80 protein-coding genes, 1 tRNA gene and 1 pseudogene are annotated in these 110,825 nt (G+C 45.5%); 56 read left to right on the top strand and 26 right to left on the bottom strand.

Features of this window, described 5'->3' with window-relative positions; translation table 11 throughout:
• Window positions 1–327: 327 nt before the first annotated feature.
• The 3 genes from P3T48_RS10725 to P3T48_RS10735 form a co-directional block, all read right to left on the bottom strand.
• A complete protein-coding gene (locus P3T48_RS10725; protein WP_276506674.1) occupies window positions 328–1,812 on the bottom strand; it encodes a hypothetical protein in 1,485 nt (494 codons plus the stop codon).
• A gap of 731 nt (window positions 1,813–2,543) precedes the next feature.
• The gene (locus tag P3T48_RS10730) at window positions 2,544–2,969 is read right to left on the bottom strand and encodes a hypothetical protein (protein ID WP_276506675.1); all 426 of its coding nucleotides are present in this window, start codon (window positions 2,967–2,969) and stop codon (window positions 2,544–2,546) included.
• A complete protein-coding gene (locus P3T48_RS10735; RefSeq protein WP_276506676.1) occupies window positions 2,890–4,056 on the bottom strand; it encodes a hypothetical protein in 1,167 nt (388 codons plus the stop codon). The genes P3T48_RS10730 and P3T48_RS10735 overlap by 80 nt, the downstream gene beginning before the upstream one ends.
• A 740-nt stretch (window positions 4,057–4,796) precedes the next feature.
• Here P3T48_RS10735 and P3T48_RS10740 point away from each other — a divergent pair.
• The 8 genes from P3T48_RS10740 to P3T48_RS10775 all read left to right on the top strand — a co-directional run bounded on the left by P3T48_RS10740 (window position 4,797) and on the right by P3T48_RS10775 (window position 19,132).
• Entirely contained in the window at window positions 4,797–6,524 is a 1,728-nt protein-coding gene (locus P3T48_RS10740) for a glycoside hydrolase family 32 protein (protein WP_443217190.1), read from the top strand.
• A gap of 39 nt (window positions 6,525–6,563) precedes the next feature.
• Window positions 6,564–7,721 carry an MFS transporter gene (locus tag P3T48_RS10745; RefSeq protein ID WP_276506677.1) on the top strand — a complete coding sequence of 386 codons (1,158 nt, stop codon included), beginning with the start codon at window positions 6,564–6,566 and terminating at the stop codon, window positions 7,719–7,721.
• A 40-nt stretch (window positions 7,722–7,761) separates the two neighbouring features.
• Window positions 7,762–8,652 (top strand): carbohydrate kinase family protein, encoded by an 891-nt coding sequence (locus P3T48_RS10750; protein WP_276506678.1) that lies wholly within the window; start codon window positions 7,762–7,764, stop codon window positions 8,650–8,652.
• A 199-nt stretch (window positions 8,653–8,851) separates the two neighbouring features.
• Window positions 8,852–11,023 carry a substrate-binding domain-containing protein gene (locus P3T48_RS10755; protein ID WP_276506679.1) on the top strand — a complete coding sequence of 724 codons (2,172 nt, stop codon included), beginning with the start codon at window positions 8,852–8,854 and terminating at the stop codon, window positions 11,021–11,023.
• A gap of 254 nt (window positions 11,024–11,277) precedes the next feature.
• A complete protein-coding gene (locus tag P3T48_RS10760; RefSeq protein WP_276506680.1) occupies window positions 11,278–14,388 on the top strand; it encodes a SusC/RagA family TonB-linked outer membrane protein in 3,111 nt (1,036 codons plus the stop codon).
• A gap of 12 nt (window positions 14,389–14,400) precedes the next feature.
• Window positions 14,401–16,125 carry a RagB/SusD family nutrient uptake outer membrane protein gene (locus tag P3T48_RS10765; RefSeq protein WP_276506681.1) on the top strand — a complete coding sequence of 575 codons (1,725 nt, stop codon included), beginning with the start codon at window positions 14,401–14,403 and terminating at the stop codon, window positions 16,123–16,125.
• Between the two features lies 1 nt (window position 16,126).
• Window positions 16,127–17,512, top strand: a complete 1,386-nt coding sequence (locus P3T48_RS10770) for a DUF4960 domain-containing protein (RefSeq protein WP_276506682.1) — start codon at window positions 16,127–16,129, stop codon at window positions 17,510–17,512.
• A 12-nt stretch (window positions 17,513–17,524) separates the two neighbouring features.
• Window positions 17,525–19,132, top strand: coding sequence for a glycoside hydrolase domain-containing protein (locus tag P3T48_RS10775; protein ID WP_276506683.1), 1,608 nt, complete (start codon window positions 17,525–17,527; stop codon window positions 19,130–19,132).
• A gap of 204 nt (window positions 19,133–19,336) precedes the next feature.
• Here the strand turns inward: P3T48_RS10775 and dinB are convergent, their stop codons facing one another.
• The 6 genes from dinB to clpB all read right to left on the bottom strand — a co-directional run bounded on the left by dinB (window position 19,337) and on the right by clpB (window position 32,535).
• On the bottom strand, window positions 19,337–20,458 hold the full coding sequence (dinB, locus tag P3T48_RS10780) for a DNA polymerase IV (RefSeq protein WP_276506684.1): 1,122 nt from the start codon (window positions 20,456–20,458) through the stop codon (window positions 19,337–19,339).
• Between the two features lie 417 nt (window positions 20,459–20,875).
• Window positions 20,876–22,534 carry a fumarate hydratase gene (locus tag P3T48_RS10785; protein ID WP_217758715.1) on the bottom strand — a complete coding sequence of 553 codons (1,659 nt, stop codon included), beginning with the start codon at window positions 22,532–22,534 and terminating at the stop codon, window positions 20,876–20,878.
• A gap of 463 nt (window positions 22,535–22,997) precedes the next feature.
• On the bottom strand, window positions 22,998–25,907 hold the full coding sequence (locus tag P3T48_RS10790; RefSeq protein WP_276506685.1) for a M16 family metallopeptidase: 2,910 nt from the start codon (window positions 25,905–25,907) through the stop codon (window positions 22,998–23,000).
• A 48-nt stretch (window positions 25,908–25,955) separates the two neighbouring features.
• Window positions 25,956–27,824 carry a DUF4954 family protein gene (locus P3T48_RS10795; protein WP_276506686.1) on the bottom strand — a complete coding sequence of 623 codons (1,869 nt, stop codon included), beginning with the start codon at window positions 27,822–27,824 and terminating at the stop codon, window positions 25,956–25,958.
• Between the two features lie 12 nt (window positions 27,825–27,836).
• Entirely contained in the window at window positions 27,837–29,084 is a 1,248-nt protein-coding gene (gene hflX / locus P3T48_RS10800; protein WP_276506688.1) for a GTPase HflX, read from the bottom strand.
• A 934-nt stretch (window positions 29,085–30,018) separates the two neighbouring features.
• Window positions 30,019–32,535, bottom strand: coding sequence for an ATP-dependent chaperone ClpB (clpB, locus tag P3T48_RS10805; protein WP_158463148.1), 2,517 nt, complete (start codon window positions 32,533–32,535; stop codon window positions 30,019–30,021).
• A gap of 409 nt (window positions 32,536–32,944) precedes the next feature.
• On the opposite strand from clpB, the gene P3T48_RS10810 reads away from it, so the two are divergent.
• From P3T48_RS10810 to rodA, 6 genes are all read left to right on the top strand, one after another.
• Window positions 32,945–33,538, top strand: coding sequence for a phosphoribosylaminoimidazolecarboxamide formyltransferase/IMP cyclohydrolase (locus tag P3T48_RS10810; protein ID WP_022251800.1), 594 nt, complete (start codon window positions 32,945–32,947; stop codon window positions 33,536–33,538).
• A gap of 71 nt (window positions 33,539–33,609) precedes the next feature.
• A complete protein-coding gene (locus P3T48_RS10815) occupies window positions 33,610–34,632 on the top strand; it encodes a rod shape-determining protein (RefSeq protein ID WP_022251801.1) in 1,023 nt (340 codons plus the stop codon).
• Between the two features lie 33 nt (window positions 34,633–34,665).
• Window positions 34,666–35,529, top strand: a complete 864-nt coding sequence (gene mreC / locus P3T48_RS10820) for a rod shape-determining protein MreC (protein WP_276506689.1) — start codon at window positions 34,666–34,668, stop codon at window positions 35,527–35,529.
• Between the two features lie 68 nt (window positions 35,530–35,597).
• On the top strand, window positions 35,598–36,092 hold the full coding sequence (mreD, locus tag P3T48_RS10825) for a rod shape-determining protein MreD (RefSeq protein ID WP_022251803.1): 495 nt from the start codon (window positions 35,598–35,600) through the stop codon (window positions 36,090–36,092).
• Between the two features lie 156 nt (window positions 36,093–36,248).
• A complete protein-coding gene (mrdA, locus tag P3T48_RS10830; RefSeq protein ID WP_276506690.1) occupies window positions 36,249–38,099 on the top strand; it encodes a penicillin-binding protein 2 in 1,851 nt (616 codons plus the stop codon).
• 106 nt (window positions 38,100–38,205) lie between these two features.
• Complete coding sequence (gene rodA / locus P3T48_RS10835) at window positions 38,206–39,675, top strand: rod shape-determining protein RodA (protein ID WP_276506691.1); 1,470 nt, start codon at window positions 38,206–38,208, stop codon at window positions 39,673–39,675.
• Between the two features lie 236 nt (window positions 39,676–39,911).
• Here the strand turns inward: rodA and P3T48_RS10840 are convergent, their stop codons facing one another.
• From P3T48_RS10840 to metF, 4 genes are all read right to left on the bottom strand, one after another.
• The gene (locus P3T48_RS10840; protein WP_276506692.1) at window positions 39,912–40,406 is read right to left on the bottom strand and encodes a gliding motility lipoprotein GldH; all 495 of its coding nucleotides are present in this window, start codon (window positions 40,404–40,406) and stop codon (window positions 39,912–39,914) included.
• Between the two features lie 64 nt (window positions 40,407–40,470).
• Window positions 40,471–41,886 (bottom strand): PSP1 domain-containing protein, encoded by a 1,416-nt coding sequence (locus P3T48_RS10845; RefSeq protein WP_443217191.1) that lies wholly within the window; start codon window positions 41,884–41,886, stop codon window positions 40,471–40,473.
• An 89-nt stretch (window positions 41,887–41,975) separates the two neighbouring features.
• Complete coding sequence (locus tag P3T48_RS10850) at window positions 41,976–43,136, bottom strand: DNA polymerase III subunit (protein WP_276506693.1); 1,161 nt, start codon at window positions 43,134–43,136, stop codon at window positions 41,976–41,978.
• Window positions 43,137–43,160: 24 nt separating this feature from the next.
• Complete coding sequence (metF, locus tag P3T48_RS10855; RefSeq protein ID WP_217757881.1) at window positions 43,161–44,117, bottom strand: methylenetetrahydrofolate reductase [NAD(P)H]; 957 nt, start codon at window positions 44,115–44,117, stop codon at window positions 43,161–43,163.
• A 125-nt stretch (window positions 44,118–44,242) separates the two neighbouring features.
• Here metF and xylE point away from each other — a divergent pair, with 125 nt between their 5' ends.
• On the top strand, window positions 44,243–45,703 hold the full coding sequence (gene xylE / locus P3T48_RS10860; RefSeq protein WP_276506694.1) for a D-xylose transporter XylE: 1,461 nt from the start codon (window positions 44,243–44,245) through the stop codon (window positions 45,701–45,703).
• Window positions 45,704–45,879: 176 nt separating this feature from the next.
• Here the strand turns inward: xylE and P3T48_RS10865 are convergent, their stop codons facing one another.
• From P3T48_RS10865 to P3T48_RS10895, 7 genes are all read right to left on the bottom strand, one after another.
• Window positions 45,880–46,560, bottom strand: coding sequence for a DUF4840 domain-containing protein (locus P3T48_RS10865; protein WP_276506695.1), 681 nt, complete (start codon window positions 46,558–46,560; stop codon window positions 45,880–45,882).
• 237 nt (window positions 46,561–46,797) lie between these two features.
• Window positions 46,798–46,870, bottom strand: a tRNA-Pro gene (locus P3T48_RS10870).
• A gap of 354 nt (window positions 46,871–47,224) precedes the next feature.
• Window positions 47,225–47,980: an exodeoxyribonuclease III gene (locus P3T48_RS10875; protein WP_276506729.1), complete on the bottom strand. Its 756-nt coding sequence runs from the start codon at window positions 47,978–47,980 to the stop codon at window positions 47,225–47,227.
• An 89-nt stretch (window positions 47,981–48,069) separates the two neighbouring features.
• The gene (gene folE, locus P3T48_RS10880; RefSeq protein WP_022251815.1) at window positions 48,070–48,663 is read right to left on the bottom strand and encodes a GTP cyclohydrolase I FolE; all 594 of its coding nucleotides are present in this window, start codon (window positions 48,661–48,663) and stop codon (window positions 48,070–48,072) included.
• 18 nt (window positions 48,664–48,681) lie between these two features.
• Window positions 48,682–49,326: an SPOR domain-containing protein gene (locus P3T48_RS10885; RefSeq protein WP_158463138.1), complete on the bottom strand. Its 645-nt coding sequence runs from the start codon at window positions 49,324–49,326 to the stop codon at window positions 48,682–48,684.
• A gap of 126 nt (window positions 49,327–49,452) precedes the next feature.
• Window positions 49,453–51,546: a BT_3928 family protein gene (locus P3T48_RS10890; protein WP_276506696.1), complete on the bottom strand. Its 2,094-nt coding sequence runs from the start codon at window positions 51,544–51,546 to the stop codon at window positions 49,453–49,455.
• Window positions 51,547–51,570: 24 nt separating this feature from the next.
• On the bottom strand, window positions 51,571–52,119 hold the full coding sequence (locus tag P3T48_RS10895) for a DUF1599 domain-containing protein (protein ID WP_228114108.1): 549 nt from the start codon (window positions 52,117–52,119) through the stop codon (window positions 51,571–51,573).
• Window positions 52,120–52,333: 214 nt separating this feature from the next.
• Here P3T48_RS10895 and P3T48_RS10900 point away from each other — a divergent pair, with 214 nt between their 5' ends.
• From P3T48_RS10900 to P3T48_RS11020, 25 genes are all read left to right on the top strand, one after another.
• Window positions 52,334–53,761 carry a CCA tRNA nucleotidyltransferase gene (locus P3T48_RS10900; protein ID WP_276506697.1) on the top strand — a complete coding sequence of 476 codons (1,428 nt, stop codon included), beginning with the start codon at window positions 52,334–52,336 and terminating at the stop codon, window positions 53,759–53,761.
• A 457-nt stretch (window positions 53,762–54,218) separates the two neighbouring features.
• On the top strand, window positions 54,219–55,427 hold the full coding sequence (locus P3T48_RS10905) for an efflux RND transporter periplasmic adaptor subunit (protein WP_276506698.1): 1,209 nt from the start codon (window positions 54,219–54,221) through the stop codon (window positions 55,425–55,427).
• Between the two features lie 97 nt (window positions 55,428–55,524).
• A complete protein-coding gene (locus tag P3T48_RS10910) occupies window positions 55,525–58,794 on the top strand; it encodes an efflux RND transporter permease subunit (protein ID WP_276506699.1) in 3,270 nt (1,089 codons plus the stop codon).
• Between the two features lie 25 nt (window positions 58,795–58,819).
• Window positions 58,820–60,214, top strand: a complete 1,395-nt coding sequence (locus P3T48_RS10915; protein WP_276506700.1) for an efflux transporter outer membrane subunit — start codon at window positions 58,820–58,822, stop codon at window positions 60,212–60,214.
• Window positions 60,215–60,247: 33 nt separating this feature from the next.
• Window positions 60,248–61,030, top strand: a complete 783-nt coding sequence (lpxA, locus tag P3T48_RS10920) for an acyl-ACP--UDP-N-acetylglucosamine O-acyltransferase (RefSeq protein WP_022251823.1) — start codon at window positions 60,248–60,250, stop codon at window positions 61,028–61,030.
• 162 nt (window positions 61,031–61,192) lie between these two features.
• A complete protein-coding gene (locus P3T48_RS10925) occupies window positions 61,193–62,071 on the top strand; it encodes a cell division protein FtsX (protein WP_158463131.1) in 879 nt (292 codons plus the stop codon).
• A gap of 39 nt (window positions 62,072–62,110) precedes the next feature.
• The gene (locus P3T48_RS10930; RefSeq protein ID WP_022251825.1) at window positions 62,111–62,341 is read left to right on the top strand and encodes a DUF3098 domain-containing protein; all 231 of its coding nucleotides are present in this window, start codon (window positions 62,111–62,113) and stop codon (window positions 62,339–62,341) included.
• Between the two features lie 54 nt (window positions 62,342–62,395).
• Complete coding sequence (locus P3T48_RS10935; RefSeq protein WP_276506701.1) at window positions 62,396–63,193, top strand: undecaprenyl-diphosphate phosphatase; 798 nt, start codon at window positions 62,396–62,398, stop codon at window positions 63,191–63,193.
• A gap of 27 nt (window positions 63,194–63,220) precedes the next feature.
• Entirely contained in the window at window positions 63,221–63,931 is a 711-nt protein-coding gene (truB, locus tag P3T48_RS10940) for a tRNA pseudouridine(55) synthase TruB (RefSeq protein WP_158463167.1), read from the top strand.
• A gap of 59 nt (window positions 63,932–63,990) precedes the next feature.
• Window positions 63,991–65,163, top strand: coding sequence for a tRNA preQ1(34) S-adenosylmethionine ribosyltransferase-isomerase QueA (gene queA / locus P3T48_RS10945; protein ID WP_022251828.1), 1,173 nt, complete (start codon window positions 63,991–63,993; stop codon window positions 65,161–65,163).
• A 77-nt stretch (window positions 65,164–65,240) separates the two neighbouring features.
• Complete coding sequence (gene folK / locus P3T48_RS10950; protein WP_217757869.1) at window positions 65,241–65,651, top strand: 2-amino-4-hydroxy-6-hydroxymethyldihydropteridine diphosphokinase; 411 nt, start codon at window positions 65,241–65,243, stop codon at window positions 65,649–65,651.
• A gap of 150 nt (window positions 65,652–65,801) precedes the next feature.
• Window positions 65,802–66,719, top strand: a complete 918-nt coding sequence (locus P3T48_RS10955; protein ID WP_276506702.1) for a hypothetical protein — start codon at window positions 65,802–65,804, stop codon at window positions 66,717–66,719.
• A gap of 755 nt (window positions 66,720–67,474) precedes the next feature.
• Window positions 67,475–68,224, top strand: coding sequence for a UpxY family transcription antiterminator (locus P3T48_RS10960; RefSeq protein ID WP_217757867.1), 750 nt, complete (start codon window positions 67,475–67,477; stop codon window positions 68,222–68,224).
• 25 nt (window positions 68,225–68,249) lie between these two features.
• The gene (locus tag P3T48_RS10965) at window positions 68,250–69,146 is read left to right on the top strand and encodes a hypothetical protein (RefSeq protein ID WP_217757866.1); all 897 of its coding nucleotides are present in this window, start codon (window positions 68,250–68,252) and stop codon (window positions 69,144–69,146) included.
• A 51-nt stretch (window positions 69,147–69,197) separates the two neighbouring features.
• Window positions 69,198–70,784 carry an Hsp70 family protein gene (locus P3T48_RS10970; RefSeq protein ID WP_276506704.1) on the top strand — a complete coding sequence of 529 codons (1,587 nt, stop codon included), beginning with the start codon at window positions 69,198–69,200 and terminating at the stop codon, window positions 70,782–70,784.
• 72 nt (window positions 70,785–70,856) lie between these two features.
• Window positions 70,857–72,851, top strand: a complete 1,995-nt coding sequence (locus P3T48_RS10975; RefSeq protein ID WP_276506706.1) for a hypothetical protein — start codon at window positions 70,857–70,859, stop codon at window positions 72,849–72,851.
• A 53-nt stretch (window positions 72,852–72,904) separates the two neighbouring features.
• Entirely contained in the window at window positions 72,905–73,045 is a 141-nt protein-coding gene (locus P3T48_RS10980; protein ID WP_276506707.1) for a hypothetical protein, read from the top strand.
• A gap of 249 nt (window positions 73,046–73,294) precedes the next feature.
• On the top strand, window positions 73,295–74,596 hold the full coding sequence (locus P3T48_RS10985; protein WP_276506708.1) for a radical SAM protein: 1,302 nt from the start codon (window positions 73,295–73,297) through the stop codon (window positions 74,594–74,596).
• Window positions 74,580–74,855: a PqqD family protein gene (locus P3T48_RS10990; protein ID WP_276506709.1), complete on the top strand. Its 276-nt coding sequence runs from the start codon at window positions 74,580–74,582 to the stop codon at window positions 74,853–74,855. Before P3T48_RS10985 ends, P3T48_RS10990 begins: the two co-directional genes overlap by 17 nt.
• Window positions 74,842–75,273: a S24/S26 family peptidase gene (locus P3T48_RS10995; protein ID WP_276506710.1), complete on the top strand. Its 432-nt coding sequence runs from the start codon at window positions 74,842–74,844 to the stop codon at window positions 75,271–75,273. The genes P3T48_RS10990 and P3T48_RS10995 overlap by 14 nt, the downstream gene beginning before the upstream one ends.
• Window positions 75,237–77,015 carry a YcaO-like family protein gene (locus P3T48_RS11000; protein WP_276506711.1) on the top strand — a complete coding sequence of 593 codons (1,779 nt, stop codon included), beginning with the start codon at window positions 75,237–75,239 and terminating at the stop codon, window positions 77,013–77,015. The genes P3T48_RS10995 and P3T48_RS11000 overlap by 37 nt, the downstream gene beginning before the upstream one ends.
• Before the next feature lie 81 nt (window positions 77,016–77,096).
• Window positions 77,097–78,179: a radical SAM protein gene (locus P3T48_RS11005; protein WP_276506712.1), complete on the top strand. Its 1,083-nt coding sequence runs from the start codon at window positions 77,097–77,099 to the stop codon at window positions 78,177–78,179.
• On the top strand, window positions 78,180–80,033 hold the full coding sequence (locus P3T48_RS11010; protein WP_276506713.1) for an alpha-amylase family glycosyl hydrolase: 1,854 nt from the start codon (window positions 78,180–78,182) through the stop codon (window positions 80,031–80,033).
• Between the two features lie 2 nt (window positions 80,034–80,035).
• Complete coding sequence (locus P3T48_RS11015; RefSeq protein WP_276506714.1) at window positions 80,036–80,650, top strand: serine acetyltransferase; 615 nt, start codon at window positions 80,036–80,038, stop codon at window positions 80,648–80,650.
• A 161-nt stretch (window positions 80,651–80,811) separates the two neighbouring features.
• The gene (locus P3T48_RS11020) at window positions 80,812–81,237 is read left to right on the top strand and encodes a hypothetical protein (RefSeq protein WP_276506715.1); all 426 of its coding nucleotides are present in this window, start codon (window positions 80,812–80,814) and stop codon (window positions 81,235–81,237) included.
• 106 nt (window positions 81,238–81,343) lie between these two features.
• Here the strand turns inward: P3T48_RS11020 and rpsO are convergent, their stop codons facing one another.
• Window positions 81,344–81,613, bottom strand: a complete 270-nt coding sequence (gene rpsO, locus P3T48_RS11025) for a 30S ribosomal protein S15 (protein ID WP_022252939.1) — start codon at window positions 81,611–81,613, stop codon at window positions 81,344–81,346.
• Between the two features lie 148 nt (window positions 81,614–81,761).
• Between rpsO and typA the strand changes: the two genes are divergently transcribed.
• Together typA and P3T48_RS11035 are read left to right on the top strand one after the other, a co-directional pair.
• Window positions 81,762–83,564 (top strand): translational GTPase TypA, encoded by a 1,803-nt coding sequence (gene typA, locus P3T48_RS11030; RefSeq protein WP_022252940.1) that lies wholly within the window; start codon window positions 81,762–81,764, stop codon window positions 83,562–83,564.
• A gap of 99 nt (window positions 83,565–83,663) precedes the next feature.
• Window positions 83,664–84,626 carry a bile acid:sodium symporter gene (locus P3T48_RS11035; protein WP_276506730.1) on the top strand — a complete coding sequence of 321 codons (963 nt, stop codon included), beginning with the start codon at window positions 83,664–83,666 and terminating at the stop codon, window positions 84,624–84,626.
• A 335-nt stretch (window positions 84,627–84,961) separates the two neighbouring features.
• Here the strand turns inward: P3T48_RS11035 and P3T48_RS11040 are convergent, their stop codons facing one another.
• Complete coding sequence (locus P3T48_RS11040; RefSeq protein ID WP_276506716.1) at window positions 84,962–85,447, bottom strand: S-ribosylhomocysteine lyase; 486 nt, start codon at window positions 85,445–85,447, stop codon at window positions 84,962–84,964.
• Between the two features lie 99 nt (window positions 85,448–85,546).
• Window positions 85,547–86,245 carry a 5'-methylthioadenosine/adenosylhomocysteine nucleosidase gene (locus P3T48_RS11045; RefSeq protein WP_276506717.1) on the bottom strand — a complete coding sequence of 233 codons (699 nt, stop codon included), beginning with the start codon at window positions 86,243–86,245 and terminating at the stop codon, window positions 85,547–85,549.
• Between the two features lie 125 nt (window positions 86,246–86,370).
• Here P3T48_RS11045 and P3T48_RS11050 point away from each other — a divergent pair, with 125 nt between their 5' ends.
• From P3T48_RS11050 to P3T48_RS11080, 7 genes are all read left to right on the top strand, one after another.
• On the top strand, window positions 86,371–88,893 hold the full coding sequence (locus P3T48_RS11050; RefSeq protein ID WP_276506718.1) for a YfhO family protein: 2,523 nt from the start codon (window positions 86,371–86,373) through the stop codon (window positions 88,891–88,893).
• The gene (locus tag P3T48_RS11055; protein WP_276506719.1) at window positions 88,883–89,704 is read left to right on the top strand and encodes a GSCFA domain-containing protein; all 822 of its coding nucleotides are present in this window, start codon (window positions 88,883–88,885) and stop codon (window positions 89,702–89,704) included. Before P3T48_RS11050 ends, P3T48_RS11055 begins: the two co-directional genes overlap by 11 nt.
• 3 nt (window positions 89,705–89,707) lie before the next feature.
• The gene (locus P3T48_RS11060) at window positions 89,708–92,185 is read left to right on the top strand and encodes a bifunctional UDP-N-acetylmuramoyl-tripeptide:D-alanyl-D-alanine ligase/alanine racemase (RefSeq protein ID WP_276506720.1); all 2,478 of its coding nucleotides are present in this window, start codon (window positions 89,708–89,710) and stop codon (window positions 92,183–92,185) included.
• A 59-nt stretch (window positions 92,186–92,244) separates the two neighbouring features.
• Window positions 92,245–92,373 (top strand): hypothetical protein, encoded by a 129-nt coding sequence (locus P3T48_RS11065; protein ID WP_276506721.1) that lies wholly within the window; start codon window positions 92,245–92,247, stop codon window positions 92,371–92,373.
• 791 nt (window positions 92,374–93,164) lie between these two features.
• Window positions 93,165–94,541 (top strand): PTS galactitol transporter subunit IIC, encoded by a 1,377-nt coding sequence (locus P3T48_RS11070; RefSeq protein WP_022252606.1) that lies wholly within the window; start codon window positions 93,165–93,167, stop codon window positions 94,539–94,541.
• A 2-nt stretch (window positions 94,542–94,543) separates the two neighbouring features.
• Window positions 94,544–95,509, top strand: coding sequence for a 5-dehydro-4-deoxy-D-glucuronate isomerase (gene kduI, locus P3T48_RS11075; protein ID WP_276506722.1), 966 nt, complete (start codon window positions 94,544–94,546; stop codon window positions 95,507–95,509).
• A 28-nt stretch (window positions 95,510–95,537) separates the two neighbouring features.
• Window positions 95,538–97,004, top strand: a complete 1,467-nt coding sequence (locus P3T48_RS11080) for an MFS transporter (RefSeq protein ID WP_158464377.1) — start codon at window positions 95,538–95,540, stop codon at window positions 97,002–97,004.
• A 149-nt stretch (window positions 97,005–97,153) separates the two neighbouring features.
• Here P3T48_RS11080 and P3T48_RS11085 read toward each other — a convergent pair whose 3' ends face one another.
• On the bottom strand, window positions 97,154–97,891 hold the full coding sequence (locus P3T48_RS11085) for a nitroreductase family protein (RefSeq protein ID WP_217757462.1): 738 nt from the start codon (window positions 97,889–97,891) through the stop codon (window positions 97,154–97,156).
• A 399-nt stretch (window positions 97,892–98,290) separates the two neighbouring features.
• On the opposite strand from P3T48_RS11085, the pseudogene P3T48_RS11090 reads away from it, so the two are divergent.
• The 5 genes and pseudogenes from P3T48_RS11090 to dnaA all read left to right on the top strand — a co-directional run.
• Window positions 98,291–98,794: pseudogene (locus P3T48_RS11090) on the top strand (adenosylcobalamin-dependent ribonucleoside-diphosphate reductase); the annotation flags it as partial.
• Window positions 98,778–99,161 (top strand): dihydroneopterin aldolase, encoded by a 384-nt coding sequence (folB, locus tag P3T48_RS11095; RefSeq protein WP_276506723.1) that lies wholly within the window; start codon window positions 98,778–98,780, stop codon window positions 99,159–99,161. The pseudogene P3T48_RS11090 and the gene folB, both read left to right, overlap by 17 nt.
• Window positions 99,162–99,214: 53 nt before the next feature.
• Window positions 99,215–100,477 carry an N-acetylmuramoyl-L-alanine amidase family protein gene (locus P3T48_RS11100; RefSeq protein WP_276506724.1) on the top strand — a complete coding sequence of 421 codons (1,263 nt, stop codon included), beginning with the start codon at window positions 99,215–99,217 and terminating at the stop codon, window positions 100,475–100,477.
• Window positions 100,478–100,480: 3 nt separating this feature from the next.
• Complete coding sequence (locus tag P3T48_RS11105) at window positions 100,481–101,380, top strand: MlaD family protein (protein ID WP_217757459.1); 900 nt, start codon at window positions 100,481–100,483, stop codon at window positions 101,378–101,380.
• Window positions 101,381–101,483: 103 nt separating this feature from the next.
• Window positions 101,484–102,887 carry a chromosomal replication initiator protein DnaA gene (dnaA, locus tag P3T48_RS11110; protein WP_276506725.1) on the top strand — a complete coding sequence of 468 codons (1,404 nt, stop codon included), beginning with the start codon at window positions 101,484–101,486 and terminating at the stop codon, window positions 102,885–102,887.
• Between the two features lie 65 nt (window positions 102,888–102,952).
• Here dnaA and pnuC read toward each other — a convergent pair whose 3' ends face one another.
• Both pnuC and P3T48_RS11120 read right to left on the bottom strand, forming a co-directional pair.
• Window positions 102,953–103,540 carry a nicotinamide riboside transporter PnuC gene (pnuC, locus tag P3T48_RS11115; protein WP_158464383.1) on the bottom strand — a complete coding sequence of 196 codons (588 nt, stop codon included), beginning with the start codon at window positions 103,538–103,540 and terminating at the stop codon, window positions 102,953–102,955.
• A 25-nt stretch (window positions 103,541–103,565) separates the two neighbouring features.
• On the bottom strand, window positions 103,566–105,878 hold the full coding sequence (locus tag P3T48_RS11120; protein ID WP_276506726.1) for a TonB-dependent receptor: 2,313 nt from the start codon (window positions 105,876–105,878) through the stop codon (window positions 103,566–103,568).
• Window positions 105,879–106,273: 395 nt separating this feature from the next.
• On the opposite strand from P3T48_RS11120, the gene P3T48_RS11125 reads away from it, so the two are divergent.
• Both P3T48_RS11125 and P3T48_RS11130 read left to right on the top strand, forming a co-directional pair.
• On the top strand, window positions 106,274–108,973 hold the full coding sequence (locus P3T48_RS11125) for a SusC/RagA family TonB-linked outer membrane protein (RefSeq protein ID WP_443217192.1): 2,700 nt from the start codon (window positions 106,274–106,276) through the stop codon (window positions 108,971–108,973).
• A gap of 15 nt (window positions 108,974–108,988) precedes the next feature.
• Window positions 108,989–110,686: a RagB/SusD family nutrient uptake outer membrane protein gene (locus tag P3T48_RS11130; protein WP_276506727.1), complete on the top strand. Its 1,698-nt coding sequence runs from the start codon at window positions 108,989–108,991 to the stop codon at window positions 110,684–110,686.
• Window positions 110,687–110,825: the final 139 nt, after the last annotated feature.

Genomic DNA, 110,825 nt, shown 5'->3' on the forward strand with positions numbered 1-110,825 from the left:
GATATGGAGTATTCTTCTTTTTTATTGTACTTATCTATTTTCCTGCAAAGTTAACAATAATTTGCAGATATAAAGATTTTTACCTCTTTATTTTTCCAAGTGCAAATATAATAGAAGGGGCAAAACTTACGAAATTTTGGTGGTGCAAAGTTACGTATTACAGAAACTTCAGTCAAGAGCCCACTTGAAAAAGACGAAAATCGTATTTTTTGTCTTTGCAACTTATTGATAATCAAGCCTTGAAATTCAAATTGAATCCCAAGGCTTTTTGTTTCTTATTCTCTGGTAGGGCTGTTGATGGGGTATCAAATAGTCCTGTCTGTATTATTATTTGATAACCACCTTCTTGTTGTTGATGATGTAGATGCCATTGCTCAGGTGCAGTTCGCTCATTGAAGAGGCTGTTGCAATCTGGTTGCCTTGCAGGCTGTAAACCTTCACACCCTTATTGCCGAATGATGTTGTGATGCTCTCAATACCAGCTAACTCACCATCGGTGTAGCCTAAAGAGAGAGTCTTTGCTTCGTAATCTTCTGGCAACTCCAAGTAGGCACCGAAAGCATCGGTAGTAGCTTCTGCATCGCCTTTCTTGAAGGTACAGTCGGCAGCAAGGTTAAATTTACCTTCTACGCTGCCTGGGGTATAGGTTCCTACGAATGTTGTGCCAAGACCATTGTTTGTGTTGACCACACCCTTGTCGGTGAAGGTGAACTCGGTGACAGCCTCGTTGTAGTTGGCGACGAATGGAACGTTGGCTTCAATATGATCTGCTTTCTCGAAAGTAACGACCGAGTTATTGTCTTCTTTGTCTACGATTTCCTTATATGTTGCGATGCTTGCAGCGTTCATGTCATCCTTGCTTACCCAGAAAGGCAGACACATAGTGTTGTAGCCAGCGTTTACAGATCGTTTCAGGGTTACTTTTTCTGCCTGGAAATCTTCATTGACCATGAAAGACTTGGTGTCGTCGAGTACGAGTTTAGCGCATTTTCCGTCTTTTACCACGTTGTCAGCCTCGTAAGCTTCATCAGCATATACGAGAATATTGCTGTTGTCGCCTCGCATAGCATTAATATCAGCATCCTTTACGATGCAGCCTTGCATGATAATATTGGCAGGCTTGCCGGAAAGTTTTGTTGCCAATGTAGCAAAGTCATTGTATTCAACCTTTTGCCATTCGCCGTCAGCATTCTGGCATTCTCCTTTCATCCAGGCACCCTCCAGCTTGATAACTCCCTCAAGCGAGTTGGGTTCTATCTTTGAGAGCAGCTGACCATTCACCGTAGTAGCTGGCTCTATCTGGATATTGTCGATATAAACTTCTTGTTCTCCCTCTACATTACCAGTCTGGGCAGTGATGGTCATGATGCCAGGATAGTCGAAGCTGCCGTTGTTGGTATAATCGAATATTACTTTCTGCCATTTTCCTGCCTCACTGTAATAAGATGCTACTTTTTTCCAGTAACCCTCTGAGCCATCAGTAGGATCGGAGAGTTCTATCTGTATGTTTTCAGCCTGCGACTTCTTGATCATCAGAGAAACGCGGGTGCTGCCCTGTAAAGAGGGAGTCATCCACTCGCGGAAAGGCAGTTTCACAACCTTCTTGTCGTTGGTCATCACAAACTTCAGACATTTCTCAGAAGTGTTGATGCCGTCCGTCTCTGGGTTAGCTACCACTTCGGGATCACCATCGGCCCAGAAGCCAATAGCCTCTTTACCCAATTCCTTGTCCTCACCATTCCAAAGAGTGGTTTGTGCGAATGTTGCTGCTGATGCCATGATGGCAACACATAGAGTAAATACTTTTTTCATTTTTGAATCTTTTAGTTTAACAATGTTCAGGTTTATTATAAGAGAAGAGAAATATTGGTTTTCAGTGTCCCTCTAACTCTCAGCTTTTAGTTTTTTTACGATAATGCAAATGTACGATATTAAAGAAAAGTTCAATACAAAAAATCGTTCTCTCTTTGAAAGATATGTTTCTTGCAATCATTTCATCCTATTTTGAAATGATATTTACTTAACTTTCTTGCAGTGTAAGTTGAGGGCGTTATGCGTCCTGTTACACTTATGACGCACCCTCACCTTCTGTCGTTATTGTTAAGTCTCAATAAAGTGCATTGATCATATCTGCCCATGGCTTTGGGCATCTTTGCCCATAACAATGGGCAAAGATGTTCATCGTTATGGGTAAACTTGCCCATCGTAGTGGGCAAGTTGTATAGTTGTACGTCAGTTTAGGCACTGATACTTATCCGAACTGTATAATATTTGAAGATACGAAAAAAGAGGAGATATGTGTCTCCTCTTTTTTGAATCCATCATACTGTCTTATATCTGCCAGTATAAATTCGATTTCTTATCTTCTTTGTCTATGTCGTCATCGGTCCATAGATTGACGTCGTGGGGTTTGGATTGGAATTCAAAGTCTCCTGGTTCCTGGTCAATGCCCATATTTGTGTTCTTTTCAGGTGAGGCAGCCAGCATCGTAGCTGTGGCACAATGACATATTGTGACTGCGGGGCTTATGTATGTTTGCTTTTTCATTTGATGATAACTTTTTTGTTGTTAATAATGTAGATTCCATTGTTTAGGTGCAGTTCGCTCATAGAAGTAGCGGTTGCAATCAGGTTGCCTTGCAGGCTGTAAACCTTTACACCCTTGTTGCCGAATGATGCTGTGGTGCTCTCAATGCCTGTAGTCTCACCATCGGTGAAATCTAAAGAGAAAGTTTTTGCTCCGCTGACTTCTGGCAACTCTAAGAAGGCACGAAAAGCTTTGGTTGTTGCGTTAGTGCCACCTTTCTGGAATGTGTTTTTGTTTGTAAGACCATATTTTCCAGTTGCGCTACCTGGGGTATAGGTTCCTACGAATGGATAGCCAAGACCATTATTTGTATTGACCACACCCTTGTTGGTGAAGGTAAACTCGGTGACAGGCTCGTTGTAGTTGGCGATGAATGGAAACATTGGCATCAACATGATCAACTTTCACAAATGTAACGACCGACTTATTTACTTCCTGATTGTCTACGGTAGGTTTAAATTTAGCGATGTATTCTGCATTCATATCCTCCTTGCTTACCCAGAAGGGCAGACACATGGTATTGTTGCCAAACTTTACAGGGCGTTTTAGAGTTACTTTTTCTGCATTGAAATCTTCATTTACCATGTAAGACTTATTCTCATCAAGTACGAGATTGGCGCATACAAGTGGTTTTTCTTTATTGTCAGTCTTGTAGATAACATTGTCAGCTTTGTAAGCTTCATCTGCATACACGAGAATATTGTTATTATTGTCCCCTCGCATAGCGTTAATATCTGCATCCTTTACGATGCAGCCTCGCATGTCAATATTGGCTGGCTTGCCGGAAAGTTTTGTTGCCAATGTGGTAAAGTCGTTGTATTCAAAATTTTGCGAATTGTTGTCGTTAGCATTTCGGCATTTTCCCTTCATCCATGCACCCTCCAGTTTGATAACTCCCTCAAGTGAGTTATCTCCTATCTCTGAGAGCAACTTGCCGTTTACTTTCGTAGCAGGCTCTATGACGATATTGTCGATATAAACGTCTTGTTCTCCCTCTACATTACCAGTCTGGGCTGTGATGGTCATGACGCCAGGATTGTCGAAGCTACCATTGTTAGAAAAGTCAAATACGACTTTCTGCCATTTTCCTTCCTCACTGTAATTAGATGCTACTTTCTTCCAATATCCATCAGAACCATCAGTAGGGTCGGAGAGTTCTATCTGTATGTTTTCTGCTTGTGACTTCTTAATCATCAGAGATACACGGGTGCTTCCCTGTAAAGAAGGCTTTATCCACTCGCGGAAAGGCAGTTTGACCATCTTACTGCCGTTGGTCATCACAAACTTCAGACATTTCTCAGAAGTGTTGATGCCGTCCGTCTCTGGGTTAGCAACCACTTCGGGATCACCATCATTCCAAAAACCAGTCGTTGTTCCCAATTCTTTATTCTCACCATCCCAAAGAGTGGTTTGTGCGAATGTTGCTACCGATGCCATGATGGCAACACATAGAGTAAATACTTTTTTCATTTTTGAATCTTTTAGTTTTATAGGTTTATTATATAAGAAGAGAAATGTCGGTTTTAGCATTTCTCGAACTCTTAGCTTTTTAGTTCTTTTGTAACTATAATGCAAATGTACGATATTAAAGAAAAATTCAACACCAAAAATCGTTCTCTCTTTGAAAGATATGTTTCATGCAATCATTTCGTTCTATTTTGAAATGAAATTTACTGAACTTAATCTTTGTATGTACGGAAGTTATAGAAGATAAAGGAGTTAAGATGTATAGAAGTGTATCGCGCGTACCTTATTATATATACTCTTTTACTTTTTCAGCTTCCGTATATGAGGAAACTAAAGTATATTTATACGGTATATTTATTCCGTAATTGCCAAAAATCGGGCATCCAACTGGGAAATAGAATCCACCTAACTGGGAAAAAATATTTTCATAGTTAACTCTTGTCCAATAACGAATATATATGCATAAGGGTGAAAACTACATTTCTCGCTCTTTCCGACATGGCAGAAGGTAAAAAGTCATCTGGTCTTGTAGCGGCAATAGATAAGTCCTTTTTGTCTTCAAAGATGACTGCGTGCAGGAATTATTTTCTTCAAAAAACAGTTCCAAAGATGAGAAAAATGTTTCTTGTAACATATTTAATACGTAATGAACGAATATTGCGTGGAAGAATAAGATATGTTTGATAAATTTGCAATCGAAAATACCAATAACGCATTTAAAAACAAAACCCAATAACAAAGTAATGAGAACAATCAGAAAAACTGTGTTGAGCATGATGCTCCTGTTGGCTGGTATGACAGCCTCAGCCCAGGAAACTCAATTCCTGAGTAACAACCATTGCCTCTATCGTATTCACCAGAGTGAGAAATATCTCCTGATACCTGTTCAGGAGAGTGCCGAACTGAGTCATGTCAAGGTGATAGCCAACAACCAGCAGTTGAAGACTTTTAATGTCCGCCTTGCCAATACGCACGTAGATTATTACGTGCCTCTCGACTTGGAGGCTTACAAGAGCCAGAAGGGACTGATGCTCGATATTCATGTCGACGGACAGGCTCGTAACGATGGCGGTATTGCCAACTTCGGATGCTGGAAGGGAATGAAGTTCTCCGACAGCTTCGACATGAAGAACCGTGAGCAGTATCGTCCTCTCTATCATCATACTCCTGCCTATGGCTGGATGAACGACCCTAATGGTATGTTCTATAAGGATGGCGTGTGGCACCTTTATTTCCAGTACAATCCTTATGGGTCGCAGTGGGAAAATATGACCTGGGGACATTCTACCTCTACCGATTTGGTTAATTGGAAGTTTGAGGGTAAAGCTATCGAGCCAGATGTGATAGGAACGATATTCAGCGGCTCTGCTGTTGTCGACAAGAAGAATACCGCTGGCTTCGGCGAGGGTGCTGTCGTAGCTCTCTATACCTCGGCTGGTGAGAACCAGACCCAGAGCATGGCCTACAGTACTGACAACGGAAAGACCTTCACCAAGTATGAGGGCAACCCTATCATCACAAGCAACGTGCCCGACTTCCGCGATCCTCACATGTTCTGGAACGAGGATATCAAGAAGTGGAACATGATTCTTGCTGCCGGTCAGCAGATGAACATCTATTCTTCTGACAATCTGAAAGACTGGACTTACGAGAGCTCTTTCGGTGCAGAGTACGGCAATCATGGCGGTGTGTGGGAATGCCCAGACCTGATGAATTTGAAGGTTCGCGGCACCGACAAGGAGAAGTGGATGCTTCTCTGCAACATCAATCCTGGTGGTCCTTTCGGCGGTTCTGCCACACAATACTTCATTGGTGAGTTCGACGGACACAAGTTTACTTGCGAGAGCAAGCCCGAGGTCACCAAGTGGATGGACTATGGCAAGGATCATTATGCCACCGTCACTTTCGACAATGCTCCCGACGGACGCCGTGTGGCAATAGCATGGATGAGCAACTGGCAGTACGCCAATCAGGTTCCTACCCAGCAGTACCGTTCTGCCAATTCTATAGCCCGCGATTTAGGACTCTTCGAGTACAAGGGCGAGACCTATTGCAGTGTGACTCCTTCTCCCGAGATGACAGCTGCACGCAGCAAGAAGACATCAAAGGCTCTCTCAGAGGCTTGCGAGGCTGTGGTCAATGTGAAGGGCAATGCCACTATCACCCTGAGCAACGACAAGGGCGAGAAGGTGGTGATGACCTATAATGCCAAGGCTGAGACTTTCGAGATGGACCGTACAAAGAGCGGCAAGACCGACTTCAGCAACGAGTTTGCTGCTGTCACTAAGGCTCCTACCTATGGAAAGATCAGCCAGTTCAGAATCTTCATCGACAAGAGTAGCGTCGAGGTCCTGGATGCTGAGGGCAAGATGGCGATGACCAACCTCGTGTTCCCAAGCAAACCCTATAATAAGATTGTTGTGAAAGGAAAGAGAAAGGGTAAGTATCAAGTTTACAAACTTGGAAAATAACAGCTAATATTCACTTCAAAAAAAAATAACTAACAAGATATGAATAAGTCTATGAAATTGACCCTTATCCCTGTGATGCTTTGTTTCTTCGCAATGGGATTTGTGGATTTGGTGGGTATAGCCTCCAACTATGTGAAAGAAGACCTCAACCTGAATGATGCTACAGCCAACCTGTTCCCATCATTGGTTTTCTTCTGGTTCCTGATTTTCTCTGTGCCCACGGGCATGTTGATGAATAAGATAGGTCGTAAGAAGACCGTGCTGCTCTCACTCTTGGTGACAGTCATCTCTCTTCTTCTGCCTTTGTTTGGCGAAACCTTCGGCATCATGCTTGTATCGTTCTCCCTCTTGGGTATCGGTAATGCGCTGATGCAGACATCGCTCAATCCGCTGGTTTCTGTCGTCACATCCGGTAAGAACCTGGCTTCTACGCTTACCTTCGGTCAGTTTGTGAAGGCTATTGCTTCATTCATGGCTCCTTATATTGCTATGTGGGGTGCAGTGGCAAGCATTCCTGAGTTTGGATTGGGCTGGCGTGTGCTCTTCCCCATCTATATGATTATCGGTGTGTGTGCAACGCTGTTCCTGGCAGGAACTCCTATTGAGGAGGAGAAGACCGAGGGCAAGGCCTCTGGCTTTGTTGACTGCTTGGCTCTCTTGGGCAAGCCTATCGTGCTGCTTTCCTTCATCGGCATCATGTGTCATGTAGGTATCGACGTGGGCACCAACACCACCGCTCCAAAGATTCTGATGGAGCGTCTGGGCTGGACACTCAACGAGGCTGCCTTTGCCACATCGCTCTACTTCATCTTCCGTACCATCGGATGTTTCACAGGCACCGTCTTCCTTCGTATGATGAAGCCCCGTGTGTTCTTCACCATCAGCATCGTGATGATGGCGCTGAGTATGGCAGGCCTCTTCTTCGGCGAGAGCAAGATGATGCTCTATATTGCCATTGCCCTCGTGGGTTACGGCAACTCCAATGTGTTCTCCATCATCTTCTCGCAGGCTCTTCTCTCTGTACCCGAGAAGAAGAACGAGGTGAGCGGTCTGATGATCATGGGCTTGTTTGGCGGTACGGTATTCCCACTCATTATGGGTGTTGCCAGCGATGCCATCGGGCAGATTGGTGCTGTATTGGTGATGGCAGTAGGCGTGCTCTATCTGTTCTCTTATATTAATAAGGTGAAGATGTAAACTTCTGAACTTGCAAAACTTGAATTAAAAAACAAAGATTATGAAAATAGAAGATTTAGATAAGAAATATTGTGTAGGTTTGGGCGAGATCCTTTTCGATGTTCTACCTACAGGTTCTCAGTTGGGTGGCGCTCCTGCCAATTTCGCCTATCATGCCGGTCAGCATGGCTTGCATTCTGTAGCAGTCAGTGCCGTAGGCAGCGACTTGCTGGGCGACGAGGCTCTCAGATTGTTGGACGATAAGCACCTCAAGTACGTGATGCCACGTGTGGACTTCCCTACAGGAACCGTACAGGTAGAGCTCGATGCAGAGGGTGTTCCTACTTATGACATCAAGGAAGGTGTGGCATGGGACAACATCCCCTTCACCGACGACATCAAGGAGGTGGCTGCCAATGCCGGAGCTGTATGCTGGGGCTCTTTGGCTCAGCGCAGCGAGGTAAGCCGCAAGTCTATCTATCAGTTCCTCGACCATACTCCCGAGGACTGCCTGAAGGTTTTCGACATCAACCTGCGCCAGAACTTCTATACCAAGGAGGTGATCTGTGAGAGCTTGAAGCGTTGTAATGTCTTGAAGATCAACGATGAGGAATTGATTACCATCGGCCGTCTCTTCGGTTATCCCGGTCTTGACATTGAGAACAAGTGCTGGCTCATCCTCGGTAAGTACAATCTCGACATGCTCGTGCTCACCTGTGGTGTGAACGGCAGCTATGTCTTTGCTCCAAGCTTCAAGTCGTTCCAGGAAACTCCAAAGGTAGAGGTTGCCGATACTGTAGGAGCAGGCGATAGCTTTACAGGTACTTTCTGTGCCAGCATTCTGAAGGGCAAGAGCATTGCCGAGGCTCACAAGCTGGCAGTAGAGGTAAGTGCATACGTGTGCACCCAGCATGGTGCCATGCCAGTGCTTCCTGAGAAATATACGAAGTAAGTTTCGTTTTTAGTATTTGGTAGTTGATATATTGATAAAGGACTTCGCTTTACCTGGTCTGTGATGACCAAGGGCGGCGAAGTCCTTTTTGTGTGTCTTTGCTATTAAAAAATATTAATTTTTGTTTGTCTTATTTGTGGGTTTTCATTTTTGTTATATTTTTGCATATTACTATTGTGTAAACAATAACGATACAAAAATGAAAACCGGAAAGAAGCACATTATATTATATGTAATCCTTTTGTTGCTCGTCTTGGTGTCCTGTTCCGACAGGCGCACTGTGATAGGTGTGTCCCAATGTAGCGACGACATTTGGCGCCAGAAGGTGAACCGCGAAATTAAGATTGGACAGTATCAGTATAAGAATGTGGACGTGGTCTTTGCCTCTGCCGACAACAATGGGCAGCGCCAGGCCCGGCAGATAGACAGTTTGGTGAAAACCAAGGTCGACCTCTTGGTGGTGGCTCCCAGTGATGTCAAGACTGTTGCGCCAGCGATAGAGCGTGCCTACCGTGCCGGTATTCCCGTCATTCTTTACGACCGCATGATAGAGTCTACCCACTATACTGCCTATATCGGAACCGACAATGTGGCGATAGGCAAGGAGGTGGCTGATTATCTGGCACACCAACTGCAGGGCAGGGGAACGGTTGTTGAGATAACGGGCGAGCGTGGCTCCACACCTGTTGCCGACCGTCATCGCGGATTTATGCAGGGCATGAAAGCCTTTCCGCAGATACAGGTGGTGACGTTGGAAGGCGACTGGAACCTGGCTGGCGCCAAGAAGTTGATGCGTCAGTATATGGATGCAGGCAAGCCTGTTGATGCAGTCTTCGGACATAATGATGCCGAGGCTTGGGGTGCGCAGCAGGCAGCCAAGGAGAAGAACCGCGATAAGCAGATGCTCTTTGTGGGTATCGACGGACTGCCTGGTGAGAACCAGGGAGTAGACCTTGTGGACAAGGGCGTGATGACAGCCTCGTATATCTATCCTACCAAGGGCGAGGCCATCGTTCCCTTAGCGATGAACATTCTGCAGGGCAAGCCCTACAAGCGCATGAACTATTTTCAGTCGGCACTTGTCACAGCCGAGAATGCCAAGTTGATAGACATGCAGTATAAAGAGATAGAAGGCCAGACGGCCAACTTGAATGCCATCTATTCGAGCATTAATGACTATATGAAGATGTACCGATGGCAGAAGATCATCAGCATCCTGGCTGTTGCTGTGGTTGTGCTGCTGCTCATCATGATATTCTATCGTCGTAAAGTGCGTCGGGAAAAAGAAAAACTCAACAAGCAGCGCAAGCAGATGGCAGACGAAAAGATAGTCTTCTTTACCAATGTCAGTCATCAGCTCCGCACTCCGCTGACCTTGGTGTCAGGACCGTTGAACCGGCTGATGCAGGCGGACAATTATACCGAGGAGCAGAAGATGCTGCTGCAGGTGGTGTCGCGCAATGTGGGACAGTTGGAAACCTTGACCGCCGATGTGCTCAACTTCAAGGATCAGGTAGATGCGATGAACCAGGCTACGGCAGATGAGGCTTCCGAGAAGGAACTCTCTCAGCATGTGCTTCGCGACAGTCGCCATCAGATGTTGTTGCAACAAGATGTAGAGGAACTCTCCACCATCCTTGTTGTAGATGATAATGAAGATATTCGCACCTATTTACGTGTTTTGCTTTCTGATCATTACTACGTCATCGAAGCCTCAGATGGTCAAAATGGTTTACGTCTGGCCAAGGAGAGTGTGCCCGACCTGATCGTCAGCGATGTGATGATGCCTGTGATGGACGGACTCACCTTCTGTTCGAAGATCAAGGAGGATGAGGTAACCAGTCATATTCCTGTTATATTGCTCACCGCTCGCAGTGAGGAGTCTCAGCGTATAGAAGGGTATGAGCATGGAGCCGATGCCTATCTCACCAAACCTTTCAGTGCCCATCTGCTATTGGCTCGTATCTCCAACTTATTGCAAGCTCGTCGACAGAGAAAAAATATGGATGCAAAGAACGTGCTTTCGGCAGAGTTTATACAGGCAGAGGCACCAGGAGAGCGGATGTTCTTAGAACGGTTTAAGAAGGTTGCTAAGTCGCATATAGGAAATGCCAACCTACGTATGGACGACTTAGGCTCCGAACTAAGTCTTAGCAAGGTGCAGATGTATCGCAAGGTAAAGGCATTGACAGGAAAGACTCCTGCAGAGGTGCTTCGCGAAATGCGTATGCAAAAAGCCTATTCGCTCCTGAAGCAAACCGACAAGACCATCAGTGAGGTTGCTGCCGAGGTGGGCTTTGCCATTCCTGGTTACTTCTCAGCTTGTTTCAAGAAGCAGTTCGGCATCAACCCGACAGAGTTGAGAGACTGACAGGACTTCTCTCTCTCAACTTCCTTCTAACTTCTTTTATAACCCTGCTATTCCAACTTGTGCTGATTATTCTATCTCTCTGAAAAACAGAAGTCATATAAATGAACGAAATACTATAAAAATTGTTGCATGTAACATAATTGCCATGTGATGAACGAATTTTTCTCTGTTGTCAATAAGAGTTTTGCTATCTTTGCTGCCAGAAATTTGAATAAACAATAAATAGAATTACTATTAACAAAACCTTTATTTACATGGAGAAAATGAAAACTCTCTTGATGAGCATCTGCTTGTTGCTCGTCAGTGCGGTATCATTCGCCCAGGTCGAAGAGGCAAGTGGAAATGTTACCGACAACAGTGGAGAACCAGTTATTGGTGCCACTGTCACCGTAGTGGGGGGACAAGGAAATGCAGGTACTGTTACTGATATTGATGGTAACTTTACGGTGCAGGTTCAGTCCGGTTCAAAACTTTCTATCTCTTTTATGGGGTATAAGACTCAGGTGGTGAAGGCTGCCAAGGGTCTGCGCATCGTTCTCGAAGAAGATGCCAAGTTGCTCAACGAGGTAGTTGTTACTGGTTATACCACTCAGCGCAAGGCCGACCTGACAGGTGCCATCTCGGTAGTCAGTGTTGACGAGATAGCCAAGCAGAACGAGAACAACCCTATCAAGGCTCTTCAGGGCCGCGTTCCTGGTATGAATATTACAGCTGACGGTTCTCCTTCAGGAACTGCCACCGTACGTATTCGTGGTATCGGTACGCTGAACAACAATGATCCTCTTTATATTGTTGATGGTGTGCCAACCAAGGCTGGTATGCACGAACTCAATGGTAATGACATCGAGAGCATTCAGGTGCTCAAGGATGCTGCTTCGGCTTCTATCTATGGTAGCCGTGCTGCCAATGGTGTCATCATCATCACTACCAAGAAGGGTAAGGAGGGCAAGGTGAAGGTCGACTTCGATGGCTCTATCTCGGTTTCTACTTACGCTCATAAGATGGATGTGCTCAATGCAAAGGAGTTTGGTCAGGTGATGTGGCGTGCCTATATGAACGATGGTATGGATCCTAACACCAATGGTCTGGGCTACAGCTACGACTGGAGCTATAACGAGCAGGGCAACCCTGTGCTCAACGGCATCAGTATGAAGAAGTATCTCGACGATGCGGGTACAACACCTGCTGCTGATACTGATTGGTTTGATGAGACAACTCGCACAGGTGTAGTACAGCAGTATAACGTATCTGTTAGTAAGGGCTCAGACAAGGGTAGTAGTTTCTTCTCTTTGGGTTACTACAAGAACTTGGGAATTATCAAACATTCAGATTTCAACCGCTTCTCAGCTCGTATGAATACAGAGTACAAGCTCTTGAAGAATAATTGTCTTACTGTAGGCGAGCACTTCACTGTCAACCGTACTTCTGAGGTTGCGGCTCCTGGTGGCTTCTTGCAGAATGTGTTGCAGTTCAATCCATCTCTGCCTATCTATACTGAGGATGGCAACTATGCAGGTCCTGTAGGAGGTTATCCAGATCGTTATAACCCTGTAGCAGTGTTGGAACGCAACAAGGACAACCGTTATACCTACTGGCGTATGTTTGGTGATGCTTATGTAAACCTCAACCTCTTCAAGGGCTTTAACATCCGTTCCACCTTTGGTCTCGATTACTCACAGAAGCAGCAGCGATTCTTTACTTATCCTGTTACCGAAGGTAATGTGGCTAACGACAAGAATGCAGTAGAGGCCAAGCAGGAACACTGGACCAAGTGGATGTGGAATGCTGTGGCTACATATAACAAGGAGATAGGTCAGCATCGCTTCGACCTCATGGCAGGTATGGAGTTGAACCGTCAGGATGATATCTACTTCTCTGGTTACAAGGAAGGTTTCGCAGTACTCAAGCCCGACTATATGTGGCCTGATGCAGGTACCACGGGAGCACAGGCTTACGGTGGAGGCTCTGGCTATTCACTCGTGTCTTTCTTCGGTAAGGCCAACTATAATTATGCCGACAAGTACATGGCTTCGTTCACCATCCGTCGTGACGGTAGCTCTCGTTTCGGTAAGAACAATCGTTATGCCACCTTCCCATCTGTATCTGCAGGCTGGCGTATCAATCAGGAGAACTTCCTGAAGAAGGCTTCTTGGATTGACGATTTGAAGATTCGTGCATCTTGGGGACAGACTGGTAACCAGGAAATCGACAACTTGGCTCGCTATACCATCTTTGTTAGCAACTATGGAGTGGGTGAGAATGGTGGTCAGAGTTATGGTACCTCTTACGATATCGCAGGAACCAATGGCGGAAGCACATTGCCTTCGGGTTTCAAGCGCAATCAGATTGGTAATGACGACATCAAGTGGGAAACAACCACACAGACCGACTTGGGTCTCGACTTCGCTTTCTTTGGCAATACCCTCTATGGTAACTTCGACTGGTACTTCAAGAAGACCAAGGACATCTTGGTTTATATGCCTGGTATCGCCGTTATGGGTGAGGGAAGCTCACAGTGGATCAATGCAGGCGAGATGGAGAACCGCGGTTTCGAGTTCAACATCGGTTATCGCAATAAGACCAACTTCGGTCTGAAGTACGACATCACCGCCAACATTTCTTCTTATCGCAACGAAATTACCGCGCTGCCTACTACCGTTGCAGCTAATGGTACCTTTGGTGGTAATGGTGTGAAGAGTGTTGTCGGTCATCCTATGGGTGCACAGGTAGGATATGTATGCGATGGTATCTTCAAGAGCCAGGAAGAAATCGACAACCATGCCACTCAGGAAGGTGCAGGCTTAGGACGTATGCGCTGGAGAGACCTCGACCATGACGGTAAGATTACTGAGCTTGACCAGACTTGGATTTACGATCCTGTGCCTGACTTCACTTATGGTTTCAACATCTACTTGGAGTACAAGAACTTCGACTTCACAGCTTTCTTCCAGGGTGTGCAGGGTGTAGACATCATCTCCGACCTAAAGAAAGAGACCGACATCTGGGCTGGTCTTAACGTCGGCTTCTTGAACAAGGGACATCGTCTGTTGAACGCATGGTGTGTGGACAATCCATCCAGCAATATTCCTGCTGTTACCCTTTCCGACAATAATAACGAGAAACGTGTATCTACTTATTGGGTAGAGAATGGTAGTTATCTGAAACTGCGCACTATCCAGTTGGGTTACAATTTGCCACAGAACATAGTCTCTAAGCTATCTATGCAACGTCTGCGTATGTATGTCAGCGCACAGAACCTGTTCACCATCAAGAGCAGTAGCTTTACTGGTGTAGATCCTGAGAATCCAAACTATGGATATCCTATCCCTCTCAACCTCACATTTGGTCTTAACGTAACATTCTAAAAGAGTCAAATTATGAAAAAGATATTATATTCTGTCCTTACCGTTCTTGCCTTGGTGGGTACGACAAGTTGCTCTGACTTTCTGGACGACCAGAAACCTCAGGGTGTGCTCGACAGCGACATGGTGAAGGACCCAAGCAATGTGGATAACCTGGTTATCTCGGCTTACGCTGTCTTCACAACAGCCGAAGACGTCAACTCTTCCTTCTCGATGTGGAACTTCGATGTCCGCAGCGATGATGCCTATAAGGGTGGCAACGGAACCAGTGATGGTGACGTATTCCATCAGTTGGAGATAGAGCAGGGTGTGCTTACCACCAACTGGAATATCAACGATATGTGGGTGCGCCTTTACAACTGTATCTCACGTGTCAACTCAGCCATCTCTGTGCTTGAGGCCACCAGTGACAGCTATCAGCTCAAGGATCAGCGTTTAGGCGAGATGAAGTTCTTGCGTGCCTACGCCCACTTCCTGTTGAAGCGTCTCTACAAGAATATTCCTTTCATCATGGATGCCAACCTGAAGCAGGAAGACTACAATACCCTTTCCAACACCGAGTTTACCAATGATGAGGGCTGGCAGCAGATTATCAACGATGTGGAGTATGCCTATAGTGTGCTTCCAGTGAAGCAGACCGATAAGGGTCGTCCTTCCAAGGCAGCAGCTGCAGCCTTCCTCACCAAGGCTTATCTCTATAAGGCTTATCGCCAGGATGATCCTTCATCCAATCAGGTGACCAGCATCAACAGAGAAGACTTGCTAAAGGTCATCGAGTATAGCAATCCTGACATCTATAGCGCAGGTGGCTTCGATCTCGAGGCTGACTTCCACAACAACTTCCGTCCTGAGACACAGTACGAGAATGGTGTGGAGAGCATCTGGGCCATGCAGTATTCTATCAACGACGGTACCAAGTATGGTAACCTGAACTGGAGCTACGGTCTTATCGTGCCTAATATCCCTGGTGTTACCGATGGAGGTTGTGACTTCTACAAGCCCAGTCAGAATCTTGTGAACGCCTATCGTACCGATGCCGACGGTCATCCTTTCATTGACACCTTTAATAATAAGGACTACGACTTGACACAGGATGCTGACCCACGTCTGTTCCTCACTGTAGGTCTGACGGGTCTTCCATACGAGTTCAACAGCAAGTACATGATGGACGCCAGCTCCACATGGAGCCGTTCTAATGGTCTTTATGGTTATTATGTAACCTTGAAGCAGAACGTAGATCCAGACTGTGGTTACATGGTAAAGGGCTCTTGGTGGGGTACACCTATGAACCGCATCGTGTTCCGTTATGCCGACGTACTCTTGGAGCGTGCTGAGGCTTATGCACAGCTCAACGAGACGGGTGAGGCCATCAAGCTGGTCAACAAGATTCGCCTGCGTGCCAAGCAGAGTACAGGTATGATAGCCAATTATCCTTCTGACTATGGCGTGAAGTTCAATATCTCTACCTATAATGGTTCTTACAGCCAGGAAGATGCTCTGAAGATTGTGAAGATGGAGCGTCGTTTGGAGATGGGTATGGAGAGTGAACGCTTCTTCGACCTCGTGAGATGGGGTGAGGCAGAGAAGGTGCTCAACAAGTACTTTGCTGAGGAGACCAACAACTGCTCTATCTATGGAGATGCTCACTTTACAGCCAACAAGAACGAATATCTGCCAATACCTTTCTCACAGGTAGCGGCTTCCGACGGACATTACACACAGAACATAGGAGGATGGTAATATGAAGAAATTATTATTTATATTGATGGGCTTTCTTGCCCTCACAGCCTGCAGCGAGGATAATGTGTCCGACCTGCAGCTCACAGGAGGCTGTTCTGTTACTGAACTGGCACTCGATGATTATGAAGGAACAGTAGACAAGGCTGCACGTACCATTACCGTACGTGTGCCAGAGACCTACGACATCAGTCAGATGACCTTGAGCAAACTCACACTCAGCGATGGTGCTGTGTGTGATGCCAAGGTGGGCGACAAGATGAATATGCTCCTTGCACAGACCTTGCGCGTGAAGAATGGCGATGTGTTCCTCGACTGGACTCTCGTTGCCAAGCGCGATGAGGCAAAGATTCTCTCTTTCAAGGTGAATGGTATCTATACAGGAGCCATTAACGAGAGCAACAAGACCATTACCATTAATGTACCACAGACGGTGGACATCACCAAGCTGATACCTTCTATCAAGGTGAGCGAGAATGCTACTGTCGCACCTGTTTCGGGTGCACCAGTCGACTTCACGAATCCTGTGGCCTATACCGTAACCAACAATACGGCTACAAGCACCTACACTGTAACCGTCAATCAGATAGGCAAGCCTACTGCTGTATTCGCAAGCTTGGCTCTGACGATGGACGAGCTGGTGCCTGAGGAGAAGGCTGCCTGCGAGTGGATGCTCGCGAATGTGGACAACTCTATCTATGCTTCGTTTACTGATATCAAGAATGGCAATGTAGACTTGAGTGAGTGTAAGGTGATATGGTGGCACTTCCACAAAGACGGTGGAGTGGACGGTAAGGCGAAATTCGAGCAGGCTGCTCCTGAGGCTATTGCCGCACAGGCTGTGCTGAGAGACTACTATAAGGCTGGTGGTTCCTTCCTCTTCACACGTTACGCTACCAATATGCCAGGCGAGTTGGGTATCGACAATAATGGATTGGTACCAAACAACTGCTGGGGACAAGTGGAAAATGACGCCGAAACTTGTGGAGGTCCTTGGGACTTCAAAATGGGCAATGATGCCGCAGGTTCTCATTCCGACCACGCCCTCTATCAGGGACTGGTGAAAGGTGATGACGCCAACAGTGTATACACTACTGATGCCAACTACCGCATCACCAACTCTACTGCTCAATGGCATATTGGAGTCGACTGGGGTGGTTTTGACAATTATGCCGTATGGAGAGAGAAGACTGGTGCCATCGACCTGGGTTACGGTGGTGACGGTGCTGTCGTGGTATGGGAGTATCCTGCCAAAGAGAATTCAGGTAAGACCCTCTGTATAGGTTCTGGTTGCTACGACTGGTACAGCGTAGGTCCTTTCACAGAGAAGTTCCATGCTAATGTGGCCATCATGACCAAGAATGCATTTAATTATCTTATGAACCATTAACAATAAACAAAAATGAAGACAATGATAAATTCTATAATATTGGCGTCATGCCTCGCTTTGCCTCTCGCTTCATGCAGCGACAGCGATGCTGCCCCCGAGCAGAAGGACTGGTCTACCACTACTTATTTCAACTCATCCGATGCTGCAGCACAGGATACTTATTACAAGCCTGCTGTGGGCTATGTAGGCGACCCTATGCCTTTCTTCGATCCAGTGGCTGGCGATTTCAAGGTGTTGTATCTGCAGGACTTCCGTCCTAATCCTGAAGGAACTTACCACCCCATCTGGGGTGTAAGTACCAAGGATGCTGCCCACTATACTGCTTTGGGTGAACTGGTTTCTTGTGGCACCCTGAAGTCGCAGGATGCTGCCATCGGTACTGGTTCTACCATCTACGATGAGGCAAGTAAGCTTTACTATACATTCTATACAGGTAATAAGTATAAGCCTACAGGTGACGAGAGCGCACAGGCTGTGATGGTAGCAACTTCTGCCGATTTCAAGACCTGGACCAAGGATCGTACTTTTTTGATCAAAGGTCAGGACTTCGGCTACGATAAGAACGATTTCCGCGACCCATTCGTGTTTAAGGGTGATGATGGCAAGTTCCACATGCTCATTTCTACCAAGAAGGGTGGCAAGGGTAGCTTAGCTGAGTTCGTATCTGACGACTTGAAGAACTGGACTGACAATGGTGTGTTCATGACCATGATGTGGGACCGTTTCTACGAGTGTCCTGACCTCTTCAAGATGGGCGACTATTGGTACTTGGTGTATAGCGAACTTCATCATGCTGTACGCAGAGTGCAGTATTTCAAGGGAAGAACACTTGACGAGTTGAAGGCTTGTACCGCCAATGATGCAGGAATATGGCCTGATGCTCACGAGGGCTTCCTCGACAGCCGTGGTCTTTATGCCGGCAAGACTGCCAGCGATGGTACCAACCGCTATTTGTGGGGCTGGTGTCCTACTCGAAGCGGTAAGGACAATACTGCTGTGGGTGCTTCGCCTGCAGAGCCAGAGTGGGCTGGCAACTTGGTTTGCTATAAGCTCATCCAGCATGAGGACGGTACGCTGACACTCGGACAGGTTGATGCCGTGAGCGAGAAGTACAACCAGGATGTTGCCGTAGAGGTGAAGGAGAGCCAGAACATGACCGAGGCTGATGGCACCTATACGCTTGCAGGCAATGTCGAGCAGCCTGATGCTTACATGCTGATGGGTCGTCTGGGTAATCACAACAAGATCAGCTTCACCGTCACCACTTCCAACAAATGGGATAAGTTTGGTATCTCTATGGTTCGTGGCTCTGACTCTAAGAAGTATTACACCATGGTTGTCAACCCAGAGGATGAGAACAACCGCAAGGTAAACTTTGAGGAGCAAGGCGTAGAGGGTAAGGGCTTCATTGCCGGTATTGATGGCTACGTGTTTGCCCGTCCTGCCGACAATGTGTACAACGTCACCATCTACACCGACAACAGTATCTGTGTGATGTACATCAATGATGTCTGCAGCTATACCAACCGCATCTATGGCATTCAGAAAAATTGTTGGAGTATCAATAGCTATAATGGCGCCAACGTCAAGATTAGCAATCTGAAGATCAGTCAGTATTAATTGAGAAAGTAGATCAGACACATCGTTTTTTCAAAACACCATAACTTTGCGAGGCTCATCTCCCTTTTTGGGGGATGGGCCTTTTTCGTTTTTTGGGGAATCTTCCCCATTTACAAAAATGAGAATGATAAAATACAGCTACATGAACTCATATTCGGAAGGTTAGGAGCAGAGTTCTGAATGGACTTCAATCAATACGGGGAACTACTCATCCCATTCCTCGAATTCCAATTCCAGTTCCTTGTACTCGGGTTTGTGGGTGCTGTTCTCACGGTCTTCTTTCTTAGCTTCTTCGCTTGTGGCATTGCTCACTGAGAGGCCTATGAGGCGGATGGGGTGGGCGGAGGAATACTCCACCTGCTTGAGCAGAAGTTTGGAGAGAGACAGTATGTCGGCCTTACTCTTCAGAATCTTGTCTTGCGAGATGCTTCTTGTTATCTGGGTGAAGTCGGCAAACTTGATTTTCAGGGTGAGGGTGCGGCCTTCGAACTCGCTGCGGGCTATGCGGGTAAGCAACTCCAGGACGGTGTGATAGAGTTGTATGATGACGGCAGAGGGAGTGTATATATCCTCTAAGAAAGTCTGTTCGCATCCCACAGACTTCCTTTCGCGATACGTAACGACGGGGCGATTGTCGATGCCACGTGCAAAATGGTAGAAGACATGACCAGCCTTGCCAAAAACTTCGACGAGATGCTGTTCTGAAACCTTACGCAGGTCGGCTCCGCGGTAAATTCCCATGTAGTGCATCTTCTGCAGAGTCTTCTTGCCTACGCCCCAAAAATCTTCCACGGGCAGTTGAGAGATAAAGTCGAGAGCCTTGTCGGGGTGAATGGTGCAGATGCCATCGGGCTTGCGATAGTCGGAAGCCACCTTGGCGAGAAACTTGCAATAGCTGATACCTGCCGATGCGGTGAGTCCTGTCTCTGCTTTGATGCGTGCCTTGATTTCGCGTGCCACATCTACAGCCAGCTCTATACCTTTCTTATTATGGGTGACATCGAGAAAGGCCTCGTCGATGGAGATTGGTTCTATGAGGTCGGTATAATCCTGGAAGATGTGGTGAATCTGCTGCGACACCTCTTTATAATGTTCGTGTCGGCAAGGCACGATGATGAGGTCGGGACAGAGGCGTTTGGCCTGTGCGATTGACTGTGCAGAATGTACTCCGAAACGACGTGCCTCATAGCTGGCAGTAGACACCACACCACGTGGACCGTCGAAGCCTACCGCAATGGGTTTGCCCCGAAGTTCAGGATTGTCTCTTTGCTCTACTGCCGCAAAGAAGGCATCCATATCAATGTGTATGATTTTTCTATTCTCCATTCTCGTGCAAAAATACAAATAAATCCTTGTTTATGCAAATTTCATTTCTATCTTTCTCAACTTTCGCTGGGTTCAGGAGTTTAGATGATAAAGGAGTTATCACTCCCTTCGGTCGTTAAAAGTTATAGCCATCAGAACGTCGTTTTCGCATCCCTCAGGCAGTCTTGATCATTTCAAGTCTGCCTGTCTTATTTTAAATACTTTTGCTGTGTCGCGATTAAAGCTTGAGGTACAGATCTTCATAAAGTTTTCATGGAAAAAAAATCGAATAATCCAAGTATTTTAATAAAATTGTTATCGCAAAAGAAATGACTTTTATGTTGAACCTTGATATTGATGGAAAGGAAGTTGTCAAGATAGAAAAAAGGGTGTGCCACGGATTAGTGGCGCACCCTTTATGTAAAGATAAGTGTGATTTTATTTCTGGCACTCCTTGCATGGAGTCCAAGGCTTCAGCTGCTTGAAGAAGTCGTTGCCCTTGTCGTCTACGAGGATGAATGCAGGGAAGTCCTCTACGGTAATCTTCCAGATAGCCTCCATGCCGAGCTCAGGATACTCTACGCACTCGATGCTCTTGATGGAACTCTGAGAGAGAACGGCAGCTACACCACCGATAGTTCCGAGGTAGAAACCACCATGCTTCTTGCAGGCCTCTGTCACGATGTCGCCACGGTTGCCCTTGGCAATCATGACCAAGCTGGCGCCATGATCCTGGAACTCGTCAACGTATGGGTCCATACGATTGGCTGTGGTAGGACCCATAGAGCCACATGGATAACCCTCTGGAGTCTTGGCAGGACCAGCATAGAGGATAGGGTGGTTCTTGAAGTACTCTGGCATCTCCTCGCCAGCATCCAAGCGAGCCTTGAGCTTGGCATGAGCGATGTCACGAGCCACGATGATGGTTCCCTTCAGGTTGACACGGGTGCTTACAGGATACTTGCTCAACTCAGCGCGTACAGCGTCGATACCCTTGTCGAGGTCGATCTCGATACCCTTGGTACCCTCTCCTGGGTTGCGGAGCTCCTCAGGAATCAACTCTGTTGGGTTCTCATCCATCTTCTCCAACCAGATACCGTCCTTGTTGATCTTAGCCTTGATGTTGCGGTCGGCAGAGCAGCTTACACCCATACCGATAGGGCAGCTGGCACCATGACGAGGCAGACGGATGACACGGATGTCGTGAGCCAAGTACTTACCACCAAACTGTGCACCCAAGCCAATCTTGTGAGCCTCATTGAGGAGCTTGTTCTCCAAGTCGATGTCACGGAAGGCACGACCAGTCTCATCACCTGTTGTAGGCAACTCATCATAATACTTGATAGAAGCCAGCTTCACGGTAAGGAGGTTCTTCTCGGCAGAAGTACCACCGATAACGAATGCGATGTGGTAAGGAGGACATGCTGCTGTACCGAGGCTCTTCATCTTCTCTACGAGGAATGGGAGGAGGGTGCCTTCGTTCTGGATAGTGGCCTTAGTCATAGGGTAGAAGTAGGTCTTGTTGGCAGAACCGCCACCCTTGGCAACCATCACGAAGCGATACTCGTCGCCCTCGGTTGCCTCGATATCGATCTGGGCAGGCAGGTTGCAACGGGTGTTTACCTCATCATACATATTGAGAGGAGCATTCTGTGAATAGCGAAGGTTGTCCTGTGTGTATGTGTTGTAAACACCAAGGCTCAAAGCCTCTTCGTCCTCGAAGTCGGTCCATACACGCTGACCTTTCTCGCCATGAATGATGGCAGTACCTGTATCCTGGCAGAATGGGAGAATGCCCTTCACGGCAGTCTCTGCGTTGCGGAGGAACTGGAGAGCTACGTATTTGTCGTTCTCAGAAGCCTCTGGGTCGCTGAGAATCTTAGCCACCTGGAGGTTGTGCTCACGACGGAGCATGAACTCTACGTCGTGGAAACCCTGCTGTGCGAGCAGGGTAAGTGCTTCCTTTGAAACCTTGAGGATTGTTTTTCCCTCGAACTCTGCTGTGCTTACGCCTTCTTTTGAGATAAGGCGATACTCTGTCTTGTCCTCTCCAAGCTGAAACATTGGAGCGTACTTAAAATCTGGAGCTTTTGCCATAATGTTTTTTTGTTGTTATTATACTGTTGAAATATTCAAGTTGTTTTGTTTTGTCAAGAATTTGAGAATTAAAGAATTCTTCTTTTTCCTTCCCCTTATCTGTTGAATTATTGAGAAAGAAGTTCACACAGCGAACTGACTTCCTGCCAATCTTCATTTTTCCTAATGATTAGCCTTGGGATATTCTTAAATTCTCTCAAGTTTCGCAAGTTTTACCTCACACGCCCTGAAAGGGCAGAAGCTCTTAGCCCAGGGCAACGCCCTGGGTTATTACGGGCGCAAACCTGTCGCCCTGTAAGGGCAAAAGCTTTAAAACTCCAAACAAAACATAAGGCTTTTGCCCTTACAGGGCGCCTTGCTGATTGCTATTATACCCAGGGCGCTGCCCTGGGCTAGGAGTTTTTGGGCCTTCAGCCCGTACTTAAGCTACATGCGAAAGTTCAGTTAAATTCTTGACAATAAATCAGAATCCGAAGATCTCTTCCTGAGAGAGGCGCTTGATAGGCGCAATCTTCTCGAGGCTCTTCATGTCGAGGTCTTTCTCGTTGCCGAGGATGACCATGCGGTAAGGCTTGCCTACGATATTCTGCTTCTCGAAGTTAGTGATGTCCTGAAGTGTCACGTTCTGGAGTGCCTCATAGAGCTTCTTGTTGGGATCGTAGTCGAGTCCCTTCAGCTTGGCATTGAAGTACGCGTAGAGCACATTGTCCTTAGTGGTACGCATACTCTGCAGGCTCTTGATGAGGCTCTGCTTAGCCAGGTTGAATGCAGCCTCGTTCTGTGGCAGGTTGTTGATGATCTCGTTGAACACGTTGATGCAGTCCATCATCTTGTCGCTCTGCGAGATGATATGAGTGAAGAAGTATTCTGTATCGTTCTTACGACCAGGGCGTACATAATAAGAACCTGCGTTGTAAGCCAGACCTCTTGTCTCGCGAAGTTCCTGGAAGACGATGGCGTTCATGCTTCCGCCAAAGTACTCATTGAAGAGTCCTACTACGGCAGCATTGTCGTCGGTGAAAGTCTTACCCTCGTTCTGGTACTGGCGCAGATAGATGTTCTTAGCCTCGTAGGGAGCAATGAGAATCTCGTTGCTCTGTGGCTGCTGCTTGGTGTACTCCTTGCCCTGTGGAGCAGGGATGAGTTTCTTGCCAGTCTTATGTTCTTTGGCGAGGAGGCTGTTGAGCTGTTTCTCGCTGTAAGGACCATAATAGAATACGGTGTGCTCGATATTGTCGAGTGCGCCCAGAAGGTTGATCAGCTCCTGTGGATCCATCTTGCGAAGGTCGGCAGGGAGAATCTGATTGCGGCTTGGGTTGTAAGGACCATATACGCAATAGTCCCACAAGCGTGAGAAGTTGGCCTTCTGGTTGGCCTTCATGTCGTTGCCATTCTTCTCTACGAGGTCCACATACTGGTTCCATGAAGTCTTGTCGGCTTTGGCATGATGCAGCAAGTCCTCCAAGAGGCTGAGTGCCTTAGGAAGGTTCTCGTTCAGACCATTGATGTTGATGCTGAGGCTCTTGGTGCCCTGAGCCACACTGTAGTTGCAGGCAATGTTATAGAAAGCCTGTTTGATTTCAGAGACGGTCTTCTTGTCGGTACCTATGTAGCCGAGATAATCAGCAGCATAGCTGTAGCGCATGTCATCCTCGTCGCCCAACTCATAACGGAAGGAGAGGTTGAAGAGGTCGTCCTGTGTGTTCTGTTTGTAGAGCAAAGGCAGCTTTTTGCTGGTCTTGGTGACGGTGAGGTCTTTCTTGAAGTCGAGGAACTCAGGCTGTATAGGAGCCACTTCTGCGTTCTTGATTTCTTTGACGAAATCGCTCTCATACTCGCGGTTGGCAGGTATAGGAGTGATGGCAGGCTTCTCAATCTTCTTGAGCGTCTTGTCCTCGCCGATGCGCTTGTAAACACATACGAAGTTGTCGGCACGCAGATGCTTGTTGGCAAAGTCGATGATATCTTTCTTGGTCAACTTGCTCTGGCGGTCGAGCTGCTTGGCTACGTCTTCCCATTTCTGGTCGTTGATGAAGGCGTCCACCATGATGCTGGCTCGGTTCTCGTTGTCGTCGAGTCCTTTGTAGAAGTTGAGCTTCTTGTTTGCCATGACAGCAGGAAGCAATTCGTCGGCAAACTCGCCACGGCGCAACTTGCCCATCTCGTCAAGCACGAGGGCACGTGTGTCTTCGAGTTTCTGTCCCTTGTTGGGCAGTGCCTGAACGATGAAAGCGGTGTAGTCGTGCAGACCATAGTTGAAGGCTCCTGCAGAGGCGAGTTTCATCTTCTGTTCCAAGTCTACCTCGAAGAGTCCTGCCTTGCCGTTGGCGAGCAGGTCGCTGATGACATCGAGGGTGTCGTTCTGCTGGTCGTTGACGCCCTTGAAGAGCCATGCCAGCATCATGTTTTCCTGCTCCTTACCGACAACCGTGGTGTCCTTTACTGCTGTGATGGCAGGCTGTGCCTCGAACTCAGGGCGTGACAGGTTGTCGCTCTTCTTCCATGAGCCAAAGTACTGGTCGATGAGAGCTATGGTCTTGTCGGGGTCAAAGTCGCCAGCCATGACGATAGCCACATTGTTTGGCACATAGTAACGATGGAAATAGTTCTGTATGTTGATGATGCTTGGGTTCTTGAGGTGCTCCTGCTCGCCGATGGTAGTCTGTGTGCCATAAGGATGGGTAGGAGTGAGGAGGTTCCAGAGAGCAGCAAACTCCTTGGTGGCATCGCTTGCCATGGAGATGTTCTTCTCCTCGTACACAGCCTCCAGCTCTGTATGGAAGCCACGGATGACCATGTTCTGGAAGCGGTCGCTCTGCACCTTGGCCCAGTTTTCTATCTCATTGTTTGGGATGTTCTCCACGTAGCAGGTGACATCATTGCTGGTATAGGCGTTTGTTCCCTCGCTACCGATGCTCGACATGAGCTTGTCGTACTCGTTGGGGATGTTGTATTTGGCAGCCAACTGTGAGATGGAGTCAATCTCGTGGTAAGCCTGCTTGCGCTGTGCGGGATCGGTGAGCTTGCGGTAAGTCTCATAGCGGCGGGTTATCTCGTCGAGGTATGGCTTCTCCTTGGCGGCATCGATGGTACCAAACTTCTTGGTGCCTTTGAACATCAGGTGCTCCAGATAGTGAGCCAGACCTGTAGTCTCGGCAGGGTCATTACGCGAACCTGTTTTTACCGCGATGTTGACCTGCAAGCGAGGCTTCTCCTTGTTAACTGACATGTATACCTTCAGACCATTGTCGAGAGTATAGATGCGTGTTTGCATTGCATCGCCTGGTACGGTGGTGTAATGATAGTCTTTTGCGCTGGCACAAAGCGCACCCGATGTGAAGAGTGCCGCCAGCATGATAGTTTTTAAACTCATACTTTTATGATTTTATGTTGTATAAATGATTTTTCTTTGTTGGACTTTTTATGTGGCAGGAATGATGGAGTTGGCAAAGTGCAGGAAGGTGTCTTCGTCCACGTCGCCCAAGTCGTATTCCTTCTGAGCATCTTTTCTGATGGCTTCGGTCCATAGCGATTTTGCCTCGTCGGCTCTGGTTTCGATCAGCGAGAAGGCTGCCGGTGTGGCTCCTTCGTAGAGCTGTCGGATGAGGCTGAAAGCATAAACTTGATTGAAATCGGCATAATGGCTGTGAGCCTCGGACAATGCGTTGATAACAGACTCAATGTCTTCGGTTGTTCCGTCGATGATGTCTTCGACGAGCTGATTCTCCAAAGCCTGCGGCAGGAGCAGACCACCCAGATCGGTCCATGCTTCTTCGCCATTGTGGATGGCCTGTTCGGACAGTGGGGCATATTCATGTCCTTCTTCTTCTTCTGCTGCTGCAGGAAGCGTGGCCTTCTTGATGACTTGACCTAAGTAGAGACTGATGAGCATGTCGTAGAAGCGGATGCCGGAAAGGAGTGAGCTGCGCGGAATGGTGAGTCCCTGATAGTGGTATTCCTGGCATTGAGTTCCGCAAGTGGTGCAGAGCTCTTGCAGAATGCGCCTTCCTTCTGTCGCCTTGCTGATGACAAAAGGCGAGAGCCACTCTTGGTTGATGATGCTCTTGCGGTGCTCGGCTGGTCGTAGGTCGCGCTTGGGCCACTTGTTGATGTCGCGGTAAAGTCCTACAGTGACAAGGTTTCTGCCAGGGATGAGTATGGTCTTCTCTCCCTCGCCAATAATATAGGAGAAGGGGAAGGAGGTTGTGTCGGGATGAGCCATGGTCTTGCCAAGACATACGGAGTAAGCACCGATGTGGGCAGGCAGGAAAAGGTAGGAGCCGCTGGCTGTCTTGGTGCCTCTCTCCAGGATGCCCCAGTGGATGGGCCCCATCTTGTAGGCATGGTTGCTGAAGTTGGTGGCAGAACCGGCATTATAGAACGAAACCTGGCTTCCGATGATGAGCGAACTCTTGTGATGAGAGGCTGAGAACGGACCGCAGAAGGCGGCACATGCTTCGCCATTGCTCATTACCGAGTTGGCAAAGAATACCGATGCCGATGCGGTGAAGCTGTTGTTTATCTGGCAGGCTTCTCCCACGAAACAGTCTTGCAGGTTGGCTCCGTTGGTGATGCTTGCCCCATGGTCGATGATAGTGTTTTCGGCTATGACACCCGTTCCTATATAAACGCTGCTGGTAGCATCTCCCAGGAGGGTGCAGTCACTCAGCCGCTCTGCTCCGTTCACCTCGCAGTAGTCGTTGATGATGCAGTTGATAATCTCCTTGGTGTTGGCTATCTTCACATTGTTGCCTATCAGTCCGCGTTCGGGCAGTCGGCTGCTAACATATGCTCTGACGAACTGGAAAAGTGTCTCACGGAACTCCTTGTTATGAGAATGCTTGAGCATGAGTGCTGCCAACTGACTGCTCAGTTCGGAGAAAGAGATGATGTTCCCATCGCCAGCCTCGTTGAGTACACTGATGACATTGGCTTCTCCATAGGTAGCTCCCTCTGTAGTCTCTATTGTGGATACGTTGGACAGGTAGCACTCGTCACCGATGGTATAGTTATTGATGAATCCTCCTATGTTCTCGATGAGGCAATCGTCTCCGATGATGACATTGTGCAAGGTGGCATTGCGGATGCCCGAGTGCTTGTGAAAGCCCGGACTTACTTCGATGCTCTTGTCGAAGCTGCCTATGCAGACTTCTCCGTAGAGCATTACCTGACGCATGTGTTCGGGATTGAAGTCTTCTGCGACGTTGACGGAAGTCCAGTCCTCAGCCCAACAGCCATTCTGTTGCAGCTGTTCTATCTCTTCGGTGGTAAGCGGTCGGTAATCGTTCATAGTCGTTGTTTTTTATTCGTAGTCCTGATACAGGAAATCATTATAGGGATACTTCTGTACGTGCAGCTCGCGCACTTTCTTGTACAGAATGTTGCGGAACTCGTCGATGTTCTCCTTGTTCTTGGCAGAGATGAAGAGACAGTCGTCGTGCAACTTCGCCATCCATGTGCGCTTGAGTTCGTCGAGGGTGATGTTCTCTTTCTGTATAGGAGTAAGGTCGTCTTCCTCCTTCTCTACCCAGGAGTAGTTGTCTATCTTGTTGAAGATGATCATTGATGGCTTGTCGGCGCAGCCCAGTTCCTTCAGGGTCTTCTCCACCACCTGTATCTGCTCCTCGAAATCAGGATGCGAGATGTCGACAACATGCAACAGCAAGTCGGCCTCGCGTGTCTCGTCGAGGGTGCTTTTGAAAGAGTCTACCAGGTCGGTAGGCAACTTGCGGATAAATCCTACTGTGTCGGCCAGGAGGAAAGGCAGATTTTCCACCACGACCTTTCGTACGGTGGTGTCGAGAGTGGCGAAGAGTTTGTTCTCGGCAAAGACCTCGCTCTTGGAGAGCAGGTTCATAATGGTGCTCTTGCCCACGTTGGTGTAGCCGACAAGGGCCACACGGATGAGTCGGCCGCGGTTCTTGCGCTGAGTGGTCTTCTGCTTGTCTATCTCGGCCAGGCGTTCTTTGAGCAAGCTCATGCGGCCGAGGATGATACGACGGTCCATCTCAAGCTGGGTTTCACCAGGACCACGCAATCCTACAGAACCTTTACCGCCACCCGAGCCAGAACCACCGCCCTGGCGCTCAAGGTGAGTCCAGAGTCGTTGCAGACGAGGCAACATGTATCTATACTGTGCCAATTCCACCTGTGTCTTGGCGGCAGCAGTCTGGGCGCGCATGGCAAAGATGTCGAGAATAAGAGATGTGCGGTCGAGAATCTTTACCTGTAGCTCTTGCTCAATATTGCGTATCTGCTTGGCAGACAATTCGTCGTCGAAGATGACCATTCCGATCTCGCGGTCTTCTTCCTCTTCTTCCTTAATGTATTGTTTGATTTCCTCGAGCTTTCCCTTTCCTACATAGGTGGTCTGATTGGGAGCGACAACCTTCTGCGTGAATCGCTTGACGGTTACAGCTCCTGCCGTATCGGCAAGAAATTCCAGCTCGTCGAGGTATTCCTTGGTCTTGGCTTCGTCCTGCTCCTTGGTGATAAGACCCACGAGAACGGCAGTCTCTGCCTTGACTTCTGAGATGACAAATTCCTTCATTGATTAGCTTGTTATTATATAATATGTGCAAAGTTAATAAAAAAAGCTATTTCTATGGAATACTGACTGCATAATTTATGCTTTTTTTAAGAAAAAGGCTTGTTGGGTAACTGCTCAGCACCCCTATTGAAAACTTTTGAATAGAAAAGCCTCGAAATATGAAAGCGGCTTCGATAGTCAATGAAGCCTATTTCGTAGAGCAATGAAAGCGGCTTCGTAAGCAGTTGAAGCCTATTGATTCTGATAGAAGCTATAAAATTACCTTGTTGGGTACGCATAAAGAGAAGCAAATACCGCAAACGTTTACGTGATTTTTTGCGTAAAAAAAGAGATATATTTGATTTAAATCAATTATTTGTATTATATTTGCACTCGAAAAGAAACACAAACTGATTTTCAAAAAGATCATAACTACATAAAAAACACAAAACTGCTGAAACATTCAAAAACGTAAGAATTGCCCCGACGTGATGTCGGGGCATTTTTTTGTCCTTCTGTTTATGCTTTCTGTATCGCCTTTTTGTGTATGTGTTTGCAGGTTTTGCTGATGTTTAAAAGTCTGATGCTCAGCGACGATACTTCTTAAACGTGTACTTGTGTGAGTTTGGAAAACAAGTGAAGATGGTGATGCTCTCGTTAGTCTTTGTGTGTTTTCTGCCAGCTTGTGTTGAAAGATCTTTCTTTTTTCTTTTGTAGAGCAAAATAATATTATCTTTCTATTTTTTTTGTAGGTTGCTGTCATCTGTTGCAGACTGTCTGTCTTGGTATGGTCGTCAGTCTGCTTGGCGGTCATTTCTTTAACTCCCCCATTTTTGAAACTTCAGTTTATGTAACCAAAAAGAGGGTGTGTCACAGACTTATGACACACCCTCCTTATCTTATGATGGTTCAACTTACGCAAGTAGCGTAGTTGTTTCTCTTTCTGTCGTTAACATTACTTGTTCTCGAATAGCAATCCGCCTTCCTTGGTGTGGTCGATGGTGATAGGTTTCTCACGACTGACTTCCTCGGCGAGGATCTTCTTGCTCAAGTCGTTCAATACATAGTCTTGTATTGCGCGCTTTACAGGGCGTGCGCCAAACTCTGGATCGTAGCCCACCTCTGCCAAATATTGGATGGCGGCAGGAGTCCAGCGAAGTTCGAAGCCCTGAGGAGCCAACATCTTCTTGACTCTGTTCATCTGAAGCTCAACCACCTGGCCAATCTGCTCTTTGGTGAGAGGCTTGAAGGTGATGATGTCGTCGATACGGTTCAGGAACTCCGGACGGAAGGTCTTTCTCAACATATCACGGCTTGCGTTGGAAGTCATGATGATGATGGTGTTCTTGAAGTTTACTACACGGCCTTTGTTGTCGGTCAGTCGTCCGTCGTCCAATACCTGAAGCAGGGTGTTGAAGACATCGGGATGAGCCTTCTCAATCTCATCGAAGAGAACCACACTGTATGGTTTGCGACGAACAGCTTCGGTCAACTGTCCACCCTCATCATAACCTACATATCCTGGAGGCGCACCTATCAGACGGGTGACGCTGAACTTCTCTTGATATTCACTCATATCGATACGTGTCATCATCGACTCGTCATTGAAGAGATATTCTGCCAAAGCCTTGGCAAGCTCAGTCTTACCCACACCGGTTGTTCCGAGGAAGATGAAACTTGCGATAGGACGTTTCGGGTCTTGCAAACCGGCACGTGAGCGGCGTACAGCATCACTCACTGCGGTGATGGCCTCGTCCTGACCGATGACTCTCTTGTGGAGTTCTTCCTCCAAATGGAGCAGTTTCTCACGCTCACTCTGCATCATACGGCTTACAGGTATTCCGGTCCAGCGGCTTACCACCTCGGCAATATCGTCGGCAGTAACCTCTTCGCGTATCATGGCCTCGCCACCTTGAGTGCTCTTCAGTTGTTCCTGGATGCGCTTGATGTCTTCTTCGAGAGCTGTCAGCTTTGAATATCTGATCTCAGCCACGCGCTCGTAGTTGCCTTCACGTTCCATGCGTTCAGCCTCAAACTTCAGGTTCTCAATCTCCTGCTTGTCTTGCTGAATTTTATTGACGAGGTCTTTCTCTCCTTCCCATTTTGCACGGAAGTCGCGTTCCTTGTCCTTCAGCTCGGCAATCTCCTTGTCGAGTTGCTGAATCTTAGGCTGGTCGTTCTCGCGTTTGATGGCCTCACGCTCTATCTCCAACTGCTTTAGGTGACGTGTGATCTCGTCCAGTTCCTCAGGCACGGAGTCGCGCTCCATACGGAGTTTGGCAGCAGCCTCATCCATCAAGTCGATAGCCTTGTCTGGCAGGAATCGGTCGGAGATGTAACGTTCAGAAAGCTTGACAGCTGCGATGCAGGCGTCGTCCTGAATACGAACCTTGTGATGGTTCTCATAACGCTCCTTGATGCCTCGGAGAATGCTGATGGCGTCCACCTCGTCAGGCTCGTTGACCATTACGGTCTGGAAACGACGTTCCAAAGCCTTATCCTTCTCGAAGTATTTCTGATACTCGTTGAGGGTGGTGGCACCGATGGCTCTCAACTCGCCACGTGCCAATGCAGGCTTCAGAATATTGGCAGCATCCATGGCGCCTTCTCCACCGCCGGCACCTACCAAGGTGTGAATCTCGTCGATGAAGAGGATAATCTGTCCGTTGGCGTTGGTCACTTCCTTGATGACGCTCTTCAGTCGCTCTTCGAATTCGCCTTTATATTTAGCACCAGCCACCAGTGCGCCCATGTCGAGCGAATAGAGCTGCTTGTTCTTCAAGTTCTCCGGTACGTCGCCACGTACGATTCTTTCGGCAAGTCCTTCAACGATGGCGGTTTTACCAGTACCAGGCTCACCGATAAGGATTGGGTTGTTTTTCGTTCTTCTTGATAAGATTTGGAGCACGCGACGTATCTCCTCGTCACGTCCGATTACGGGGTCGAGCTTTCCACTTCTGGCTTGTTCAACCAAGTTCTTGGCGTATTTCTCCAGACTCTGATAGTTTTCGTCTGCACTCTGGCTCTTCACGTTCTGTCCCTGACGAAGAGCCTGGATGGCAGCGAGCATGTCTTTCTCGTTGGCGCCGGCATCTTTCAGGATGCGGGCTGCTGTAGAGTTGCCTTTCAGAATGGCGAGCAGAATAGGCTCTACGCTTACGAACTCGTCGCCCATCTTCTTGGCAGTATCCTCGGCGTTGATCAATATCTGATTGGTGTCATTGGAGAGGTATGGCTGTCCGCCACCCTGTACGCGGGGAAGATGCTGCAATTCCTGCTGCAGGAGCATGGAGATCTGTCCTCCGTTCATGCCCAACTTCTGGAAGATATAGTTGGTCACATCAGGTGCTTTCTCGATGATTCCGCTGAGAAGATGCACCGGCTCGATGGTCTGCTGACCATTTCGTTGCGCTGTGTTCACAGCGGCTTGCACCGCTTCTTGCGCCTTGATTGTAAATTTGTCGAATGTCATATATTTCTCCTTTCTTGTTTTATTTGTTTCGTTATGTTATTTGTTGTTTGCCAACCGTTGAAGCGAAATGTGTGCCGAGGTGCAGAGTGCTGACATTCTGTCTTGTTTTTCGTTGTTTTTTAGACGTTTATAGTTGAAAGTGCTGTCAATGTGTCGGTAATCGGGTGCTTGGCGGGAGACGAGTTTTGTACTTTGTGAATGATTCTCTTTGGTCTTAATAGATGACCGGCTTCGGTCTTAATAGATGACCAGCTTTGGTCTTAAAAGATGGCAGAAATGGCTTTTAGGGTTAACTCAGGTCAAGAAACATCGTTCTTGCGTTAAAAAGCTAATAATAACACGAGTGATTTTTGGTGGGCTCAAATATTATTTGTACCTTTGCACCATTATTTCAAATAAGTAGAAATCAATGGCTGAAACAAAGAAAATCAAGACAGCTTTAGTGTCTGTCTTTCACAAGGACGGCTTGGATGAACTCCTTGCCAAGTTGAATGAAGAGGGTGTTAAATTCTTGAGCACCGGTGGTACACAGAAGTTTATCGAGTCACTCGGTTATGAATGTCAGAAAGTGGAGGATGTAACCACTTATCCATCCATCCTCGGTGGACGTGTGAAGACTCTTCATCCAAAAATATTCGGAGGTATTCTCGCGCGTCGCGACAATGAGGGCGATCAGGAGCAGATGAAGGAGTATGAGATTCCAAGCATCGACCTCGTGGTAGTAGACCTTTATCCTTTCGAGCAGACTGTGGCAAGTGGTGCAAGTGATGCCGATATCATTGAGAAGATCGATATAGGCGGAATCTCTCTGATCCGTGCCGGAGCCAAGAACTTCAAGGATGTTGTTATCGTGCCCAGCAAGGCTGAGTACAGTGTGCTGCTCGATATCTTGAAGAAGAAAGGTGCTGAGACCGATATCGAGGATCGCAAAATGTTTGCAGAGCGTGCCTTTGGCGTAAGCTCACACTACGATACAGCTATCCACGCTTGGTTCGCTAAGTAATGTGCGTCAAGTTTTAGTGCTGGCGTAGATATTTTAAGCTTAAAATAAACAATTAGTAATTATAAAAGAAAATGGGATTTTTTTCATTTATTCAGGAAATCGCAATGGACTTGGGAACAGCCAACACCATTATTATCAGCGATGATAAGATTGTGGTGGATGAGCCCTCTGTTGTAGCCCTCGACCGCCGTACAGACAAGATGATTGCTGTAGGTGAGAAGGCTAAGATGATGTACGAGAAGACTCATGACAATATCCGTACTATCCGTCCTTTGCGTGATGGTGTGATAGCCGACTTTACTGCATGCGAGCAGATGATGCGCGGTCTTATCAAGATGGTGCATACAGGAAGCCGTCTTTTCTCTCCCTCACTCCGTATGGTAATTGGTGTGCCTTCTGGTTCTACCGAGGTGGAGCTCCGTGCTGTACGCGATTCTGCCGAGCATGCCGACGGACGTGATGTTTACTTGATTTTTGAACCTATGGCAGCAGCTATCGGTATCGGTATCGATGTGGAGGCGCCAGAGGGAAACATGATAGTTGATATAGGTGGCGGTTCCACCGAGATTGCTGTCATCTCACTTGGCGGTATTGTGAGCAACAACTCCATCCGTACAGCAGGTGACGACCTGACTGCTGATATTCAGGAGTACATGAGCCGTCAGCACAACGTGAAGGTGTCTGAGCGTATGGCCGAGCGTATCAAGATACATGTAGGCTCTGCTCTTACCGACCTGGGTGATGAGGCTCCAGAAGACTTTATTGTTCATGGTCCTAACCGCATCACAGCTCTGCCTATGGAGGTGCCTGTATGCTATCAGGAGATAGCTCAGTGCTTGGACAAGACTGTGGCAAAGATCGAGAATGCTGTGCTCTCAGCTCTTGAGAACACTCCTCCTGAGCTCTATGCTGATATCGTGAAGAATGGTATCTGGCTCTCTGGTGGTGGAGCTTTGCTCCGTGGACTCGACAAGCGTCTCACAGCCAAGATCAACATTCCTTTCCATATTGCCGAAGACCCATTGCACAGTGTGGCTAAGGGTGCCGGCATCGCGCTGAAGAATGTAGACCGCTTCTCGTTCCTGATGAGATAATTGAAAATCTGAATTTCAGAGAAACTATAGCGTATGCACAACCTTACAGAGTTTCTGGCGAAACACAACCACTGGTTTGTGTTCCTGGTGCTTGAGGTAGTGAGCATGGTACTGCTCTTCAGATACAACAGTTATCAGGGCAGTGTGTGGTTCTCGTCGGCCAACGCCGTTACGGGCAAGGTGTATGAGTGGGATTCGGCTGTGGAGAGTTACTTCGCGCTGTCAGGCGTCAACAGTCAGCTCACTCAGCGCAATGCTTTCCTGGAACAGCAGGTAAGAATGCTGGACGACAGTATCGCCCGCCTTACCCGCAGTCAGGAAGCTGCAGTGACACGCTTGTCAAGCATGGTTCCCTTCCAGGGATGCAGGCTTATTCCGGCAAAGGTCGTCGCCAATATGGTGAACAGATACGACAACCTTATCACTATAGATAAGGGTTCTGCCGATGGAGTGAAGCGCGATATGGGCGTGGTTTGTGGCATGGGCGTGGTAGGCATTGTCTACTTGGTGTCTGAACATTACAGCATCGTCATCCCAGCTCTCAACAGCCATTCCAATATCAGCTGTACCATACAGCGCCGTGGCTATTTCGGCTATCTGCGCTGGCGAGGTGGCTCTTCACAGTTGGCTTATCTCGAGGACGTGCCAAGACATGCTCACTTCAAGTTGGGCGACAATGTGGTGACGAGTGGATATTCATCGGTCTTCCCTCCAGGTGTCATGGTGGGAAAGGTTCTGCATGTGTTCAATTCGGCAGACGGACTGTCATATCGTGTACAGGTTAAGTTGTCTACCGATTTTGCCCGCTTGCGCGATGTGTGCCTTGTTGATGATTCTGCCTTGCAGGAACGTATCGACCTGATGCGGGCAGCACAGGATTCCATCAAGCCACAATAATGCACTCTGCCGTTTCGCAGAAACAAAACAGATTTTAAAGACAACACTTTTTCAATTCTTTTTGAAAAATGAGTATAGATATAGTAAAGCGATGGGGAGTATTCTTTGTTCTCCTGCTGGTGCAAGGACTGGTGTGTAACCATATACATCTTTTCCATTGCGCCACACCGCTTCTGTACATCATGTTCGTGCTCCACTTTCGTCGTAACACGCCTCGTTGGCAAATGTTATTGTGGAGTTTTGCCCTGGGATTGGGAGTCGACATCTTCGCCAACACTCCGGGTGTGGCTGCTGGCTCTATGACGGCAATAGCTCTCTTGCAGCCTTATCTGCTCGAGCTGTTCCTGCCCCGTGACAGTTCTGACGACTTGCTTCCTGGCGTGCGCACGCTTGGAAGTTCTTACTTTTGGTATTCGCTCATCATCGTGGTGATTTATTGCCTGCTCTTCTTTACACTCGAGACTTTCAATTTCTTCAACTGGTTGCAGTGGATAGAATGTATCGTGGGAAGTGCTGCTCTCACCTATGTGTTGCTGATGGCCATAGAGAATGTGCGCAAGTAGTTTTTCCCCTTCGCCTTCTCTCTACGAAATAGACGGAGAACGAATCATACTCTATGCATGCATAGAATGATACATATATATAATAAGGTATATATAATAATAAGGTGTAAGGGTAAAATATATAAAAAAATAGGGCATATTATATAAATAGTTATTATGATCGATTATAATCTCGAAAAACGTAAGTTTGTGATAGGTGGAGTGGCCATAGGAATTGTGACCATTTACATCATTCGTCTCTTTACGTTGCAGATTATGAGCGACGACTATAAGAAGAATGCCGACAGTAATGCCTTCCTCAAGCAGGTGGAATATCCGTCACGTGGAGCCATCTACGACAGAAACGGCAAACTGATGGTGTACAATCAGCCGTCTTATGATATCATGGTGGTGATGAACGAGGAGAGTGGAAGACTCGACACGATGGACTTCTGCAACTCGCTTGGCATTACAAAAGAGTTCTTCATCAAGCGAATGAACGATATCAAGGACCGTTCCAAAAATCCCGGTTATTCGCGTTACACCCAGCAGCTCTTCATGGGACAGTTGTCCGATAAGGACTTCAGTGTGTTCCAGGAAAAGATGTTCCGCTTCCCAGGTTTCTATGTGCAGAAGCGAAGCATACGTGAATACACCGGTCCCTATGCTGCCCATGTGCTCGGAGATGTGGGAGAAGTTTCGGAGAGCGATATAGAAGATGACAGCTACTATCAGCCAGGCGACTATATCGGTAAACTCGGTGTGGAGAAATACTATGAGAAAGAGCTCAGGGGAGAGAAGGGTATCAAAATCAAACTTCGTGATGCGCACGGACGAATACAGGGAAGTTACCAGCGTGGCAAGTTCGACCAGCGTCCTGTGGCAGGCAAAGACCTTACTCTGGGCATCGACCTGAACCTGCAGGCTCTTGGAGAGCGACTCCTTCAAGGAAAGATAGGCAGTATTGTAGCCATCGATCCCAAGACGGGCGAAGTGCTTGCCATGGTGTCGTCGCCCTCTTATGATCCACGTAGGTTGGTAGGAAAGATGCGCGGAAAGATGCACCGTTACCTTTCGCATGACCCCTGGAAACCGTTGCTCAACAGAAGTATCATGGGTCAGTATCCACCGGGTTCAACCTTTAAGACTACTCAGGCGCTCACATACCTCACCGAAGGAATCATCACGCCGGGTACAGCTTTCCCCTGTCATCATGGATTCTCTTATCGCGGACTGCATGTAGGCTGTCACGGACATCCTTCTCCTATAGCTCTCATCGATGCCATCAGTACCTCCTGCAATGGCTACTTCTGTTGGGGACTCTATTATATGATGGGCAACAGGCGCAAGTATCCCAATGTGCAAGTGGCTATGAACACCTGGCGCGACTATATGAAGAGTATGGGATTCGGATACAAACTTGGTATCGACCTGCCTGGCGAGAAACGAGGACTGATTCCTAATGCCGAGTTCTACGACAAGGCTTACCGAGGGTCATGGAACGGACTCACCATTATCAGTATCTCTATCGGACAGGGTGAGGTCAACCTCACTCCTCTGCAGATAGCCAATCTTGGAGCCACCATCGCCAACCGAGGATATTATTATGCGCCCCATGTGGTGCGCAAGGTGAAGGGTGAGCCCCTCGATACACTCTATACTCGTCGTCATTACACCATGGCCTCGAAAAAGGCATACAACTATGTCGTGGCAGGTATGCGCAGTTCTGCCTTGAAGGGAACCTGTAAGATGCTTGCCCGTTATGACTTTGAACCATGCGGCAAGACCGGTACTGCACAGAACCGTGGTCACGACCACTCTGTGTTCATGGGTTTCGCACCGATGAACAATCCTCAGATAGCCATCGCTGTATATGTTGAGAACGGTGGCTGGGGAGCCGACTATGGTGTGCCTATTGGTGGACTCATGATGGAGCAATATATCAAAGGCAAGCTGTCGCCAGCTTCTGAGGCTCTTGCCGCACAGATGCAGGCACGAAGAATTGCCTATGGCTCAAGCAGCAGATAGAAATATCAGGGAGATGGGCGCTTCATCTTAAGCAACAGGAAGCGCCTCTCTTCTTCAACTTTTAATAACCCAAACTCGCTCGATTTGCGATATTTGAATAAGTAATATGGTTCAATCAGATAACAGACAACAAGGTGTGCTTCGTTCGCTCGACTGGTGGACGATAGGCATTTATCTGGCGCTTCTCACCTTTGGATGGATAAGTGTCTGTGGTGCCAGCTATACCTATGGCGACAATGATATTTTCAGTCTTGGCTCTCGTTCGGGAATGCAGATTATCTGGATAGGAACCTCCATCACGCTCGGTTTCATTATCTTGTTGCTCGATGACAGGTTCTACGACACCTTCTCTTATGTCATCTATGCCGCCTTGGTACTGTTGCTCTTTGCCACCATCTTCAATCCGCATAGTATCAAGGGTTCCCGTTCGTGGCTTGTGCTTGGACCTTTGCGTCTGCAGCCAGCCGAGTTTGCCAAGTTTGCTACGGCTCTTGCCATTTCCAAGTTTATGTCGAGCTATGGCTTCAATATTCATCGCATGAAAGACTTCGTTGCTGCAGCCTTTATCATTATCCTTCCGATGATATGTATCGTGGGACAGCGCGAGACGGGTTCTGCACTTGTCTATTCTGCCTTCTTCCTTATGTTCTATCGTGAAGGAATGCCTGGCAGTATTCTCTTTACTGCCGTTGCTATGGTGGTTTACTTCGTGGTGGGTGTGAAGTACGAAAATGTGATGATGTGGGATGGACAAACGTCGGTAGGCGAGTTCGTTGTGCTCTTACTTGTGCAAATCTTTTCTACGGGCATGGTGAGCAACTATATTCACAATGGGCGGCAAACGGTACAGATGCTTCTCTATACTGTCGGCATCACTTTGGGATGTATGCTCTTCTCTGTTTACGTCATTCCTTTCGATGTGACCTATGTTCAGCTGATTGTAAGTTTCGTGCTCATTGGATTCCTGTTCTATCAGGGCTTATCCGCACGCATCAGAAACTATTATTTCATCGCGTTGTTTGCTTTAGGGTCCTTGGCTTTCTTTTATTCTGCCGACTATGTGCTCAACAATGTGATGGAGCCTCATCAGCGTGTGCGTATCAACGTACTTCTCGGACTGGAGGAAGACTTGGCTGGTGCGGGTTATAATGTGCACCAGAGTGAGATTGCGATAGGTTCTGGTGGTCTTCAGGGAAAGGGCTTCCTCAATGGTACACAGACCAAACTGAAGTTTGTGCCCGAGCAGGACACCGATTTTATCTTCTGTACCGTGGGTGAGGAGGAAGGATTCTTAGGATCGGCAGGAGTGCTGTTGCTGTTCTTGGCTTTAATCATCAGGCTGATTATTCTTGCCGAGCGGCAGCCCTTCAAGTTTGGGCGAGTATATGGTTATAGTGTACTCAGTATCTTCCTTTTTCACGTGTTTATTAATGTAGGTATGGTATTGGGACTCACTCCTGTTATCGGCATCCCGCTTCCGTTCTTCAGTTATGGAGGCTCGTCGCTCTGGGGCTTTACCATACTTCTCTTTATCTTCCTCAGAATCGATGCGGGAAGAAACCTCGTAAGAACCTAATCTAAGATTCATCGACAAGAAAAATATATATAAACAACAAAAGCGACTTCGTCCTATGAAGTCGCTTTTGTTGTATGATTTTGTGGGTCTTTATCTTGCCATCCGATGTAACCCAAATTATGGCTACCCTATAGCCTCAAAAAATGAAGATACTTGCGATGGCTGTCGCAAGTACTTACGTTGGTCATTGAAAGTACTTTCGTTGGTCATCGCAAGTACTTGCGTTTTTTACCCATTTATTCTCCTATGCGATTCATCTTGATTCCGATGTCGCTGATGCCCGGAAGAATCTCACGCTTCATGTTATGCTTGACGGTGATATGGATGGAGTCGCCGGAAGCAAAGCGATAGGCATTGATGGGAAAATTGTATTGGTAATAACTGATACCTTGTCCCTTGGTAGCTCCACTCTTGTCTATCAGGTCGCATTGTATGGTATCCGATTTTTCTGTTTTCTCCATACCCTGAAGTTTGCTTTTGGGGAAGATACTCTGATTTACGATAAGTGTAAGACCCATGAAGGGGTAGACTCCTGTCACCCTGAGCCCTAATTGTTGCTCGTATGTGCCAGAAGTCTTCAGAGGTGGTATGTCGAACGACAGTATGTCGTTCTTCTCCCAACCGGCAATAGGGGTGTGCTCGTATTTGTCGTACACCAGCGTGTCGCTGCACGAGTGGAAGAGCATTACAGCCCCCATGATTATCCATATGGTATAAGCCCAGCGCTTCATCTTTTCTTTCTCGAAAGTTATAGCTTCTGTGGCTCATGTTGTAAGCCACAGAATGCTTCATCAGTTATTCATTGTTGGGAGCCTTGTTTTCTCCGCTCTTGTTTCCATTGCCCTTATTGGCTTCGCCTTTGTTTCCTTCTCCTTTGTTGGCTACGGCCTTGTTGGTTTCTGCTTTATTGGCCTCTCCCTTATTGTTTTCTCCCTGTTGTGGGCGAGGACGGTTGTTGTTGCGTCTGCGGTTGTTTTGCTGACGGTTTGGACGGTTGTCTCCTTGCTGTCTGTTTTCGTCTTGACGGTTTTCTCCCTGCTGTTTGTTTTCAGCACGGTTGTCTGCTTGCTGGCGGTTGTCACCTTGTGCATTACGCTTACGGTTGTTCTGGCGATTGTTGTTCTTCTTTTTCTTCTTCGCCTTGTCAAAACGGCTCAAGTCTGCTTCTGCCAAGAGGTCGCTGGACTTAGGAGCAGGTTTTGCCTTACCATTCTCGATGAGGCTCAGAGGCTTCTCGCCTGCCTTGTTCATCTTGATGATTTCCCAAGCACGTTCTGCGCTGATGGTCTCCAGATTGGAAGCCAAGTTCTTGTCGGTAGAATAGGTGATAAGACCTGCCAGAATGTCAACCTTGAACTGATGGTATTCTCCATCGGCAGTCTGCAGGAGAGCATCCTTAGGAGGCAGCTTTTTGCTTGCTTCCACATAGTTGTCAACCTCGTAGTTAAGGCAGCATTTCAGTTTGGCACACATACCTGCCAACTTCTGTGGGTTGAGCGAGATGTCCTGGAAACGTGCGGCATTGGTGCCTACGCTGACAAAGTTCTTCATCCAGGTAGCGCAGCAGAGTTCTCGCCCGCAAGGTCCTGTTCCGCCTATGCGTCCGGCTTCCTGTCGCGCACCAATCTGTTTCATCTCTATACGTACATGGAAAGTATCCGCCAACACCTTGATCAGCTGTCGGAAGTCTACACGCTCGTCGGCGATGTAATAGAAGATAGCCTTGTTGCCGTCACCCTGATACTCCACATCGCCAATCTTCATCTTCAGTCCCAAGTCTTTGGCTATCTGTCGGCTCTGAATCATAGTACCGTGCTCACGGCTCTTTGCCTCGTCCCATTTCTCGAAGTCCACGGGCTTGGCTATGCGGTAGATACGCTTGATGTCGTCGGCAGAACGGAGGTTGGCTTTCTTGATTTGAAGTTTCACCAGTCTTCCTGTCAGTGTCACCACGCCAATGTCGTGTCCTGGATTGGCCTCTACGGCTACAACGTCGCCCTTCTTCAAGTCCAGGTTGTTCACGTTGTGGTAGTAACCCTTGCGTGTGTTCTTGAATTGCACCTCCACGAGGTCTGTGCTCTCGGCATTGCCAGGTACGTCGGCAAGCCAGTCGTATGTGTTCAGCTGGCGGTCCTGTCGGCCTACTGCACATCTGCAGAGTCCTCGGTCGCAACCATTGAACATTCTGAATTTCATATTCTTGTAATCCACGATGATCTAATTATTATAATGTATATAGTTTATGTTTGTATATATTGGTAAGGCTTGCGCCTTTTGTTGCTTTTTTGTTTTACTTCCTCTTATTTTCTGATGAGCATAACGATGACGTTCAGTACCATGTCGAAGAAGATAATCTTGGCATTGGCATTCTGGTTGATCATCGCCTTGCATTCATCGAAAAGGTGGAAAATATCGATAATGTTGGCCTCGTTGATGAAGCGGGCGAAGTTCTTGGCGAAGTTCTCCTCTTCCTGTGTCATATAGACGAGTTCTTCCTGATGGAAGTTGTACATAAAACTCTCTCTGAGCATGTGGGTGAAGTAGTCGAGCATGCGCTTCTGTTTTTCGCGGTTGAATGCCGCCACGATGTCGCACCATTTCTTCAGGTCGTGTATCTTGCGCATGTACGCCAGTCGCATCAGCATGATAAAGAGGTCGAGGAACTGCTGGTTTTCGTTTCCTGCATTGAGTTCCTCCAGCGCCTTGTTCCAGTTGCCATTGGCAATTCTTGCCATGCGGTGTGCTGTGTCCCTGTCGAGTCCCCGTCGCTCAATGAGTGCCTGCTCAAGTTCCTGAGTAGCTATCTTTTTGAAGTCGATACGCTGGGTACGGCTTCTGATGGTTTCGAGCAACAGCTCGGGCTGTTCGCTTACCAGGAGGAAAAGGGTTTGTCTTGGTGGTTCCTCCAAGAGCTTCAGCATCTTGTTGGCGCATTGTATGTTCATGCGCTCTGGCAACCAGATCAGGCTGATTTTATAACCTCCTTGGCTCGACATCAAGCTTATGTTGTGGCTGATGGCTTCGCTCTCTTCCACCGTGATGATGGCTTGCTTGTTGCCGTCTTTCTCGCTGCTTGTCTTGCCCATTCTGCTTATCCAGTCGTTGATTTGCGGATAGGAAGCCTCGCTGAGCAACATCTCCCGCCATTCCTTGACGAAGTCGAGACTCACGGGTGAATGGTCGCCCATGCTGGCAAGTTTAATAGTAGGATAGGTGAAATGTAGGTCGGGATGTTCCCATTTGCGAAGCATGGAGGTGGCACGTCTGGTCTGCGGAGAGTCGTCTTCAGCATCCTCCTCTCTTTCTCCCAACAGATAGCTGGCAAAGGCAAGTGCCATGGCCAACTTGCCGCAGCCTTCTGGACCGCAGAAGAGCAGGGCATGGGGCACACGATGTTCTGCCACCATCTGCATCAGACGGTTTTTCACGTCCTGCTGTCCTATCACTTCGCTGAATTTCATCTATATTTTTTTATGGTTGTTTACTTAAAACAGGATTTTAGCTATCTGCTTTACGCTTTCTACAGCCGATACGGTGAAGAAATGTACATGACTGTAGCCATGCTCGAAGAGGTCTTTCACCTGAGTGGTTGTCCACTCTATGCCGAGTGCCTTTGCATCATCGTCGGTCTTGCACTTCAGCACCTCCTGTGCCAGTTCTTCCGGTATGTCGCAGTGGAAGGTCTTGGGCACCATGGTAAGTTGTGAGAGTTTGGCGAAGGGCTTGATGGCTGGGATGATAGGCATCGTAATTCCCATTTTGCGGGCTCTCTCCACGAAGTCGTAGAACTTCTGGTTGTCGTAGAAGAGCTGGGTTACGGCATAGGATGCACCGAGGTCTTGTTTCTCTTTCAGGTGCTGGAGGTCTTGCTCCAAGTTGGGTGCCTCCTCATGCTTCTCTGGGTAGCATGCTACTCCACAATAGAATTTCTCGCCAGGGTACTTAATGGGGGTTCCGTCTATGAAGAATCCCTCGTTGAACTGGCTGATTTGTTTCAGAAGGTCAGTGGCATGGGCGTGTCCATTAAGGGTAGGGGTGAACTGTCGGTCTTCTTTGGCTTTGTCGCCACGTAGCACGAGTACATTGGATATTCCCAAGAACTGGAGGTCGAGCAACTCATACTCGATGTCTTCCTTAGAAGCTCCGCTGCAGATGATATGAGGGATCACAGGAATATCGTACTTGTTCTGTATGGCTCCTGCAATGGCGATGGTACCAGGACGTCTACGCACACGCTGACGGGTCAGCAGACCGTTCTCAAGTTCCTTGTAAACGTACTCGCTGTGGTGCGTCGTGATGTTGATGAAGCGTGGGTCAAACTCCTTCAAACTGTCGATGGTGCGGAACAGAGCTGCTGTTCCGTTGCCCTTGAGTGGGGGCAGTACCTCGAAGGAGAATCCTCTCTTTTGTCCTTCCTTATTTAGAAAATCTGCTATGTTCATGTTGTGTAAAGTCTAATTTGGTTGCAAATTTACGAAAAAAGTTGGGGAAAAAGGCAGATTATACGTAATATTTATTGAGAAAATGTGTATTAATAGAGTAATAATGTCACAAAACCTAATAAAAAATGGAACAAAATCAAAAGGGCTCTAAAGCCTATCTTATCTCAATCGTGATGGTCGCCGTTCTCGGTGGCTTGCTTTTCGGTTACGATACCGCCGTGATATCGGGAGCCGAGAAGGGTTTGCAGGCATTCTTTAAGGGTGCTAATGATTTCGAATACTCCGATTTTATGCACGGATTCACTTCTTCAAGTGCATTGATAGGATGTATCATTGGTAGTTCACTGTCTGGACTCTTTGCCAGCAATTTCGGTCGTAAGCGTTCGCTTATTTTTGCGGGCATTTGCTTCTTCCTCTCTGCCTGGGGATCAATGGAGCCTGAAAGCTATATCCTTCCTCAGGGACAAGCCGACTGGACCTTGCTCGTAGTGTTTAACTTCTATCGTGTGCTCGGTGGTATCGGCGTGGGAATGGCTTCTGCCATCTGTCCTATGTATATTGGTGAAATCGCACCAAGTAATGTGCGCGGTATGTTGGTTAGTTGGAACCAGTTTGCCATTATCTTCGGTCAGTTGGTGGTTTACTTCGTCAACTTCCTGATTATGGGTTCTCATGCCAATCCTATATACGATGCGGCCGGTGCCATAGCCAATATGGTGGATGCTCAGTGGACTATCGAGACTGGTTGGCGTTATATGTTTGGTAGTGAGATGGTGCCTGCAGGCTTGTTTACTTTCCTTATCTGTTTCGTGCCAGAGACTCCCCGTTATCTTGTCATGGTGGGTCAGGACGATAAGGCCTTCGGAATCCTCTCCAAGATCAACGGTTCGGAGAAAGCCCGCGAGATTATCCACGATATCAAGAATACTGTAACTGTGAAAACCGAGAAACTTTTCTCTTATGGTTTCATGTGCATCTTCGTAGGTGTTATGCTTTCTGTATTCCAGCAGGCTGTAGGTATCAATGCGGTGCTTTACTATGCTCCTCGTATCTTCCAGGATATGGGTATGGGCAATCCTATGGTTCAGACGGTTATCATGGGTGTAGTCAACATATCGTTCACACTTGTGGCAGTCTTCACTGTAGAGAAGTTGGGACGCAAGCCTCTGCTCATTTTTGGCTCTATAGGAATGGCTGTAGGTGCGCTTGGTGTGGCTCTTACCTTTGGTAATGCTGCCTTGAGTACAGTCACCATGATTAGTATTATGGTGTATAGTGCCAGTTTCATGTTCTCATGGGGTCCAATCGCTTGGGTTCTTATTGCCGAGCTCTTCCCCAATACTATCCGTGGTGCTGCAGTGGCTATTGCCGTTGCCTTCCAGTGGATATTCAACTTCATCGTCAGCTCTACTTTCGTGCCTATGTTCAATATGCACCTTACTCCTGGCGACGATTTCGGTCATTGGTTCACCTATGGTCTCTATGGCGCCATCTGTATCCTTGCAGCTATCTTCGTATGGAAACTCGTTCCTGAGACAAAGGGAAAGACCCTCGAGGATATGAGCAAGCTCTGGCGTAAGGAGTAATCAACTCTTGTAATCTTTATTCCTCGATCAGATTATACTGGTCGAGGAACACATAAAAGAAGGGCGCATTCGACGATATTTGTCGGTGCGCCCTTTTCCGTTTCCGGAACGTTTAATCATTCAGAGAGTACTTCTTTTTCAGAAGAGTAATATCTTTTAGCCTTTTCCTCGTTTTCTTAGTTCTTCTTGTCGGTAGTAAACTGGAAAACTGGTGGGAAGTCTGTGCCGTTGAATCTGTTGGCTTTCAGCAGGCTTGTCTGTGTACCATCAACATAGATGTAAGCAGGTTGCATATAGAAGCAGAAATACTGTTTCTTAGTGCTGTTGTTGGTCTGATAGCCACCTACGCAATAGTTGTTGTAGAACTTCACGGTAACCTTCTTGTATTCCTTCTCTGATGTTACGATGTTGCCGAGCTCCAGGTCATAAGAGTTGGCGATGAATGTCTGTGTACTATACAGATAAGGTATGAGGTTTACCTTTATGTCAACCTTATCCATCTCTGCAATCTTTGCAGCCAACTTGTCGTCATTAACAAATTTACTCAGGATAGAAACTGGGAATTTGAAAGAAACAGAAGCATACAGGTTCTTGATGTTGCCATCTTTGTCCTTGTTGGTTTCTGAAGTGATTCTTGCAACTATGCCAGGAATGGTGTCGAGTACATCTTTGGTGTTCAGTTTGTTCTCGTTGTAGTAAACCATTCCGCCCGCCTGTGAGTAGCCGATCATATTGATCATGGACTGCTGCTGATCCAGTGTTGGAGCGCTGTAAGAATCGCCACCAGTATTGCACGATGTGAAAGAGAAAGCAGCCATCAGGGCTGCAACGAATGATAAGATAGTGAACTTCTTCATTGTTTTGTTATTGTTTTTAATGATTAATATTATTATCTTGCTATTATCGTCCTCCTGTCGGCAAATGGTATTTCCCTCATATCTTTTGCTTGAAGGATTGCGCCGTTGTTGCCTTGATTGTGACTTTTTTCTATGTTTAAAACGAAATAGAGAAGAAATCTTGCATGATAGGTTGTTAATAAACGCAAAAAAAACGAGAGGTATAAGCTGTTGCTTAATGACCTCTCGTCTTTTATGTCGGGATTACTGGACTCGAACCAGCGACCTCGCGCCCCCCAGACGTGTGCGCTACCAACTGCGCCAAATCCCGATTGCTTATGCTCTATTGAACATTTGCGGTTGCAAAGGTATGATATTATTTTGAAATGAACAAATATTTAATCGTTTTTTGCAGTTTTTTCGCATACATCTTTGCTTTTTTAGCGATTCTTGATGGACATTCTGCTCTTTTACCTTATTATATTAGGTTAAGGAGTTAAGAAGTTAAGGAGTTAAGAAGTTAAGGAGTTAAGAAGTTAAGGAGTTAAGAAGTTAAGACAAGTGCTTTATTGCTGGGTATGCAGTTCACCGCTTAATGTTCACCGCTTGATGTTCATCGCTTAATGTTCAATGTTCTGTATTTAACGTTAAGGAATGCACCATAGAAAAGACTTTTCTTGCCTCATCATGAGAATTTCAAGTCGAGTTCTACAGGGCAATGGTCACTGCCCATGAAGTCGGTGAGGATAGAAGCCTCGCTGATCTTTTCCTTCAGACGTTCGGATACAAGGAAATAGTCGATACGCCAGCCTGCATTCTTCTCACGGGCACGGAAACGGTACGACCACCATGAATAGGTGACGTCTTCCGGATGCTTGTAGCGGAAGGTGTCTATGAAACCAGCTTCTAATAACTGTGTCATCTTTTCGCGCTCCTCATCGGTAAAGCCTGCATTGCGTCGGTTTGTCTTCGGATTCTTGATATCTATTTCTTGATGAGCCACGTTCATGTCGCCGCATACGATGACGGGTTTCTTGGCATCGAGGTCTTTGAGAAACTTGCGGAAGTCTTCTTCCCATGTCATTCTGTAGTCGAGCCGACGCAATTCATTCTGAGAGTTTGGAGTGTAGACGGTAACGAGATAGAAGTCTTTGTACTCTAAGGTGATGATGCGTCCCTCGTGATCGTGTTCTTCGATGCCCATGCCGTAGCTTACTCCTAATGGCTTATGCTTTGTGTAAATAGCTGTGCCAGAATAGCCTTTCTTCTCGGCATAGTTCCAGTAACTTTCGTAACCGTCAAAGCTTAAGTCGAGTTGACCTTGCTGCATCTTGGTTTCCTGCAGACAGAAGAAATCGGCATTGAGCTGTTTGAACTGTTGTTCAAACTCTTTACCGACACAGGCGCGCAGGCCGTTCACGTTCCACGAGATAAATTTCATCATTGTGTTTAGTGTTTAATGTTTAGTATTTCGTGTTTAATGTTAGCATCCATAAGTACAAGCTAAACATTAAACACGGAACACTATATTTAGATTCTCTTGCTTTCACCTCTCAGGAGGTTCATGAATTCCTGTCGGGTGTTGAGAGAGTTGAATACACCACTATAGTCGCTTGTTGTCGTGATGCTGTTCTGCTTTTCCACACCTCTCATCTGCATGCACATATGCTTGGCTTCTATGACTACCATCACGCCCTGAGGTTTGAGGGTTTCCTGTATGCAGTCCTTGATTTGCTGTGTGAGGCGCTCCTGCACCTGAAGGCGATGGCTGTAGATGTCCACCACGCGGGCTATCTTGCTCAGTCCTGTGATGTGTCCGTTGGGGATGTATGCCACGTGAGCCTTGCCATAGAATGGCAGCATGTGGTGTTCGCACATCGAGAAGAAGTCGATGTCCTTGACGATGACCATCTGGTCGTATTTCTCGGCAAAGAGTGCGTCAGTCAGGACCTTGTGAGGGTCTTGTGTGTATCCGCGTGTAAGCACCTGCATGGCCTTGGCCACTCGCATCGGTGTCTTGACGAGTCCCTCACGCTCAGGGTCTTCGCCCAATAGTTTGAGTACTTCTTTGTAGTGTACGGCCAGTTCGTCGAGGCCTTCGCGAAATTCTGTTTCTGGATTCATGATTTTACTTTAGTGTGCTTAATATTGTACTGTGATTTTTCCTTTCACCAGACAGGCTTGTCTGTAGCCCATGGCCTTTACCTTGGCAAGCATCTTCCGTGCCTCTTCGAGAGAGCGGAAGTTGCCCACGCGGCAGATCCATCTTGGTGAATAGAAATGTACGTATACGGGCTGGTCGGGATAACGCATTTTGATGGCGTTTCCTATTCGTTCTGCCTTCAGTCGGTCGTTTCGTGAGTTGCCTCCGGCATAAGCCTGTACTCTATATCCTGTAACCTTATAGCTTCCACGCATCACTTTCTTGTGCATGTCGACTGCAGGTGTATCTGTTTCTTCGTTATTTTTTCCCTCTGTATTGCTGTGTTCAGCTTTCTTGGCAGTATCGGGTGTTTGTTGTTTCTTTACCGAGTCGGGAGCGGGCTTCTTGTTTTGTCCCTCTTCGTGATGCTGAGGGTTGGCCTTTTGCGACGTTTCTGTCTTCTGCTTGTCTGCCTGTGGTTTTGCAGCCTTGCCATTGACCAATTCGTCGATTTCCTTGCTCTGTTTCACGGTAACAGTTCCCTGTCCTGGGGTTCGTTGCTGCAAGTGGTCGAGATACTTCTGCGCATGAGCCATAGTGGCAGAGCAGAGTGCTGCGATAAGTACGATGACGAATTGCTTCATGATGATTTTAATGTTTTTGATAAAAATGGAAATATCAGCTATGGACTTTCTGCTGCCCCGTATTTGATGCGAGGCAGCAGTAGCCCATGCTGACAATATGTAATGATTCTGTTAGCTTTTCAGAAATTACTTCTTCCAAGCGTCGATGATGCCCTTGAAGTCAGCTGCCTTCAAAGAAGCGCCACCAATCAAACCGCCGTCGATATTTGGCTTAGCAAAGAGCTCTGGAGCATTGCTTGCCTTGCAGCTTCCGCCATAGAGGATAGATGTTTCCTCTGCAGCCTCGTTGCCATACTTCTCTGCTACGATAGAGCGGATGTAAGCCAACATTTCCTCAGCCTGGTCGGATGTAGCAGTCTTGCCTGTACCGATAGCCCAGATTGGCTCGTAGGCGAGGATGATGTTCTTCCAAGCCTCTGCGTCGAGGTGGAATACTGAACCCTCAAGCTCTGCCTTTACAACCTCGTTCTGCTTCTCAGCCTCGCGCTCCTCGAGAGTCTCGCCGCAGCAGAAGATTACCTTCAAGCCGTTCTTCAGAGCCAACTCTACCTTCTCTTTCAAGATTTCTGCAGTCTCACCATAGTACTGGCGACGCTCTGAGTGACCGAGAATGACATACTGAGCACCTGTGCTCTTTACCATTTCTGCTGAAACTTCACCGGTGTAAGCGCCTTTCTCCTTGTCTGCGCAGTTCTCTGCACCAAGACCTACTACCTCTGCATTCAAGACCTGAGCTACTGAAGCCAAGTGGATGAATGGAGTGCAGATAATAACGTCGCAGTTTGGTTTGTCTGCTACCAAAGCCTCGTTGATTTCCTTAGCGAGAGCTACACCATCTTGCAGGTTCATGTTCATTTTCCAGTTGCCTGCTACAATTTTCTTTCTCATTTTCTTTTCTTTTTTGTTAAAAGTTGATATTATCTTGTTAGCATTCTCTTTCTTCTTTTTCACCCATGTTGTCCAAGCCCATAGTCTGTCGGCGATGGCGAGGAGTGTGAGGGGCAGCACAAACCACATGAGCATGAGTAGGATCTTGCGTGGTATGCTGTCGGATGGCATCTTGCCCAATGCGCTTTTCTCCAAGGGCTGATTGAGTTCCTCGGGCTGTGGCAGCTTGTTGTGGCTCCATTTCTGTATGATGGTTCCATGGTGCAGGAGCATCAGTCCGGGGTTGCTTCTTATCATCGTCTTCAGGGTTGTGGCATCGGTAGTGTAGAAGGGATATTCTGCTCCTGTGATGTCCTGCCATTTGGCGATGTCTTTGTCTGAACTTGCCGTGAGACAGATGAACCGATAGCCATAGTCTTGTGCAAACTCGTATATCTGGTCTATTCTGCCGAAGTTGGAATCGTCGGCGTAAGCCAGGGTGGGCGAGATGAGCAGGAAGGTGTAACTTGTATCGTTCAGCACCTCTTGTGTAATGTCTTCACCCGTTTTGTTGTCTTGTATGCTGAAGTCGTGTATCGGTGGCACGTATCCTTCGGCTGTCTGCACGGTTTTCGAGTCGACGAAAGTCCATGTGGAGTCTGGATAGTTGTCGAGGGTGAATTCCTTTTGCTGACCGTTCTTCTCGAGTATGAATGTCGTCTCGAACTTCGGTTGTGGCGCACCTTGTGGAATCTTCATTCCCTGTGCTATGTTGGCTCCCACGTGGTAGGGACGGAAATCGAACAGGGGTAAGTCCCACAGACTCCATGCGCTGAGTGCCAAGGCGAAGATGACCGTATAGTTGATGACGATCCATTGTGCTTTCTTCGATACGAACCTCACCATGCTTGTAGGCCATTTCAGCAGCATGAGTGCTATGGCGAGCAGGATGATGTTCTTGATGAAGGTCTGTCCGTTGCTCAGTACGACTGCATCGCCGAAGCATCCGCAGTCTTTCACGGGGTTGGCGATGACTATCCACAGGGTGAGCAGGGTCATGATGCTCATCAGCGCGAGCACAATCCTTGAGACGAGGTGTCTTCTGATGGCAAACAACAGGAAGATGCCCAACGAGAACTCCAGCGCAGCCAGTAGAACTGCTCCAACGAGCAGCGTCCATTCGGGCAGAAAACTTCCTATCCCCATTGCCTGCAGGTAGTCGGCGAGTTTGTATTGTGTGCCCAATGGGTCGATGGCCTTCACGTATCCGGAGAAGATGAAGGTCGCCGCCATGAGCAGCCGCCCAATGTTGACTGCCGTGTTCCTGATGATTTGTGTTGCCTTATTCTTCATTCCTCATTTCTCAGTCGTCATTCTTTACTCTTCACTCATCTTGATGACTCCGAAAACGGCATAGTTGATGATGTCCATATAGTTGGCATCTATGCCTTCCGAAACGAGTGTGTCGCCCTGAATGTCTTCTATTTCCTTTACTCGCTGTATCTTGGTGAGGATGAAGTCGGTATAGCTGCTCACTCTCATAGAGCGCCATGCCTCATCATAGTCGTGGTTCTTTCGTGTCATGAGCTGCAGAGCCTCAAGGGCATACTTGTCGTATAGTTGCAATGCTTCGTCGGAAGTGATGTCCACCTCGTCCACATAACCTTTCTCGAGCTGTATGATGCCCACGATGCCGTAGTTGATGAGGGCGATGAATTCGGGTCGGATGCCTTCGCCCACGAGCGACTCCTTCTTTATTTCAAGTGAGCGGATGCGCTTGGCCTTGATATAAAGCTGGTCGGTAAGCGAAGAGGGACGCAGGATGCGCCATGATGCGCCGTAGTCGTGCAGTTTCTTTTGGAAAAGCGTTCTGCACTCTGTCAGGACGTCCTTAAACTGCTGCTCTGTTTTTGCTGAATCTGCCATAATATTTTCGAAAATCGCTGCAAATTTAAGCATTTCTGATGAAATAGCCAAATATATTGTATAAAAATAAGTGGCGAAGCATTTTGTATTGTCTTCGATTTGCAGTAACTTTAGATAAGTTACGCTGCATCTCAACAATAAAAACAAAAAAATCCTTTTTTATTTTGTATTGTCTTCGATTTGCAGTAACTTTGCAGTCCGAAATTATATAGAAATGAGAAATCTATCCAATGCCGAACTGGCAAAAATACTTGATAAAGACATTTTTCATCTTATATCACAGGCAGCAGACAGCTTGGGACTGGAATGCTATGTGGTAGGCGGATATGTGAGAGACCTTTTCCTGGAACGGCCTTCCAATGATATTGACGTTGTGGTGGTGGGAAGCGGCATACAGGTGGCTTCTGCTCTTAAACAGAAACTGGGCAGGAAGGCTCATCTGTCTGTATTCCGCAACTTTGGCACTGCACAGGTGAAGTATCGTGATATAGAGGTCGAGTTTGTCGGTGCACGTAAAGAGAGTTATAATCACGATTCGCGCAAGCCCATTGTGGAGGATGGAACGCTCGAGGACGATCAGAACCGTCGTGACTTTACCATCAATGCGCTGGCTGTGTGTCTCAACAGCGAGCGCTTTGGTGAACTGGTTGATCCCTTTGATGGAGTCTATGACCTGGAAGACGGAATTGTGGCAACACCACTTGATCCAGATATTACCTTCAGCGATGATCCTTTGCGCATGATGCGTTGTGTGCGCTTCGCCACTCAGCTCAACTTTCAGATAGAGGACGAAACCTACGAGGCACTCTCGCGCAATGCCGACCGACTGAGGATTATCAGCGGTGAGCGCATAGCCGACGAGATGAACAAGATTATGCTTTCGCCTCATCCCAGTTGTGGATTCTATTATCTCAAGGATACAGGGCTTCTGCAGCTCATCATGCCCGAACTTTGTGAGCTTGACAAGGTGGAGACACGTTGCGGTCGCTCGCATAAGAACAACTATGACCATACGATGGAGGTGCTCGAAAATGTTTGCCGTCAAACCTCTAACCTCTGGTTGCGCTGGGCTGCCTTGCTTCATGACATAGGTAAACCACGCAGCAAGCGGTGGGACAATCAGGCAGGCTGGACTTTCCGTAACCATAATGTCGTGGGAGCCAGAATGATTCCTTCGATGTTCCGTCGCATGAAGTTGCCCATGGATGCCAAGATGAAATATGTGCAGAAACTCGTAGAGTTGCACATGCGGCCTATTGTTATTTCCGACGAGGAAGTGACCGACAGCGCTGTGCGTCGACTTCTGAACGATGCCGGCGATGATATTGACGACTTGATGACACTTTGCGAAGCCGACATTACCAGCAAGAACCAAGTGCGCAAACAGCACTTCCTGGATAATTTCCGCTTGGTGCGCGAAAAGATTGCCGACTTGAAGGTGCGCGACTACAAGCGACTGTTCCAGCCTTGTATAGATGGCAGGGAAATCATGGAAATGTTCCATTTGGGCTCCTGCCCAGAGGTAGGAGCGCTGAAGCAGACTCTCAAGGACGCTGTGCTGGACGGCAAGGTGGCCAATGAGCGTGAGCCCCTCATGGAATTGCTTATGCAGAAAGCCAAGGAGCACGGACTGATAGAGTAACTGGCTTTTCCGTAAGAGATAGTTGGAAAAGAAAATTTCCACAGTTGGAAAAATAAAAAAGCAGGAAATGCCCCTCGTCTTCTGTTACTGAGCTTCGTCACCTATAAAGACCAGACTTGGCCTTAATAGATGACCAGACTTGGTCTTAATAGATGACCAAGCTCGGTCTTAATAGACGACCGGTGTTGGCCTTAATAGATGGCAAGATTAGGCTTAATAGGCTCCTTACATGAGGAAAACTCTAAATACAAAATAATTAATGTTAAAATACACTTGGCAAATGTACAATATTGCTATAATATTAGTAATTTTGCACCGCCTTTAAAAACTCTATTGATATTTTGAGTTTTCGACATAAGGAAGTCGGATTACTTGTAAAAAGGCAATGACAATGTGCTGTAGTGGCATGTTGAATAACAGATTAATAATAATAACAATTGTATTTAAATAAATAGGTATGAAGATTAAAAACGTTTTGTTTGTTGCAGCTCTTGCAGCTCTCGCAACTTTAACATCATGTGGCGGAAGCAAGAAGGGCGGTCTGCCTAACTTCGGCGATGATGAGTTTGCTGTAGTGACTATAGGAACTACCAGCGCCGCTTTGCAGACTACTTATCCTGCTACAATTAAAGGTATTCAGGATGTAGAGGTTCGTCCGAAAGTTTCGGGTTTCATAACAAAGGTGTTTGTACATGAGGGTCAGACTGTTTCTGCAGGTCAGCCTCTTTTCTCTATCGACAGCGAGACTTATCAGGCTGCCGTTCGCTCTGCTGCAGCAGCTGTGAATACAGCGAAGGCACAGGCTAACACAGCTAAGTTGACTTATGAGAACAACAAGAAGCTCTTCGACAGCAAGATTATTGGTCAGTATGAACTTTCTACTGCAGCCAACAGCTATGCTACAGCTAAGGCTCAGGTAGCGCAGACTGAGGCGGCTTTGGCTTCAGCTCGCGAGCAGTTGGCTTGGTGTACTGTTACCAGTCCTTCTGCAGGTGTTGTTGGCAGCTTGCCTTTTAAGGTAGGTGCTTTGGTAAGCGCTTCAGGTCAGGCTCTTACTACAGTTTCCAACATCAGCACCATGGAGGTGTTCTTCTCACTCTCCGAGTCTCAGATTTTGAATATGTCTAAGACCAATGGCAGTATTCAGGCTGCTATCGCCGCATTCCCTGCAGTTAAGTTGCAGTTGGCTGACGGTTCTGTCTATAATCACCCAGGTAAGGTTGTCAAGATGAGTGGTGTCATCGATGCTGTCACTGGTTCTGTATCTCTTATCGCTCATTTCCCCAACCCAGAGAAGTTGTTGAAGAGTGGTGGCGCCGGTTCTATCGTTGTTCCTAACGACAACAACAGCGCTATCGTCATACCTCAGGAGGCTTGCTCACAGGTTCAGGACAAGATCTTCGTTTACATCGTCACCAAGGACAACAAGGTGAAGTATTCTGAGATCAAGGTGAATCCACAGGATGACGGCAAGAACTATATCGTAACTTCTGGTCTTCACGTAGGCGACCGTGTGGTAGTAAAGGGCATTACCAAGTTGACCGATGGTCAGCAGATCAAGCCTATCACCGTAGAACGTTACAATCAGAAAATTGCTGAGGCTGCCAAGATGGCTGAGTCGCAGGATAATGCACATGAGTTTGCAAAAACCATGAGCGGTAAGTAAATTATAAATAATCAACAAGAATAAAAGAATGAACGTGTGTGATTCCTGCAACGGAAGAATGCATGATACATTATAATTTATAATTTAAAACAAGATTATGACATTTACAAACTTCATAAAGCGCCCAGTGCTTTCGACGGTGGTTTCCATCTTCTTCGTCTTGCTGGGTACCATCGGCTTGATATCGCTGCCTATTGAGCAGTACCCGAATATCGCGCCGCCTACCATCTCGGTGTCTACCACCTATCAGGGTGCTGATGCTCAGACGGTATTGAATTCAGTCATCGCTCCTTTGGAGGAGAGCATCAACGGTGTGGAGAACATGACCTATATGACATCTTCTGCGTCAAACTCAGGCTATGCCAGCATCACCGTTTACTTCAAGCAGGGTTCCGACCCAGATATGGCTGCGGTCAACGTACAGAACCGTGTGTCCCAGGCACAGTCATTGCTGCCAGCCGAGGTTACCAAGGTGGGTGTGACCGTAACCAAGCGTCAGAGCTCCAACGTGATCATGTTCGCTCTGACCACAGACGATGGCCGTTACGACGACCAGTTCGTTACCAACTATGCCTTGATCAACGTCGTTCCTCAGTTGAAGCGTATCAATGGTGTGGGTGATGTGCAGAGTCCTTCTACCCGTAACTACTCTATGCGTATCTGGCTGAAGCCAGAGAAGATGAAGGAGTTCGGATTGGTTCCTTCTGATATTTCGCAGGCTTTGGCAGAGCAGAACATCGAGGCTGCCCCTGGTAGCTTTGGTGAGAGCTCTGATATGCAGTATGAATATACTTTGCGTTACAAGGGTCGTTTGAAGACTCCTATCGAGTATGAGAATATCTTGATCAAGAGTAATACCTCAGGTCAGACTCTCCGTCTCGGCGAAGTTGCCAAGATAGAGTTGGGCGGTTTGCAGTATAACGTCAACTTGCTCAATGATGGTCAGCCCGCTGTGATGGGTATGGTTCAGCAGATTGCCGGTTCCAACGCTACCCAGATTGCAAGCGATGTGAAGAAGGAGTTGAATGAGTTGGAGAAGAGTTATCCTCCAGGACTGAAGAACGTCATCCTGATGGATGTTACCGAGTTCTTGTTCGCATCTATCGAGGAGGTTATCTTCACCTTGATCATCACCTTGGTATTGGTGTTCATCGTGGTGTATATCTTCTTGCAGGACTTCCGTTCTACGCTGATCCCTATGATTGCCGTGCCAGTGGCTTTGGTTGGTGCGTTCTTCTTCCTTTGGGTATTCGGATTCTCCATCAACTTGCTGACGCTGTCCGCCCTGCTGTTGGCTATTGCGATTGTGGTCGATGATGCCATCGTGGTAGTAGAGGCGGTTCACGCCAAGCTCGACCAGGGTTACAAGAGTGCCCTGACAGCATCTATCGATGCGATGAACGAAATCTCCGGCGCCATCATCTCTATTACATTGGTGATGTCTGCCGTGTTCGTTCCTGTATCATTCATCGGTGGAACATCTGGTTACTTCTATCGTGAGTTCGGTGTTACCATGGCGGTGTCAATCGTCATCTCTGCTGTCAATGCGTTGACTTTGTCTCCTGCTCTTTGTGCGGTGTTATTGAAACCACATGATGAGGAGCATGGCGAGAAGAAGTTGTCGCTTATCGACCGCTTCCATGCAGGGTTCAACTATCAGTTTGATAAGATTACCAATAAATATAAGAAAGGTGTACAGTGGGTTATCGGTCATGGCATTATCGCTGGTAGCTTGGTGGCTGTCAGTATCGTGGGCTTGGTTGCCCTGATGGGTACTACCAAGACTGGACTTGTGCCTGATGAGGATACTGGTACAATCTTCGCTTGTATCTCTACCGCTCCTGGTACAACTCAGGAACGTACCGCCCAGGTGGTTAAGCAGGTGGACAAGATGTTGGCCAACAACCCAGCCATCGCAACCCGTAACGCCATCATGGGTTATAGCTTTATCGGTGGTGCTGGTTCTAACCAGGGTACTATCATCGTCAAACTGAAGCCATTCGAGGACCGCCCTGGCGGATTCTTCCATCGTATTAAGGAGGCTTGTACGGGTGGCGGTATCGAGGCGCTGTTTGTCAACCCTATGGAATATACTTCTGTGTTGGGTATGATCTACAAGCAGACTGCCACGATCAAGGATGCACAGGTTCTGGCCTTCGCTCCACCTATGATTTCCGGTTTCTCTGTACAGAATGGTATTACCATGACTATGCAGGATAAGACGGGTGGCGATCTGAACAGATTCTATACCAACGTGAAGGCTTTCTTGAAGGAACTGAATGCTCGTCCTGAGATTCAGACTGCGCAGACACAGTACAACCCTAACTATCCTCAGTACATGGTGGATGTGGATGTTGCCAAGACCAAGCAGGCCGGTATTTCTCCATCTTCTGTATTGGCTGTGATGCAGGGTTACCTCGGTGGTCTTTATGCATCCAACTTCAATGCCTATGGTAAGCTCTACCGTGTCATGATTCAGGCTGGTCCAGAAAACCGCATGCATCCAGACGACTTGAATAAGATTTATGTACGTTGTGCTGATGGCACTATGTCTCCAGTGAGCGAGTTCGTGAACTTGAAGAAGATTTATGGTCCATCCAACATCACACGTTTCAACCTCTTTACCTCAATGGATGTGTCTGTAACTCCTAACAGCGGCTATTCTACCGGTGACGGTATGAAGGCTATTGCCGAGGTGGCTAAGCAGACATTGCCAGAGGGTTATGGTTATGAATACTCTGGTCTGACACGTTCGGAGGCAGAGTCAAGCAACTCTACTGGTCTTATCTTCGCACTCTGTATCGTATTCGTTTACTTGATTCTGAGTGCTCAGTACGAGAGTTACATCTTGCCTCTGTCGGTAGTGTTGTCTATCCCATTCGGTTTGGCAGGTGCTTTCGTCTTCACCAACCTCTTCGGCCATTCCAACGATATCTACATGCAGATTTCGTTGATTATGTTGATCGGTCTGTTGGCAAAGAACGCCATCCTGATTGTGCAGTTTGCCCTTGAGCGTCGTCGTACGGGTATGGCTATCAAGTATTCTGCCATCTTAGGTGCCGGAGCCCGTCTTCGTCCTATCTTGATGACCTCTCTGGCGATGGTTATTGGTCTGCTGCCTCTGATGTTCGCTTCAGGTGTAGGCAAGAATGGTAACCAGACTTTGGGTGCTGCCGCTGTAGGTGGTATGTTGATCGGTACAATCTGTCAGATCTTCGTCGTCCCAACTCTCTTCGCCGTCTTCGAGTGGTTGCAGGAGAAGCTTACTCCTTTGAAGTTTGAGGACGAGTTCAATGCCGAGGCTGTCTCAGAGTTGGAGCAGTATGCCAATGCTGCTCATCGCAGAAAAGGTATCGAGAAGAAGTAATAACGTTGTAACTTCAAACGAAACAATGAAAAAGAATTTAAATATTATCATATTGGGTCTCGCAGCGCTCTCATTGAGCAGCTGCAAGACTCTCTACGGAAAGTATGAGCGTCCTGATGTGAAAACTAATGGTATCGTACGCGATTCAGCTTCTATATCCGATACGTTGGCTGTGAAGGATACTACATCATTTGCCAATATTCCTTGGCGCAGCGTTTTCACCGATCCACAGTTGCAGACTCTTATCGAGAAGGGACTTGCCAATAACGCCAATCTCCTCAATGCTGCTTTGAACGTAAAGATGGCTGAGGAGCAGTTGAAGTGTGCCAAGTTGGCTTTCATACCTTCTTTTACATTTACCCCACAGGGAACCATCTCTTCTTGGGACGGTAACAAAGCGACAAAGACTTATACGCTGCCAGTGAATGCGTCATGGAGTGTTGACCTCTTTGGCAATCTTCTTTCACAGAAGCGCGGTGCTCAGATGGCGCTGTTGCAGATAAAGGACTACCAGGTGTCTGTACAGACGAACCTCGTTGCGAATATTGCCAATATGTACTATTCGCTCCTCATGCTCGACAAGCAGCTTGAGATAGTGAACGATATGGAAGGTCTTACCAAGGACACATGGCAAACAATGCAGTTGCTCAAGGATGCCAAGATGGGTTATCGCTCAACATCGGTGCAGGCAGCAGAGTCTAACTATTACTCTGTTCTTGCACAGAAAGCAGACCTGAAGCGGCAGATTCGTGAGACAGAGAACTCGCTCAGCCTTCTTCTTGGCGAGCAGGCTCATGCCATTGCACGGGGCAAACTTGATAATCAGAGTCTTCCTGCCAACTTCTCTACAGGAGTAGGTTTGCAGTTGCTCAACAATCGGGCTGACGTACATGCAGCCGAGATGAACTTGGCGCAGTGCTTCTATGGAGTGGAGACTGCCCGCAGCAAGTTCTATCCTTCTATCACTATTTCTGGTGCTGGTGCCTTTACCAACTCAGCTGGAGCTGGTATCGTAAATCCTGGAAAGTGGCTTCTCTCTGCTGTGGGTTCACTTGTTCAGCCTATCTTCCAGAATGGAAGACTCATTGCAGGACTCAAGGTGGCTAAGATGCAGTACGAGCAGGCTTACAACACTTGGCAGGATGCAGTGTTGAAGGCTGGCAGCGAAGTAAGCAATGCCCTCGTACTCTACAACTCTTCCGACGAGAAGGGAAGAATCGAGGCGCAGCAGATCGAGGTACTCAAGCAGAACGTAGAAGACACCCGTAAGTTGATGGGCGAGGCTGGTGGTTCTTATCTTGAGGTTATCCAGGCACAGTCTTCATTGCTCAATGTACAGCTCTCCAAGGTGGCTGACGACTTCTACAAGATGCAGGCTGTGGTCAACCTATACTATGCATTGGGTGGTGGAGCCAAGTAATGTTAAGTGTTAAATGTAAAATGTTAGATTATTATGGCAAGTATAATCAGTCCAAAGGCAGAGGTTTCTCCAAAGGCTAAGATAGGAGACAACTGCAAGATATATCCATTCGCCTATATTGAGGACGATGTGGTTATCGGTGACAACTGTACCATCTATCCATTCGTGAGCATCATGAATGGTACTCGCATGGGTAATAATAATAAGGTATTCCAGGCTGCCGTTATCGCTGCCCTCCCACAGGATTTCAACTATACTGGTGAAGAGAGTGAAGTAGTGATTGGCGATAACAATACTATCCGTGAGAATGTGGTTATCAACCGAGGTACTCACAAGGGTGGTAAAACAGTGCTTGGCAACAGCAACTTTCTTATGGAAGGTGCCCATATCTCTCACGATACCGTGATAGGCAACAGTTGCGTGTTCGGTTATGGAACCAAGATAGCTGGCGACTGTGTGATAGGTAATGGCGTCATCTACTCTACATCTGTAGTAGAAAATGCCAAGACCAGAGTTGGCGACTTGGCGATGATACAGGCAGGAACAACTTTCTCCAAAGATATTCCACCTTATATTATTGCGGGTGGTAAGCCTGTGAAGTATGCGGGTCCTAACAGCATTATCATGGAGGCTGCCGATATAGACGTGAAGGTTCGCAAGCATGTAGCTAATGCTTATCGACTTGTCTTCCACGGTCAGACATCTCTCTTTGATGCCATCAATCAGATCAAGGATCAGGTGCCAGACGGAGAAGAAGTGCGCAATATCATCAAGTTCCTCGAAAGTACAGAGAAAGGTGTCATCACCAAGATGTAAGTTGCGAAAGTTATAATAAACGATTTTTTCTTTATACACAAAGGGAGGGTTGACCCATGGGGTGACTCTCCTTTCTTGTGTTAATGTCTATTAAACTTTCGTTTATTCGCACATTTTTTTGTTACTTTGCACCAAATTTGGAATATTATACCCTTTTGGTAAATGAGAAAGAAACAATATAAGCCCAGCAGTCACCGAGGATTGCAGGTGGTAACTCTATGTATAAGCACCGCCATGGTGCTCGTTTTGCTCGGACTGGTCATATTCTCCGTTCTTATGGGAAGAAATCTCTCCTCCTATGTGAAGGAGAACCTTGTCGTGTCCGTGATGCTTGAACAGGATATGACCAATTCTGAGGTCGTTCAGATGTGCAAACAGCTGAAAGCCAAGCCTTATGTCAAGTCAATCAACTATATTTCGAAGGCGAAGGCTCTTAAGGAGGCTACTCACGATCTTGGAGTAAACCCCAGTGAGTTTGCCGGAGTCAATCCTTTCCAGCCTTCTATCGAGTTGACAGCACAGGCCGACTATGCCAATAATGACTCTCTGAAATGGGTGGCCAAGGAACTGAAGGCCTATCCACGTGTTACAGAGGTGTCTTACCAGCATGACCTGATAGAGCAGGTGAATCAAATGCTGACCAAGATAAGCATCGGATTGCTCATCGTGGCGGCTCTCCTCACGTTTATATCTTTCTCGCTGATCAACAATACCGTAAGGCTCGGCATTTACGCCCGACGTTTCTCGATACACACGATGAAACTTGTTGGTGCCTCATGGGGATTCATCCGACGTCCCTTTGTGAATAGGGCCATACTGATTGGATTGTTGTCGGCATTGATTGCCAACGGCTTTTTGGGAGGCAGTCTTTATGCATGGTATGTGCATGAGCCAGAACTGCTCATGGTGATGGGATGGCAGGAACTTGCCATAACGGGTGGTTCAGTTTTCCTTTTTGGAGTCATCATTACTGCCATCTGTGCCAGCATCTCTGTCAACAAATTCCTCAAGATGAAGGCTGGCGACTTGTATAAGATTTAGAATATCGAACATTACACATTATTAATATATATATAATAAATGGATAAGAAAAATTTAGCATTCGGCAAAGTAAACTTCATCCTCTTGGCTGTGGGGATGGCTATTGTCATCATCGGTTTTCTCTTGATGAGCGGATCTGGCTCAGACGAGCATACTTTCGATACCGATATCTTCAGCACACGCCGTATCGTTGTAGCACCAGTAGTTACTCTGTTTGGGTTTCTTTCTATTATTTATGCTGTCATTCGTAAGCCAAAAGACAATAAGTAATATTTATATCCCGATACTTACACATTATTCAATAATAAAAAATAGTATTTATCAATGAATTGGTTTGAAGCCTTGGTGTTAGGTCTTGTTCAGGGACTTACAGAATATCTGCCAGTTAGTAGTAGCGGTCATTTGGCTATTGGTGCCTATTTGTTTGGTATTGACGGTGAGGCTAATCTGGGTTTTACTATCTTGGTGCATGTAGCAACAGTCATGAGTACTTTGGTAGTACTTTGGAAAGAGATCGACTGGATTTTGAAAGGACTCTTTAAGTTCCAGATGAACGAGGAGACTAAGTATGCGCTTAATATTGTAGTCTCCATGATTCCTGTTGGCGTCGTTGGAGTCTTCTTCAAGGATGAAGTAGAAAAAATCTTCGGTTCTGGACTGCTCATAGTAGGATGCATGTTGCTCGTAACTGCTCTGGTCCTTGCTTTCTCTTATTATGCTAAACCACGTCAGCGTGAGAACATAAGCCTTTGGCATGCGTTTGTCATTGGTCTGGGCCAGGCTTTGGCTGTTTTGCCAGGTCTTTCCCGCTCAGGTACCACCATCGCAACAGGTCTTCTGTTGGGCAATAAGAAGGAGAAGATGGCACAATTCTCTTTCCTCATGGTCATTCCTCCTATACTTGGCGAGGCGTTGCTCGACCTAATCAAAGGACTGAAAGGAGAGGAAACACTTGGAGGTGTTGATACCTTGCCTATGATTATTGGCTTTGTGGCTGCCTTTATTTCTGGCTGTCTTGCCTGCAAATGGATGATCAATATTGTTAAGAAAGGCAAACTCATCTACTTTGGCGTCTATTGTGCCATAGCAGGTTTAGCCACCATTCTTTTCTCTCTTCTTTAATAAGTAACGACAAATCTTTTGCCAGACATGAATTTCCAGACAGGAGAAATCATTGCCATCGACAAACCTTATCGTATGTCAAGTTTTGGGGCTTTGGCACATATCAGATACGTACTTTCTAAGTTTTTGCACCATAAGGTGAAGATAGGACATGCAGGTACGCTCGACCCTTTGGCTACAGGCGTGCTCGTGCTTTGCACAGGAAAGAAGACCAAGGAGATAGAACAGCTGCAGACTCATACTAAGGAGTACACAGCGACACTTCAGTTGGGAGCCACGACAGCCAGCTATGATCTTGAACATACGGTCGATCATACTTATCCCACCCGTCATATTACCCGACAGCTCATAGAGGAAACGTTGCCTCAGTTTGTCGGTGACATTCAGCAGGTGCCGCCTACTTATAGTGCTGTCAAGGTCAATGGCGACAGAGCCTATGCCTTGCGCAGGGCGGGAGAGAATGTGACGCTCAAACCAAAGAGCGTTCGTATAGACGAGATAGAACTTACCCATTACGACGACGAGACCAAGCAACTCGGTTTGCGCGTAGTATGTGGTAAGGGAACTTACATACGCTCCTTGGCTCGCGACTTAGGTCGGGCACTTGGAAGCGGAGCCTTTCTTACTGAGTTGAGAAGAACCCGAGTGGGCGACTTTACTGTCGACAACTGTGTGAGTTTCGAAAATTTCAGGGAATGGCTCGAACAACAGGAAATAGAAGACATCCATCAAGTTTGATATTTCCAGAATAGTAATAGAATATAATTAGTAACCATTAGAAAGGAGACAAATATAACATGAAACTGTCACAATTCAACTTTAAGTTGCCTGAGGCACAAGTGGCGCTTTATCCCCACAAGACCAAGCGTATCGTCAAGACATCTACCGGAGAGGAACGTACCTTTGAGGTAACCCGTCGTGATGAGGCGCGTATGATGGTTTTACACAAAAAGTCGGAAACCATAGATATGTACCGCAAGGATGCTAACGGAAATCCTATCGAAGGCGAGTTTATTGAGTTCAAGGACATCGTCAACTATTTCGATGAGGGAGATACGTTTGTATTCAACAACACCAAGGTGTTCCCTGCACGACTCTATGGTACCAAGGAGAAGACCGATGCCAAGATTGAGGTGTTCCTGCTCAGAGAGTTGAATGAGGAGATGCGACTCTGGGATGTGCTCGTAGAACCAGCCCGTAAGATTCGTATAGGAAACAAACTCTTCTTTGATGATGTCAACGAGATGGTGGCTGAGGTAATCGACAATACTACCAGCCGTGGACGTACTCTTCGCTTCCTCTATGACGAGGACGGTCAGCACGATGTCTTCAAACGTTCGCTCTTTGCATTGGGTGAGGCTCCATTGCCACGTTATATTATCGACAATCGCGAGGTACACCATGCCACAGAGGAAGATATGGAAGACTTCCAGTGCGTTTTTGCTGAGAAGGAAGGTGCCGTAACAGCGCCAGCCACAGGGCTTCATTTCTCGCGCGAGCTCATGAAACGTATGGAGATCAGAGGCATCAACTCTGCATTTATTACCTTGCATTGTGGATTGGGCAACTTCCATGAAATCGAGGTGGAAGACCTTACCAAGCACAAGATGGACTCCGAGCAGATGCATATCGGCAAGGAGGCTTGCGAACTGGTCAACGACACCAAGCGTGCCGGTCATCATGTTTGTGCCATCGGTACAAGTGTGGTCAAGGCTACAGAGACTGCGGTGGGTACAGATGGAATGATGAAGGAGTTTGACGGATGGACCAATAAGTTTATCTTCCCTCCTTATGAGTTCGGACTGGCCGATTGCATGGTGGCCAACTTCTATCATCCTGAATCTACACTGATGATGAGTACTGCTGCATTTGGAGGTTACGACCTTGTATATGAAGCCTATATGAAGGCTTTGAAGAATGGCTATATGTTTGGTTGCTTTGGCGACTCTCTGCTCATTCTCAACGACTAATATCTGTGATAGTTGAGGCAGTAAATGGCTTCGTTTGTTTTAGGCGAAGCATCGTTCAATAACATATTTATGTATACATGCATAGAGTATATCTGAGTCTCGGATCCAATTTAGGCAATCGCAAACGTAACATCCGTGAGGCTCTTGAAAAGATAGGAGAGCTGATTGGCGACGTAGAGCGCCAGTCAGCTCTATATGAAACTAAGCCGTGGGGCTATTCTTCGCCCAACGACTTTATCAATGCATGTGCCTGTGTGCTCACTCCTTTGGCGCCTCGCCAGTTGCTTGAGGCTACTCAGAAGGTGGAGCAAGAGATGGGCCGTAAGCTCAAATCGGTGAATGGTGAATATCACGACCGCATTATAGATATAGATATTCTACTGTATGATGATCTTCGTATAGACCAGCCCGACCTGAAGATTCCTCATCCCCTGATGGAGGAAAGAGATTTTGTTATGGTTCCTTTAAGGGAAATCATGTCTCTATAATAGAATTACCATAGGAAAAATATTAAAATAGGAAGATATATGGAAGAGACAAGTAAATTGCAAGTGTTGAAATGCCCGGCATGCAATGCTAAGCTAACATACTTCTTTGAATTTGACCAGGTTATAACATGCCCTGTTTGTCATAACCGTATGAATAGCCATGTACCTCAGACGGTTGAAGCGCACATGCCTTTGCGTTATGTGTCGCCTACCATTGATGTAGATGGTTTTAAGCACTTGATGGCGCAAACTTTGGTTGATATCGACTTTGTTCCATGCGATGTTTTCCAGGCCATCGATGCCGAGGAGGTATTCTGTATCTATCTGCCTATGTATCTTTATGAGGGTACCTATCAGGTGGCGTGGAGCGGCAATGGCGCTAATCAGCAGCAGCTTCATGGCAAAGCAACAGGCAAGATGGCCTACTTGTTCTTAGCCAACGATGGCAAGGGTGAACTTCCCAAGGAACTTCGCGACTTTACAGCTTGCTTGCCTTACGATGCAGAGGCTCTGAGTCCTTTTGTGGCAGACAACATTGATGCCACTGATAGTCATATTCTCACTGCCTTGTCTACTATGAGTGCAGAGGATGTATGGAAGAAGTGGGGCAAGGCACATACGGATGAGTTGGCGATGCGCAGCGTGCATGCTCAGATTGGCAATCAAAAGGTGCGCAAGTTAAAGACTTCTACCAACATCGAACTAACCAACCAAGGTGAACTTCTCTATGTTCCCTTCTATTTCACTTATTACACATACAACAATCATCGCTACAGCTTTATAGTAGATGGACAGGGCAAGCACCAGTCTTATAATAATCCCATTGATAAGCGTGAGAGTAGTTATGCGAGAAACTGTAAGGTTCTCATGCTCATCGTAAAATGGATGTGGATGTTGGCAGTGTTGGTATGGGCTGTTTACGACTACCGTTTAGCCATGGGGTATTTGGTAGCTTGGGCTATATGTAAGGTTGTTGTTGACAGGGTGCTGAAACAGCAAATAGCCCGTAGATTCAAACGTTCCAAGGAAACACGTCAGGCTGATGCTGACCTGTTTTTAGGAATATAGTCGCTATTTATCTAATTAGGGCTTCTATTTATGGGTGTGCGAGTCTTAGATCTCTTTCATTTGCTTCTTCCAAAGTGGTATGACGTGAATGTCATTGATAACTTTGCAAGATTCTAGTTAATATTATATGATGTTGGTTGAAATATCGGTGTATACTTTCAAGTTTCCTTTATAGGGAAAAGAAAATGATTGAAAATTTCCTTTATAAAGGAAACTTTAGTGTGGAGTCTTCTTTATAGGTGATGCTCTTCCCCAATAAGTATATTTATGCTTGAAAGGATGACTTAAACTTGTTTCTTCTTGTCATTCTTTTCTACTTTTCTTAACTACCCATATCATCTAATGCATAAACACATCTGTTTTTATCTTTTTTGAAAAATATTTTGGAAAAAGTTTTGAAGTTCCATTTATTTCTTGTACTTTTGCAAATATATCCCATGCCGATAGCTGTAGAATGCATGAATAATGCAGGGGACAGCAAGGGAGTGGGACAAATATAAATTTGGAAGGGCGTTTGCTACACGCTTGTTCATGACAAACTGAAACCTGAGAAATTTCAAATCATCGTCAAGAACATGGCAACTAGCAGATGTCACGTTGTGTGATTATATCATGATGTATATAATTCATATCGGCGTGGGGTCTGTGGTTGCTCGTTCAGCGATGATGGGTAATCTCAGGACCTCAGTTTGTAGAACGGGTAACTAGGCATGATCCCCGCTTTTTCTTTTTTATGTTATAACTGTTCTAAATCTATGCCTAATAATAAAAGGCCTGTCTCTTTGTTTAAAGGACAAAACAAAGGAGTTAACTCTCCTAAAAGTGGCATACAAAATGTAGCCATGTCTCCCTATAAAATACATAATGGGGTGACCCCTACTTATGTTTCAAAGCTGAGTGCAAAATGTTCTACAGACAATATAAAAACCGCCTCTTCTGCAGCAAATGTGGAAGAGGCGGTTTGGTTTTTGATGAGGGCTGCGTATGGACAAGAGAAGAAAGCAAAGGATTTTTTGGAGGCGAAAGGAATAGAGGTTTTCTTGCCAGTGCAAGATAAATGTATTGTGCAGAATGGTAAGCGTAAAAACAAACAGGTGTCCTTAATTCCTAACTTCTTGTTTGTAAAGAGCACAGAGGCTGAAATGAAAAAATATGTGGGCAAGGGTGAACTCGGTTTCTTTCATCATTATTATGTACCTTATAGGGATGAAACAGGAAGAATGGTTGGCAGGAAAGGCATCAAACCCTTGGTGATACCAGCAAAGCAAATGAATTTTTTTATCAAGTGGAATGCTGTAGAAGAAGAGGATAAGTTGTTTGTTCCTGACGCCAAATTTAAGTTTACAAAGGATGACAAGGTGAAAATTGTCAGAGGAAAGTTTGTTGGCTTTGAAGGTAAAGTTTGTCGAATCAAGGGACAGACAAGAGTTGGATTAATAATCGAAGGTGTTGGAACGATTTTTACAGCATATATTCCTAAAGATTATTTGGAGAAAATGTGCTAATTTTTTTTTACTTAAAACAATAACTATGGGATTTTTCGGAATAAGTATTAATGAAAATGTTGCTGATTTAAAAAAACAAATAGCGACACTTAGTGAGTTGATAAAAGAACAAGCAGAGTCAAAGATTAATGAAGAAATGGAAACAAAGTCGTTAGAGATACAAGAGCAATTGGATTCATTGACTTCTGAATTGCAGAATTTACGGAATGATTATTCTATTGCTCAAGCAGAGATTATAGAACGACAAAAATCTTTAGACAAAGTTTTGGCTGAAAAAAAGGAAATAGAGAAAAAATTAAAAGAAAAAGAGGCAGAACTTGATGTTAAAGTACAAGAATTGAATACTTTGCGCAAAGAAAAAAATAATCAAAGACCTGAACATAGAACTCCTGCAACGAGTATTGATTTTGGTGTTTTGTCTCAAGAACTATCTCAAGTGGCACAGTCTTGTAAAATGCTTGAACAACGAGATGATGTCATGAAGAATATGCATAAAGAATTAGAGAAACTACAAAACAATCTCTATGCTAAGATGCTGAAACCATATAAAAACTCAATCGTTATGATTTATGATAGTATTGCGCGTACCTATGAATATTATAAAACTGAGGCAGCTAAGGCTGAAGTGGGGGCTTATGACAAACTGATTGGGCAGATAAATCATTTTATGCTTCTTATAACAGATACCTTGAGTGATGAGTATGATTTGAATATCTATGTACCAGAAGTAGGTACTTTGTTTGCAAAGGGGCAGCATAGGGTGAACAGATTGATACCAACTACGGATGAGAAGCTAAATAATGTAATTGCCAAGGTTTGTCAGTGTGGTTTCTCTTATATGGCTTTTGATTCTGCAAGGGGTGCTGAACGAGAAGTGTACTTCCGTCCAGCTGTAGTAGATGTTTATAAGTACAATAAGTAGAGAGTATATTCTTTTTATTTTAGTTATTTTTATTATTAAATCAATATAATTATGGATAAAAGTCGTGCAGTATATGGAATCGATTTGGGTACAACATATAGTTGTATAGCTCAGGTAGATCAGTTTGATCAAGCAGTAGTACTTCGTAATTTTGAAGGAGATGCAACCACTCCTTCTGTAGTTTATTTTGAGGATGAAAATAATGTCTTGGTTGGTAAGGATGCAAAAGCTATGTTGGAAACAGAACCAGAAAAGGCTGTGTCTTTTATCAAGCGAGAAATGGGTAATGATGCAGCTTTTGACAAGTCTTTAAATACCACTCCCTATCATCTGGATCCTTCTGAAATATCAGCGTTGATATTAAAGAAATTGGTTAAGGATGCCAATGATGCTAATGGTTTTCCTGAGCCTATTAAAGATGTTGTGATTACTTGTCCAGCTTATTTTGGTAATAAGGAGCGTATGCAGACGAAGCAAGCTGGTATCATCGCTGGCTTGAATGTGTTGTCTATCATAAACGAACCAACAGCTGCAGCAATTGCTTATGGAACAAAAGTAGATGAACGAAAAACCATTTTGGTGTATGACTTGGGCGGCGGCACATTTGATGTTACTATAATATTAGTGAACAAGGGAGCCATTAAGGTTATAGCTACTGGTGGTGATCATCATTTGGGCGGTGTAGATTGGGATACTGAGTTGGCTTCTTATATGTTAGATGCATTTAATAGTGCAAATGATACTAACTTTTCTTTTGACGGAGACACGATGCTTAAGAATACACTTCTTAATATGGCAGAAAATAAAAAGAAGTTACTAACAGGTAAAAATAAGGTAAATGTTAACATCAATTGGGAAGGAAAATCTGCTCGCTTTGAAATAACTCGTGAATTGTTTGATAGTTTGACTATTAGTAAGTTGAATGAGACTATTGATGCTACGAATTCAATTTTGGAGATTGCTCGTAAGAAAGGATTTGAAAAAATTGATGAATTTTTGTTAGTTGGTGGGAGTAGCCGTATGCCACAGGTTAAGGCAAGAATTGATCAAGAGTATGGGGTTGATGCAAGAATAGGTGATGTTGATGAGGTTGTTGCTAAGGGTGCGGCAATCTATGCAATGAATGAAGCTTATTCTCAGGCCGTACAAGAGTATGAGGAAGGTGATAGAGATGATCGGCCAGCTCCTATTCGTGGCGACCGTGCCCGTGTCATGAATGTGACCAGCAAGACTTATGGTTTAGGACTTGTTGAAAATAAAGTGGGAAATATGATATTTGCGAATACGAGTCTTCCTTTTTCTTTTCAACGGGAATTCTGTACAGCTTATGAAAATCAGCATGTTCTGACCTTACCTATTTGGGAAAGCGATTTTACAAATCCAGAAACTGATTCTACAGTTGAGGATAAATTTTGCCGTTTAGTTACCTCTGAACCTGCGAAATTATTGTTAAACAAAGATTGGCCGAAGGGTTCTCCTGTTCATGTTACTTTTAATATAGATAACGAAGGCATGTTATCTGTTCATGCTCAAGTGGAACATGATGATATAGATTTTCAACTTAAAGTGACAGGTGTGAAGAGCGAAGAAGAATTGCTGACATCCCAAACTCTTTTAGCTTCAATGAATATCGAATAGTTTGTGGTTGTTCAAAAAAAAAGGGGCTATTAGTAGAAAATGGTCCCTTCTAAAACTATTAATCTTTATAGGATGGATCAAATCATATTAAATCGTAATGTAAAGAATTGGGTGGAAGCATGCCAGTTCTTAAAAAGTGCAGAAATCAAGGACCAGCTTGACCAAGAAGAATGGACAGCAATTGAAGGGCTAAGTAACCTTTGGAATAAACGTTATGTTCAGGATGAGGTTGAGGATACTGCAAGAGAGTTTATTGATATATTAAAAAAATGTGAGAATTTTCATCCGAATAATTTAGATATTAAAACTTATAGCAAACAACTCACGGGGGTAGCTCGTGATATGTTTACTAATGATGAGGCTACATATGAGGAATTTAAAGGAAAACTTTTAGAAAAATTCCACAAAAAGCGTTCAGAACAGAAGAGACAAGCACCTGAGAATAATAAAACTTCAAAGGACCCTGTCGTAGATCCTATTATTATTAATAGGTATGTTACGAATTTTTTAGATGCTTATCTTTTTTTATCTAACCCCAGAATACAGCAACAATTGTCTGAACAAGAAGTGAAGTCAATAGAAGCTATATTTAGCGTGTTGGTGAATAATCAAATAAATCAAGACGACAAGAAACTTCTGGAAAATGCTGTCAGTTTTCTGAAAGGTACGGAAAATCTTCATCCTAATAATCTTGATATCAAAACAAATAGTAAGCAATTGACAGGTGTTGCTCGCGAAGTCGGATTTTGTGATGCTGTTGTATTTGCCGCTTTTGCAAAATTATTGAAAACAAAACTGGCAGAGTTTGAGCAAAAAAGAGAGGAACAGAATATCCCAAGGATTGAGATAAAATGTGTGGAGTTTGCCAATTTTAATAATGATAATAAAATTATTGATGATTATGGAATTCCTATGCGAGTCGGTTTGTATTATCTGACTCCACGAATGACTATTGATACAAACTTCTATCTTTCTAACCAGGTATTCCATATCATAATACTCGATTCGAAAGGTGAAATATTCGATGAATACGATATAAAAAATATTAATCTTTCAGGTTCGAAAGTGTACGAACTTACTGGTTGGGGAAACTCACGGGGGACTTTCTTTAAGCAGCCTGGAGATTTTACTTACTGCGTTTCCTATCAAAATGCGGAATTGATCCGTGTTCCTTTGAAAATTTATCCATCTTTGCAGGCTAACGCTCCAATCGAAATAACCAATGTTGTTTTTGCAAATTATTCTAATTCAGGGCAAGTATTAAATGATTATACGAGTGCGTTGCCTGGTGGGGTGCAATTTTTGACACCAAAGTTGACTTTAAACACCAAACATGTTGGAATTATTACAGTGAATATTACATTTAACTCATGGGCTGGTACTACAATGAAACATTCTTGTAATATTTTTGTTAATGGCTCTGGAGAGTATGAATGTATTGGTTATGGTAATGCTAATGGTACGTGTTATAAAGATGGTGGTGATTGGACAGTAACCTTCGATGGTGCATTTATAACCACAAAGTCTGTAAATGTAGTTATAGGCATTCCTGATGAATCTAAAAAGTTTGACGAGTTATTCACAATTTCTTCAAGTTCTGAAGATGGAGAAAGTAAGAGAGGAACTTTTTTTGCTAAATTTGGACGAATCTTTAAAAAGTCGAGTAGAGTTTTGCCGCATTATCAAGCAGGGACATCGTACAGTGTACAGGATGACAATACTCCGAGCGGAAGTTGGTGGACACGTTTGGATAATATGGTAAGACGTTTTGGTAATTGGTATGATGGTATTTATTCCGCATTGACAAGTGCAGTGGCAATACTATTTTTGGGTGGTGGCCTGTTATATTTGGTAGTTCTTGTTATTTCCACTTTTATCCAAGACGGACTGGGCATGGGAATTCTAAGCTTAGTTTTAAGTTGTATTGTAGGTTATATCGGTTTTTATGTTATTTCATTTATTATAGTGATATTCGGTATTGCCTTTTGGTTATTCCGTTGGGTAGTTTGGAATATCTATACTCTGATAGCATTCTTGATAGTAGTTGGATTGATAATGTTCGCTTAATTAATTGAAAATTCGAAAGAATAATATAAGTTTAATCATTAATAGAGTATCTTATGGAAAAACTAATGAAAGTATTGGATGTAGTAAAAAATGTAGTCCTTTGGATTTTGGGCTTGATTCAGAAAATTGTGGCAAAATTGCTTGTTGCTTTAGGTGACTATTTGCAAAAGAAACCGCAAGATTGGAATAGTTAAAGTTTTGTAAAATGATTCAAAGAGGTAGAATCAGAAAAATAAGATTTCAAAAATCATATTAGGTAAAGTCCAACCTATGCGATACAACAGAGAAATAATGGACATGTATTAATTTAAATTTTTGTAAAAATGAAAAAAGAAGTTTTTGAAAACCCTTCAATTGAAGTTGTCGCTCTTGATGAAAACGAGGTGATTTCTACTGGTGATTGTTGTGGTGATGGTCATTGTGGTGATTAATAATACCAACAAATGACGGTTTTACAACCTATTGCTCCCTTGATACATAAAATATTGAGGGAGCAAGTTTATAATTTAAATGTGGAATATAGATGTCCAACATTTGTATTCAGTATACCTATTCCAGAAGGTGTGCTTGCATACAATCTTCTGACAAAGGAATATGTTTTATACAAGAATTTACAAGAGGAAAAAGAAATCTTAGTGAATAAATGGTTTCTTGTACCTGATTCTTTTAAAGAATTTAAATTTGTATTAAACATAAAGCAACTAATAAAGGAGATAAGCCATCAAAATAAAGAAATTCGTAATTATACCATATTTACAACTACAGATTGTAATGCAAGGTGTTCTTATTGCTTTGAAAATTCATTCTCGAAAGTAAGAATGTCGCATGATGTAATTTTAACTACAGCAAAATTCATAAAGAACAATTATAATGGCAATAAACTTACAATTCATTGGTTTGGAGGCGAACCTTTGTTTAACGTTGCTTCTATAGAAAAGATAACTGATGTACTGAATAACTTAGGTATTCGTTTTGAATCACATATGACCTCTAATGGCTTCTTGTTTACACAAAAAATGATACAAGAAGCGAAGCATAAATGGAATTTAAGGAAAATACAAATAACGTTAGATGGTACTAAAGATAAATATAATCAAATTAAATCTTATATAAACAAAGAACATAATCCTTTTGGAAGAGTTCTACGTAATATAAGAAAGATGTTGGATAATGATATTTATGTGACAATTAGATTAAATTTATCTCTTGAAAACTATTCAGATTTGGTAGAATTAGTAGATTATTTAGCTGATAATTTTTCTAACTACAAGACTTGCAAAATTTATGCTATGCCTTTATTTGAGATTTTTGAAGATTATAAAAACAGAAAAGATGCCTTTTCAAAACTTTTAGCTCTTCAGACTTTGATTGAAGAAAAGAGTATGGATTTGGGATATGCTTATTTTGACAAGGTTAGACTTAATCATTGTAAGGCTGATAGTAATTTAGAGTCTATTATTATTTTTCCTGATGGTAATATAGGGTTATGTGAACACAAATGGGAATCTCTATATATAGGTAATGTTTGTGAACCATCCAGTATGAACAAATTGGAAATAGCCAAATGGACTCAATATAATATGCCTCTTGAAAGATGTTCGATTTGTCGTCTTTTCCCTGATTGTTTGAAATTAGAAAAATGTGAAACAAACAATACATGCTTCTACGAATTGATAGAGTATGACGAGCATTTAATAAAAAGGCAAATGATTAAAAAATTCAAAGAGTATGCGACTAAAATATAAAATATCGGTAAATAGCATTGCTGACCAAAATATTGGGATAGCTGTGGGCAAAGATGCTCTTGCTTTTAAAAATTTATTGTTTTTGAATAATACTGGCAAGAAGATCTTGGAACTTTTAAATGAAGATATATCTCGTGATTCGGTCATTCAGATAATGCAGGAAACTTATGATGGTGACAAAATCATCGTAGAAAATGATACAAATTTATTTTTAGATAAGCTAATAGAAATTGGTCTTGTTGAAAATGACAATATTTAAGAAAATCCTTGATGATAAAGGGGTCTTAGTGTATTCTAACAAAGGAAAAAGTATGCTTCCTTTGATAAAAGAAGGAAGAGATATTCTTGTCATAAAAAAGGAAACAGAAAATATTAGAAAATGGGACATCGTACTTGTACAGAGACCAAGTGGAAGATATTTATTGCATCGAATAGTTAAAATTCACAGCGATGGGACATATACGCTTTGCGGTGATAATAATATTATCTATGACTTCGGAATAAAAAAATCAGATATAATAGGAAAATTAGTTGCGATTATTACTGATGGGAAAGAGAATAATCTCACAAGTTTTAGTTATAGATTATACGTGTTGTTTTGGTGTAAGCCAATATATATAAGAAAAATTTGTTTAAAAATATGGAATACTCTAAATACAAAGATTTACCACCATTAATAACTATAACGTGTGCTCAAAATATTTTAAAAGGTTTGGGGCTTAAATGGTCAGAAACGATTTTACAACCATCACCACATCTGTATTCGACAAGGTTGGAGATTGAAAAACTTGAATGGGGAACGAATGGAAAGGGGACAACTGAAGATTTTAGTAGAGCAAGTGCATATGGAGAAATGATGGAGCGTTTGCAAAATCTCCATTTACCCGATTTGCTTATAGATATGGTGGATGAAGCAACAATTAAATATGGTGGTTTCACATATTTTCCTGATGAATCCTCGGTTTCTTTAAAGACTATTTTGGAAAAACATATTGATTTAAAAGAAGATATGAGAAAATCTTATGAAGAGTCAGATAATATTCTTCCTTCAGATCAAGATTTATATGAAATATGGACCCAATGGAATGATAACAATGAGTCGTTCAAATCAATACCATTTTATAGCATAAGAAAGAAAGAAGTTGTTCAACTTCCTTTCGAAATAGTTAGACGTTTGTGTCGTTCTAACGGAATGGCTTCAGGTAACTCTTTTGATGAAGCTTTGTGTCAAGCGCTTTCTGAGGTCATTGAGCGTTACGCATTGGAAATGATTTTTACTAAGCAATTGACACCGCCTGAAATCCCAAAAGCTTTTATTAAAGAAAGAAGTCCCGAATTATATAATACTATTATAGAATTGGAAAAGAAAGGACCTTTTAAACTTTTGGTTTTTGATGGAAGTCTTGGCCATAAACTGCCTGTAGTTTGTATAGTATTTATTGATTATTTGAGGCAAAAATATAGGATAAAGTTTGGGTGTCATCCCTTGTTCTGTATTGCTTTAGAACGATGTCTTACAGAATTAGCGCAAGGGTGTGATTTCTCAGAAGACAGTAATGAGAAATTTTTGACTTCATGGGATTTATCTAATTTGCAAAAATGGGATACATTAAAAAATTGGAGTACAATGTTTAGATCAAACTACGGAAGTATCCCTTTAAGTATATTTTATTCTGTACCATCATGGAAATTTGTTCAATGGAAACAAATAGCCGATTATGATAATAATAAAGGTTCTAAATTGCTCATGCAATTATGCCTCGGTATTTCTACAGATGTTTATATTCGTGACAACAATTTCTTGGGCTTTCCAAGTGTAAGGGTATATGTACCAGGTATATCAACCGTTTATAAATTTAATCCATTAGGTAACAAGAATTTTTTGCCAAAAAGTTTGTTGATGAAACTTCAATCATTTCCTTCTGTTGCCAAGTATTTATCTAAGGAGGATAAAATGCATATATATGATATTTTCAAGAAAGATTATCATTCAATTTATGCTGAGAATTTAGGAGTGTCTGTCCCCATATTATTAGGTGCTATCAATGCCGAGTTGGGACATTTGGATGCGGCTATAAGATATCTTAATACAGAGATACAGCCTTCGCTATTTATTAAGGCTGTAGTAAAGGAGTTGGAAATGAGAAAGATAAATATTAACGAAGAAGATAGAGATAACATGCTAACAATCTTCTTCGGTGCTAAGTACAAAACATATGTCGCATTAAATTGGAGAGACAACAATATTGTTAATGGCTTGTTTGATCCATTTAGATTAAAACGAGGTAATGCCGAATTGGATAATTGTTTCAAAAAGACTAATGATTGTGTATCTAAGTTGTTTAGGTCGCTAAAGAAAAGAATGGAGGAAAATATTGTATCTCAAGATCATATAGGTAGTATAATCTTTGGAAATTAATTGGATTCTATATTTCATTTATATATGAGTGTAAGATAATTAAAATTTGAATTAATCAGAAATAAATATTTTTTAGAGTTTATGATGAATAAGTTATACAAATCATGGACAGAAGAAACTGGTTTAAAAGCTCCTGCTACAGTTTCAATCGAAGTTACTATCAGATGCAATATGCGTTGCCCTATGTGTGATAGAACGCACAAAGAAGATTATATTAAGCATTTGAATGAAATACCAACAGATGTGTTGTTGAAAAATATCAACAGTTTGGGAAAGATGGGGGTAAAACAAATCTTATTGATAGGTGGTGGTGAACCGCTATGTCGTAAAGATTTACCCATTATCATGGAATGTATTAAACAAAATAGAATAAAATGTCATTTGTGGACTAATGGCACGTTATTCGATGAGAAAAATGCAGAACGTATTATAAAAAATGCTGATATAATAACGATATCATTGGACAGTCATATTGAAGCGGAACATGACAAGTCGAGGGGAGTAAAAGGTTCCTATGCTAAAATTATGGAAACGTTGAATTTGATAAAGAAATATAGGCGAAGTAACTTGCTGCTTAGATTTCATAGTGTGATTTCTAAAATCAATATAGATAATTTAGATTCCATGGTTGGTTTTGCTAAAGAAAAGGGAGTAGGCGAATTGGGCGGTGCAATAATTAATCCATGGGATTTTGCACCACACGAAATGCTTTTTACACCAAAAGATAAGTTAATAGTTGAGGAATCAATTAACCGTTTCAAAGAAAAGGCAAATAAGTACAATATAGCATTGGCAGGTACCTACAATTCCATTTTTGACAACAATCTGAAACAATATATTGACGAATTGAATATAGAAGAATCTTCTGAAACTCCTACAACTTGTTTTGGGTTGTGGTCAATGTCTACTATACGTCCAAATGGAGATGTGTCCATCTGCTGTTTTACTTATAAGCCAATTGTTGGAAATCTCTTGGAGAATGATTTTGAGCAAATTTGGAATTCTGATAGAGCAAAAGCTATGCGACAAAAAGTAAAACAAGGAATGTTCTTAGACATACCCTGCAAGGGATGTACTCTTGGGCGTAAAGCACTGACAAGTATAATGAAGTCATGTGAAAATTCCGATGAAATATTGGACTCTTTGGTATTGAAATCAAGATAAATGTCTTATTTTCTGATTCACAACGCCAATAGTGACAAAGTTTTGGTTTCTGCTTATCTTTTGGATGAGAAAACCATAAAAATAGTCTGTGCTATTTCGTACGATTATTTGCAATCCGTTGAAGTGCTTTGGAAATATAGGTATGACTGCAATGCTGATTTTTATCATAAGAATTGTCATTCAATATATAGAGGAAATGTAAAAAGCATATGGGAGTGTGTTATTAATGTTTGGAAATGTGATATAAACTTTATCGTTAAGGTTGAAAGTAAAACATATTTTTGGCATTCGGAAATCGGTTGTCACAAAAATAAGGAAGAAGCCATTCCTTTTGCTTTTACAATCCCGATGATAAGAGAAAAAGATTACAAACGTTATTTACCTCAATTACCTCATTGGCTTAATGGATGCACCTTTTATGAGATATTTGTTGACCGATATAGAAAGCACAAGGAAACTATAGGCTCTTATTCTTGGCAAACCCGGCCACCCACAAATGATTTTTATCACCATGCCATTTATGGAGGAACTTTGCAAGGCATAATTCATGCAATTATTTTTGATGGGCAATATCTTAAAAAAATGGGTATAGGAGGAATTTATCTTACGCCAGTATTTACTTCTCCTTCGAATCACAAATATGATACCGAAGACTATTTTTCTATAGACAATTCATTTGGCAGCAAAGAAGACATGATAAACCTTGTAGAAGTTGCGCATGAAAATAATATAAAAGTCGTCTTGGATGGAGTATTTAATCATTGCAGTGAAAAAATCAGAATTCAAAATAATAGAGGTAAGGTTATCCATCTGGTCGATGAAATAAAAAAGTGTGGTAAAGAAACACCATACTATTATTGGTTCGAATGGGAGACAAATGAAAAATGGAGAGGGTTTGCCAATCTTTTACACATACCGATTTTAAATACCAGTAACGAAGACTGTGTTGCTTATTTGCTAAATGTTATAGAATATTGGACTAAGCTAATAGATGTTGATGGATGGAGGCTTGATGTTGCTAACGAACTGGGTGATACTTTTTTAAAAAACATTCAAAATGTTTTGAGTTCAAAATTTTCCAATAAATGGCTTTTAGGAGAGATTTTGCATAATGGTGAACATTGGTTAGATAATGAACTCTTGTCAGGAATAACTAACCATCATTGGCATGAAATTGTAATCAAATTCATAACAGGAAAATGGTGCTCAACAGAATTTGTAGAACACTTGTTATCTTTATGGTTGCGTTATCCTTCAACATTTTATAAAGGTGTTATAAATTACTTAAGTAATCATGACACTGCGCGTATAATGACCCAAATAGAAAGTGAACAAAACTATGATGAAAAAATTAGCAAATGTATTATTTCTGTAGTGCTGTTGTTTACATCGTTAGGTACTCCTATGGTATATTATGGTGATGAAATAGGAATGGAAGGAAATGTAGATCCTGATTGTCGTAGATGTATGGAATGGGATGAAAATTATTGGGAGCCATTCAAAAAGGAAGGTCGTGAAAAATTAAGAAATGTATATTCATGCTTAATCCATTTTAGAAGAGAAAACAAATGGTTAGCTGATGGAATATGGCAAATTCTATTGCAGGATGATAGTCAGCTTTTGATATACAAAAGATATAATAGCAGAAGTATAGATGAGGTGTGTAAAAATACCGAGGAAATTATTGTTATTGTCAATCCAAGTTATAATTGTTTTGATGTTAATATAAAGGATTTTTTACGTTACGAACATTATACTGACGTGTTGTCCGGAGATAGAAAAGCAGCAGATAGCCTCCAACAAATTTGTGTAAAACCATTTTCCTCTACAATACTATACGGGAAAGATTATTAAAAATGAATAAAAACTTAAAGAAAATTTTTACTTACATAAAATGTGATTATGCCCGTTATGGAAAATCACCAACTTTATTGAATATTGTTGCTGATATAATAACAAGTAGCAATCATAGTTTTAGCTACTGCTTTTGGTTGCGTTTAGCTTCTTTACCGAATGCCTTTTATTGGATTGCTTCTATCATGCACAAGCGATTGTCTAAAATCTATGGTATCCAAATATATCCAACAACGGATATTGGACCTGGGTTATGTTTAGGGCATGGTATTAATATAATCGTCAATCCTAATGCTATTATTGGGAGAAATTGTAATCTTAGCCACTTTACGACCATTGGGTCAAACGACGGTAAAGCTGCCATAATAGGAAGTAATGTCTATATTGGTCCCTCTGTTTGTATAGTTGAAGATGTAATCATTGGAGACTCTGCAATAATTGGAGCTGGTGCTGTTGTAGTAAAGGATGTTCCAAAAGGAGCCACAGTCGCTGGTGTTCCAGCAACAGTAGTTTCTTATAGGGAACCTGGTAGATACATAAGAAATAGATGTGAAACATTTGTAGACATAACTAATTTGGAGAACATTTATAAAAATTTAAATAAAGATTATTTGTGATTAAATGCTTAGGTTTGCAGAAAAGTTGTTTATATGTTATGTTTGCTGCTAAATTCTAACTTTTAAAAATATGTGCAGCAGCGAAGATTTGAAAAGATTCTTTTCAAGTTATTCGCATTTTGGATGTTTTACTTTAGTAATGTTTTATTCTATATTAGAAAATGAAGAATTTTATATTTGTACTTATGACAGTTGCTTATAGTATGCTGTCATCTTTTCTTTTTTGGCTGTTCTTTAAGTGGATCACACCTTATGTGATGAATGCCTCTTGGATAATGCTTCTTTTGTACCCTTTTTTGGCATTAGGCTTTATTTGTATGATAGTAAGTTCTTATGCTGGTGTTTTATCCTTCCTAAATGGCTTTTTTATGAAAGACAATATGGCGGCTAAGGTTATATATACTATTATTTGTTTGTCATGGGGATATTCTTCCTGCGCATTGCCTTTCCGTTTGAATATGGAATTTGGAGTTTGTCAATGGATATTAGCTATCATGTTAACATGTACAGCTTTGTGTACATTTGCATTTTTTATATTGGTGGCCTATGTAAAGATCGGTAAATCAGAAATTGAAAAACTCCATTAGTCTCGGCGAGAATGATGGGATAGGCTGTATCATATAAAACAAAGAAACCTCCCAATGTTCTTTCGAACGATGGGAGGTTTTGTTTTTTTTAGCAAATTGCTCAAGATTACTTGCGGAGACCGAGGGCCTTGATGATGGCACGGTAGCGATTGATATCGCGGTCGTACAAGTAGTCGAGCAAAGCGCGACGCTTTCCTACAAGCTGTGTCAATGCACGTGTTGTAGTATAATCTTTACGGTTCTGCTTAACATGTTCCGTCAAATGAGCAATACGGTATGAGAACAATGCTATCTGGCTCTCAGCTGAACCAGTATCAGAGTTAGACTTTCCGTACTTGCTAAAGATCTCTTCTTTTTTTGCTTTGTCTAAATACATTGCTTAAAAACTTAATAATTGATTGAATAAAATATTGTGCATTTTAAAAATGCGGTGCAAAGTTACAACTTTTTTGTTATTCATGCAAACTTTTCCGATATTTTTTGTAATTTTGCACCCAAATTCATAAAGTACTTAAGGTAAAAAAATGCAAGACATTAGAAACATTGCAGTTATTGCACACGTAGACCATGGTAAGACTACCCTGGTAGACAAGATGATGCTCGCTGGCAAACTCTTCCGTGATGGCCAGGATAACAGTGGCGAAGTTCTCGACTCCAACGACTTGGAGCGTGAGCGTGGTATAACCATTCTCTCAAAGAATGTGTCTATTAATTGGAAAGGTATTAAAATCAATATCCTCGATACTCCTGGTCACTCTGATTTTGGTGGCGAGGTAGAGCGTGTACTCAATATGGCGGACGGCTGTCTGCTTCTTGTCGACGCTTTCGAGGGTCCTATGCCTCAGACTCGTTTTGTGCTGCAGAAGGCTTTGCAGTTGGGTTTGAAGCCTATCGTTGTAGTTAATAAGGTGGATAAGCCTAACTGCCGTCCAGAGGAAGTTTACGAGATGGTGTTCGACCTGATGTGTGACCTCAACGCTACTGAGGAACAGCTCGACTTCCCTGTAGTCTATGGCTCTGCCAAGAATGGCTGGATGGCTGAAGACTGGAAGACTCCTACCGACAACATCGACTATCTGCTCGATAAGATTGTAGAGGTCATTCCTGCTCCTAAACAGTTGGAGGGTACACCTCAGCTTCTCATCACCTCTTTGGATTACAGTTCTTATACGGGTCGTATTGCAGTGGGCCGCGTACACCGTGGTACCTTGAAGGATGGTATGAATATCACTATCTGCCATCGCGACGGAACTCAGGAGAAGACTAAGATCAAGGAACTCCACACTTTCGAAGGTATGGGACACCAGAAGACCGACCATGTGGATTCAGGTGATATCTGTGCCGTTGTCGGTCTGGAGAAGTTCGAGATTGGCGATACCATCTGCGACTTCGAGAATCCTGAGCCTCTTCCTCCTATTGCTGTCGATGAGCCTACCATGAGTATGCTCTTCACCATCAACGACTCACCTTTCTTCGGTAAGGAAGGCAAGTTCTGTACCTCCCGTCACATTCAGGACCGTCTGAACAAGGAGTTGGAGAAGAACCTTGCCCTTCGTGTTCAGCCTTACGAGGATACTACTGATAAGTGGATTGTCAGCGGACGTGGTGTGCTCCATCTCTCTGTGCTTATTGAGACAATGCGTCGCGAGGGCTATGAGCTTCAGGTAGGTCAGCCACAGGTTATCTATAAGGAGATCGACGGTGTGAAATGTGAGCCTGTAGAGGAGTTGACCATCAATGTTCCAGAGGAGTTTGCCTCTAAGATGATTGATATGGTGACACGTCGTAAGGGCGATATGACCTCCATGCTCAACATGGGTGACCGTGTGGATATCGAGTTCGATATTCCTTCACGTGGTATCATCGGTCTTCGTACCAATGTGCTGACAGCTTCGCAGGGCGAGGCCATTATGGCACACCGCTTCAAGGAGTATCAGCCTTATAAGGGCGAGATCAGCCGCCGTAGCAACGGTAGCATGATAGCTCTGGAGACAGGTACCGCCTATGCTTATGCCATTGATAAGTTGCAGGATCGTGGTAAGTTCTTCATCGACCCAGGTGAGGAGGTTTATGCAGGCCAGGTAGTGGGCGAGCATGTTCACGAAAACGACTTGGTCATCAATGTTACTAAGGCCAAGCAGTTGACCAACGTACGTGCGTCTGGTTCTGATGACAAGGCTCGCGTGATTCCTAAGACCGTGATGAGTCTTGAGGAATGCCTTGAGTACATCCGCGAGGACGAGTATGTGGAGGTCACACCAAAGAACATGCGTATGCGCAAGGTTATCCTTGACCACTTGGAGCGTAAGCGCAGCAACAAAGATTAAGCTATAGCTTTAATATAAATGGAGTTAAAAAATCCTCTTGAAGTCAGCCTTGGTTGACCAAGGAGGATTTTTTTCTTTTCGCTAAAACATGTCCGTATGATGAAGGTGTTTTCGTTTTTCAGGAAGTTTGCTTTGCCCTGTTCCCTTGTCTTGGGTGCCTTGGGGTATTTGATTTTTGCCAATGTTCCTTTCTTGCAGCCATTGGGTGACGCGGTGGGTCCACGCCTTGTTGAACTCATGCCGGTGGTGCTTTTTGCCCTGTTGTATGTTACCTTCTGCAAGATAGAGATTAAGGAGATGAAGCCTAAGGCATGGCATTTCGTGTTGCAGCTCATTCGCACCTCCTTGGCATTGTTGATGGTGATTGCCATCTGTCTTTTTGGTAAGAATTACGAGGCGAAGGTCATCCTCGAAGGAGCCTTTATTTGTTTCATCTGTCCTACGGCAGCTGCCGTGGCGGTAGTGACCGAGAAGTTGGGTGGCAGCATAGGCTCCCTCACCACCTATACCGTGATAGCCAATATTTTCACAATGATTATTATTCCTTCTCTGTTCCCGATGGTAGAGAAGGGAGCCGATGTGTCATTTCTTTATATGAGTATGATGGTGTTCCGCAATGTCACCACCGTGCTGGTGGTTCCCTTGTTGCTTGCCCTGCTGAGTCGCAAGTTCCTGCCCCGTTTTGTTGATAAGGTGAAGAGTGTGAAAGACTTGGGATTCTATATGTGGTGTTTCAACCTGACGATACTCATGGGTGAAACTCTGCGCAACTTCCTTCATGCCACCGTTTCGGGTTGGATACTTGCCCTGTTGCTTATTGTTCCCTTGGTGGTATGTCTTGTTCAGTTTGCCATAGGCAAGGCTGTGGGACGTCATTGGGATGCCAGCATCAGTGCCGGACAGGCTTTGGGTCAGAAGAATACAATTGTGGGTATCTGGCTCACCCTTACTTTCCTCAATCCTTTGGCAGCCGTGGCTCCTGGTGCCTATGTGGTATGGCAGAACCTGGTCAATGGCTGGCAACTATGGTATAAGGAAAAGTATGGCAAACTGAAATGGTAAAAGGTAATGAGAAGTTAGAAATCGTAACAACTCAGCACCCCTATAGCCACGAGCAATTACTTTAATACTATACAAATTGTTTCGAACTGTATGGTTGGACGCCCTTTCTGGGCGTGCTGCGTAATTCCAACCGTACAGGTCGAATTGTTTTCTGTTAGTTTATAAATCTATGTTCTAAAGTTTAGAACACAAGTTCGATAGTTTAGAACTTAAGTTCGAAAGTTTAGAACATAAGTTCGATAGTTTAGAACATAGATTTTTAGGGCTAAAAAGAACATTTATAATATGATAGCTTCTCTAACTTCTGAATCCTGTGATAAGTTCAGTCCTTTATTTTATTCCTGAGTAGGATAAATCAAGTTTTCTTCCTTGATGCAGTTGAGCACTTCTTCGAGATATTTCTTCGATTCGTACTTAGCCATAGGAAGGTCGTGGAGCAGATAGTTGCCGCAGTCTTTTGCAGCCTGACCGGGAATCTCTCCCTCAAAGTCGGCAATGAACTTAAAGGTGTGCTTCATCAACTCTACGATGTCCTTGCTCTCCAGGTCGCCACGTATCAGCAGGTAGTTGCCTGTAAGGCAACCCATTGGTCCCCAATAGATAATACGGTCTTTCCACTCTTCGTCATTGCGAAGATAAGTAGCAGCCAGATGCTCTATGGTATGAATGGCACCATTGTGCAGACAGGGTTCCTGGTTGGGAACCTTCATGCGGATGTCGAAGGTGGTTACTGTTTCTCCGCCTACCTCGTCTTTGCGGCTGACGTAGATGCCGCGGAGCAATTTGTTGTGATTGATAGTGAAACTGGGTATCTTGTTCATTTCTTTTTAATGTTTGGTATTTAATGTTTAGTGTTTAATTTCAAGTCCACAAAGGCATTTGTCTTAACTCCTTAACTCCTTAACTCCAGAAAAATCTTCTTATAATCTTTCCAGGAAAGCCTTGGTGACTTGGAAGGAACCTTCAGCCATTTTGGCCCAGAAGTCGAAGTACTGTTGAGCCTTGGTGTCCTTGAGAGGCACATCGCTGATGATGCGGAAGGAGATGAAGGGAGTCTGATAGATATGGCAGGTCTGAGCGATGGAACAGCTCTCCATATCCACAGCCATAGCCTGTGGAAAATGGTCGAGGATGGAGCGCATCTTCTCCTTGCTGTCTACAAACCACTCGCCGCTGACTATCTGTCCGGCATGAATCTTAGGGTGGATGTTGCCCGGATCGTCATTGACAGAGAGTGCTTTCTCTACATATTCAAATGGTGTGGCAAAGGTGGCAGGCATACCGAGAATCTGTCCGAAGGCACATTCCTCACCACAGTAGGCGTCATGGTAGACACATTCGGTAGAGACCACTACCTCTGTAACGTTGAGGCTGATGTCGGCTCCACCTGCCACACCCGTCGAGATGACGAGGTCGGGATGATAGCCGTCTATCATCTCCACGGTACCTATGGCACTGTTCACCTTTCCTATGCCGCATTGCTGCATGATGACTTCGTTGTCTCCGATGGTGCCTGTCACGAAGTCTTTATGGTTCCTGTGCTCAGTCTTGCTGTCGCTGAGTAGCGTCTTGAGTTGCGCGAACTCCTTGTCCATCGCAACGATAATTCCTATTTTCATACTGTAAAAATGCTATTTGGAACAAATTAGGATGCAAAAATACAAAAAATATCTTATCTGTGGCATTCCTTATAAGAGAAAATTACTATCTTTGCACGAGAAAATATAAACGTTTATATAAGATAATGAAATTTTTGAAGAAATATCTGCTTGACATTTTAGCAGTGGTCATGTTTGCGGTTATCTCTTTCGTGTATTTTATGCCAGCCGACATAGATGGCCGCATCCTGTATCGTCATGATGCCTCAGCCGGTGTGGGCGCAGGACAGGAGAGATCGCAGTTCGAGAAGAAAACTGGTGAGGAAACACGTTGGACCAACTCCATCTTCGGAGGTATGCCGACCTATCAGATGGCACCTTCCTATAAGAGTGGTGCGGTGCTGAAACAGGCTTCCAACTTCTATCATCTGTGGTTGCCCGAAAATGTGTGGTATGTCTTTGCCTATCTCTTAGGATTCTATATCCTGCTGAGGGCTTTCGATTTCCGACAGTCGTTGGCAGCCTTGGGTTCCATCATCTGGGCATTCTCGTCCTACTTCTTTATCATCATTGCGGCAGGACATATCTGGAAGGTCATGGCTTTGGCCTATCTGCCTCCGATGATAGCCGGTATCGTGTTGGCTTACAGGGGAAAATACCTTTGGGGACTGCTCGTTACCGCCATCTTTACCGCCTTCGAGGTATATGCCAACCATGTGCAGATGACCTATTATTACCTCTTTATCATCCTCTTCATGGTGATTGCCTTCTTGATGGATGCCATCCGCAAGAAGGAGATGGTACGTTTCGGTAAGGCTACAGCGGTTTGCTTCGCCGGTGCAGCCATAGGTATCTGTCTCAATCTGTCCAACCTGTATCATACATGGCAGTATGGGCAGGAGACCATGCGAGGAAAGAGTGAGTTGGTAAAGAAGAATGCTGCCAATCAGACCGACAGCGGACTGGACCGCGACTATATCACACAGTGGAGTTATGGTATCGACGAAACCTGGACGCTCCTCATCCCTAATGCCAAGGGCGGAGCTTCAGAACTGCTTTCTCATAATGAGAAGGCGATGGAGAAGGCTGATCCTAACTTTATACAGATTTATCAGCAGCTGGGACAGAGTTACGGCTATTGGTTTAGACAATACTGGGGCAATCAGCCTGGTACCAGTGGTCCTGTATATGTGGGCGCTTTCGTCTGCATGCTCTTCATTCTGGGTCTGTTTATCGTAAAGAGTCCGATAAAATGGGCTTTGCTGGCTGCCACCATCCTGAGCATCCTGCTCTCATGGGGTAGAAACTTCATGCCGTTTACCAATTTCTTCCTGGATTATATCCCGATGTATGCCAAGTTCCGAACGGTGGCATCCATCCTCGTGATAGCCGAGTTTACCATTCCGCTGCTGGCGATGATGGCGCTGAAGAAGCTGGTGGATGAGCCTGAGGTGCTGACCACCAAGATAAAATATGTATATGCCAGCTTGGGACTGACGGCAGGCTTCTGTCTGCTTTTCGCCATCATGCCTGGTGTATTCTTCCCTGATTTCATCTCCGTGCAGGAAACTCAGGTTGTGCAGCAGTTGCCTGCTGAATATCAGAGTGTTGTAATCAGTAATTTAACAGAAATCCGCAAGAGCATCTTTACATCCGACTGCTGGCGTTCGTTCTGGATTATCCTCATCGGCTTCGCCTTCCTGATGCTTTACAAGATGAAGAAGCTGGGTGCCGAGTTCATGATTGCCGGTATAGCCGTGCTCTGTCTGGTGGATATGTGGATGGTGAACAAGCGTTATCTCTACGATGATATGTTCGTTGATAAGATTGAGCGTGATGCTCCTCAGCAGATGACGGAGACCGACAAGATTATCTGTCGTGACAAGTCGCTCGACTACCGTGTGCTCAATCTCGCATCGGATACTTTCAATGAGAACGCGACCTCTTACTATCACAAGAGTATCGGAGGCTATAGCGCTGCCAAGCTGCGTCGCTATCAGGAGATGATAGATGCCTATATCGCCAACGAGAAGAACAAGGTATGGAACAGCGTGGCTGAGGCTGGAGGCGATATGACCAAGGTGAAGGGCGACAGCCTCTTCCCTGTGCTCAATATGCTCAACACCAAGTATTTCATTATGCCTCTGCAGGCAGGACAGACGGTGCCTGTGCAGAACCTTTATGCATACGGCAACGCATGGTTTGTTGACAAGGTGAACTATGTAAGCAATGCCAACGAGGAGATAGCCGGTGTGGGCAAGTACAACCTGCGTCATGAGGCTGTGGCTGATGCCAAGTTCAAGGAGCAGTTGGGACAGAGTGTTCCGCAGGACGATACATCTATTGTCAGACTGACACAATACAAACCCAACAATCTGGTCTACGAGGTCAACTCCAACAAGGGTGGAGTTGTGGTGTTCTCTGAGATCTACTATCCCGGATGGACAGCCACTGTCGACGGACAGACCGCAGAACTGGGACGTGTGAACTATATTCTCCGTGCCCTTCAGGTGAAGCCTGGCAAGCATACGGTGGTGCTCGACTTCCATCCCGCTTCGCTCCGCAAGACCGAGACGGTGGCTTATGTAGGGTATGGCATCCTCGTACTCCTTATTATAATAGGTATAGTAGTGGAGATGAAGAAGAGAAAGAAGGAAGATGCAGTTTAGGACAGAGGTAGATATAGCGAAGGCCGACTTCGAGATACAGCCGGCAGAGCGTATGCTCTTTGTGGGCAGTTGCTTTGCCGACCGCTTGGGGCATCGCTTCGTGGAGAACCGCTTTCGGGCTACGGTCAATCCCTTTGGGGTGATGTACAATCCGGCAAGCATCCTGCATACGGTAGAGAAAAGTCTGCAGGTCAGTCCGCGTGTGGCGGTCTTCACCTTAGGCACCAACCATGTCTATGTGCTCAAGGAGACGGGCGAGATAGTGGACAACTGCCAGAAGCGGCCGCAACGCCTTTTCGATGAGCGCGAGCTTTCGGTAGACGAGTGTGCCGATTACCTGCAGCAGGCTGTCGACTTGCTGAAGGATGCCAGGCAGAAGAGCGGGCGGAGTGGGGAAGACCTGAAGGTCGTCATCACCGTGAGTCCCATCCGATACGCCAAGTATGGTTTTCATGGCAGCCAGCTCTCCAAGGCCACCCTGCTGCTTGCCGCCGACCGGTTGGTGAGGCAGAATCCAGGCATCGTGAGCTATTTCCCAGCCTATGAGCTGATGAACGACGAGCTGCGCGACTACCGTTTCTACGAGGAAGACATGCTCCATCCTTCCGGTCAGGCGGTGGAGTTTATCTGGCAGCGCTTCCGTGCCGCCTATTTCGGCAGGGCTGCAGAACAGTTCCTCGAAGACTGGCGCCCCATTCGTGAGGCTCACGGTCATAAGCCCTTCCATCCCGACAGCGAGGCGCATCAGCGCTTCCTTGCCAAGACGGAGGCAATGGAAAGAAGATTCAATGAGAAATATTTTAATTCATAGAATATGACATATACTATTGAAAAGGTAACCACACTGATAGGTGCGCGTCGTTATGGTGACAGAGACGGCAATGTAGGGTTTATCCTTACCGACAGCCGTTCGCTCTGTTTTCCGGAGGAAACTCTGTTTTTCGCTCTCAAGTCAGAGCGTAATGACGGTCACAACTATATTCCAGAGTTGTATCGCCGTGGTGTTAGAAATTTCGTAGTTTCCCAGGTACCTAAGGGATATGCCTCCGATTATCCAGAGGCCAACTTCCTCAAGGTGGTCAACACGTTGGAGGCTCTCCAGCGTCTGGCAGAACGTCATCGTGATGAGTTCAACATTCCTATTGTGGGCATTACGGGTTCCAATGGCAAGACGATGGTCAAGGAGTGGCTCCATCAGCTGCTCTCGCCCAGCATGTTTGTCACACGAAGCCCACGCAGCTACAATTCCCAGATAGGTGTGCCCCTCTCAGTATGGTTGCTCAACGAGCAGACTCAGGTGGGAGTCTTCGAGGCTGGTATCAGTCAGCCCGGCGAGATGCTGGCGCTTCGCGACATCATCCAGCCCACCATTGCTGTGCTTACCTACTTGGGCGCAGCCCATCAGGAGAACTTCGAGTCGTTGGAGGCAAAGTGCCGTGAGAAGATCATCCTCTTCCACGATGCCGATACCATCGTCTATAATGGCGATGACAAGACGGTGAGCGGAGTGGTCAACGAGTATAAGGACTATAAGGGTGAGAAACTCTTCTGGTCGTTCCGTGACACTAAGGCTCCTTTCTTTGTGAAGAATGTGGAGAAGAAGGGCAACCTCTCTATCATCACCTATATATATAAAGGTGAGGAAGACAGTTATTCGCTGCCTTTCATCGATGAGGCTTCCGTCACCAACTCTATCATTGCCGCTGTCGTCTCACGCCGCCTGGGTCTTTCGGCCGAGGAACTCGACAAGCGCATGGCATTGCTCGAGCCTGTCGCCATGCGATTGGAGGTGAAGGAGGGACAGCATGGCTGCACCCTTATCAACGACAGCTACAACTCGGATATCAACTCGCTCGACATCGCGCTCGATTTCATGAGCCGCCGTCCCGACCATAAAGGCCGCCGACATACCTTGATACTGAGCGATATCTTCCAGAGTGGAGAGTCGGCAAAAGATCTGTATCACGAGGTGAGCGATCTTTGTCGCAAGCGTGGTGTGGTCAAGTTTATCGGCATCGGTCCTCAGCTCTGCTCACAGAGCGATGAGATTCAGATATCAGAGAAGTTCTTCTTCAGCAATGTGGAGGAGTTTATCGACAGCGAGGTGTTCAAGTCTTTGCGCGATGAGGTCATCCTGCTCAAGGGCGCACGCCAGTTTGGTTTCGACCAGCTCACCGAGCTCTTGGTACGCAAGGTGCATGAGACCACGCTCGAGGTGAACCTCAATGCTGTGGTAGCCAACCTGAACTACTATCGCTCGTTTATGAAGCCCGAGACCAAGTTGGTCTGCATGATCAAGGCCGACGGCTATGGAGCGGGAGCAGTGGAAATAGCCAAGACCCTGCAGGATCACCGTGTGGACTATCTTGCCGTGGCTGTTGCCGATGAAGGTGTGACGCTTCGCAAGAACGGTATCACCAGCAATATCATGATCATGAATCCAGAGATGACCGCCTTCAAGACCATGTTCGATTATGATCTTGAGCCCGAGGTTTACTCTTTCCGTCTGCTCGACGCCCTTATCAAGGCTGCCGAGAAGGAGGGCGTCACTGGTTTCCCTGTGCATATCAAGTTGGATACCGGCATGCACCGCCTGGGCTTCGATCCCGAGAACGATATGGAGGAGCTGATAGGCAGACTGAAACATCAGAACGCCATCATCCCTCGCAGCGTGTTCTCTCACTTCGTGGGAAGCGATGATGACAGTTTCGATGCGTTCTCTGCCCATCAGTTCGAGCTCTTCGACAAGGGCAGCAAGCAGCTGCAGGCTGCCTTCGACCATAAGATATTGCGACATATCTGCAATTCGGCGGGTATTGAGCATTTCCCAGAGCGCCAGTTGGATATGTGCCGTTTAGGATTGGGACTCTATGGCATCAACTCTCGCAACAATGAGACCATCAACTGCGTGAGCACGCTGAAGACCACCATCCTGCAGATGCACTACATCAAGGCTGGTGAGAGCGTGGGTTATAGCCGCAAGACGATTCTGGACAAGGACAGCGTCATCGCTGCCATCCCTATCGGCTATGCCGATGGCTTGAACCGCCGTTTGGGCAACCGTCATGCCTTCTGTCTTGTCAACGGACAAAAGGCAGAGTATGTAGGCAACATCTGTATGGATGTGGCGATGATCGATGTGACGGGCATCGACTGCAAGGAGGGCGACAGCGTGGAGATCTTTGGTGAACATCTGCCTGTTCAGACTCTCAGCGATATCCTGGAGACCATTCCTTACGAAGTGCTGACCACCATCAGCAATCGTGTGAAGAGGGTATATTATCAGGATTAATTTCCCCATTTGCGAAAGTAGAATAAGGTATAAAAAGGTTGAGGAGCATGTCGAAAGGCATGCTCCTTTTTTTTTGTTTTTTTGCCAACAAGTGTGTCGTACAGGCTACAGCAAGAGATGGTGGTCAATCTGATTATCTGACCTATTTCGGTGGTAATGGCACTGGTGCTGCAAAGGAATTGGCATAAAACCCTTCACCCTTCATCTATCCCTTGGAAACCCCTGTGTTTATCGGCATTCCGCGCGAATAGATGAAGGGTGAAGGGTTTTTGCGTAATCCATTTTTATAATTACTGCTGCAATTTTTATAATTAGTGTTGCAATTTTTATAAATACTGCTGCAATAAAAATGCCTACTTATGGCACAATAGTGCCCTGCTTGGGGCACATTTGTGCCATTTAAGCAGCAATTATACAGAAAGGGAAGTGATATTACCAACTATTGGTGCTATTTCCGCCGAGAAGCCGGAGGTAGTGATTTGATTAATCACATCCCTCTTTCAGCTTGGCTACGGCATTAATCCAAGGTGCTGATTTGTTCCTTGGAGATTTCAAAAATGTGTTGTTGTGTTGAAGACTTGAAACGGTTTATTGTGTTGCCACCATGTTGCTTACGACAGAGGTGTTGCCACAATCGTTGTTATCATCATTTTCGATTGCAAAATTATCATTTTATATAATGTATAAGGTGGAAAAAATATTTTTTAGTGGTGAAAAAATGTCGAATGTCCGAAATTTGTTATTTTTTGTAACATGTCTGACCGATTATTGAACCTTTTTACTTAATATTTCTCAATTAAAATGTTGTTTTGCAGAAAAAATGTGTATCTTTGCAAAATCAAAGGTACATTTTGTTATGAAAGAATGAAAATTCATCATTTCGTGTGTTCCTTGAATAATAATTAAACTAAAAACAAATCAAAGAAGCAAGGTACGGCAACGTGCTCTTGCAGGCAATTTATTAATTATCTGTAGTAATATGGAACAAGTGTTTAGCTATATCATTAGCTTGGGTGCCAGCGTGATGATGCCTATCATCTTCACGGTTATCGGTCTGTGCATCGGAATGAAATTTGGTAAGGCGCTGAAGTCAGGACTCTTCGTGGGTGTCGGTTTCGTGGGCTTGGGTGTCGTAACTGCATTGCTTACTAAAAACTTTAATGATCCTCTGAAGTTAATTTCAGACATTTATCATCTGCAACTCAATGTCTTCGATATGGGATGGCCTGCAGCAGCTGCTGTGGCTTACAATACAGCGGTGGGAGCCTTGATTATCCCCATCTGCTTGGGCGTCAACTTCCTGATGCTTATCACTAAGACCACCCGTACTGTCAACATCGACCTTTGGAACTACTGGCACTTCGCCTTTATCGGTGCAGTGGCTTACTTCGTAATGGGCGAAAGCCTGTTGTGGGGTTATTTCGCTGCTATCGTTTGCTATATCATCACATTGGTATGTGCCGATCTCACTGCAGAGAAGTTCCAGAAATACTACGACCTGGACGGTATTTCCATTCCACAGCCTTTCTGCCAGAGCTTCATGCCTTTCGCTATCGGTCTGAACAAACTCTTGGACATGATTCCCGGTTTCTCCAAGTTGGATATTGATGCCGAAGGACTGAAGAAGAAGTTTGGTGTTCTGGGCGAGCCATTGGTGCTCGGAGTCATCGTAGGCGCCTTGATAGGATGGGCAGCCCAGCTTGATATCAAGAAGATATTGTTCCTCGGTGTTACCATGGGAGCTGTGATGGAGTTGATTCCCCGTATCACCTCTTTATTTATAGACGGACTGAAACCTATCTCGGAGAAGACACAGGAGTTGGTAAAGAAGAAATTCAACGGCAAGAAGGTACACATCGGTATGAGTCCAGCACTTGTCATCGGTCATCCTACCACCTTGGTGGTGTCCGTCATCCTGATACCCGTCATCCTTGCCATCGCCGTATTCCTGCCAGGCAACGAGTTCTTGCCATTGGCTTCGCTGGCAGGTATGTTCTATCTCTTCCCACTCATCCTGCCTTTCACCAAAGGCAACGTGGTGAAGACCCTTATCATCGGTTTGATAGCTCTTATCATCGGACTTTATTTCGTTACCGATATGGCACCCGACTTCACGATGGCTGCCGATCAGGTGTATAAAGCCACAGGCGATAATGCCGCCCATATCCCTGACGGATTCTCGGGAGGCGCACTCGACTTCGCCTCATCCCTCTTTGGCTGGTTGATTTACCGTGGTGTCAAGTTGCAGTACATCGGTATGGCTTTGCTCTCTGTCGTTACCATCATCCTGATGGTGGTCAACAACCGCAGAATCGTGAAAGAAGAGCGAAAAATGAAGAATAAAAAACAACAATAAAAATGAAGAAAACAATCTTATCTTTAGCAATGTTGCTCCTTGCCAGTGCGGGTTTTGCACAGTGCGGCAAGAATGCAGGTTATGAGGTAAAGGCAGAGAATGCCTATACCAACTACAATGTGCGTTATGCCAGCAATCCTCGTGACGCAAAGAATTATGACACCAAGCGTCTTCGTGGTGAGTTCGCCATCGAAAAGGTGATGGTTCCAGGTCAGGTGAACTGGACTTACACCATGTTCGACCGTTTCCTTATCGGTGGAGCCGTTCCTACAGCTACACCATTGAAGCTCACATCCATCGCACCTCTCTATACGGAGAAGCCCAATGACCAGAAGAATCTTCTCGACAACAGAGAACTGGGTATCATCAATGTAGGAGGCGAGGGCATAGTAACCGTAGACGGCAAGAACTATACCTTAGGCTTCCAGGAAGCACTCTATGTAGGTCGTGGTGCCAAGGATATCACCGTTGTCAGCAAGGATGCTGCCAAGCCAGCCCATTTCTATATGAACAGTGCTACTGCCCATAAGTCTTATCCCACCAAGAAGGTAACGCTCAAGGAGGCTAACAATATCAAGGCAGGAAGTCTGAAGGAGAGCAACGACCGCGTAATCCATCAGCTGATTATCGATGGAGTGGCAGGTGTTCGCACATGTCAGTTGCAGATGGGTGTAACAGAGCTGAAGGAGGGTTCTGTATGGAACACCATGCCAGCCCACACACATCTTCGTCGTATGGAGACCTATTTCTATTATAATGTACCCGAGGGACAGAAGATTCTCCACGTAATGGGTGAGCCACAGGAGACACGTCCTATCTGGCTGAACAACGAGGAGGCTGTAATCGCTCCAGAGTGGTCGATCCACTGTGCTGCAGGTACCAGCAACTATACCTTTATCTGGGGTATGGCAGGCGAGAACCTCATCTATAACGATATGCAGGTAGTGAAAATTCCGGAATTGAAATAAATAACATTAAGACTTAAAAACTATATCAATGAATGCAATTCAAACAAGTAAAATGTCCAACTTCCGTTGGGTGATCTGTGCGTTGCTCTTCATCGCAACCACCGTCAATTATATGGACCGTCAGGTCCTTTCATTGACATGGAAAGACTTTATCGCACCAGAGTTCCACTGGACCGACGATCACTATGGTACTATTACCGGTCTTTTCTCTATCTTCTATGCCGTAGCCAACCTCTTTGCAGGTAAGTTTGTAGACTGGATGGGCACTAAGAAGGGTTATCTCATCGCCATCTTTGTATGGTCAACAGGTGCTGTGATGCACGCCGGCTGTGGATGGGTAGCCATGCAGATTGAGGGTTATGACTCTATCGAGGCACTTCGCCTGGTACAGGCAGGCAGTGATGCAGCAGTAGCCATTGCCACCATCAGCGTGTGGTTGTTCCTCTCTTGCCGTCTGATCCTTGCCGTGGGTGAGGCAGGCAACTTCCCTGCAGCCATCAAGGTGACAGCAGAGTATTTCCCAAAGAAAGACCGTGCTTTCTCCACAGCCATCTTCAACAGCGGTGCCTCGGTAGGTGCTTTGGCAGCTCCTGCCACGATCCCATTGCTGGCTCGCAGCATGGGTTGGGAGTGGGCATTCATCATCATCGGTGTGCTCGGTTATGTATGGATGGGTCTCTGGCTATGGCTCTACGAGAAACCATCAAAGAGCAAGCATGTCAACAAGGCTGAGCTTACCTATATCGAGCAGGATGAGGAAGCTGAGCAGGCTGCTCCTGCTGCTGCAGAGCAGACTGAGGAAACCGAGGAGAAGACTATCGGCTTCATGAAGTGCTTTACCTTCCGTCAGACATGGTCATTCATTGTCGGTAAGTTTATGACCGATGGTGTATGGTGGTTCTTCCTGTTCTGGGCTCCAGCTTATTTCTCTGACCAGTATGGTTATTCTTCAGACTCTGGCATGGGTATCGCCCTCATCTTTACTCTTTATGCTATCGTAACAGTACTGAGTATCGGTGGTGGTTATCTGCCAACCTACTTCGTAGACAAGAAGGGAATGAATCCATATATCGGCCGTATGCGTGCGATGTTGATCTTCGCTTGCTTCCCATTGCTCGGTTTGATAGCCCAGCCTATGGGTGAGTACAGCGCATGGTGGCCAGCTGTCATCATCGGTCTTCTCGGTGCAGGTCATCAGGCATGGTCTGCCAACCTGTATTCTACTATTGGTGATATGTTCCCTAAGAGTACTGTAGCAACCATTACAGGTATTGGTGCTATGGCAGGTGGTATCGGTTCCTTCCTTATCAACAAGGGTTCCGGTATGCTCTTCACCTACGCAGAGGGTCAGGGTTCAGCCTTCAGCTTCATGGGCTTCGATGGCAAGCCAGGTGCCTACATGATTGTGTTCTGCATCTGTAGTGTGGCTTACCTCGTAGGATGGTGCATCATGAAGGCTTTGGTTCCTAAGTACAAGCCTATCGTAGTGGAGTAATGACTCAACTTTCGCACATGCGAAACTTCAATAAAAAAAAGAAGCGATCAGCAAAATAAATGCTGATACGCTTTTTTTTTATTTTCTCTTTTGGGAGCCTTTTTCCTTTTTTTACCTTTTTACTTTTTTCCCTTTTTACCTTTTTACCTTTAAATAAATCCCTGCTTTCTGAGCGCCTCCATGAATCCGGTGCTCATGGCCTCGCAGTCCTTCTTGGTATATCGAATGTCGGTAAATACCTGTGCCAAAGTCTCTACCTGGTTGGTGCGAACAAACTCCTTGTTCTCTTCGAGTGCCTCTTTCTCGGCATAGAAGTCATCAATCTTCTCGGGGGTATAGTCGTCGAAGGCTTCGCTGTGTACGATGGAACGCAGTGGCAGACGGTCGGTCTGTGCAGGCTTTTCGTCGGGCCATCCAACGGTAAGGGTGGCAACAGGCATGACGAGTTGGGGCAGATGTAATGTGTCGATGATCATCTGTGGCATATAGACCGTAGTGCCCAAGAAGCAGGTACCCAAGCCTGCCGCTTCTGCCAGGACTGTGAATGTCTGGGTGAAGAGCAGGGCATCGGTGGCGGCATTCATGAACGATAGGATGTTGTCATAGCCAGGGTGAGCCTTGCGATGATTTGCCCATGCTGTGGTGCGGCGATAGTCGGCGCAGATGGTCAGTACAACTGGTGCTTGTGTTACCATGGGCTGGTTGAAATGGGCTGGCGCCAAGGCCTTCTTGCCTTCCTCGCTACGGGTTACCACAACGCTGTATAGCTGGAGGTTGCCCATGGTAGGAGTGCGCTCAGCTTCCTGCAGCAGGCTGTTGAGCAACTCTTCTGATATCTCGCGGTCGGCATATTTGCGAATGGATGTTCTGTTTTTTATTGATTCCATAAATTCTTATATATATAATAATGTGTAAATTCTCTTACTGTCACATTGATGACAGCAGATCAATGCGTCATCGTTCGACTATGTTCATGCAAAGTTACACATTCTTTCTTGATTTCGGTGTATTCTTTTTCCTTTTTGTTTCATTTGTGCTGCAAAAAGTTGCATAGTTGGGAAATAAAAGTTAAATTTGCATCCAAATTTAGTAGAATATTCATAGAACATACTGTGTAAATGGAGAATATAGATCATATATCATTCGAACAGGCTTCGGCTGAGCTGTTGGAGAAAGTGCACCATACCCTTTCGGCTTTCCGGCAGCGTTTTGAAGGCGAGGATGTAGATTTCGCCAAGCTGCATCGTGAATTGGTGAAGCGGGTGAATGATGAGCTGGACGTACAGCCTTGCCATCCCGAGGTGGTGGAAGTGCGGCCCAAGGTGTTGGACTGTGATGTGGTGAGATTTCAGAACAATAAAGACAAGTGGGTGGCGCTTATCGGCTTGCTCGATGGTCATCCTTATGAAATATTTACAGGTTTGCTCGACGACGAGGAAGGCATCATGCTGCCCAAGTCGGTGATGAAAGGCCGAATCGTGAAGGAGGTGAACAACGATGGCACCAAGCGTTACGACTTCCAGTTTTTCAACAAGCGAGGATACAAGATGACCATTGAGGGACTGAGTGAGCGCTTCAATCCTGAATACTGGAACTATGCCAAGCTGATATCGGGCGTGCTCAGATACCGCATGCCTATAGAGCATGTCATCAAGTTGGTGAGTCAGCTGCAGTTGACCTCCGAGAGTATCAATACCTGGAAGGTGGGCGTGGAGCGTGCGCTGAAGAAGTATGTATGCGAGGAGACCCAACAGTCGGAGAAGGAGGATGAGCATGAAGGTAAAGAATAGCCGCATCTTCCTGCGCAATGTCAGGTTTCATGCCTATCATGGAGTGCTGGAACAGGAGCGCATCGTGGGCAATGACTATGTGGTGAACATCGTGGCAGACTGCGATTTCACCCATGCCCTGCAGACCGATGAGTTGCAGGACACGGTGAGCTATGCCGACATCTACACCCTGCTGAAAGAGGAGATGGCTGTGCCCAGTAAGTTGCTGGAACATGTGGCAGGAAGAATAGGGGAGCGCCTCTTTGCCGAGTTTCCTGCTATACAGAGTCTCGACATCAGTATCATGAAGGTGAATCCGCCCTTTGGTGCCGATTGCGACGGAGCAGGAATAGAAGTACACTTAATGAATTATAAAACTTTGTGCTAAATTTAGGTTTTCTGATTGGAAATGCTTAATTTTGCACCATCATAAGCAAATATATGTTTAGCAAGAAGATATTATCCTTGGTGGCCATGTGGCTTTTGTTGGTCTTGAATGCGTTCTCGGCCAACAAACGTTTTACGCTCGTTATCGATGCTGGTCACGGAGGACATGACGCGGGAGCCTTGGGAACCATCTCGAAAGAAAAGGACATCAACCTGTCGGTGGCGCTGGCTTTCGGACGATACGTGGAGCGCAACCAGCCAGATGTCAGGGTGGTGTACACCCGTAAGACGGATGTGTTCATACCCCTGAAGGAAAGAGCCAATATCGCCAACAGGGCGAATGCCGACCTCTTCATATCGGTACATACCAATGCCTTGCCTGCGGGCAAGATAGCACGAGGATTCGAGACCTATACCTTAGGTATGCACAGGGCCAAGGACAACCTCGATGTGGCTATGCGAGAGAACTCGGTTATCTCGATGGAGAAAGGCTATCAGCAAACCTATCAGGGATTCGACCCCAGGTCGTCGGAGAGCTATATCATCTTCGAGTTCATACAGGGAAAGAATATGGAACGAAGCGTGGAACTGGCGCGAATGATTCAAAAGAGTGTATGCACTGGTGCCAACCGACCCAATAAGGGAGTACACCAGGCGGGATTCCTGGTGCTGCGCGAAACATCTATGCCAGGCTGTCTGATAGAGTTGGGCTTCATCACCACACCCGATGAGGAGCAACTCCTCAACTCGGCTAACCGTGTGGACGACATAGCACGTGGCATCTATCAGGCTTTTGCCCAGTATAAGGATAGATACGACAAGGGCGTGTCGGTGCCTTACCGTCCTACGGATGACGACAAGGCAGAGGTGCCTACCATCGTACCTTCAGACTATAAGGAAGAAAAGGCACCGGCAGTGGCAAAGCCAGCTACCCGATCAACCCGTGCTGCCCAACCCCGTACGGCACCCGTGAGAAAGGTGGAGGAGCCGGAGCATAAGCAGAACCAGAAAAAAGTGGTCAAAGCTCAGAACCAGACGAAGGATGCCCCCGTGTTCAAGGTGCAGATTCTGGCAAGCAGCAGGGTGCTGCGGACAGGAGACTGCCATCTGAAGGGTGAGACCGAATATGATTCCTATCAGGAGAACGGCATGGTGAAATACACCATGGGAGCCTCGACCAACTATAATGAGATATACCGACTGCGCAAGTCGCTGCTCGAAAAGTTCCCCGAGGCTTTCATCATTGCCTTCAAAAACGGACAGAAGTATGATGTAGGTCAGGCAATAAGAGAGTATAAACAGAACAAGAACAAATAAGAAATGAAAATGAGCAAGGAAATAAAGATAGCTCTTGTGGCTGTCGTGGGCATATTGATTATGTACTTCGGAATCAACTTTCTGAAGGGCATCAACCTTTTCTCGTCACACAACTACTATTACATTACCTTTAACGACATTCAGGGATTGGGAGCCTCTACTCCTATCTATGCCGATGGTTACAAGGTGGGAACAGTAGACGCGATAGAATTTGACTATGGTCAGGATGGACCTATCAAGGTGAAGGCTGATATCGACAAGGCTTTGCGTATACCTGCTGGCAGTAAGGCAGAGATAGAGAAAGACCTCATGGGCAACCTGCAGGTGAATCTGCTCCTGGCCACCAATCCCCGTGAACGCATAGAGCCAGGAGGCATCATCCCCGGTGCTGTGAATGCAGGAGCCATGGGAAAGGTGGCAGATATGGTGCCTGCCATCGAGAAGATGCTGCCCAAACTCGATTCTATACTGGGTAGCCTTAATGCTCTCCTTGCTGACCCTGCCCTGGCAGCATCACTGCACAATGTACAGACCATCACATCCAACCTCACCGTGTCTACCCGTGAGCTGAATACCCTGATGACAGGTCTCAACAAGCAGGTGCCTGGTATGATCAACCGTGCCAACGGTGTACTCGACAATACCAACAAGTTGACTGCCAACCTGGCCGGTCTCGATGTGCAGGGTACACTCGACAGGGTGAACCGTACCTTGGCAAATGCAGAGGAATTCACCAACAAACTGAATAGTGACAAGGGAACACTCGGACTGTTGATGAACGATCCGCAGCTGTATCATAATCTCAATGCCACCATGCGCGATGCCGACTCGCTGGTTGTCAACCTGAGACAGCATCCTAAGCGCTATGTACATTTTTCAATCTTTGGCAAGAAAGATAAATAAAGATTTGTGTATTTGCTATTTATTTTATAACTTTGCAGACAGGTTCGCTTTGTTTGGAGCTGCCTGTAAAGTAAAAATAAATAGTAAATATATCATATAGAGAATGTTAGCAAGTCCAAAACCACTCTGGGATAATTGTCTCGCCGTTATTCGCGATGCAGTGAAGCCCGACCAATACAAGACTTGGTTTGAGCCCATCGTCTTCGAGTCGTACAAACCGGCTACGAAGACTTTGTTGCTTAGGGTGCCCAGTACCTTCTTCTATGAGTATCTGGAGGCTAACTATGTGGACTTGCTGAGCAAGGTGCTGCAGCGTAACTTCGGTGAGGGAGTAAGATTGACTTACCGTGTCGTTGCCGACTTGGAACACAAGAAGACGATAGTCCTCGAAGCCGATCCTAATGATGTGGATGTGGCTGAGCAGAGACGTATACAGGCCGAACAGCCTAAAGTGCAGCAGCCCGAAGACATCGATACGCAGCTTGATCCTAAGCTCACGTTCAACAACTATGTGGAGGGTGCCAGCAACAAGTTGCCGCGTTCGGTAGGCTATTCTATTGCCGAACATCCCAATACCACTCAGTTTAACCCCATGTTTATCTATGGTCCGTCAGGTAGTGGCAAGACGCATCTTGTCAATGCCATCGGTGTGCTGACCAAGAAGACTTATCCCAAGAAGAGAGTGCTGTATGTCAGCGCACGCCTCTTCCAGAACCAGTATATAGAGGCGGTGCTTCACAACTCCACCAACGATTTCATCAATTTCTATCAGACAATAGACATGCTGATAGTGGATGATATTCAGGAGTGGGCAGGAAAGACCAAGACCCTTAATACCTTCTTTCATATCTTCAACAGCCTCTTTCGTAACGGAAAGAGAATCATATTGGCGAGCGACCGTCCTCCGGTAGAACTGAAGGATATGCCCGACCGACTGCTTACCCGTTTCTCTTGTGGACTGGTGGCAGAGCTGGAGAAGCCGAATGTGCAACTCTGCGTGGACATCCTGGCAAGCAAGATACGAAGAGATGGGCTGCAGATTCCTGCCGATGTGGTGGCTTTCATTTCACAGACTTGTAATGGAAGTGTGCGTGACCTGGAGGGAGCTATCAATGGACTTCTGGCTTACAGTATTGTATATAACAGCAATATCGATATCCGACTGGCAGAGCGTGTCATCAAGCGGGCTGTGAAGATTGACGACCATCCGCTCACAATGGATGATATTATAGATAAAGTATGTCATCATTTCAATGTCACTCCTACAGCCATTCACAGCAAGAGCCGTAAGCGTGAGTTTGTGGTGGCAAGACAGGTGACGATGTTCTTGGCTGCCAAGCATACTAAAATGCCGGCCTCACGTATAGGAAAGCTCGTGGGCAACAGAGATCACAGTACGGTGATTCACAGTTGCACAAAAGTAGAGCAAAGACTGAAGCTGGATGCTGATTTCAGAGATGAACTGACCAGCATAGAAAACTCATTGAAGCTGAAAAACAACGAATAGTTAGTTTTTCAGCTTCAATGTTTTATAGAACTTTCGTAAGTAAGTTCAGAGGTTATAGTAGTTATTTATTGTTTTATCATCTTCTTCCACTTGAAATAGCCTGCTACGGCAATGATGACATACAGACCATAGAGTCCTGCTTTAAAGGGAATACCTTTTACGATATACAGGTAGCAGCATACTACATCGACGATGATCCAGAAGAACCATTGCTCGATGTACTTGCGTGCCAAGGCCCACAGACCCACAAAGCTCAGGGCATTGGTGAAACCATCGAGGAGAGGCACTGTGGAGTTGGTATAGGTCGCCAATATATAATAGGTGAGTCCCCATGCCACAAGGAAGAAGACGGTGGCAGGAAGATAGAGCGACTTGCGCATACGGGTAATCGGCAGTTCTTCTTCAGCCTTTTGGTTGTGCTTCTTGCCAAACTTCCATACGGCATATCCGTAGACTGCAGCTACGGTATAGTAGGCTGCCATACCGGCGTCGCCATAAAGACCATGCCCCCAGTAAAGCCAGATGTCAAGGGCTGGCATCACAATTCCTATCAGCCAGAGATAAATGCTGGCACGGTACTCCAACAGGATGTAAACCAGTCCGAGTACCGTGGTGATGATGTCTAAACCATGTGATGTGATGAAATCCATCATGATGTTTTAGTCGTTTTGTCGATGATTAGAAATTGATAGAGAGATGAGCCATGCAGTTGAATGGTGCTGATGGAGCAAAACCTGCTGCACCATAGTCGCGGCTACCCCATAAGTTGACTGCAATTACCTTGCCGTCTACCATACGATATGTTGGTGCTGCCCAACCATTATTGTCATACTTTGCATCGAAGATGTTGTAGAGTGTCACACCGATGGTGGCATCCTTCAAGCCGATCTTCTTCAAAGAGAAGTGGTAGCTCAGGTCAATGTTGGTGGTGAAGTGCTTCTTCAATAACAGGGTCTCGTAGCAAGTGTTGCCTTTTGCCTCGTAGGTGTCTGGGTCTACATTGTCGTTGCACTCCATGGTCTTGAAACCTGTGTTGGTCAAGTACTGGTCGCTGACGTACTGGCTCTGGATGGCAGCCTTGAAACCTGCGTACTGGAAGGTGAAGATGTTGTTGAAGATGAAGTCTGGAGAGAAACTCAGTGGCGTCTCGCCTAAGTTGACGTTGGTCTCGCCATCTTCCAATGTTACCATCATATCCTTGGCACGATTCTTTGACCAGGTGGCATTGGCATCCCACTGGAACCAACTTACTGGCTTCCATGCAGCCTCCAACTCTACACCCATTCGGTAGGTTTTCTCAAGATTGCGTGTTACAGCCTCGCCGATGCTGTTGAGCTCACCTGTCAGCACAAACTGGTTCTTGTAGTTCATATAGTAGAAGTTGGCACCAGCTGAGAACTTGCTGCTCTGGTACTTATAGCCCAGCTCCAAATCGTTAAGACGCTCGGCCTTAGGTTTCTCAGAACCAGCATTCCAGGCCTCGTAGTTATTTCTTACTGGTTCCTTGTGTGCGATGGCGTAAGAGATGTACACCTTGTTGTTGGCGTTGATATCGTAGTTGAATCCAAACTTAGGATTAAAGAAATCGTACTTCTCGTTAATGATATAGTCACCAGTGAAGCTGTTGCCAATGAACCAATCGCTTGGGTCTTGCATCTTCACATTAACGTGGCGATACTGCAAGTCGAGGAAGGCGCTGAGACCCTTGACAAACTCGTAGCTTGCCTTGCCATAGATATTGAAGTCGGTCTTCTTGGCATTGTTGCGATAGTACTCGAAATTATTGTCACGAGCGATGTCACCGTTTACCTTGTGCCAAAGCACATTTCCCCAGTGGTCACCATCATACTTGTTCCAGCCTCCACCGAAGTTGGCGGTGAGATTCTTCTGGTTGTCGTAGTTGACGGAAGCGATTGCACCATAGAAGTCGTTGCCCATCTGCTTGCGACGAATGAGGTCGTTCTTCAATTCTGTGGTGTTCAGACCATACTCGGCATAGTCTTTATGGCACTTATACTCTTCGTAGTAACCATCGCCACGGGTATAGTGGAGCGCAGCATTGAGGTTCCAAAGATTGGTGAGGCGCTGGTTCCAGATGAGCTGATAGTTCTGAGAGTGATAGTTATCAGTTTGGTTGTCATAGTAAGCGCGGTTGCCGTTTACATCTGTGTACTCGCCACAAGAGTTGTAGCGACGGCCATAAAGGCTCTGCTCATACTTGGATGTGTAGTTCCATGCGTGGTAAGTTTCTTCCTGACCATTGAAGGTGATGAACTTCACCATGGTGTTGTCGCTGAAGTAGCCTGCCTGGAGGAAGTAGCTGTTGAGCTTGGCTGAAGCACGGTCGAGATAACCCTTGCTGCCGATGTTGGACAGTCGTCCCTGCAAACCCCAGTGGCCGTTGATAAGACCTGTGCTGAAGCGAACAGTCTCCTTGTGAGAGTAATAGCTGCCGCCTGATACGTCAAGACCAACGTATGGCTTGGCACCAATATTGTCTGTCAGCATGTTGACAGTAGCTCCGAAGGCACCTGCACCATTGGTAGAGGTTCCCACACCACGCTGAATCTGTATGCTCTGTGTGCTGGAAGCGAAATCACTGAAGTTGACCCAGAAGAGTGAACTGCTCTCGGCATCATTCATAGGGATTCCGTTGGCTGTGATGTTTACGCGGCTTGGGTCTGTGCCACGTACTCGAAGCGTGGTATAGCCGATTCCGTTACCTGCATCCGAGGTAAGAGTGATAGAAGGAGTGAGTGCCAACAGGTAAGGAATGTCCTTGCCATAATTGACAGCCTGAATATCGTTTTTGCTGACATTGGTGAAAGCTAAAGGTGCTTTCTTGCTTGCACGTGTCGAAATAACCTGGACCTCCTGCAGCTGTCTTGCCTTCAGAGTGTCGATGCGTTCTCCTGCTTTGCTTTTTGCAGCACCGGCTGTAGTCGCTACGCCGAAGATGAAGGCTGCAAAAAGCAACAAATCTTTTTTCATTTCCTTTTATTATATAATGTATAAAATATAAAGAGGTGTGTGGATATAGAACACAGGCAAGCCATGAGACTTGCGCCTGCCATCGGTTTTTCTCATTTTCCCTACGCCAGCATTGCCTGGACAGGTTCGATGGGTCTGATCTCAGCATCCGCAATTGCGGTAGCACCCCTTAGTTAGCATTTTGCTAACCGGGTGCAAAGTTACAACAAAAGATATATACTGCAAAATAAATCGAATGTTTATTTTGTTTTTTGTTTTAAGGCTTCTTTTTATTGGACTGGAAATAAGGTTTATGGAATTTTGTTAAGAACAAGAAGAAGATTTTTTTGTAGATTTGTTATGTAGTTCGCATTTTTTTTTATATTTTTGCAGCATATCTTTAACCTAAACAATATATGAAGCATAAGAGGAAATTTATATGTAGAATGATTTGTGCCCTGGCGCTGTCGGCTCCTTTGGCTGTAAAGGCTCAGAGCGAACAGTCTTTCGTGTTGGACACATTGCATCTGCCGGGAACAATGAATGTCGTTGAGCCGGAACTGCTCAAAAAGGGTGTGGTCAATAATGCACTCGATGCCTTGAACGGACAGACGGCAGGTGTGAACGTGACAAGTAATGGTCTCGACCGTATGGCCATGCTCAACTCAGTGCGTGTGCGTGGCACCACGTCTATCATGGGCGGCAACGATCCGCTGGTTATTATCGATGGGGTGACATCGGATGTGGCTACGCTTGCTACTATTTATCCTGCTGATATTGAAAGTTTTACGGTGTTGAAGAATGCCAGTGAAACGGCTCTTTATGGATCGCGTGGCGCCTCGGGCGTCATACAGGTCAAGACCAAGAAAGGAACGGGTAGGGGATTTCAGATCTCTTACGAGGGGAACTACGGACTTGAGGCCATGTGCAAGAGTATGGAGATGCTCAATGCTGCAGAATACATTGCTGCTGCGCAAAAATTAGGACTCGAGTATAACGATAAAGGCTGCAATACCAATTTTCGTAAGGCAATTACCCGTACCGGACAGGTGCAAAACCATTATCTGGCTTTCAGCGGCGGTACTCCGCAAAGCAACTATCGGGCTTCTTTTGGCTATATAGACCACAATACCATCATCCGAAGCAAGGGGTATCGTAACTTGGTGGCAAAGATTGATGTTACACAGAAAGCCTTCGGTGACAGGCTCACGGGCGACTTCGGCGTGTTTGGATCTTCATTCAAGAACAACGATATCTTCGATAACCAGATGCTCTTTTATTCGGCTGATGCCATGAATCCCACCTATCCATATGACAGAGTGAATGGCAGCTGGCTGAAGAATGGATCTGCTTCGCAGATCAATCCTCCCGGAGCTTTGTTGGCTGAACGGAATGACACAAAGAACATGAATTTCAATGCTCATCTGAAACTGAGCTATGACATCTCGAAAGACTTGAGCGTTTCTGGTTTTGGGGCTTATAGCTATGCTTCTAACGAGAACGACCAGTTTTGTCCTACATGGGTCTGGGCTCAGGGCAATCTGTATCGTGGTGAGTTCAAGAGTGAGGAATGGCTTGCCAATGTGCAGGCAAACTATCAGCATGTATGGGGAATACACGACCTGAAGGCTATGGCGGGAGCGGAGTATCAGAAAGATGTGCGCTCGGGATTCTGGACTTCAGCCAAGGGCATTACCAATAACGATATGGGCTATCATAACATAGGTGTTGCTGCATCACGACCTTTTGGTGGTACCGACAGCAACTATGAAGACCCGTCGCTGGCCTCGGTGATGGCTGGAGCCGACTATACTCTGTTAGGCAGATATGCCGTATCGGTATCGGTTCGTGGTGATGGCTCCTCAATGGTAGGCGATGATCATACTTGGGGCTTTTTCCCATCGCTGTCTATGTCGTGGGACATGAAACGCGAGAAGTGGTTGCGCCATATAGATGATATCACGATGCTGAAACTTCGTACGGGTTATGGACGTTCGGGAAATCTTGGAGGAATTTCTTCTTATACTACCATGAATACGGTGCGGCAGAATGGTATCGTGTCAATAAACAGCTCGCCTACGGTGACGATGGGCATGATAAGAAACAATAATCCAAACTTGAAGTGGGAGACTCGTTCCACCTGGAACATTGGCGCCGACGTGGGATTGTGGAACAATCGGCTGGTCATGACGGCAGAATATTATTACTCCAAAACGACTGATATGCTTTATGCCTACGATGTGCCGGTTCCGCCATTCGCCTACGACAAATTGCTGGCGAATATAGGCTCGATGAGCAACCAAGGACTTGAATTTGGTTTCTCGGTTACTCCTGTGCAGAAGAAGGATATGGAACTTAATATCAATATGAACCTGGCGTGGCAGAAGAACAAACTCTTGTCGCTCAGTGGCGAGTATGAAGGCATGCAGATGTCGGCAGCCGATGTGACGGCTATGGGAGGCTTGTCGGGAGCTGGGCAGCATGGAGGTTACAACAATGTGGTTTATCAGATTGTAGGTCAGCCGCTGGGAGTCTTCTATCTGCCTCATTGCAAGGGATTGGTAGAGGATGGAAACGGACATTATCGCTATGATATTGAAGATCTGGACAGGAATGGAACGGTGGACCTGAGTGATGGTGGCGACCGGTATATAGCTGGTCAGGCTACACCTAAGGTCACACTGGGTTCGAATGTCAGTTTCAGATATCGCGACTGGTATCTCTCCTTGCAGATGAATGGTGCCTTCGGACATAAGATATTCAATGGTACGGGATTGGCTTACACCAATATGTCGAGTTTCCCAGACTATAATGTGTTGAAGGGTGCACCCGAGAAAAATATTGTAGACCAGAATGTCTCTGACTATTGGCTGGAGAATGGTGATTATCTGAATATCGAATATCTCACCGTGGGATATGACGTGCCCATAAAAAAGGGAGTGGTAAAATCGCTGCGCCTTTCGCTGAGTGTCAATAACCTGGCGACGATAACTGGTTACAGTGGGTTGACACCGATGATTAACAGTTATGTGGTCAACAGTACGATGGGTATTGATGATAAGAGGACTTATCCCGTTTATCGCACTTACTCTATGGGTTTGAGCATTCAATTCTAAAAACATTTTGCAGATATGAAACACTATACCTTATTATATATAGCATGGGCAGCGATGTGTCTTACCTCCTGTCTTGACGAACATCCTAAAGACCAACTTGGCGAAGATGCCATCTATGGGTCGGCTTCTGAAATATATACCAATGCGGTGGCTTCGCTCTACAACTATATAGGAAGCGCCAATGAGAGTGAGGGAATACAAGGCACGTGCCGGGGAGTATATGATTATAATACCCTGACCACAGACGAGGCGATCATTCCGATACGGGGTGGCGACTGGTATGATGGAGGATTGTGGAATGCCATGTATCAGCATCGGTGGACTGCCGATGATCAGTCGCTCTACGATACATGGAAATTTCTGTATAAGGTCATCGTGCTTGCCAATAAATCTTTGGATGTAATCGAAAGCAAAAAAAACTTGCTCTCTGTTCAGCAACAGCAGGATTATATGGCAGAAGTGAAGGCTGTGAGAGCCTTGTTCTATTACTATGCCATGGATATGTTCGGGCGGATTCCATTGATTCTTTCTTCTTCCGAACAGGCTTCGTCAGGTGTGGATTTGGGACAGGTGCCGCGCAGTACAGTCTTCCGTTTTGTCTTTAACGAGTTGCAGCAGGCTTCGCCTTTTCTCCCTGACGAACATAGCAACAAAGAGGGGAATTTCTATGGGCGTATCACACAGCCTGTAGCAAACTTCTTGTTGGCTAAGTTGGCGTTGAATGCTGAAATCTATACCTATGACGACTGGACGTCCGGTTATCAGAACCGGCCTCGAGGAAAGGATATTGTCCTGAACGTTCCTGTAGAGAACCATAACGCAGATGATGCTGCCGGAAGATTGGCAGACAAGCCTGTTGTTAATGGAAACTACCAACTGAATGCCTGGGAAACCTGTATCTACTATTGTGATAAATTGGCAGAGGAGGGTTATATGTTGGAGGATGATTATGCTGCCAATTTCTCTACTCACAATGAAAACTCTCGTGAGAATATCTTTACGATTCCTATGGATAAGAACGTGTATGTCAATCAGTTTCATTATCTCTTCCGCTCTTATCATTATGCGCATGGCGGGCTCTTTGGATGGGGCAGTGAGAATGGTACTTGTGCTACGGTTTCCACGATGAGGACAAACCATTATGGTGAGACAGATGAGGATGCACGATGCAAGGTCAATTTCGTGGCTGGTATGGTGAAGGTTGATGGAAAAAATGTTCTGATGGATAATGGTAAAGTTCTTGAATATCAACCTCTTGAGGTGAAACAAAATCTTACTAACAGCCCTTATGTCAAGACTGCGGGCGCCAGAATGGCTAAGTATGAGGTGGACCGAACTGCTTATATGGACGGTAGACTGATAAGCAACGATATTGTGCTTTTCCGTTATGCTGATGCTCTCTTGATGAAAGCTGAGGCTAAAGTGCGCAATGGAGAGGATGGTAGTGCTGAACTCGATGCTGTGCGCTTGCGTGTAGGAATGCCTGTCTGTGAGGCTTCACTCGAGAATATCTTGCGCGAACGTTTGCTCGAACTTGTTTGGGAAGGTTGGAGGCGTCAAGACTTGATTCGCTTCGGCCTCTTCACTGGGGCTTATGATCTACGAGAACCATTGCCAAACGAACAGTCAGGCTACACGACGGTGTTCCCCATTCCGCAAAAGTGTATCAATCTGAATAAAAAACTCATTCAGAATAAGGGGTACGAAAAATAAAGGAATATCAGAAGACTTTGGTCTTAATAGATGGCTGGGCTTGGTCTTAATAGACGACCGAGTTCGGTCTTAATAGATGACCAGAATTGGCCTTGATAGGCGAGGCAAGTCTTTGCCTTGCGGATTTGGCTTAATCAGG

Source organism: Segatella intestinalis, from assembly GCF_029348455.1.
Taxonomy (GTDB): Bacteria; Bacteroidota; Bacteroidia; order Bacteroidales; family Bacteroidaceae; genus Prevotella.

Coding starts and splice junctions, on each gene's coding strand:
- P3T48_RS10730 (WP_276506675.1), bottom strand. CDS start 2,969: ATGTTTCCATTCATCGCCAACTACAACGAGCCTGTCACCGAGTTTACC.
- folB (WP_276506723.1), top strand. CDS start 98,778: ATGAAGGTAAAGAATAGCCGCATCTTCCTGCGCAATGTCAGGTTTCAT.
- P3T48_RS10905 (WP_276506698.1), top strand. CDS start 54,219: ATGAAGATTAAAAACGTTTTGTTTGTTGCAGCTCTTGCAGCTCTCGCA.
- P3T48_RS10885 (WP_158463138.1), bottom strand. CDS start 49,326: ATGAAGCAATTCGTCATCGTACTTATCGCAGCACTCTGCTCTGCCACT.
- P3T48_RS10995 (WP_276506710.1), top strand. CDS start 74,842: ATGACAATATTTAAGAAAATCCTTGATGATAAAGGGGTCTTAGTGTAT.
- P3T48_RS10750 (WP_276506678.1), top strand. CDS start 7,762: ATGAAAATAGAAGATTTAGATAAGAAATATTGTGTAGGTTTGGGCGAG.
- P3T48_RS10900 (WP_276506697.1), top strand. CDS start 52,334: ATGAGAAATCTATCCAATGCCGAACTGGCAAAAATACTTGATAAAGAC.
- P3T48_RS10745 (WP_276506677.1), top strand. CDS start 6,564: ATGAATAAGTCTATGAAATTGACCCTTATCCCTGTGATGCTTTGTTTC.
- P3T48_RS10910 (WP_276506699.1), top strand. CDS start 55,525: ATGACATTTACAAACTTCATAAAGCGCCCAGTGCTTTCGACGGTGGTT.
- dinB (WP_276506684.1), bottom strand. CDS start 20,458: ATGGAGAATAGAAAAATCATACACATTGATATGGATGCCTTCTTTGCG.
- rpsO (WP_022252939.1), bottom strand. CDS start 81,613: ATGTATTTAGACAAAGCAAAAAAAGAAGAGATCTTTAGCAAGTACGGA.
- truB (WP_158463167.1), top strand. CDS start 63,221: ATGAATTTCCAGACAGGAGAAATCATTGCCATCGACAAACCTTATCGT.
- P3T48_RS11040 (WP_276506716.1), bottom strand. CDS start 85,447: ATGAACAAGATACCCAGTTTCACTATCAATCACAACAAATTGCTCCGC.
- rodA (WP_276506691.1), top strand. CDS start 38,206: ATGGTTCAATCAGATAACAGACAACAAGGTGTGCTTCGTTCGCTCGAC.
- P3T48_RS11085 (WP_217757462.1), bottom strand. CDS start 97,891: ATGGAATCAATAAAAAACAGAACATCCATTCGCAAATATGCCGACCGC.
- P3T48_RS10815 (WP_022251801.1), top strand. CDS start 33,610: ATGGGATTTTTTTCATTTATTCAGGAAATCGCAATGGACTTGGGAACA.
- P3T48_RS11005 (WP_276506712.1), top strand. CDS start 77,097: ATGATGAATAAGTTATACAAATCATGGACAGAAGAAACTGGTTTAAAA.
- mreC (WP_276506689.1), top strand. CDS start 34,666: ATGCACAACCTTACAGAGTTTCTGGCGAAACACAACCACTGGTTTGTG.
- P3T48_RS10795 (WP_276506686.1), bottom strand. CDS start 27,824: ATGAACGATTACCGACCGCTTACCACCGAAGAGATAGAACAGCTGCAA.
- folE (WP_022251815.1), bottom strand. CDS start 48,663: ATGAATCCAGAAACAGAATTTCGCGAAGGCCTCGACGAACTGGCCGTA.
- mreD (WP_022251803.1), top strand. CDS start 35,598: ATGAGTATAGATATAGTAAAGCGATGGGGAGTATTCTTTGTTCTCCTG.
- P3T48_RS10935 (WP_276506701.1), top strand. CDS start 62,396: ATGAATTGGTTTGAAGCCTTGGTGTTAGGTCTTGTTCAGGGACTTACA.
- folK (WP_217757869.1), top strand. CDS start 65,241: ATGCATAGAGTATATCTGAGTCTCGGATCCAATTTAGGCAATCGCAAA.
- P3T48_RS10765 (WP_276506681.1), top strand. CDS start 14,401: ATGAAAAAGATATTATATTCTGTCCTTACCGTTCTTGCCTTGGTGGGT.
- metF (WP_217757881.1), bottom strand. CDS start 44,117: ATGAACATAGCAGATTTTCTAAATAAGGAAGGACAAAAGAGAGGATTC.
- mrdA (WP_276506690.1), top strand. CDS start 36,249: ATGATCGATTATAATCTCGAAAAACGTAAGTTTGTGATAGGTGGAGTG.
- P3T48_RS11050 (WP_276506718.1), top strand. CDS start 86,371: ATGAAATTTTTGAAGAAATATCTGCTTGACATTTTAGCAGTGGTCATG.
- P3T48_RS10965 (WP_217757866.1), top strand. CDS start 68,250: ATGGGATTTTTCGGAATAAGTATTAATGAAAATGTTGCTGATTTAAAA.
- P3T48_RS10865 (WP_276506695.1), bottom strand. CDS start 46,560: ATGAAGAAGTTCACTATCTTATCATTCGTTGCAGCCCTGATGGCTGCT.
- pnuC (WP_158464383.1), bottom strand. CDS start 103,540: ATGATGGATTTCATCACATCACATGGTTTAGACATCATCACCACGGTA.
- clpB (WP_158463148.1), bottom strand. CDS start 32,535: ATGACATTCGACAAATTTACAATCAAGGCGCAAGAAGCGGTGCAAGCC.
- P3T48_RS10985 (WP_276506708.1), top strand. CDS start 73,295: ATGACGGTTTTACAACCTATTGCTCCCTTGATACATAAAATATTGAGG.
- queA (WP_022251828.1), top strand. CDS start 63,991: ATGAAACTGTCACAATTCAACTTTAAGTTGCCTGAGGCACAAGTGGCG.
- P3T48_RS11010 (WP_276506713.1), top strand. CDS start 78,180: ATGTCTTATTTTCTGATTCACAACGCCAATAGTGACAAAGTTTTGGTT.
- P3T48_RS11100 (WP_276506724.1), top strand. CDS start 99,215: ATGTTTAGCAAGAAGATATTATCCTTGGTGGCCATGTGGCTTTTGTTG.
- P3T48_RS10740 (WP_443217190.1), top strand. CDS start 4,797: ATGAGAACAATCAGAAAAACTGTGTTGAGCATGATGCTCCTGTTGGCT.
- P3T48_RS10970 (WP_276506704.1), top strand. CDS start 69,198: ATGGATAAAAGTCGTGCAGTATATGGAATCGATTTGGGTACAACATAT.
- P3T48_RS11120 (WP_276506726.1), bottom strand. CDS start 105,878: ATGAAAAAAGATTTGTTGCTTTTTGCAGCCTTCATCTTCGGCGTAGCG.
- hflX (WP_276506688.1), bottom strand. CDS start 29,084: ATGAAGGAATTTGTCATCTCAGAAGTCAAGGCAGAGACTGCCGTTCTC.
- P3T48_RS11055 (WP_276506719.1), top strand. CDS start 88,883: ATGCAGTTTAGGACAGAGGTAGATATAGCGAAGGCCGACTTCGAGATA.
- P3T48_RS10760 (WP_276506680.1), top strand. CDS start 11,278: ATGGAGAAAATGAAAACTCTCTTGATGAGCATCTGCTTGTTGCTCGTC.
- P3T48_RS10810 (WP_022251800.1), top strand. CDS start 32,945: ATGGCTGAAACAAAGAAAATCAAGACAGCTTTAGTGTCTGTCTTTCAC.
- P3T48_RS11105 (WP_217757459.1), top strand. CDS start 100,481: ATGAAAATGAGCAAGGAAATAAAGATAGCTCTTGTGGCTGTCGTGGGC.
- P3T48_RS10915 (WP_276506700.1), top strand. CDS start 58,820: ATGAAAAAGAATTTAAATATTATCATATTGGGTCTCGCAGCGCTCTCA.
- P3T48_RS10990 (WP_276506709.1), top strand. CDS start 74,580: ATGCGACTAAAATATAAAATATCGGTAAATAGCATTGCTGACCAAAAT.
- P3T48_RS10790 (WP_276506685.1), bottom strand. CDS start 25,907: ATGAGTTTAAAAACTATCATGCTGGCGGCACTCTTCACATCGGGTGCG.
- P3T48_RS10955 (WP_276506702.1), top strand. CDS start 65,802: ATGAATAGCCATGTACCTCAGACGGTTGAAGCGCACATGCCTTTGCGT.
- P3T48_RS11070 (WP_022252606.1), top strand. CDS start 93,165: ATGGAACAAGTGTTTAGCTATATCATTAGCTTGGGTGCCAGCGTGATG.
- P3T48_RS11130 (WP_276506727.1), top strand. CDS start 108,989: ATGAAACACTATACCTTATTATATATAGCATGGGCAGCGATGTGTCTT.
- P3T48_RS10930 (WP_022251825.1), top strand. CDS start 62,111: ATGGATAAGAAAAATTTAGCATTCGGCAAAGTAAACTTCATCCTCTTG.
- typA (WP_022252940.1), top strand. CDS start 81,762: ATGCAAGACATTAGAAACATTGCAGTTATTGCACACGTAGACCATGGT.
- P3T48_RS11060 (WP_276506720.1), top strand. CDS start 89,708: ATGACATATACTATTGAAAAGGTAACCACACTGATAGGTGCGCGTCGT.
- P3T48_RS10840 (WP_276506692.1), bottom strand. CDS start 40,406: ATGAAGCGCTGGGCTTATACCATATGGATAATCATGGGGGCTGTAATG.
- P3T48_RS10960 (WP_217757867.1), top strand. CDS start 67,475: ATGCCTAATAATAAAAGGCCTGTCTCTTTGTTTAAAGGACAAAACAAA.
- P3T48_RS11035 (WP_276506730.1), top strand. CDS start 83,664: ATGAAGGTGTTTTCGTTTTTCAGGAAGTTTGCTTTGCCCTGTTCCCTT.
- dnaA (WP_276506725.1), top strand. CDS start 101,484: ATGTTAGCAAGTCCAAAACCACTCTGGGATAATTGTCTCGCCGTTATT.
- P3T48_RS10725 (WP_276506674.1), bottom strand. CDS start 1,812: ATGAAAAAAGTATTTACTCTATGTGTTGCCATCATGGCATCAGCAGCA.
- P3T48_RS10975 (WP_276506706.1), top strand. CDS start 70,857: ATGGATCAAATCATATTAAATCGTAATGTAAAGAATTGGGTGGAAGCA.
- P3T48_RS11000 (WP_276506711.1), top strand. CDS start 75,237: ATGGAATACTCTAAATACAAAGATTTACCACCATTAATAACTATAACG.
- P3T48_RS10775 (WP_276506683.1), top strand. CDS start 17,525: ATGAAGACAATGATAAATTCTATAATATTGGCGTCATGCCTCGCTTTG.
- P3T48_RS10755 (WP_276506679.1), top strand. CDS start 8,852: ATGAAAACCGGAAAGAAGCACATTATATTATATGTAATCCTTTTGTTG.
- P3T48_RS11015 (WP_276506714.1), top strand. CDS start 80,036: ATGAATAAAAACTTAAAGAAAATTTTTACTTACATAAAATGTGATTAT.
- xylE (WP_276506694.1), top strand. CDS start 44,243: ATGGAACAAAATCAAAAGGGCTCTAAAGCCTATCTTATCTCAATCGTG.
- kduI (WP_276506722.1), top strand. CDS start 94,544: ATGAAGAAAACAATCTTATCTTTAGCAATGTTGCTCCTTGCCAGTGCG.
- P3T48_RS11020 (WP_276506715.1), top strand. CDS start 80,812: ATGAAGAATTTTATATTTGTACTTATGACAGTTGCTTATAGTATGCTG.
- P3T48_RS10770 (WP_276506682.1), top strand. CDS start 16,127: ATGAAGAAATTATTATTTATATTGATGGGCTTTCTTGCCCTCACAGCC.
- P3T48_RS10925 (WP_158463131.1), top strand. CDS start 61,193: ATGAGAAAGAAACAATATAAGCCCAGCAGTCACCGAGGATTGCAGGTG.
- P3T48_RS10980 (WP_276506707.1), top strand. CDS start 72,905: ATGGAAAAACTAATGAAAGTATTGGATGTAGTAAAAAATGTAGTCCTT.
- P3T48_RS11080 (WP_158464377.1), top strand. CDS start 95,538: ATGAATGCAATTCAAACAAGTAAAATGTCCAACTTCCGTTGGGTGATC.
- P3T48_RS10735 (WP_276506676.1), bottom strand. CDS start 4,056: ATGAAAAAAGTATTTACTCTATGTGTTGCCATCATGGCATCGGTAGCA.
- lpxA (WP_022251823.1), top strand. CDS start 60,248: ATGGCAAGTATAATCAGTCCAAAGGCAGAGGTTTCTCCAAAGGCTAAG.
- P3T48_RS11065 (WP_276506721.1), top strand. CDS start 92,245: ATGCTCCTTTTTTTTTGTTTTTTTGCCAACAAGTGTGTCGTACAGGCT.
- P3T48_RS11125 (WP_443217192.1), top strand. CDS start 106,274: ATGAAGCATAAGAGGAAATTTATATGTAGAATGATTTGTGCCCTGGCG.
- P3T48_RS11045 (WP_276506717.1), bottom strand. CDS start 86,245: ATGAAAATAGGAATTATCGTTGCGATGGACAAGGAGTTCGCGCAACTC.
- P3T48_RS10875 (WP_276506729.1), bottom strand. CDS start 47,980: ATGAAATTTATCTCGTGGAACGTGAACGGCCTGCGCGCCTGTGTCGGT.
- P3T48_RS10890 (WP_276506696.1), bottom strand. CDS start 51,546: ATGAAGAATAAGGCAACACAAATCATCAGGAACACGGCAGTCAACATT.
- P3T48_RS10895 (WP_228114108.1), bottom strand. CDS start 52,119: ATGGCAGATTCAGCAAAAACAGAGCAGCAGTTTAAGGACGTCCTGACA.
- P3T48_RS10785 (WP_217758715.1), bottom strand. CDS start 22,534: ATGGCAAAAGCTCCAGATTTTAAGTACGCTCCAATGTTTCAGCTTGGA.
- P3T48_RS10850 (WP_276506693.1), bottom strand. CDS start 43,136: ATGAAATTCAGCGAAGTGATAGGACAGCAGGACGTGAAAAACCGTCTG.